General features: G+C 69.4%; 108 protein-coding genes and 1 tRNA gene (2 of these 109 running past the window's edge). 58 read left to right on the top strand and 51 right to left on the bottom strand.

All coding sequences use genetic code 11. The features are described 5' to 3' along the window. The 3 genes from ACYVJH_RS06790 to ACYVJH_RS06780 form a co-directional block, all read right to left on the bottom strand. Window positions 1-1,814: the 5' portion of a protein kinase domain-containing protein gene (locus tag ACYVJH_RS06790; protein ID WP_460453855.1), read on the bottom strand. It extends 1,435 nt beyond the left edge of the window; the window shows 1,814 of its 3,249 coding nt (coding positions 1-1,814); its start codon is at window positions 1,812-1,814; the stop codon falls past the left edge of the window. 7 nt (window positions 1,815-1,821) lie between these two features. Beyond that, window positions 1,822-2,652, bottom strand: a complete 831-nt coding sequence (locus ACYVJH_RS06785; protein WP_460453854.1) for a GAF domain-containing protein — start codon at window positions 2,650-2,652, stop codon at window positions 1,822-1,824. A gap of 111 nt (window positions 2,653-2,763) precedes the next feature. Next, complete coding sequence (locus ACYVJH_RS06780; RefSeq protein WP_460453853.1) at window positions 2,764-3,588, bottom strand: DUF6689 family protein; 825 nt, start codon at window positions 3,586-3,588, stop codon at window positions 2,764-2,766. Window positions 3,589-3,850: 262 nt separating this feature from the next. On the opposite strand from ACYVJH_RS06780, the gene ACYVJH_RS06775 reads away from it, so the two are divergent. Beyond that, a complete protein-coding gene (locus tag ACYVJH_RS06775; RefSeq protein WP_460453852.1) occupies window positions 3,851-6,352 on the top strand; it encodes a S8 family peptidase in 2,502 nt (833 codons plus the stop codon). 66 nt (window positions 6,353-6,418) lie between these two features. On the opposite strand, the gene ACYVJH_RS06770 is transcribed toward ACYVJH_RS06775, so the two are convergent. The 4 genes from ACYVJH_RS06770 to ACYVJH_RS06755 all read right to left on the bottom strand — a co-directional run bounded on the left by ACYVJH_RS06770 (window position 6,419) and on the right by ACYVJH_RS06755 (window position 8,193). Further along, a complete protein-coding gene (locus ACYVJH_RS06770; protein WP_460453851.1) occupies window positions 6,419-6,976 on the bottom strand; it encodes a lipocalin family protein in 558 nt (185 codons plus the stop codon). Between the two features lie 73 nt (window positions 6,977-7,049). Continuing rightward, window positions 7,050-7,406: a hypothetical protein gene (locus tag ACYVJH_RS06765; protein ID WP_460453850.1), complete on the bottom strand. Its 357-nt coding sequence runs from the start codon at window positions 7,404-7,406 to the stop codon at window positions 7,050-7,052. Window positions 7,407-7,420: 14 nt separating this feature from the next. Then, window positions 7,421-7,939 carry a DUF1993 domain-containing protein gene (locus tag ACYVJH_RS06760; RefSeq protein ID WP_460453849.1) on the bottom strand — a complete coding sequence of 173 codons (519 nt, stop codon included), beginning with the start codon at window positions 7,937-7,939 and terminating at the stop codon, window positions 7,421-7,423. A 178-nt stretch (window positions 7,940-8,117) separates the two neighbouring features. Beyond that, window positions 8,118-8,193: transfer RNA gene (locus ACYVJH_RS06755), tRNA-Phe, on the bottom strand. A gap of 201 nt (window positions 8,194-8,394) precedes the next feature. Here ACYVJH_RS06755 and ACYVJH_RS06750 point away from each other — a divergent pair. After that, entirely contained in the window at window positions 8,395-8,829 is a 435-nt protein-coding gene (locus ACYVJH_RS06750) for a DUF6491 family protein (protein ID WP_460453848.1), read from the top strand. Window positions 8,830-8,838: 9 nt separating this feature from the next. On the opposite strand, the gene ACYVJH_RS06745 is transcribed toward ACYVJH_RS06750, so the two are convergent. The 4 genes from ACYVJH_RS06745 to ftsY are packed head-to-tail and all read right to left on the bottom strand — an operon-like array spanning window position 8,839 to window position 12,376. Then, window positions 8,839-9,111: an oxidative damage protection protein gene (locus ACYVJH_RS06745; protein WP_460453847.1), complete on the bottom strand. Its 273-nt coding sequence runs from the start codon at window positions 9,109-9,111 to the stop codon at window positions 8,839-8,841. Further along, the gene (gene mutY, locus ACYVJH_RS06740) at window positions 9,108-10,148 is read right to left on the bottom strand and encodes an A/G-specific adenine glycosylase (protein ID WP_460453846.1); all 1,041 of its coding nucleotides are present in this window, start codon (window positions 10,146-10,148) and stop codon (window positions 9,108-9,110) included. Before mutY ends, ACYVJH_RS06745 begins: the two co-directional genes overlap by 4 nt. Continuing rightward, window positions 10,145-11,302: an AsmA family protein gene (locus ACYVJH_RS06735; protein ID WP_460453845.1), complete on the bottom strand. Its 1,158-nt coding sequence runs from the start codon at window positions 11,300-11,302 to the stop codon at window positions 10,145-10,147. The genes mutY and ACYVJH_RS06735 overlap by 4 nt, the downstream gene beginning before the upstream one ends. Further along, window positions 11,303-12,376, bottom strand: a complete 1,074-nt coding sequence (gene ftsY, locus ACYVJH_RS06730) for a signal recognition particle-docking protein FtsY (RefSeq protein WP_460453844.1) — start codon at window positions 12,374-12,376, stop codon at window positions 11,303-11,305. Window positions 12,377-12,433: 57 nt separating this feature from the next. Here ftsY and rsmD point away from each other — a divergent pair, with 57 nt between their 5' ends. The 9 genes from rsmD to ACYVJH_RS06685 all read left to right on the top strand — a co-directional run bounded on the left by rsmD (window position 12,434) and on the right by ACYVJH_RS06685 (window position 19,305). Beyond that, window positions 12,434-13,006, top strand: coding sequence for a 16S rRNA (guanine(966)-N(2))-methyltransferase RsmD (gene rsmD, locus ACYVJH_RS06725; RefSeq protein WP_460453843.1), 573 nt, complete (start codon window positions 12,434-12,436; stop codon window positions 13,004-13,006). 41 nt (window positions 13,007-13,047) lie between these two features. Then, window positions 13,048-13,548 carry a pantetheine-phosphate adenylyltransferase gene (coaD, locus tag ACYVJH_RS06720; protein ID WP_460453842.1) on the top strand — a complete coding sequence of 167 codons (501 nt, stop codon included), beginning with the start codon at window positions 13,048-13,050 and terminating at the stop codon, window positions 13,546-13,548. Between the two features lie 27 nt (window positions 13,549-13,575). Beyond that, entirely contained in the window at window positions 13,576-14,079 is a 504-nt protein-coding gene (locus ACYVJH_RS06715) for a hypothetical protein (RefSeq protein ID WP_460453841.1), read from the top strand. Window positions 14,080-14,146: 67 nt separating this feature from the next. Next, window positions 14,147-14,407, top strand: a complete 261-nt coding sequence (locus ACYVJH_RS06710; RefSeq protein ID WP_460453840.1) for a YfhL family 4Fe-4S dicluster ferredoxin — start codon at window positions 14,147-14,149, stop codon at window positions 14,405-14,407. Beyond that, window positions 14,404-16,104: a gamma-glutamyltransferase gene (gene ggt / locus ACYVJH_RS06705; RefSeq protein WP_460453839.1), complete on the top strand. Its 1,701-nt coding sequence runs from the start codon at window positions 14,404-14,406 to the stop codon at window positions 16,102-16,104. The genes ACYVJH_RS06710 and ggt overlap by 4 nt, the downstream gene beginning before the upstream one ends. 9 nt (window positions 16,105-16,113) lie before the next feature. After that, on the top strand, window positions 16,114-17,004 hold the full coding sequence (locus ACYVJH_RS06700; RefSeq protein ID WP_460453838.1) for an MBL fold metallo-hydrolase: 891 nt from the start codon (window positions 16,114-16,116) through the stop codon (window positions 17,002-17,004). Window positions 17,005-17,014: 10 nt separating this feature from the next. Then, on the top strand, window positions 17,015-17,431 hold the full coding sequence (locus ACYVJH_RS06695; RefSeq protein ID WP_460453837.1) for a DUF4920 domain-containing protein: 417 nt from the start codon (window positions 17,015-17,017) through the stop codon (window positions 17,429-17,431). 61 nt (window positions 17,432-17,492) lie between these two features. After that, on the top strand, window positions 17,493-18,899 hold the full coding sequence (locus ACYVJH_RS06690; protein ID WP_460453836.1) for an alkaline phosphatase PhoX: 1,407 nt from the start codon (window positions 17,493-17,495) through the stop codon (window positions 18,897-18,899). 10 nt (window positions 18,900-18,909) lie between these two features. Then, window positions 18,910-19,305: an MAPEG family protein gene (locus ACYVJH_RS06685; RefSeq protein ID WP_460453835.1), complete on the top strand. Its 396-nt coding sequence runs from the start codon at window positions 18,910-18,912 to the stop codon at window positions 19,303-19,305. Here ACYVJH_RS06685 and ACYVJH_RS06680 read toward each other — a convergent pair. From ACYVJH_RS06680 to ACYVJH_RS06665, 4 genes are read right to left on the bottom strand one after another with little or no spacing between them, the layout of a single operon-like run. Beyond that, window positions 19,302-19,622, bottom strand: coding sequence for an EF-hand domain-containing protein (locus ACYVJH_RS06680; protein ID WP_460453834.1), 321 nt, complete (start codon window positions 19,620-19,622; stop codon window positions 19,302-19,304). The two genes, ACYVJH_RS06685 and ACYVJH_RS06680, sit on opposite strands and share 4 nt — an antisense overlap. Further along, the gene (rlmM, locus tag ACYVJH_RS06675) at window positions 19,612-20,658 is read right to left on the bottom strand and encodes a 23S rRNA (cytidine(2498)-2'-O)-methyltransferase RlmM (RefSeq protein ID WP_460453833.1); all 1,047 of its coding nucleotides are present in this window, start codon (window positions 20,656-20,658) and stop codon (window positions 19,612-19,614) included. The genes ACYVJH_RS06680 and rlmM overlap by 11 nt, the downstream gene beginning before the upstream one ends. Beyond that, a complete protein-coding gene (locus ACYVJH_RS06670) occupies window positions 20,648-21,202 on the bottom strand; it encodes a nucleoside deaminase (protein WP_460453832.1) in 555 nt (184 codons plus the stop codon). The genes rlmM and ACYVJH_RS06670 overlap by 11 nt, the downstream gene beginning before the upstream one ends. A gap of 7 nt (window positions 21,203-21,209) precedes the next feature. Beyond that, a complete protein-coding gene (locus tag ACYVJH_RS06665) occupies window positions 21,210-22,952 on the bottom strand; it encodes a glutamine--tRNA ligase/YqeY domain fusion protein (RefSeq protein ID WP_460453831.1) in 1,743 nt (580 codons plus the stop codon). 156 nt (window positions 22,953-23,108) lie between these two features. Here ACYVJH_RS06665 and ACYVJH_RS06660 point away from each other — a divergent pair, with 156 nt between their 5' ends. Further along, window positions 23,109-25,277 carry a GGDEF domain-containing protein gene (locus tag ACYVJH_RS06660; protein WP_460453830.1) on the top strand — a complete coding sequence of 723 codons (2,169 nt, stop codon included), beginning with the start codon at window positions 23,109-23,111 and terminating at the stop codon, window positions 25,275-25,277. Window positions 25,278-25,283: 6 nt separating this feature from the next. Beyond that, window positions 25,284-25,931, top strand: a complete 648-nt coding sequence (locus ACYVJH_RS06655) for a glutathione S-transferase family protein (RefSeq protein ID WP_460453829.1) — start codon at window positions 25,284-25,286, stop codon at window positions 25,929-25,931. Between the two features lie 14 nt (window positions 25,932-25,945). On the opposite strand, the gene ACYVJH_RS06650 is transcribed toward ACYVJH_RS06655, so the two are convergent. The 3 genes from ACYVJH_RS06650 to ACYVJH_RS06640 all read right to left on the bottom strand — a co-directional run bounded on the left by ACYVJH_RS06650 (window position 25,946) and on the right by ACYVJH_RS06640 (window position 28,049). Beyond that, complete coding sequence (locus ACYVJH_RS06650; RefSeq protein ID WP_460453828.1) at window positions 25,946-26,578, bottom strand: hypothetical protein; 633 nt, start codon at window positions 26,576-26,578, stop codon at window positions 25,946-25,948. Window positions 26,579-26,599: 21 nt separating this feature from the next. Then, window positions 26,600-27,013, bottom strand: a complete 414-nt coding sequence (rnk, locus tag ACYVJH_RS06645; RefSeq protein WP_460453827.1) for a nucleoside diphosphate kinase regulator — start codon at window positions 27,011-27,013, stop codon at window positions 26,600-26,602. A 94-nt stretch (window positions 27,014-27,107) separates the two neighbouring features. Next, window positions 27,108-28,049, bottom strand: coding sequence for a LysR substrate-binding domain-containing protein (locus ACYVJH_RS06640; RefSeq protein WP_460453826.1), 942 nt, complete (start codon window positions 28,047-28,049; stop codon window positions 27,108-27,110). Between the two features lie 180 nt (window positions 28,050-28,229). On the opposite strand from ACYVJH_RS06640, the gene ahpC reads away from it, so the two are divergent. From ahpC to prmC, 4 genes are all read left to right on the top strand, one after another. Beyond that, complete coding sequence (gene ahpC, locus ACYVJH_RS06635) at window positions 28,230-28,793, top strand: alkyl hydroperoxide reductase subunit C (protein WP_460453825.1); 564 nt, start codon at window positions 28,230-28,232, stop codon at window positions 28,791-28,793. A 138-nt stretch (window positions 28,794-28,931) separates the two neighbouring features. Next, the gene (ahpF, locus tag ACYVJH_RS06630) at window positions 28,932-30,530 is read left to right on the top strand and encodes an alkyl hydroperoxide reductase subunit F (protein ID WP_460453824.1); all 1,599 of its coding nucleotides are present in this window, start codon (window positions 28,932-28,934) and stop codon (window positions 30,528-30,530) included. A 63-nt stretch (window positions 30,531-30,593) separates the two neighbouring features. Beyond that, window positions 30,594-31,160: a Pycsar system effector family protein gene (locus ACYVJH_RS06625; protein ID WP_460453823.1), complete on the top strand. Its 567-nt coding sequence runs from the start codon at window positions 30,594-30,596 to the stop codon at window positions 31,158-31,160. A gap of 1 nt (window position 31,161) precedes the next feature. Next, complete coding sequence (prmC, locus tag ACYVJH_RS06620) at window positions 31,162-31,995, top strand: peptide chain release factor N(5)-glutamine methyltransferase (protein WP_460453822.1); 834 nt, start codon at window positions 31,162-31,164, stop codon at window positions 31,993-31,995. Here the strand turns inward: prmC and ACYVJH_RS06615 are convergent, their stop codons facing one another. From ACYVJH_RS06615 to ACYVJH_RS06600, 4 genes are all read right to left on the bottom strand, one after another. Beyond that, entirely contained in the window at window positions 31,996-33,255 is a 1,260-nt protein-coding gene (locus ACYVJH_RS06615) for an OmpA family protein (protein ID WP_460453821.1), read from the bottom strand. A gap of 137 nt (window positions 33,256-33,392) precedes the next feature. Next, on the bottom strand, window positions 33,393-35,294 hold the full coding sequence (gene dxs, locus ACYVJH_RS06610; RefSeq protein ID WP_460453820.1) for a 1-deoxy-D-xylulose-5-phosphate synthase: 1,902 nt from the start codon (window positions 35,292-35,294) through the stop codon (window positions 33,393-33,395). A gap of 108 nt (window positions 35,295-35,402) precedes the next feature. After that, the gene (locus ACYVJH_RS06605; RefSeq protein ID WP_460453819.1) at window positions 35,403-36,395 is read right to left on the bottom strand and encodes a hypothetical protein; all 993 of its coding nucleotides are present in this window, start codon (window positions 36,393-36,395) and stop codon (window positions 35,403-35,405) included. Between the two features lie 86 nt (window positions 36,396-36,481). Continuing rightward, window positions 36,482-37,129 (bottom strand): HNH endonuclease, encoded by a 648-nt coding sequence (locus tag ACYVJH_RS06600; protein WP_188660781.1) that lies wholly within the window; start codon window positions 37,127-37,129, stop codon window positions 36,482-36,484. A 101-nt stretch (window positions 37,130-37,230) separates the two neighbouring features. Here ACYVJH_RS06600 and pip point away from each other — a divergent pair, with 101 nt between their 5' ends. Further along, window positions 37,231-38,172: a prolyl aminopeptidase gene (pip, locus tag ACYVJH_RS06595; protein ID WP_460453818.1), complete on the top strand. Its 942-nt coding sequence runs from the start codon at window positions 37,231-37,233 to the stop codon at window positions 38,170-38,172. A 10-nt stretch (window positions 38,173-38,182) separates the two neighbouring features. Here the strand turns inward: pip and ACYVJH_RS06590 are convergent, their stop codons facing one another. Genes ACYVJH_RS06590 through ACYVJH_RS06580 form a run of 3 tightly spaced genes read right to left on the bottom strand, consistent with a single transcriptional unit; the run spans window position 38,183 to window position 40,197 of the window. Further along, the gene (locus ACYVJH_RS06590; RefSeq protein ID WP_460453817.1) at window positions 38,183-38,719 is read right to left on the bottom strand and encodes an NUDIX hydrolase; all 537 of its coding nucleotides are present in this window, start codon (window positions 38,717-38,719) and stop codon (window positions 38,183-38,185) included. Window positions 38,720-38,752: 33 nt separating this feature from the next. After that, window positions 38,753-39,643, bottom strand: a complete 891-nt coding sequence (locus ACYVJH_RS06585; protein WP_460453816.1) for a 5'-3' exonuclease — start codon at window positions 39,641-39,643, stop codon at window positions 38,753-38,755. Continuing rightward, window positions 39,631-40,197: a nitroreductase family protein gene (locus tag ACYVJH_RS06580; protein ID WP_460453815.1), complete on the bottom strand. Its 567-nt coding sequence runs from the start codon at window positions 40,195-40,197 to the stop codon at window positions 39,631-39,633. The genes ACYVJH_RS06585 and ACYVJH_RS06580 overlap by 13 nt, the downstream gene beginning before the upstream one ends. 133 nt (window positions 40,198-40,330) lie before the next feature. On the opposite strand from ACYVJH_RS06580, the gene ACYVJH_RS06575 reads away from it, so the two are divergent. Together ACYVJH_RS06575 and ACYVJH_RS06570 are read left to right on the top strand one after the other, a co-directional pair. Beyond that, window positions 40,331-42,607, top strand: coding sequence for a DUF1631 family protein (locus tag ACYVJH_RS06575; protein WP_460453814.1), 2,277 nt, complete (start codon window positions 40,331-40,333; stop codon window positions 42,605-42,607). A gap of 64 nt (window positions 42,608-42,671) precedes the next feature. After that, window positions 42,672-43,772 carry an NAD(P) transhydrogenase subunit alpha gene (locus tag ACYVJH_RS06570; RefSeq protein WP_460453813.1) on the top strand — a complete coding sequence of 367 codons (1,101 nt, stop codon included), beginning with the start codon at window positions 42,672-42,674 and terminating at the stop codon, window positions 43,770-43,772. Here the strand turns inward: ACYVJH_RS06570 and ACYVJH_RS06565 are convergent, their stop codons facing one another. Genes ACYVJH_RS06565 through ACYVJH_RS06555 form a run of 3 tightly spaced genes read right to left on the bottom strand, consistent with a single transcriptional unit; the run spans window position 43,773 to window position 45,189 of the window. Further along, window positions 43,773-44,303 carry a DUF3106 domain-containing protein gene (locus tag ACYVJH_RS06565; RefSeq protein WP_460453812.1) on the bottom strand — a complete coding sequence of 177 codons (531 nt, stop codon included), beginning with the start codon at window positions 44,301-44,303 and terminating at the stop codon, window positions 43,773-43,775. Then, a complete protein-coding gene (locus tag ACYVJH_RS06560; RefSeq protein ID WP_460453811.1) occupies window positions 44,300-44,644 on the bottom strand; it encodes a hypothetical protein in 345 nt (114 codons plus the stop codon). The genes ACYVJH_RS06565 and ACYVJH_RS06560 overlap by 4 nt, the downstream gene beginning before the upstream one ends. Continuing rightward, window positions 44,641-45,189 carry an RNA polymerase sigma factor gene (locus ACYVJH_RS06555; protein WP_460453810.1) on the bottom strand — a complete coding sequence of 183 codons (549 nt, stop codon included), beginning with the start codon at window positions 45,187-45,189 and terminating at the stop codon, window positions 44,641-44,643. Before ACYVJH_RS06555 ends, ACYVJH_RS06560 begins: the two co-directional genes overlap by 4 nt. 140 nt (window positions 45,190-45,329) lie before the next feature. Here ACYVJH_RS06555 and ACYVJH_RS06550 point away from each other — a divergent pair, with 140 nt between their 5' ends. Both ACYVJH_RS06550 and ACYVJH_RS06545 read left to right on the top strand, forming a co-directional pair. Further along, window positions 45,330-45,623, top strand: a complete 294-nt coding sequence (locus ACYVJH_RS06550; protein WP_188660804.1) for an NAD(P) transhydrogenase subunit alpha part 2 — start codon at window positions 45,330-45,332, stop codon at window positions 45,621-45,623. After that, window positions 45,620-47,008: an NAD(P)(+) transhydrogenase (Re/Si-specific) subunit beta gene (locus ACYVJH_RS06545; protein WP_460453809.1), complete on the top strand. Its 1,389-nt coding sequence runs from the start codon at window positions 45,620-45,622 to the stop codon at window positions 47,006-47,008. The genes ACYVJH_RS06550 and ACYVJH_RS06545 overlap by 4 nt, the downstream gene beginning before the upstream one ends. 562 nt (window positions 47,009-47,570) lie before the next feature. Here the strand turns inward: ACYVJH_RS06545 and ACYVJH_RS06540 are convergent. Beyond that, window positions 47,571-48,377, bottom strand: coding sequence for an inositol monophosphatase family protein (locus tag ACYVJH_RS06540; protein WP_460453808.1), 807 nt, complete (start codon window positions 48,375-48,377; stop codon window positions 47,571-47,573). A 77-nt stretch (window positions 48,378-48,454) separates the two neighbouring features. Between ACYVJH_RS06540 and ACYVJH_RS06535 the strand changes: the two genes are divergently transcribed. Genes ACYVJH_RS06535 through ACYVJH_RS06525 form a run of 3 tightly spaced genes read left to right on the top strand, consistent with a single transcriptional unit; the run spans window position 48,455 to window position 52,341 of the window. After that, entirely contained in the window at window positions 48,455-49,219 is a 765-nt protein-coding gene (locus ACYVJH_RS06535; RefSeq protein ID WP_460453807.1) for an RNA methyltransferase, read from the top strand. Between the two features lie 60 nt (window positions 49,220-49,279). Then, entirely contained in the window at window positions 49,280-50,212 is a 933-nt protein-coding gene (locus tag ACYVJH_RS06530; protein ID WP_460453806.1) for a phosphate/phosphite/phosphonate ABC transporter substrate-binding protein, read from the top strand. After that, entirely contained in the window at window positions 50,209-52,341 is a 2,133-nt protein-coding gene (locus ACYVJH_RS06525) for a putative bifunctional diguanylate cyclase/phosphodiesterase (protein ID WP_460453805.1), read from the top strand. Before ACYVJH_RS06530 ends, ACYVJH_RS06525 begins: the two co-directional genes overlap by 4 nt. A gap of 3 nt (window positions 52,342-52,344) precedes the next feature. Here ACYVJH_RS06525 and ACYVJH_RS06520 read toward each other — a convergent pair whose 3' ends face one another. Next, window positions 52,345-52,953: an exopolysaccharide biosynthesis protein gene (locus ACYVJH_RS06520; RefSeq protein ID WP_460453804.1), complete on the bottom strand. Its 609-nt coding sequence runs from the start codon at window positions 52,951-52,953 to the stop codon at window positions 52,345-52,347. A 36-nt stretch (window positions 52,954-52,989) separates the two neighbouring features. Continuing rightward, window positions 52,990-54,306, bottom strand: coding sequence for a hemolysin family protein (locus ACYVJH_RS06515; protein WP_460453803.1), 1,317 nt, complete (start codon window positions 54,304-54,306; stop codon window positions 52,990-52,992). A gap of 178 nt (window positions 54,307-54,484) precedes the next feature. On the opposite strand from ACYVJH_RS06515, the gene ACYVJH_RS06510 reads away from it, so the two are divergent. Beyond that, window positions 54,485-55,114: a DUF47 domain-containing protein gene (locus ACYVJH_RS06510; protein WP_460453802.1), complete on the top strand. Its 630-nt coding sequence runs from the start codon at window positions 54,485-54,487 to the stop codon at window positions 55,112-55,114. 3 nt (window positions 55,115-55,117) lie between these two features. After that, the gene (locus tag ACYVJH_RS06505; protein WP_460453801.1) at window positions 55,118-56,245 is read left to right on the top strand and encodes an inorganic phosphate transporter; all 1,128 of its coding nucleotides are present in this window, start codon (window positions 55,118-55,120) and stop codon (window positions 56,243-56,245) included. A gap of 12 nt (window positions 56,246-56,257) precedes the next feature. On the opposite strand, the gene ACYVJH_RS06500 is transcribed toward ACYVJH_RS06505, so the two are convergent. Further along, window positions 56,258-56,665 carry a hypothetical protein gene (locus tag ACYVJH_RS06500; protein ID WP_188660834.1) on the bottom strand — a complete coding sequence of 136 codons (408 nt, stop codon included), beginning with the start codon at window positions 56,663-56,665 and terminating at the stop codon, window positions 56,258-56,260. Window positions 56,666-56,707: 42 nt separating this feature from the next. Between ACYVJH_RS06500 and ACYVJH_RS06495 the strand changes: the two genes are divergently transcribed. Genes ACYVJH_RS06495 through ACYVJH_RS06485 form a run of 3 tightly spaced genes read left to right on the top strand, consistent with a single transcriptional unit; the run spans window position 56,708 to window position 58,662 of the window. After that, the gene (locus ACYVJH_RS06495; RefSeq protein ID WP_460453800.1) at window positions 56,708-57,064 is read left to right on the top strand and encodes an MGMT family protein; all 357 of its coding nucleotides are present in this window, start codon (window positions 56,708-56,710) and stop codon (window positions 57,062-57,064) included. A gap of 60 nt (window positions 57,065-57,124) precedes the next feature. Further along, a complete protein-coding gene (locus ACYVJH_RS06490; protein WP_460453799.1) occupies window positions 57,125-57,784 on the top strand; it encodes a rhomboid family intramembrane serine protease in 660 nt (219 codons plus the stop codon). After that, on the top strand, window positions 57,781-58,662 hold the full coding sequence (locus ACYVJH_RS06485; protein ID WP_460453798.1) for a hypothetical protein: 882 nt from the start codon (window positions 57,781-57,783) through the stop codon (window positions 58,660-58,662). Before ACYVJH_RS06490 ends, ACYVJH_RS06485 begins: the two co-directional genes overlap by 4 nt. 13 nt (window positions 58,663-58,675) lie before the next feature. Here the strand turns inward: ACYVJH_RS06485 and rapA are convergent, their stop codons facing one another. The 3 genes from rapA to ACYVJH_RS06470 all read right to left on the bottom strand — a co-directional run bounded on the left by rapA (window position 58,676) and on the right by ACYVJH_RS06470 (window position 65,898). Further along, a complete protein-coding gene (gene rapA, locus ACYVJH_RS06480; protein WP_460453797.1) occupies window positions 58,676-61,519 on the bottom strand; it encodes an RNA polymerase-associated protein RapA in 2,844 nt (947 codons plus the stop codon). A 129-nt stretch (window positions 61,520-61,648) separates the two neighbouring features. After that, on the bottom strand, window positions 61,649-63,751 hold the full coding sequence (locus ACYVJH_RS06475; protein ID WP_460453796.1) for a M13 family metallopeptidase: 2,103 nt from the start codon (window positions 63,749-63,751) through the stop codon (window positions 61,649-61,651). Window positions 63,752-63,801: 50 nt separating this feature from the next. Beyond that, window positions 63,802-65,898 carry a M13 family metallopeptidase gene (locus ACYVJH_RS06470; protein WP_460454278.1) on the bottom strand — a complete coding sequence of 699 codons (2,097 nt, stop codon included), beginning with the start codon at window positions 65,896-65,898 and terminating at the stop codon, window positions 63,802-63,804. 300 nt (window positions 65,899-66,198) lie between these two features. Between ACYVJH_RS06470 and serA the strand changes: the two genes are divergently transcribed. The 8 genes from serA (at window position 66,199) to ACYVJH_RS06430 (ending at window position 74,281) form a co-directional block, all read left to right on the top strand. Further along, complete coding sequence (serA, locus tag ACYVJH_RS06465) at window positions 66,199-67,761, top strand: phosphoglycerate dehydrogenase (protein WP_460453795.1); 1,563 nt, start codon at window positions 66,199-66,201, stop codon at window positions 67,759-67,761. Then, on the top strand, window positions 67,761-68,408 hold the full coding sequence (locus ACYVJH_RS06460; RefSeq protein WP_460453794.1) for a histidine phosphatase family protein: 648 nt from the start codon (window positions 67,761-67,763) through the stop codon (window positions 68,406-68,408). The genes serA and ACYVJH_RS06460 overlap by 1 nt, the downstream gene beginning before the upstream one ends. A gap of 27 nt (window positions 68,409-68,435) precedes the next feature. Continuing rightward, entirely contained in the window at window positions 68,436-69,683 is a 1,248-nt protein-coding gene (gene folC / locus ACYVJH_RS06455; RefSeq protein ID WP_460453793.1) for a bifunctional tetrahydrofolate synthase/dihydrofolate synthase, read from the top strand. 62 nt (window positions 69,684-69,745) lie between these two features. Next, entirely contained in the window at window positions 69,746-70,726 is a 981-nt protein-coding gene (locus ACYVJH_RS06450; RefSeq protein WP_460453792.1) for an SPOR domain-containing protein, read from the top strand. Then, complete coding sequence (locus ACYVJH_RS06445) at window positions 70,726-71,298, top strand: CvpA family protein (RefSeq protein ID WP_460453791.1); 573 nt, start codon at window positions 70,726-70,728, stop codon at window positions 71,296-71,298. The genes ACYVJH_RS06450 and ACYVJH_RS06445 overlap by 1 nt, the downstream gene beginning before the upstream one ends. Before the next feature lie 3 nt (window positions 71,299-71,301). Then, on the top strand, window positions 71,302-72,771 hold the full coding sequence (purF, locus tag ACYVJH_RS06440) for an amidophosphoribosyltransferase (RefSeq protein ID WP_460453790.1): 1,470 nt from the start codon (window positions 71,302-71,304) through the stop codon (window positions 72,769-72,771). Next, on the top strand, window positions 72,764-73,564 hold the full coding sequence (locus tag ACYVJH_RS06435) for a ferritin-like domain-containing protein (protein ID WP_460453789.1): 801 nt from the start codon (window positions 72,764-72,766) through the stop codon (window positions 73,562-73,564). Before purF ends, ACYVJH_RS06435 begins: the two co-directional genes overlap by 8 nt. A gap of 3 nt (window positions 73,565-73,567) precedes the next feature. Continuing rightward, the gene (locus ACYVJH_RS06430) at window positions 73,568-74,281 is read left to right on the top strand and encodes a hypothetical protein (protein ID WP_460453788.1); all 714 of its coding nucleotides are present in this window, start codon (window positions 73,568-73,570) and stop codon (window positions 74,279-74,281) included. Window positions 74,282-74,290: 9 nt separating this feature from the next. On the opposite strand, the gene lpxH is transcribed toward ACYVJH_RS06430, so the two are convergent. Together lpxH and ACYVJH_RS06420 are read right to left on the bottom strand one after the other, a co-directional pair. Then, entirely contained in the window at window positions 74,291-75,019 is a 729-nt protein-coding gene (gene lpxH / locus ACYVJH_RS06425) for a UDP-2,3-diacylglucosamine diphosphatase (RefSeq protein ID WP_460453787.1), read from the bottom strand. Then, window positions 75,016-75,651: a peptidylprolyl isomerase gene (locus ACYVJH_RS06420; protein ID WP_460453786.1), complete on the bottom strand. Its 636-nt coding sequence runs from the start codon at window positions 75,649-75,651 to the stop codon at window positions 75,016-75,018. The genes lpxH and ACYVJH_RS06420 overlap by 4 nt, the downstream gene beginning before the upstream one ends. A gap of 104 nt (window positions 75,652-75,755) precedes the next feature. Here ACYVJH_RS06420 and gltX point away from each other — a divergent pair, with 104 nt between their 5' ends. From gltX to ACYVJH_RS06405, 3 genes are read left to right on the top strand one after another with little or no spacing between them, the layout of a single operon-like run. After that, window positions 75,756-77,156 (top strand): glutamate--tRNA ligase, encoded by a 1,401-nt coding sequence (gene gltX / locus ACYVJH_RS06415; protein ID WP_460453785.1) that lies wholly within the window; start codon window positions 75,756-75,758, stop codon window positions 77,154-77,156. Window positions 77,157-77,216: 60 nt separating this feature from the next. Then, on the top strand, window positions 77,217-77,711 hold the full coding sequence (locus ACYVJH_RS06410; RefSeq protein ID WP_460453784.1) for a transcriptional repressor: 495 nt from the start codon (window positions 77,217-77,219) through the stop codon (window positions 77,709-77,711). Beyond that, window positions 77,708-78,970, top strand: a complete 1,263-nt coding sequence (locus ACYVJH_RS06405; protein WP_460453783.1) for a succinylglutamate desuccinylase/aspartoacylase family protein — start codon at window positions 77,708-77,710, stop codon at window positions 78,968-78,970. Before ACYVJH_RS06410 ends, ACYVJH_RS06405 begins: the two co-directional genes overlap by 4 nt. Window positions 78,971-78,999: 29 nt before the next feature. Here the strand turns inward: ACYVJH_RS06405 and ACYVJH_RS06400 are convergent, their stop codons facing one another. Further along, the gene (locus ACYVJH_RS06400; RefSeq protein ID WP_460453782.1) at window positions 79,000-81,075 is read right to left on the bottom strand and encodes a TonB-dependent receptor; all 2,076 of its coding nucleotides are present in this window, start codon (window positions 81,073-81,075) and stop codon (window positions 79,000-79,002) included. 75 nt (window positions 81,076-81,150) lie between these two features. Between ACYVJH_RS06400 and ACYVJH_RS06395 the strand changes: the two genes are divergently transcribed. Beyond that, on the top strand, window positions 81,151-81,606 hold the full coding sequence (locus ACYVJH_RS06395) for a MerC domain-containing protein (protein WP_460453781.1): 456 nt from the start codon (window positions 81,151-81,153) through the stop codon (window positions 81,604-81,606). A gap of 81 nt (window positions 81,607-81,687) precedes the next feature. After that, window positions 81,688-81,861 carry a 30S ribosomal protein THX gene (locus ACYVJH_RS06390; protein ID WP_460453780.1) on the top strand — a complete coding sequence of 58 codons (174 nt, stop codon included), beginning with the start codon at window positions 81,688-81,690 and terminating at the stop codon, window positions 81,859-81,861. An 88-nt stretch (window positions 81,862-81,949) separates the two neighbouring features. On the opposite strand, the gene hutI is transcribed toward ACYVJH_RS06390, so the two are convergent. Further along, window positions 81,950-83,185: an imidazolonepropionase gene (gene hutI, locus ACYVJH_RS06385; RefSeq protein ID WP_460453779.1), complete on the bottom strand. Its 1,236-nt coding sequence runs from the start codon at window positions 83,183-83,185 to the stop codon at window positions 81,950-81,952. Continuing rightward, window positions 83,182-84,342, bottom strand: coding sequence for a CaiB/BaiF CoA transferase family protein (locus ACYVJH_RS06380; RefSeq protein WP_460453778.1), 1,161 nt, complete (start codon window positions 84,340-84,342; stop codon window positions 83,182-83,184). The genes hutI and ACYVJH_RS06380 overlap by 4 nt, the downstream gene beginning before the upstream one ends. Before the next feature lie 48 nt (window positions 84,343-84,390). On the opposite strand from ACYVJH_RS06380, the gene ACYVJH_RS06375 reads away from it, so the two are divergent. The 10 genes from ACYVJH_RS06375 to ACYVJH_RS06330 all read left to right on the top strand — a co-directional run bounded on the left by ACYVJH_RS06375 (window position 84,391) and on the right by ACYVJH_RS06330 (window position 95,236). Then, entirely contained in the window at window positions 84,391-85,659 is a 1,269-nt protein-coding gene (locus tag ACYVJH_RS06375; protein ID WP_460453777.1) for a formimidoylglutamate deiminase, read from the top strand. A 111-nt stretch (window positions 85,660-85,770) separates the two neighbouring features. Further along, entirely contained in the window at window positions 85,771-87,147 is a 1,377-nt protein-coding gene (locus tag ACYVJH_RS06370) for a serine hydrolase domain-containing protein (protein ID WP_460453776.1), read from the top strand. A 23-nt stretch (window positions 87,148-87,170) separates the two neighbouring features. Beyond that, the gene (locus ACYVJH_RS06365; protein WP_460453775.1) at window positions 87,171-88,427 is read left to right on the top strand and encodes a sensor histidine kinase; all 1,257 of its coding nucleotides are present in this window, start codon (window positions 87,171-87,173) and stop codon (window positions 88,425-88,427) included. After that, window positions 88,424-89,182: a LytR/AlgR family response regulator transcription factor gene (locus ACYVJH_RS06360; RefSeq protein ID WP_460453774.1), complete on the top strand. Its 759-nt coding sequence runs from the start codon at window positions 88,424-88,426 to the stop codon at window positions 89,180-89,182. Before ACYVJH_RS06365 ends, ACYVJH_RS06360 begins: the two co-directional genes overlap by 4 nt. Before the next feature lie 10 nt (window positions 89,183-89,192). Continuing rightward, window positions 89,193-89,954, top strand: coding sequence for a molybdate ABC transporter substrate-binding protein (modA, locus tag ACYVJH_RS06355; RefSeq protein WP_460453773.1), 762 nt, complete (start codon window positions 89,193-89,195; stop codon window positions 89,952-89,954). Then, window positions 89,954-90,643, top strand: a complete 690-nt coding sequence (gene modB, locus ACYVJH_RS06350; RefSeq protein WP_460453772.1) for a molybdate ABC transporter permease subunit — start codon at window positions 89,954-89,956, stop codon at window positions 90,641-90,643. Before modA ends, modB begins: the two co-directional genes overlap by 1 nt. 53 nt (window positions 90,644-90,696) lie before the next feature. After that, on the top strand, window positions 90,697-92,379 hold the full coding sequence (gene hutU / locus ACYVJH_RS06345; RefSeq protein WP_460453771.1) for a urocanate hydratase: 1,683 nt from the start codon (window positions 90,697-90,699) through the stop codon (window positions 92,377-92,379). 5 nt (window positions 92,380-92,384) lie between these two features. After that, window positions 92,385-93,149, top strand: a complete 765-nt coding sequence (locus tag ACYVJH_RS06340) for an energy transducer TonB (RefSeq protein ID WP_460453770.1) — start codon at window positions 92,385-92,387, stop codon at window positions 93,147-93,149. A gap of 25 nt (window positions 93,150-93,174) precedes the next feature. Next, window positions 93,175-93,546 (top strand): VOC family protein, encoded by a 372-nt coding sequence (locus ACYVJH_RS06335; RefSeq protein WP_460453769.1) that lies wholly within the window; start codon window positions 93,175-93,177, stop codon window positions 93,544-93,546. Window positions 93,547-93,553: 7 nt separating this feature from the next. Continuing rightward, window positions 93,554-95,236, top strand: coding sequence for an ABC1 kinase family protein (locus tag ACYVJH_RS06330; RefSeq protein ID WP_460453768.1), 1,683 nt, complete (start codon window positions 93,554-93,556; stop codon window positions 95,234-95,236). A 4-nt stretch (window positions 95,237-95,240) separates the two neighbouring features. Here the strand turns inward: ACYVJH_RS06330 and ACYVJH_RS06325 are convergent, their stop codons facing one another. The 3 genes from ACYVJH_RS06325 to ACYVJH_RS06315 are packed head-to-tail and all read right to left on the bottom strand — an operon-like array spanning window position 95,241 to window position 96,875. Further along, window positions 95,241-95,462 (bottom strand): RNA-binding S4 domain-containing protein, encoded by a 222-nt coding sequence (locus ACYVJH_RS06325; RefSeq protein WP_460453767.1) that lies wholly within the window; start codon window positions 95,460-95,462, stop codon window positions 95,241-95,243. After that, window positions 95,459-95,935: a YaiI/YqxD family protein gene (locus ACYVJH_RS06320; RefSeq protein WP_460453766.1), complete on the bottom strand. Its 477-nt coding sequence runs from the start codon at window positions 95,933-95,935 to the stop codon at window positions 95,459-95,461. Before ACYVJH_RS06320 ends, ACYVJH_RS06325 begins: the two co-directional genes overlap by 4 nt. Window positions 95,936-95,978: 43 nt before the next feature. Then, window positions 95,979-96,875, bottom strand: a complete 897-nt coding sequence (locus ACYVJH_RS06315) for a LysR substrate-binding domain-containing protein (protein WP_460453765.1) — start codon at window positions 96,873-96,875, stop codon at window positions 95,979-95,981. A gap of 101 nt (window positions 96,876-96,976) precedes the next feature. Here ACYVJH_RS06315 and ACYVJH_RS06310 point away from each other — a divergent pair, with 101 nt between their 5' ends. Beyond that, window positions 96,977-97,885, top strand: coding sequence for a DMT family transporter (locus ACYVJH_RS06310; RefSeq protein WP_460454277.1), 909 nt, complete (start codon window positions 96,977-96,979; stop codon window positions 97,883-97,885). A gap of 300 nt (window positions 97,886-98,185) precedes the next feature. On the opposite strand, the gene ACYVJH_RS06305 is transcribed toward ACYVJH_RS06310, so the two are convergent. The 3 genes from ACYVJH_RS06305 to ACYVJH_RS06295 all read right to left on the bottom strand — a co-directional run bounded on the left by ACYVJH_RS06305 (window position 98,186) and on the right by ACYVJH_RS06295 (window position 102,019). Beyond that, complete coding sequence (locus tag ACYVJH_RS06305) at window positions 98,186-99,499, bottom strand: NTP/NDP exchange transporter (RefSeq protein ID WP_460453764.1); 1,314 nt, start codon at window positions 99,497-99,499, stop codon at window positions 98,186-98,188. Window position 99,500: 1 nt separating this feature from the next. Beyond that, window positions 99,501-100,412 carry an aldo/keto reductase gene (locus tag ACYVJH_RS06300; protein ID WP_460453763.1) on the bottom strand — a complete coding sequence of 304 codons (912 nt, stop codon included), beginning with the start codon at window positions 100,410-100,412 and terminating at the stop codon, window positions 99,501-99,503. Window positions 100,413-100,504: 92 nt separating this feature from the next. After that, window positions 100,505-102,019: an esterase/lipase family protein gene (locus ACYVJH_RS06295; RefSeq protein WP_460453762.1), complete on the bottom strand. Its 1,515-nt coding sequence runs from the start codon at window positions 102,017-102,019 to the stop codon at window positions 100,505-100,507. A gap of 85 nt (window positions 102,020-102,104) precedes the next feature. Here ACYVJH_RS06295 and ACYVJH_RS06290 point away from each other — a divergent pair, with 85 nt between their 5' ends. Together ACYVJH_RS06290 and ACYVJH_RS06285 are read left to right on the top strand one after the other, a co-directional pair. Then, a complete protein-coding gene (locus ACYVJH_RS06290) occupies window positions 102,105-103,298 on the top strand; it encodes an HD-GYP domain-containing protein (RefSeq protein ID WP_460453761.1) in 1,194 nt (397 codons plus the stop codon). 16 nt (window positions 103,299-103,314) lie between these two features. Further along, window positions 103,315-104,565: a putative bifunctional diguanylate cyclase/phosphodiesterase gene (locus tag ACYVJH_RS06285; RefSeq protein ID WP_460453760.1), complete on the top strand. Its 1,251-nt coding sequence runs from the start codon at window positions 103,315-103,317 to the stop codon at window positions 104,563-104,565. Between the two features lie 6 nt (window positions 104,566-104,571). Here ACYVJH_RS06285 and ACYVJH_RS06280 read toward each other — a convergent pair whose 3' ends face one another. Continuing rightward, on the bottom strand, window positions 104,572-105,159 hold the full coding sequence (locus tag ACYVJH_RS06280) for a response regulator (protein ID WP_460453759.1): 588 nt from the start codon (window positions 105,157-105,159) through the stop codon (window positions 104,572-104,574). 129 nt (window positions 105,160-105,288) lie between these two features. Between ACYVJH_RS06280 and ACYVJH_RS06275 the strand changes: the two genes are divergently transcribed. After that, window positions 105,289-105,834 (top strand): YaeQ family protein, encoded by a 546-nt coding sequence (locus ACYVJH_RS06275; RefSeq protein WP_460453758.1) that lies wholly within the window; start codon window positions 105,289-105,291, stop codon window positions 105,832-105,834. Here ACYVJH_RS06275 and ACYVJH_RS06270 read toward each other — a convergent pair. Together ACYVJH_RS06270 and ACYVJH_RS06265 are read right to left on the bottom strand one after the other, a co-directional pair. Next, window positions 105,831-106,757, bottom strand: coding sequence for a DMT family transporter (locus tag ACYVJH_RS06270; RefSeq protein ID WP_460453757.1), 927 nt, complete (start codon window positions 106,755-106,757; stop codon window positions 105,831-105,833). The two genes, ACYVJH_RS06275 and ACYVJH_RS06270, sit on opposite strands and share 4 nt — an antisense overlap. Further along, entirely contained in the window at window positions 106,754-107,005 is a 252-nt protein-coding gene (locus tag ACYVJH_RS06265; RefSeq protein ID WP_460453756.1) for a GIY-YIG nuclease family protein, read from the bottom strand. The genes ACYVJH_RS06270 and ACYVJH_RS06265 overlap by 4 nt, the downstream gene beginning before the upstream one ends. Before the next feature lie 64 nt (window positions 107,006-107,069). Here ACYVJH_RS06265 and ACYVJH_RS06260 point away from each other — a divergent pair, with 64 nt between their 5' ends. Next, window positions 107,070-107,963 carry a DUF2785 domain-containing protein gene (locus tag ACYVJH_RS06260; RefSeq protein WP_460453755.1) on the top strand — a complete coding sequence of 298 codons (894 nt, stop codon included), beginning with the start codon at window positions 107,070-107,072 and terminating at the stop codon, window positions 107,961-107,963. A 6-nt stretch (window positions 107,964-107,969) separates the two neighbouring features. Here ACYVJH_RS06260 and ACYVJH_RS06255 read toward each other — a convergent pair whose 3' ends face one another. Further along, window positions 107,970-108,908 carry a peptidylprolyl isomerase gene (locus ACYVJH_RS06255; protein ID WP_460453754.1) on the bottom strand — a complete coding sequence of 313 codons (939 nt, stop codon included), beginning with the start codon at window positions 108,906-108,908 and terminating at the stop codon, window positions 107,970-107,972. Between the two features lie 46 nt (window positions 108,909-108,954). Next, on the bottom strand, window positions 108,955-109,774 hold the 3' portion of the coding sequence (locus tag ACYVJH_RS06250; protein ID WP_460453753.1) for a serine/threonine protein kinase. 161 nt of this gene lie beyond the right edge of the window; the window shows 820 of its 981 coding nt (coding positions 162-981); its start codon lies off the right edge, out of view; its stop codon occupies window positions 108,955-108,957.

The following is a 109,774-nucleotide window of genomic DNA, read 5'->3' as shown; positions in this document are numbered from 1 at the left end:
AGGAACCAGGCACGGGGGTCCTGCGGGTCGCGGGCCAGCAGCTCGCGCAGCACGGTGATGGCCACGTCGAAACTGCCGGCGTCTATTTCCAGTTCGGCCAGCTGCAGGCGGGCGTCGAGGTCATCGGGCCGGGCCGCCACCAGGGCGCGCTGCTTGCCCAGGACCTCGTCGAACCGGCCTTCGTAGAGATCGACGATGGCCTGCAGGCGTGCCTTCACCGGTGAGGCCAGTCCGGCGCCCCGGCGCGCCGCGTCTTCGGCCAGGGCGTGTTGCCCGGCGGCGCGCGCGGTTTCCGCCAGCCCCAGCCAAGCCGGCGCGAAATCGGGAGCCGCCTTGGCCAGGGACTCGAAAGCGGCCGCCGACGCTTCCCAGCGGCCGGCGTCGCGCAGGACCAGGGCTTCGCCATAGGCGCGCAGGTTTTCCGGCGCGTCCGGGAGCAGGCCGGGCGGCAGCGTGCCGAGGGCGAACTGACGGGCAAGGCCCGCGGCGGATTGTTCGAGCGGCTGGCCAGGGGCGGCCTGGAACGCGAGCGGCACGCCACCGTCCGTTTCCGAAAGCACGGCCTCCAGTCCCTGGCCGGCATCGAGGTCCAGGCGCAGCACCCGGGTGGCGGGGAGCACCGCCAGCAGGGACGTGTCGCTGGCGCGGCGTCCGCCGAGGCCGGCCTGTGCAAGCGCCAGCTGGCTGCGGTCGGCATCGACGAAGGGCGGATTCGGCGGCCCGGACAGGCCCTGGCGCAAGGCTTCGGCGACCGCGGCGAGCGCGGCGGGGTCGTCGGCGGAAGGTTCTGCAACGAGCACGATGCGGTCGGGCACCGGCTGGTCCACCGGCAGCAGTTCAGGCGGTGGCCGTGCCTGCCACCAGGCGAACAGCGCGATGGCGGCGATCAGGAGCAGGGTGGTCACGATGCCCTTGCGGCCGGGGCGCAGGTCGCGGGCGACATGGCGGGCTTCGATGGCGGCGACCACGGCGCCGGCATCCTGGAAACGACGGGCGGGATTGGGCTGCAGCAGCCGGTCGACCAGCCGCACCACCCAGGTCGGCAGGTCGTCGCGCAAGGTGTCCAGGCGTGGCGGTGCCTGCACCAGGCGCTGGGTCAGCGACTCGGCCGGCGTGCCGCCGGAAAATGGCGGCTGACCGGCCAGCATTTCGTAAAGGATGAGGCCCAGCGAGTATAGGTCGCTGCGTGCATCCACCGGCGCGGCGCGCGCCTGTTCCGGCGACAGGTAGTCGGGCGTGCCGATGATCGCGCCCGAATGCGTCAGGCCGCTGGTGCCGAGCGAGCGCGCCACGCCGAAGTCGCTGATCAGTGCATTGCCGGTGGCATCGACCAGCACGTTGGCCGGCTTGAGGTCGCGATGCACGATGCCGCTGGCGTGCGCGGCCGCCAGGCCCGATGCCAGCTGGCGGGCGATGGCCAGCGCCGGCTCCAGCGGCATCCTGCCTTCGCGGTCGAGGCGGCGGTCGAGCGACTCGCCGTCCACCAGGTCCATGCTGATGAACCAGCGGTCCTCGTGTCGGGAAATGTCGTGGATGCGCACCACGTGCGGGCTCGACACCTGGCGCGCCAGCAGCAGCTCCTGGCGGAAGCGTTCGAATGACTCGGGCCGCGAGGCCAGCTCCGGGCGCAGCAGTTTTATCGCCACGGGCACGCCCAGGTCGCGGTCGCGGGCCATGTAAACCACGCCCATGCCGCCGATGCCGAGCATGCGGACGATCTCGAATCGCCCGGCGAGCACCGTGCCGGGCGACAGCTCGGCGCCGGCGTGCTGGCCGGTCATGGTTTCGAGGTGGCGGCGGTCGTTGCCGGTCATGGTTGGCTCACGCCGCCGTGCCGGTGGCGCCGGGCCAGCGAACCTGGCGCGCGACCTCGGCCAGGGCCAGTTCGCTGCGGCGTGCGGCCAGCCATAGCGCGGCGCGCTCGGCGAAGGCCGCCAGCAGGTCCAGTTCCAGCGTGGTAATGGCGTGGCCGGGCGCGCGGCTGTCGGCATAAGCGAGGCCGAGGACCTGCTTGTCCGTGACCAGCGGCAGGCAGACCAGGCTGCGCAGCCCACCCGCCACCACGGACGCGCGGCCGGCGAAGGCCGCGTCCTGGCCGGCATCGTTGATGACCACCGGCCTGCGTTCGCGCAGCGCCCTGTCCACCGCGCCCCGGCTGCCGCTGAATGCCGGTGCCGACAATGCCCGGTCGTCCAGGCCCTGCCAGGCGCGCACGACCGGACCTTCGGGCTGGTTGATCAGCAGGAAGCCGCGCTCGCAGTCGGCCAGATCGACCACGGCGGCCAGCGTCGCCTGGAGCAGGTCGCTGGGTGCCTGCGATTGTTCGATGGCGCGCTGGTGCAGCACCGAGGCGGTTTGCCGCGCGGCGCGGCGCTGGCCGGCGCGTGCGAGCGCCTGGTCGTCCAGTTCCGCCAGTTCGCAGGTGATATCGCCGAAGCGCAGCCAGGCGTTTGCCGGCAGCAGGCCTCCATCGGCGGGCAGGCCATTGACGAAACTGCCGTTCTTGCTGCCCAGGTCAATCAGGCGCCAAGCCTCTCCCTCGGGTTCGAAGCAGGCGTGGCTGCGTGATACCGAGGGGTGGTCGATCAGCAGGTCGCTGGGCGGGGCCCGGCCCACCTGCAGGCCGCGGCCTGCCGTCAGGAGGGCTTCCACCGCGGCTCCTTCGGGCAGATAGGCTGTGAGGCGGGCAGGCATGGCCCATCTTGGCCCCAGCCACTGGGGCCTCGCAATGGCAGCGGCGACGGGCCGGGCCCGCGCCGGTGCTCAGGGACCGTAATCGCGCAGGTAGCCGATGCTGAAGGCCAGGGTGTCGAGCCCGGAGAGCAGCTCGCCGGCGATGTTCGCGACGTCGCGCGTCGCGCGCCAGTCGTCCGGGATGTGGGTTCCGGCACGCGCCGAAACCCGCGAACGCATGGCATCCACCAGGGCATTGGCAGCGGCGAAGTCCTGCACGGCCACGGCGTCTTCGATGCCGTCGATCATCGCCACCAGGGGGGCTTCTTCGCTGGCGGCCAGCAGGCCGGCCTGGTCGCGCAGGATCTGGATCTTCTGGGCGACCACCGCGTCGGTCGGGCGCAGGTCGAGCGCCACGATGAACTGCGAGAAGCCACCCGTGGTGCCGCGGGTGCGCACGCTGCCCGGTTCAACCGCATTGGTGATGTCGCGGAATGCCCCGCCCAGCGGCGCCTTGAACAGGCGCAGGCGCGAGCCGGCGGTGTAGGGCAGCGCATGGGTGTGCACCTCGACGTGCACCCGGCGCTCGAAGCTCAGGCCGCCCAGCGTGGGCGGTTCGACCGTGATCATCAGCGGCAGTTCGGTCGGCACCGACACCAGGCCGCTGGGCAGGCGCGCCAGCAGGGCCGGGGCGCTGACGGACACAAGCTGGGCATCCAGGCCCAGCGACGCGGCCGAGAGCCCGGTGGAGCCGTCGAAATCCAGCTGGAGGTCGGCCAGCGGCGAGAGTTCCGGCCCGATGCGGACGTCGGCGGTGTCGCCGGAGATGGAAACGTCCAGCGGCAGCACCTGGGCGTGGGCGGCAGGTGCCGCCAGCAGCAGGGCGAGGGCGAAATTCTGGATCAGCCTGGTCATGCGGATGTCCCCCTGTGGGAAGCGTTTCAATGTGGCGCATCCGATGCGCCGCATGCCGTCCTGGGTGGTCCGGTGGCAAGCGTGGCCCCGGCTCCATGAATCCTTGTGTAACCGAGCCTAAAACCAAAACACCCGCGTGTCTCTAGGTGATTTCCCCCAGGCCGGGTGGGGGGTCTCCCGGATTTCCGGTCGTCCAGGCGGGGTAGAGGCTGTGCCTACCTTGCCGCGTCCGGCTTGGACGCACCCTTCCCGGAGAACCGCCATGTCTTCACGCCCGTCCCGAAAGATCCGCGTATCCGCCCTCGCCATCGGCCTCCTGGCCAGTGGCGTGGCCCTGGCCGATGCCCATCTCGACCCCCAGCTGGTCCAGAAGCTGGCCGGCGCACTGCCCACCGACGAACTGCAGGTTGTGGTGACCTACGAACAGTCCGGCCCGGTGACCCCTGCCCAGGTCCAGGCCCTGAAGGCCATCGGCATCGAGAAAGGTGTGACGATGCACACACTTCCGATCGCCGGTGCCCTGGCCACCCCGGCCGAGATCGCCGCGCTGCGCCAGCGCGACGACGTGGTGTCGATCTACCACAACGCCCCGCTGCGCTTCTTCAACAAGGAGCAGCGCGAGATTTCCGGCGCCGCCCGCGTCGTGCAGAACCCGAATGATTTCGGCAAGGCCATTCCCTACAGCGGCCGCGGCGTCACCGTGATGGTGAACGACTCGGGCATCGACGCCACCCATGAAGACCACAAGCTGGGTGAAAACGTCGTCGAGAACGTGCTCGCGCCGCAGAACATCCTGGCCGAACTGGCCACCATCGCCGCGCCCGGCATCGTGCCGATGACCTACATCGAGGGCCAGCCCAACACCGACCTCGGTTCCGGCCACGGCACCCATGTCGCCGGCACCATCGGCGGCACCGGCGAACGCTCCAACGGTCTGTACCGCGGTGTTGCCCCGGGCGCCGACATGATCGGCTACGGCTCGGGCGGCGTGCTGCTGATCCTGGACGCCGTCGGCGGCCTCGATTACGCCGCGACCCACCAGTTCAGCTTCGACGCGCCGGTCCGCGTGACCAGCAACTCCTGGGGCACCTCGGGCAAGTTCGACCCGCTCAACCCGGTGAACATTTCCACCTACGAGCTCTACAAGCGCGGCATCATCAGCGTGTTCGCGGCCGGCAACGACGGCCCGGGCGAAGACACCCACAACCCCTACGCGCAGGCGCCGTGGGTGGTGTCGGTCGGCGCGGGCGAGAAGGACGCCGTGCTGACGTCCTTCTCCTCGCGCGGCAAGCGCGGCGAATCGGGCACCTTCACCATGCCCGACGGCAAGGAGTGGACCTACTTCAACGAGCCGACGATCGTCGCCACGGGCGTGGACATCATTTCCACCCGCGCCCTGACCGGCGCCCTGCCGCCGCTGGCGGCCGAGCAGGACTCGGCCAACCTGGCGCCCGAGCACCTGGCGTTCTACACCCACTCCAGCGGCACCTCGATGGCCACCCCGCACGTGTCGGGCGTGATCGCGCTGATGCTGGAAGCCAACCCGGACCTGACCCCGGCCCAGATCAAGGCGATCCTGGAGGAAACCGCGACCAACATGACCGGCCGCCTGCCCTGGGAAGCCGGTGCCGGCCACCTCAACGCCTATGCGGCGGTGGCCATGTCGCAGGGCCTTCGTGACGACTACGGCCGCACCGTGAACCTGCTGCGCGAGTTCAACGCCAACGCGCTGCTGGCCCCGGGCGGCGACCCGCTGCCGTTCGAGATCTTCTTCTCGCCGGTGGGCGAAGTCGAAAGCCAGTCCTTCGAAGTCGGTGCCGACGTCGCCTGGGTCGCGGCCCGCGCGCAGGTGGACGCCAACACCATCGCGGTGGTGCTGACCGACCCCGACGGCGTGCGCTACGGCTCCTCGATCACCCTGCCGGTGCTGGGCGACACCGCGTCGACCGGCGCGCCGGGCAAGGCGGGCACCTGGACGGTCACCGTTCGCGGCATCGGTTCGGTGTCGGGCGCGGCGCTTGATCCTGCCGGCGTCACCAACGGTTATGCCGCCCCGGGCACGATTGCCGGCGAGATCAGCTTCCTCAAGAGCGCCGGCTTCACCGGCATGGACGATGTCGGCGACCACCCGGCCCGTCAGGCGATCGAATTCGCCGTGGCCAACCGCCTGGTGGACGGCTACTCGGACCGCAAGTTCCGCCCCGACCAGGCGCTGCGTCGCAGCGAACTGGCGCAGTACCTGGGCATGGGTGCGAGCATCCGCCAGTCGCTGCCGCTCGACGGCGGCACCAGCTTCGGCGACCTGTCGGTGTCGTCGCCGGCCTACGCCTACGCCGAAGCCGCCATCGCCAAGGGTGCGCCGCTGCGTGACCTGGCCTGGAACCAGGATGGCGTGATGCGCCTGGTCAACGGCGACTTCAAGCCCAGCGGCACCGTCAACCGTGCCGACCTGGCCTATGCGCTGGTGCAGTCCCAGGGCCTGCAGGCCGACGCCCGCGCCTTCGACGGCGAGCTGACCGCCTTCTTCAACGGCCAGCGCGTGCCGGTGAGGGATGCCGGCCAGGTGCCCGCCGACCTGCGCGGTTACGTGCAGCTGGCACTCGATACCGGCGTGCTCAATGCCCGCTTCGGCATCGAGCAGGGGCCGTTCGATCTGCAGCCGACGGTGGTGGCCTACTTCGATCCGAAGCAGTCGGTCACCCGGGCGGCCTACGCGGTGGCGGCGGGTCGTTACCTGACGCAGTTCCAGACCGCCGAGGACTGATTCTCCCCCTGGGTCCATCGGCTTTCTGATTCGGGCGGCCCGGTTACCGGGCCGCCCGTTCTTTTTTCAGTCCCGGTCTGCGTTGACGGGTGGGTTCACGACCACCAGATCATCCAGCTCGTAGCCGAAACCGCGGGCGCGGGCCTTGAGGCCCTCGAAGGTCCTCTTGTCCAGCCGCGGCTCGCGCGACAGGATCCAGAAGTACTTTAGGTCGGGCTCGCCGACCAGGGCCCACTGGTAGTCTTCGTCCAGCGCGATCACCCAATAGTCGGCCCAGACGAAGGGCAGGAAGGACAGCCACTTCGGCGCGAAGCGCACTTCCAGCTGCGCGGGGCTGTCGCCGGCCTGGCGGGCTTCGCCGTCGGACGACATGATTTCACCGTCCTGCTTCCGGCAGGCATTGACGACACGGATGTTGCCGTCTTCACGCAGGCTGTAGGTGGCCGTTATGTCGCCCACGCAGTCGTCTTCGAACCGGTTTGGCAGGCGGGCGATTTCGTGCCAGACGCCGGCGTAGCGCTGCAGGTCGAGATCGCGCACTGGCTGCAGCTCACGGGCATTGGCGGCGCCGGACACAAGGCCGGCGGCGCAGGCGAGGGCAATGAACAGGGCGGTGCGGATCATGGCGTGCTCCTTGCGGGATGACGCCGACCAGTGGGCGCCTCCGCAGGTACACCCATCGTGAACCGCCCCGCGATCAGCCCTCTTGTGGTTCGGCCTTGTTCATTTGCGCGGCCAGGTGGTCCTGGAAGGCGTCGAAGTCCATGCCATTGTCGGCGGCTTCCTGGTGTGCGGCGGCGCGCAGCGTTGCCGAGAACACCAGCGATACGTCCCGGCCCTCGGCGCGGGCGATGGCCGCGGCGCGCTTGAGGATGGCCAGTACGTGGGCGGCACTGGCCGATTCACCGACCATGCGTCCGTCCAGGCCCAGCACCCACTGCCCGTCCTTGAGCACGACGCCGCCCAGCAGCTTGCCGGCGGCATCACGCAGCTGTGCGTGCGGCTCGCCGAGGCGGTCGGCGGGGATCGGGTTGTTGCTGGCATTGCGCGACATCGGGCATTCCTGCTTCAGTTGATCGGGCCCAGGTAATCGAGCTTGCCGACCGGCACGCCATTGTGCCGCAGGATTCCGTAGGCCGTTGTGGCATGGAAGTGCAGGTTGGGCAGCACGAAGTCCCGGGCGTAGCTGGTGCCAGTGAACGTGAGCGGATACGGGCCCGCCTGGAAGCTGATGACGCGCCCTTCGCACCCTTCCAGCTTCGCGAGGTCCACGGACGCAATGAACTCCCGCGTACGGCGGATCCGGTCCTGCAGCTGGGCAAAGTCCTGTTCGTCGTCGGCGAAAGACGGGGCGTCTATTCCCGCGAGCCGGGCCGCGGCGCCCTTGGCGGTATCGCTGGCGCGCTGGACCTGGCCGGCCAGGGTCATCATGTCGGGAGCGAGCCGCGCCTGGACCAGCTGCACCGGATCGATGCCCGTCTCCTTCGCGTATGCCTCGCCCTTGGCGAGCACGTGGGAAAGATTGGCCAGCACGCGGTCGATGGCCGGGATGAGGAACGTGGAGAGCGTCAGCGAGGGCTGGGACATGGATTGATTCCGGACAGGAAGGGGCAAGCGGAGCATCGCGCCGCAGGCAGCGCGATGCCAGTCCCTGTATCGGGAAAGTGTGGACCAAACAGCCTGGGCGGCATGCGGGCGCCAACGCGGGCGCCGGAAAAAGAAAAACCGCACGGGGTGCGGTTTGGCATGCGCGCTTGCTTGAAGATGGTGGCCGGGGAGGGAATCGAACCCCCGACACGGGGATTTTCAATCCCCTGCTCTACCAACTGAGCTACCCGGCCATCCGTCGCACCGGCGGGGCCGGGCGAGCGGGAGATTCTAGCCGAGCCCCGGTCAGCGAGGCAAGCTGAATTGGCCCCGGCCGGGGCAATGCGGCTGTAAATGGGGTCTGAACGCCGGTTCCGGGCTTACTGGGCGCTTCACGCGCCCGGGAGTAGGGTTCATGCATGGCCCAGCACGGCCTGTGCACAAGGAGAACCACCATGAAAGCGCGTGTTGCCCTGATTACCCTCACCACCGCCCTGGCATTCGGACTGGCGCTGCCGGCCGCGGCCAGCTCCGACAACCCCGCCAAGGACGCCAAGCGCCTGGAGCTTCTGCAGGCCAATGCCGGCGAATCCCGGGACACGGTGAAGTTCCTTCGCCCGATGCACGGCTACGAAGTGGTCGATGCCCAGCATGTGCTGGTGTGGGAGACCCCGCACAAGGCCTGGCTGCTCGACCTGCGCGAGAGTGCGGCCTGCAACGGCCTCAATCGCGAGATCACGGTCGGTATCGAAGCGCTTTACGACACCCTCAACACCAGCAATGGTTACGTGGTCGGGGACCATGGCCTGCGTTGCCGGATCGAAGTGATCCGCGAGGTTGATGTAAAGGCCTGGAAGCAGGCCGAGCGCAAGGCCGGCATCCGCAGCTGACCGCGTGCTTCAGTCCGCCGGCGGCACGTAGCCGGCGGGCTTCTCGGCGCCATCCCCGAACAGGAACTTTTCCATTTCCGCTTCCAGGAAGGCGCGGTGCTTCGGGTCCATGGGCGAGAGCCGGTTCTCGTTGATCAGCATGGTCTGGTGTGCCAGCCACTGCTGCCAGGCTTCGCGGCCGATGTTGTCGAACACGCGCTTGCCCAGCGGGCCGGGCCAGGGCACGAAACCCAGGCCTTCGGTTTCAGTGCGGGTCTTGTGGCAGAACACGGTGCGACTCATGGTGGATTTCCCAGCAGTTTCTTGACGGGAGCCGGCAGGCCCAGTTCGTGCAATTGCTGCCTGGGCTGCCAGCGCAGGTCGGCATTATCCCCTTTCAGCGCGCCTGCGTCGGCCACCTGCCAGCGGCGCGGCTCGATGTGCAGCCGGTAGTGGCTGAAAACGTGTTCGAACACGGGCAGGTTTTCGCCGGCGTCGTAGTCGGCGGCGACGTTCGCGGCCAGCCAGTCGCGCGCGCCGTCGTGGCCTTCGGTTTCGGGCAGCGACCACAGGCCGGCCCATACACCTTTTTCGGGGCGCCGGGTCAGCAGCACGCGGCCCATTGAGTCCTCGATCCACAGCATCAGGGTGCGGCGCTGGGGCAGGGGTTTTCCGGGTTTGGATTCCGGTAGCTGTTCGACGCGACCCTCGCGCCGCGCGACGCACGCGTCCTGCAGCGGGCACAGCACGCAGGCCGGATCGTGGCGGGTGCACAGGGTGGCGCCAAAATCCATGATCGCCTGGGTGTAGTCGGCCATGCGCGAAGGCGGCAGGTGCGATTCGGCGATCAGCCAGAGTTTCTTTTCCACCGGCGAACTGCCGGGCCAGCCTTCGACGCCGTGGTAACGCGCCAGCGTGCGCTTGACGTTGCCATCGAGGATGGCGATGCGTTGTCCGTGCGCCTGCGCCAGGATCGCGCCGGCCGTGCTCCGGCCAATGCCCGGCAGGGCGGACAGGGCATCAAAATCGGCGGGCAGTTCGCCGCCATGCTCCTGCACGCACACCTGCGCGGCACGGTGCAGGTTGCGGGCCCGTGCGTAATAGCCCAGGCCGGCCCACAGCGCCATCACCCGGTCGGTGTGCGCGGCGGCCAGGTCGGGCAGCGTGGGCAGGGCATCGAGGAAGCGCTGGAAGTAGGGGATGACCGTCTGCACCTGGGTCTGCTGCAGCATGATTTCCGACAGCCATACCCGATAGGGCGAGCGTGGGTGCTGCCAGGGCAGGTCGTGGCGGCCGTCGCGGTCGAACCAGGCCAGCAGCCGATGCGCGAACTCGCTCATTCTTCGCTGGCCGCGGCCGGCTCCACGAGGTCGGCCTGGACGTTCTCCAGGGTGAAACCTTCGATCTCGAGCGAGGGGGCGGTGAAACGGCCGAGCATGGGCGGCAGCGGCGTGCGCGCTTCGTTGGCCAGCCAGGCCTGCAGGTCGGCGATCACCAGTCTTGCGTCGAGGCGGGTTTCACCGCGGGTGACTTCCAGCGAAAGCGGGTCGGACAGGTCCGCAGGGCCGTCATAGGCCAGGCTGAATTCCAGCGGCAGCTCGGCGCTGGCTTCTGGTTCGGGCAGGACCGGCCAGTCCTTCGGCCACCTGGGCATGGTGCCCGTCAGTGCCAGCGTGGCGGGTTCGCCGAAGTTGGCGCTGCCGGTGGCATTGAAGCTTGGCAGGGGAGAGTCGCCATCGAAGGACAAGGCCGCGATTTCGAGCTGGCTGCGTCCAGGTTCCGCATCGTTGGCGAAGTCGAACTGGCCGTCGACCGCCAGCGACCACGGGGCATCGAGTTCATCCTGGCCCACGCGTCCCGTGGCCTGCAGCTCGAAGGGTGATGCCAGGCCTGCGCGCCGTATTGACGAGACGGCTTCGAACGCGACGGACAAGGTTCCGCGCTCGAAGCGCCCCTTCGCATCGACCCGGAAGGGCCGGTCGGGCCTGAGCTCCGCGAACTCCAGGTCCAGTGCATGCATGCGCCAGTCGCTGCCAACCACGCGGCCATTGGTGACCAACACGCCCTGCGTCAGTGTCGGCAGCTTGAACGGGGCCTCGGGCCGCGATTGGCGCCAGTCGGCCAGGGCCGCGAGATCCAGCGCCGGCTGGTCGAGCTCGAAGCGGGTCACCACCACCTCCTCGCCGCCGCCCCAGATCGTGTCCCAGGGCAGGGAAACTTCGAGGCGCCTGGCCGTGAGCAGCGGCGCCGCGGCGCCGGGCTGGCGCGCGGTGAAGTTCGGCAGCAGCAGCCGGGGTTCGGGGCGCAGGGCGTAGTCGGGCGGGCCGTCGAAACTCAGCGCCAAACCCTGCGATTCGCCCAGCGCGGCCAGCACGGTGAGTGCCAGGCGCTGGGGCTGCAGCTGGCGGTCCACCCACCAGGCGGCCAACGCCAGCAGGGCCAGGCCGATCACCAGGAACAACGGCCAGCGGCGCTTGCGCGGGGCGTCGGCCATTCAGGCGGCGGGCGGCGCCGGCAGCAGGGCGTCGACGAAACCTTCGGGGTCGAAGATGCGCAGGTCCTCGGGTTTCTCGCCCAGGCCGATGAAACGGATCGGCAGCCCGAATTCCCGGGCCAGTGCAAACACGACGCCGCCCTTGGCGGTGCCGTCGAGCTTGGTCACCACCAGGCCGGTCACCTTCACCGCGGCGTGGAACTGCCGCAGCTGGTTCAGGGCGTTCTGCCCGGTGGTGCCGTCAATGACCATCAGCACTTCGTGCGGGGCGCGCTCGTCGAGCTTGGCCAGCACGCGGCGGATCTTGCCCAGTTCGGCCATCAGGCCCTGCTGGGTGTGCAGGCGGCCGGCGGTGTCGGCGATCAGCACGTCGATGCCTCGCGACTTCGCCGCCTGCAGGCCGTCGAAAGCCACCGAGGCCGGGTCGGCGTCCTGGCCCTGGGCAACCACCGGCACGTCGTTGCGTTCGCCCCAGATCTTGAGCTGTTCGACCGCGGCGGCGCGGAAGGTGTCGCCGGCGGCAAGCATCAGAGAATGGCCGTCGAGCTGGAAGCGGCGCGCCAGCTTGCCGATGGTGGTGGTCTTGCCGACGCCGTTCACGCCCACGGTCAGGATGACGAAGGGTTTGGCGGCCGGGTCGATTTCCAGGGGCTTTGCCACCGGCCGCAACATCGCCAACAGGTCGTTGCGCAGGGCCCGGAACAGGGCCGGCACGTCGGCGAAATCGCGGTCCTTCATGCGCTTGCGCAGGCGGTTCACCACTTCGGTGGTGGCCGGCACGCCCATGTCGGCGGTGATGAGCGCGGTTTCGATTTCGTCCAGCAGGTCTTCGTCCAGCTGCGGATTGCGCTGGAACAGGCCGCCCAGGCTGCGTGCGAGCAGGCTGCCGCCGAGCACGCCCTTCATGGCCTCGCGGCCCTCGGCGCGCTCGGCCTCCAGGCGCGCGGCCTTCTCCTCCTGGTGCACGGTGAAGGCGCGGGCCAGGTCGTCGGGGCTGAATCCGCCGCGCGCGGGCGCAGCCGGTCTGGCCGGTTCGGGGGCTTTTTCGGGCTTCTTCTTCAGGAAATCGAACATCGTGCTGCTTTCGCGGACAATGGTCGGAATGTTACCACCCGGCCCCCTGCCTCCCCGATGAACCAGCGACCCAACAACGGCCCTCCGGGCAGCGTACGCATCATCGCCGGCCACCTGCGCGGCTCGAAGCTGCCGGTGCCCGACCGCCCCGGCCTTCGGCCGACCTCCGAGCGGGTGCGCGAGACCCTGTTCAACTGGCTTCAGCCCCACCTGCACGGTGCCCGCGTGCTGGACCTGTTCGCCGGCACCGGCGCGCTGGGATTCGAGGCGGCGTCCCGGGGGGCCGCCGAGGTGCTGATGATCGAGCGCGACCCCGACCTGGCCCGGTCGCTGCGCGAGCAGGCCGCGCGCCTGAAGGTCGAGTCGGTGCGGGTGCTGGCCGAGGACGCCCTGGCCTGGCTGGGCCGCAGCCCGGGGCAGGCCTTCGACCTGGTGTTCCTGGACCCGCCCTTCGCCGCCGCGGCGTGGGAGCCGGCGGCCGCGGCCCTGGCGCCCTGGCTGGCAAACGGGGCGCTCATCTACGTCGAATGCCCACGCAACGTGACGCCTTCGCTGCCGCGGGGCTGGACGCTGCACCGCGAGGGCCATACGAGGGACGTGCACTTCGCGCTCTATCGCGCCGGAGACTGATACACTTCAAGCGAATCCATCCCGCAGGGCGACTGATCGGCATGAGCCAGGCCCGAACCCGCGTCGCGGTTTACCCCGGCACGTTCGATCCCATCACCAACGGACACATCGACCTGGTCGCCCGCGCGGCGCCGCTGTTCGACAAGGTGGTGGTGGGCATCGCCGAAAGTCCCGGCAAGAGCCCTGCCTTGCCCCTGGCCCAGCGGGTCGAACTGGCCCGCATTGCCCTGGCCGGCAATGACAACGTCGAAGTCGTCGGTTTCCATTCCCTGCTGGCCCATTTCGTGCATGAGATCGGCGCCGGCGTGCTGCTGCGCGGCCTGCGCGCGGTGTCGGACTTCGAGTACGAATTCCAGATGGCCAGCATGAACCGGCACCTGATCCCGGACGTCGAAACCCTGTTCCTGACGCCGGCCGAACAACACAGCTTCATTTCTTCCAGCCTGGTGCGCGAGGTCGCGCGTCTCGGCGGCGATGTTTCCGGGTTCGTGCACCCGGCCGTCGCGACCGCCCTGGCCGCCCGGTGGAAGCAGCCGCAGTAGTACACATTCAACATAAGAGGTATCGCCATGACCCGTGCTCTGATCCCCGTCGCCATGCTGCTTTCCGCCCTGGTGCTCTCGGGCTGCAAGAAGGAACAGGAAGTCGACGCCGCGCCGGTTCAGCTCGTCGCGCCGACCACCACTGACGACGCCGAATGGAAGGCTTACCTGGGCCAGGTGATCGGTCGCAACCAGGAAGGCGTGACCGACCGGGTGTTCTCCTACTACCTGCCGGTGGGCAGCGACGTCCCGGCCGAAGGTGACCAGGACGGCAAGACCATGTTCGACCGCCAGCTCGAGAACGTCACCATGGTCGTGCAGCGCACCGTGCTGCCCGGCAACATGCTGGCCTTCGGCTCACCCGACAGCACCAAGATGGCCGACCTGGTGGTGATGTCCTTCACCGACGCCGACCCGAGCGCCCTGGCGGGTTCGCAGGTGCTGTTCATCGGCAAGCCCGGGGACAGCCAGCGCGTGCAGGAAGCCGTCGAGGCCGCCGGCGCCAAGTACGTGTTCGTCGAGGTCAAGTAAGCCTCGTCGTGCCCACGTGGGCCCGCCGTTCGCCGGCGGGCCCCGGGCCATTGACGGGACGACGCCCATGTCCCTGCTCATCAGCGATATCTGCATCAACTGCGACGTCTGTGCGCCGGCCTGCCCGAACACGGCGATCTCGCAGGGCGAGGTGATCTATGAGATCAACCCGGCCCTGTGCACCGAATGCGTGGGCCACTTCGACGAACCCCAGTGCGTGGTCGTCTGCCCGGTCGAGTGCATCGACCTCGACCCCGGGCATCCCGAGACCCGGGATCAATTGCTGGGCAAGTACGAGGCCCTGACCAAAGGAAAGTCCGCCGCATGATCCGTTTCCTGCTGCCTCTTCTGCTGGCGCTGTCGCCGCTGGCCCACGCCGACGCCGGCAAGCGCCCGGCCGTACCTGCCGAAGCCGGCATCGCCAGCGCCAATGCCTACGCCACCGATGCCGGCATGGAAGTGCTGGCCAAGGGTGGCAACGCCTTCGACGCCGCGATCGCGGTCAGCGCGACCCTGGGTTTGGTGGAGCCGGAGAGTTCGGGCCTGGGCGGCGGCGGGTTCATGCTGCTGCGGGTCGCCGGTGAGGATCGCGAGGTTTTCATCGACGCCCGCGAACGCGCACCGCTGGCCGCCAGCCGCGACATGTTCCTCGATGGTCAGGGCAACGCCAATCGCGACCTGTCGGTGAACGGCGCGCTGGCGGCGGGCATTCCCGGGCTGCCCGCGGGCCTGGACCACCTGGCGAAAAAATACGGCCGCCTGCCGCTTTCGCAGTCGCTGGCCCCCGCCATCCGCCTGGCCCGCGAAGGCTGGCGCTTCGGCCCGAAGAACGCCGCGTTCCTGGGCTATCGCCGCGATGTCCTGGCGCGCAGCCCGGCCGCCGCCAAACTTTTCCTGCGCGCGGGCAAGGTGCCGGAGGAAGGCACGCTGATGCGCAACGAAGACTACGCGCGCACGCTCGAACGCCTGGCCAGGCACGGTGCCGACGGTTTTTACCGCGGCGACTTCGGCCGCAAGCTGGTCCGCGGCGTGCGCGACGCCGGCGGTATCTGGACCGAACGCGACCTGGCCGAATACACCGTGGTCGAACGCGAACCGCTGCGCATCAGTCACCGCGGCTTTAACATCGTCACGGCGCCGCCGCCCTCGTCGGGCGGCGTGGCGCTGGCCACCATGCTCAAGGTGCTCGAAGGGTATGACTACCCGCGCCTGGGCAAGACCGAACGCAGCCATCTGTTCATCGAAGCCATGCGCCGCGCCTACCGCGACCGCGCGCTCTACCTGGGCGACCCCGACTTCGTGCAGGCGCCCGTGGACATGCTGGTTTCCGATGCCTACGCCGCCGGCCTGCGTGCCTCGATCCACCCGGCCAGGGCCACGCCCAGCGACCTGCTGCCGGGCATCGACGCGCCGCCGCCGCGCCCGGACACCAGCCACTTCTCGGTCATCGACACCGAAGGCAACCTGGTCGCCGTCACCCAGACGGTGAACCTGCCCTACGGCAACGCGCTGGTAGTGCCGGGCACCGGTTTCCTGCTCAACAACGAGATGGACGATTTTTCGGTCAAGCCGGGCGTGCCCAATGCCTTCGGCCTGGTCGGCGACGACGCCAATGCCATCGCGCCGGGCAAGCGCCCGCTGTCCTCGATGACGCCGACGTTCCTGGTCGGCCCCGAGCGCACCGCCGTGCTGGGTACGCCGGGCGGCAGCCGCATCATCACCATGGTGCTGCTGGGCCTGGTGGAGCTGATGCAGGGCGAGGGGGCGCAGGCCACCGCCTCGGCACCGCGTTTCCACCACCAGTACCTGCCCGACGTCGTGCAGGCGGAGGCTGCTGCCTTCACGCCGGCAGAGATCGCTGCGCTCGAGGCCATGGGCCACGACATCGAAGCCGGCGAGCGCACCTGGGGCAACATGCAGGTGGTTTTGTGGAACCATCAATCCGGCGACGTCGAGGCCGGCACCGACCCGCGCTGGAAGGGCGTCGGCAAGGGTTCGTCCGCCGAAGCGTCGGTATACCGCTAGGAGGCAGGCATGAAACTCTGGTCCATCCTTGGAAACTCGCAGCGCCTGGACGGCGGCGCCATGTTCGGCAACGCGCCGCGGGCAATGTGGCAGAAGTGGTCGCCGCCCGACGAACTCAACCGCATCGAACTGGCCTGCCGCGCGCTGCTGGCGACGCCGGTGAACGGCAAGACGGTGCTGTTCGAAGCCGGTATCGGTGCATTCTTCGAGCCGAAGCTGCGCGAGCGTTACGGCGTGGTCGAAGACCGGCACGTACTGCTCGATTCCCTCGCACAAGCCGGCTTTTCCCACGAGGACGTCGACGTCGTGGTGCTCAGCCATCTTCACTTCGACCACGCCGGCGGCCTGCTCGCGGCCTGGGAGGAGGGCAAGCCGGCGCGGCTGCTGTTCCCGAACGCCACCTTCGTGGTCGGCGGCGAACACTGGCGCCGCGCGAGCGAGCCGCACCCGCGCGACCGCGCCAGTTTCATCCCCGAACTCAGGGACCTGCTCGAGGCCAGCGGCCGGCTCGAGCTGGTCGAAGGCGAGCACTGCAAGATCTTGGGCGATGCCGTGCGGTTCCACTACAGCGAAGGCCACACGCCGGGCCTGATGCTGGCCGAACTGTGCGGACCGGCCGGCGACGACCGCCGCCCGCGCGGCGGCCTGGTGTTCTGCGCCGACCTGATCCCGGGCCGGCCCTGGGTGCACGTGCCCATCACGATGGGCTACGACCGGTTCCCGGAAAAGCTCATCGATGAAAAGCGCGCGTTCCTCGAAGACAAGCTCGAGCGCAACGTGCATCTTTATTTCACCCACGATCCCGGCTGCGCGCTGGCGCAGGTGACCCGGGACCCGAAGGGCAAGTTCGGCACCACCCACGAAGTGCCCGCCCTGCACGCCCGTCCACTCGCTGCCTGAGGACCTGCCAATGAACCGACTGCTGTTGCTGCCGCTGCTGAGCCTGGCTCCGCTTGCACTGGCTGCCGATTACGGCGCGCCCATGCCCGCGGGCGATTCGGTATCGATTGCCGAGGCGGCGGCCAAGCCGGAGGCCTACGAAGGCAAGCCGGGCAAGTTCAGCGGCCGCATTACCGAGGTCTGCCAGAAGAAGGGCTGCTGGGTCGTGCTGGAACAGGATGGCCACAGCGCCCGCGTGATGGCCAGGGACCACGGCTTCGAGGTGCCGAAGGATGCCAGCGGAACGGCCGTCGCCTACGGCGTGCTCGAAGTCGAGCCGATCAGCGCGGAACATGCCCGCCATCTGGTCGAGGACGACGGCGCCAGGGCCCCGGCAAAGCAGGAGCTGCGCATCGTCGCCACGACGATCAGCCTGCCGGACGCGTAGTTGTCACGCTGGGCCCGCAGCATGGAGGGTCCGGATCCGGGATCCACCCGCGGGAACTGAATTGAACAGCCAGGAAAAGACACCGCGTTTCTCGCGGCGACGCATGTTGCAGGGCGGCCTGGGCCTCGGCGTCGCAGCCCTGGGCCTGGGGCCGGTGGGCACGCTGCTGGCGAAGGCCGGTAGTGGCCTGGGCGTCTCGTCGGGATACGGCCCGCTGGCGCCGGTGCGCGACCGCAGCACCGGGCTGGCGTTGCTGCAGCTGCCGGCGGGTTTCGAATACACCAGCTTTGGCTGGGCCGGCGAGGAAATCTCGCCCGGCCAGGCCTGCCCCGGCAGACACGACGGTATGGGCGTGGTCGGGGCCGACGGCGACATCGTCACCCTGGTGCGCAACCACGAGCTGACGAAGGAGCCGGGCGGCAGCTTCGCGCCGGCCTCGGCCACCTACAACCCCGACGTCCGCGGTGGCACCGTCACCCTGCGCTTCGACACGGCGCGCGGCGAGTTCGTGGACGCGGTGCCCTCGCTGTCGGGCACGCTGGTGAACTGCGCGGGCGGCGTTACGCCCTGGGGCAGTTGGCTGTCCTGCGAGGAAATCGTGCTCGATGCCGGACAGAAGGTGCGCATCGGCAAGGACAGCGTGCATGAAATGAAGCGCAGCCACGGCTTCGTGTTCGAAGTGCCGGGCAAGGGCCTGTCGAACGCCGAGCCGCTGCTGGCCATGGGCCAGATGAATCACGAAGCCGCCGCGGTGGACCCGCGCGAGGGCGTCGTTTACCTGACCGAGGACCACGAGCCCTACGCCGGCTTCTATCGCTTCATTCCCCGCAGGCCCGGTGAACTGCATCGTGGTGGCCGCCTGCAGATGCTGCGCGCCGAAGGCGCCCCGGACCTGCGCACCGGCTGCCGCGTGGGCGACGTGATGAAGGCGCGCTGGGTCGACATCGACGAACCCACGCAGGGCACCGACAGCGACGGCGGCGCGGGCGGCCTGGTGCGCCAGGGTCTGGCAAATGGCGGTACGGCCTTCATCCGGCTCGAGGGCGTGATCGTCGAACAAGGCCGGGTCTTCTTCATCTCCACCAGCGGCGGCGACGCCGGCTGTGGCCAGATGTGGGCCTACCGTCCGGGCGAGGGCCTGCTGGAACTGGTGTTCGAATCGCCTTCGCGCGACGTGCTGGCCTACCCGGACAACATCGTCGCCAGCCCACGCGGTGGCCTGGTGATCTGCGAGGACTCCGGACAGCCGGTGCAGCGACTCTACGGGCTGGATCGCGCCAGCGGCCTGTTCGAATTCTGCCGCAACAACGTGGTGCTGGACGGCTACCGGGGCTTCAGCGGAGACTTCCGGGGAGAGGAGTGGGCGGGTGCCTGTTTTTCCCCGGACGGCCGCTGGCTGTTCGCCAACATCTACGAGCCTGGCTTCACGGTCGCCATCAGCGGCCCCTGGAAGCCCGGCCTGATCTGAGGAGCGAACCATGATCACCCTGCTTTACGCCGCACTTTGCACCCTGCTGGTCCTGGGCCTGGCCATCCGCGTGATGCTGGCTCGTGGCCGCCTGAAGGTGGGCCTGGGCGACGGCGGGCACGGTGAACTGAACCGGCGCGTGCGCGCCCACTCCAATGCGGTCGAATACGTGCCACTGGCGCTCATCCTGCTCGGCGGCATGGAATTGAACGGCTACCCGGACTGGCTCGTGCACGTGTTCGGCGCGACGCTGGTGGTTTCGCGCGTGCTGCACGCCTGGGGCCTGGCGGTCAGCGAAGGCCGCAGCACGGGCCGCTTCTGGGGCACGCTGCTTACGCTGCTGCTGATGGTCGCGATGTGCGTGATGGCGATCTTCGGCTTCGCCGCCGGCTTTTCGGCTTACTAACGCCGCGGCGGCGCCAGCAGCTCCTGGCGGCTGAGGTAGCCGTTGCCGTCGGCGTCCTGACGGCGGAACTGCGCGCCAAAGCGTGCTTCGTGCTGTTCGAGGGTGATGCGCGGGGCGTCGGGCACGTGCTGTTCGTGCGGCTCGAGCACGCCGTTTCCGTCCACGTCCATCTGCCGGAAGGCAAAACCCATGCGCTCGAGGAACTCGTCGAGCGAAACCCGGCCGTCACCGTCCAGGTCGACGCGGGTGAAATAGTCGTCGGCCTGCCCGAAGCAAGGCGCGGCCAGCAACAGCAGCGCCAGCAGGCTAGCCCGCATAGACCGTTATTTCCTCGCGGTCGTGGTAGAGCTGCTTGGCGCGGATGGTCAGCGGCCGGCCTGCCTTGTCGACGAAATGCTGAAGGCAGTCGCGGGTTTCATCCCAGCGTTTTTTCATTGGCAGCTTGAGGTTGAAGATCGAGCGCTTGCACCAGCCCTCGCGGAACCAGGTGCCCATGCGGTCGGCCACTTTCGCAGGCGACTCGACCATGTCGCAGACCATCCAGTCCAGGGGCTTGGGCGGCTGCCAGCGGAAGCCGTCGGCGCGGATGTGTTCGATGATGCCGGTGTCCATGGCGCTGTCGGCCATCGGGCCGTTGTCGATCGCGGCCACGCGGATGTGCCGGCGCGCCAGCACCCAGCTCCAGCCGCCGGGCGCGGCGCCCAGGTCGGCGGCGTTCATGCCCGGCTGCAGGAAGGCGTCGCGTTCCTTGTCGGTGAGCAGGCACATCAGCGCCTCCTCGAGCTTGAGCGAGGAACGGCTGGGCGCGTCGGCATGCGCGCGCAGGCGCGGCACGCCCAGCGGCCAGGGCGACGAGTCCTTCGGGTCGGCGCTGGCCAGCAGGGCATGGTTGCCGGCCAGCATCAGCACGTGCAGGCGCGGCATGCGCGGGTCTTCCTTCTCGGTGATCAGGCCGCGCTGGCGCAGCGCCGGCCGCAGTGCGTTGCCCAGGGCGCGGGCCAGACCGGATAGCTGGCGGCCTTCATCGGAGTCGGTGTGTTCGACCCAGACATCGCCGTGGCGGCCACGGCCGCCCAGGGCTTCCATGATCGGGCCGACGCGGTCCTTGGGGTCCAGGCCGGGCAGGTCGGCGAGCAGGCGCAGTTTCTGGCGCGCGAAGATCAGCGTCGACCAGGGCAGGGCCGAGGCCAGCGCGGCGCCGTCCTCGATGCCCAGGAACTGCACGAAGCCGGTGTTGCGTTCGGCCTTGGCATATCCGGGGAAGCCAGCGAGCGCCGAACGTTCGCTCAGTTCGGCCGCCAGTTCCGGTTCGAAACCGGGGCGGCAGTAGGCCAACAGGCCATCAGTAGACAAGTCCGGACTCCCCGTAGTCACGCAAGATGTCGCGGGCATGGTCGCGCAGCAGGTCGGTGCTGACGCGGATGCCGCGTTTTTCCAGTTCGCCGCGCCAATCGGCGGGCAGCGGACCTTCGTCGAAGCCGGCCAGGTCCTGCACGTCGTCGGCGCGCGCGCCTATGAGCAGCTCATCGATGCCAGCCCAGACCACGGCGCCGTAACACATCGAACAGGGCTGGGCGGAGCTGGCCAGGGTGATCGGGCCGCCGGACTGGTTGAGCCGGAAACTTTGCATACGTTGCTGGCTGGTCGCCAGCGCCATGATTTCGGCATGCGCCGCGGAACAGTTGTGCGGAACGACCCGGTTCACGCCGACGCCGACCAGGCGGTCGCCGTGGAACACCGCCGCCCCGAACGGACCGCCGCTGCGGTGGTCGACGTTGCGGCGAGAAAGCTGGATCGCCAGCGCCACCTTGTCCTGCGCCGACGGATAGGCGCGCTGGGCATCCACTTCTTCGTGGATCCAGGCCGGCAGGGTGAGGTGGAGCTGGGCGTAGATCATGCGTGGCTCACTTCTTCGCCCAGGTGTCGCGCAGGGTGACGGTGCGGTTGAACACCGGCCGGCCCGGCGCATGGTCGCGGCGGTCGGCGGTGAAAAAGCCCAGGCGCTCGAACTGCACACCGGCCTCGGCCGGCAGCTGCGCGGCCGACGGCTCGACGTAGGCCTGCACCACCCGCACCGACTCCGGATTCAGGTGGTCGCGGTAGGTCTTGCCATCCTCGTCGCGGTCCGGGTCGGGCACGTTGAACAGGCGGTCGTACAGGCGTACCTCGGCCGGCAGCGCGTGCGCGGCGCTGACCCAGTGGATGGTGCCCTTGACCTTGCGGTCGGCGCCTTCCATGCCGGTGCGCGTCAGCGGATCGAGCGTGCAGCGCAGTTCGGTGATGTCGTCGCCGGACTTGACCACGTCTTCGCAGCGCACGATGCCGACGCCGCGCAGGCGAACTTCGCCGCCGGGCACCAGGCGGTGGAAACCCTTGGGCGGGACTTCCATGAAGTCTTCGCGCTCGATCCACAGCTCGCGCGAGAACGGCACCTCGCGGTCGCCGAAGGACGCATCCTTGGGGTGGTTCGGGAAGCGCAGCGTCTCGGCGTGTCCTTCGGGCAGGTTGGTGAGCACCAGCTTCACCGGGTTGACCACGGCCAGGCGGCGCGGTGCGGCGGCGTCCATGACCTCGCGGATGCAGCCTTCAAGCACCGAGAAGTCGATCAGCGAGTTCTGCTTGCTGATGCCAACCCGATCCGAGAACAGGCGCAGCGCCGCCGCCGGCGTGCCGCGGCGGCGCAGGCCCTGCAGGGTCGGCATGCGTGGGTCGTCCCAGCCCGCCACCAGGCCTTCCTGCACCAGGGCGAGCAGCTTGCGCTTGCTCATCACGGTGAAATTGATGTTCAAGCGGGAGAATTCGATCTGGCGGGGCTTGGCGGCCGGCACGGCGAAGCCGGCATCCACCAGGGGCTGGTAAAGCGCGGGGTCGCCGGCCAGGTCCACCCTGTCCACGAACCAGTCGTAGAGCGGCCGGTGGTCCTCGAACTCCAGGGTGCACAGCGAATGGGTGATGCCCTCTAGCGCGTCGGACAGACAGTGCGCGTAGTCGTACATCGGGTAGATCGGCCAGGCGTCGCCGGTGTTCTGGTGGGCCACCTTCTTGATGCGGTAGATGGCCGGGTCGCGCAGGTTGATGTTGCCGCTGGCCATGTCGATCTTCGCGCGCAGGGTGCGGCTGCCATCGGCGAACTCGCCGGCGCGCATGCGTCGGAACAGGTCCAGGTTTTCTTCGATGCTGCGCTCGCGGAAGGGCGAATTGCGGCCCGGTTCGGTCAGGGTGCCGCGGTATTCGCGCACCTGCTCGGCGTTGAGGTCGCACACGTAGGCCAGGCCCTGCTCGACCAGCTTGACCGCACCGCGGTAGAAAACTTCGAAATAATCCGAGGCATGGCGCAGCTCTGCCCATTCGAAGCCAAGCCAGCGCACGTCTTCCTTGATCGCCTCGACGTATTCGGGGTCTTCCTTGGCCGGGTTGGTGTCGTCGAAGCGCAGGTTCACCAGGCCGCCGAACTCGCGGCCGATGCCGAAGTTCAGGCAGATCGACTTGGCGTGGCCGATGTGCAGGTAGCCGTTGGGCTCGGGCGGGAAGCGCGTGCGCACGGCGGCATGCTTGCCGCTGGCCAGGTCCTCGCGGACGATCTGGCGGATGAAATCGTTCTTTTCCGTCGCCGCGGCGGCGTCGGTGGGGGCGGGGGTCAGGGTCATGCGTCCGGAAACAGCGTGGAAAGGCCTCTAGTCTAACGGCTTGGCCGCATCCCGCGGCCTTTACTACGCACGGGGCCGGGCTCGGGCTAGAATCGCCGGGCAGGGGGCTGCTAACACATGTAGGGGAGACGGCGCTTGCGATACGCATGGGCCCTGATGAGCTTGACCGCAGCCGCCACGCTGGCCGCCGCGGCCCTGTTGATTCCCGGTGCGCGCGCCCAGGCGCCGCAGCCCAGCCTGGACCTGGCGGTCATGGAGACGCCGGCCGGCACCACCCTCAACGACATTCTCACCGGCCGGGCCCAGCCCGGCTTCACGCCCGTGCTGACCCCGGGCCTTGCCTTCACCGCCCGCGATGGGCGCGTGCTCTGGGTGCGCGTGCGCACCGACCTGCCGGCCGGCGACCATGACTGGCGGCTGGGCGTGGTCCGCGTGCCGCTGGAACACCTGCGCCTGCGCGTGCATCCCCCAGGCCGGGTGGTTGCCCGGGACAGTTTCTTTGATCGCGTTGACGACCAGCAGCCCTGGCCCAGCCATTTCGACCTGCCGCTGCCGGAGGGCATGTCCGGTCCGGCCGAGCTCTACCTTGAGCTTGAAGGCCGGGTGATGGGGGGGCTGCACGTCAGCCTGCGCGATGCCGCCACCGCCGCCGGCCAGGAAGAGCAGGCCAGGTTCTGGTTCCGCGTCGTCTACGCGATGCTGCTGCTGGTGGCGCTGCTGTCGCTGGTGCGCCATGCCGAGGATTCCCGTGCGGGCGCGCTGTCGGTGGGCGCCGCTGCCTTCTGTTCATGGCTGGCCTGCCTGGGCATCAATGGCCACCTGTACTCCCTGCCCGAAGTCGCGTTGCTTTCGGGGCTGGGCGCGGTGGTGCCCCAGGCCCTGTTCCTGCTGGGTGCCGGGCCGGTGGTGCTGGCCACGCGCCATTACAGCGGGCTGGACAAGTCCGCGCCGCAGATAGTGGGCTGGGTGCGTGCCCTGGGTTGGGTCCTGGTGGCCGGCGCCCTGTTCGCGCTGACCCTGCCGAACAATGCCAGCATCACCCTGCAATGGGTGGCCCTGGTCAGCTATCCGGTGGCGCTGCTGGCCTGCGTGATGATGCTGCTGCTCGATTCCCGCAGCTATCGCTGGGCACCGCTGCTGACCCTGGCGCTGATGGGTGGCGCGGTGGTGCTGCGGTTCCTGGCCGACCACCAGGTGGTCGAGGCCAACTGGTGGACGCTCTACGGCTGGCAGCTGCTGCTGGCGCTGGTCATGGTCCAGTATCTGGGCCTGCCCTGGGCGCGGGCGCGGATGCAGCGCTGGGCCATGCGCAAGCGGGCCGAGCCGCCGCCGCCCAGTGCCGAAGAGAAGATCGAGGCCGCGCGCGGCAAACTGATGGCCAGCCTGCAGCACGGCCTCAGCCACGCCGACGACGATGACGTGGCGTGGATCGCCTACCGGCGACTGCTCGATGGCCTCAAGTCGGTGCTGGACCAGAACAGCTCGGCCGTGGTCGGTGAACACGCCGACGGCGAAGAACTGCTGCAGGTCGAGCCCAAGTCGGCCGAATCACGCTACCGCAACCTGTTGCGCGAGCGCGCAACGCTCCTGCGCAACCTCAGCAAGCTCAAGGCGGCGCAGCAGGTCGGCTTCGACTTCGACGGGCCGGAGGGCCCGCTCGACAAGGTGCAGCTGGCGGTCATCCCGCTGCCCATTCCCAAGCCCGGCTGGGGTGCCCTGTTGGTCGAGCGCCCCGCCGGCGTGAGTTATTCCGATGCCGAACTCGCGCTGTGTGCCGAGTTCGCGGCCATGGCCGTGGTGGCCGGCGAAGAAGCGTCGGGCACGGTCAGCGCCCAGCGCCAGGCCGAAACCGATCCGGCCACCGGCGTCTTCCGAGAGGAGGCCATACGCGACCGCCTGCAGCAGATGATCGAGGCGGCCCGCCTGCGGCAAACGCCGTTCAGCCTGCTCTGGATCGAACTCGACCAGGTTGCCTCCCTGCGCGAGGCCGGAGGCGAAGTCGCCGTGGTTTCGGCCCTGCGGCCGGTGGCCGCCTTGCTGCGCGACGAGCTGAGCCACGGCGACCTGATTGGCCGCAGCGACAGCGGTGGTTTCCTGGTGCTGGCGCCAGGCAAGAAGCTGCTGCAGGCGCGTGAGTATGCCGAACGCCTGCGCGAGGCCGTGTCGCACATGGCGGTGGACCCGCGCATCGCGCCAACGCTCAGCATCAGCGTCGGCATTGCCCAGGCGGCGTCGGGTGAACGCAAGGCGGCTGACCTGGCCGAGCGGGCGGGCAACGCGGCCCGGGTGGCCAACCGCAACGGCGGCGACCAGATCTTCAGCTGACGGCCCATGTCCACGATCCTCGTCATCGGCAACAAGAACTACTCGTCCTGGTCGTTGCGGCCGTGGCTGCTGCTGCGAAACGCCGGCGTGGCCTTCGAGGAAGTCCGGCTGCCGCTGGACACCCCGGAGTTCCACGCCCGCGTCGGCGACTGGTCGCCAACCGGTCGGGTGCCGGTGCTTCACGACAACGGCCAGGTGGTCTGGGATTCCCTCGCCATCTGCGAGTACGCCAATGAGCGCTGGCTGCGGGGCAGCGGCTGGCCGGGTGATCCGGGCCGGCGCGCCCTGGCGCGTTCGGTGGCCTCGGAAATGCACTCGGGTTTCCCCGCCCTGCGCGCCCAGCTGCCGATGAACTGCCGGCGCGAGCCGCGCGAACGACACTGGGATGAAGCCGCGCAGCGCGACATCGATCGCGTGCTGTCGTTATGGAGCGAGCTGCGCGCGCAGGCCAGCGGCGGTGATTTCCTGTTCGGTGGTTTCGGTATCGCCGATGCGATGTTCGCCCCGGTCTGCGTGCGATTGCGCGGCTACGGCGTGCCGCTGTCCGGGCCGGCCGCCGCCTACACCGAAGCCATCTACGCGCTGCCGGCGATGTCCGAGTGGCTGATGGCCGGGCGGGCCGAAACCGAAACGGTGGCGCACGACGAGGCCTGAGCCGCGCCATGCGCTCAGAACGATTCGATCTCGCACACGTAGATCAGTTCGCAGGCACCATCGCCGCTGTCTTCGCGGGTGAGCGAACTGCGCCACAGCCAGCCGTCGTCGCTGCGGATCTCCACCAGCCAGCCCTGCAGGCGCACGGTCTGGTCCTCGCGCACGCGATTGATGGCGGCGGCGACGGTGTCATTGGCCGGTACCAGGTGCATGTTCGCGCTTGATCGCACGATTTCCTGTACCGGCAGGGGCGGGCCTTCGGCACCCCAGCGGTAGTGGTACCAGCGGCCGCGCTGGGAGATGTCCAGTTGCCTGTACACGGCCGGGTCGGCCATGCGTTGCCAGCCCAGGGCCAGGTCGGTGGGCGACAGGGCGGCGTTGCGATCGAAGCGGTAGTCCTCGCGGCCCAGCACCCGGGCCTCGAGGGCGAAAGCCGCGAGAGGGCGCAGGGTGTGTCCTTCGAGCCGGGCGGCAGGTGCGTCGGCAACCAGCACCTGCAGCGGTTCGGCCAGCCCGGCCGGGGATGCCATCTGCGGACAGGCCAGGGAAGCGCCGGCTCCCGTCGCCGGCACCGCGGGGTCGCGACCGGCGACCCAGAACAGGGCGGCGGCGGCGACGACCAGCGTGATCCAGAGCCAGCGAGGCATGGCGAGTGTCCGGTCCGTTCGTCAGCGCGGGAGGGCGCCCGACGCTTCGGGCTGGTAGGCGATGGACGTGACCCGCAGGCGCAGCGACCGCCCGCCGGGTCCGCTCCAGTCGATGCTCTGGCCCACCGACAAGCCCAGCAGGGCCGTGCCGACCGGTGCCAGCACCGAAACCCTGTGGCGGTCGACGTCGGCGTCGGGCGGGTAGACCAGGGTCAGGCGATGGCGTTCGCCACCGACTTCGTCCACGCAGGTGACCTCCGAATTCATGGTGACGACGTCGGCGGGCATGTCGGCCGGCGCGATGACGTTTGCCCGCTCGAGTTCGCGGCCCAGTGCGGCGGCGGCGGGCAGGGCGGCGACGGCGGGCGATTCAAGCAGCCGCTCGAGCTGGTCAAGGTCGCGGCTGGAAACGGTGATCGGCGGCGGGGTGGCCATGGCGGCTCCAAAAAGCAAAAGGGGCGTCGCGTTGCCGCGCCGCCCGGGGGTCATCAATCCTGTCAGGGCACGATAGCCCTTGGTCCTGCGTGCTTCAAGGCTTGGCCGGGCGCCGCGCCGGTAGGTCGTCGGCCGGCAGGTCCAGCAGGCCGGCGGGCAGGTCCCGCAACACCCGGGCCAGGTCGTGCAGGAACGCTCCCATCGCCGAACTGCGCCGCCAGACCAGGGCCAGGCGGCGGCTCGGCGGCGGGTCGCGGAAGGACAGCAGGCGGATGTCTTCCGATGCCGGCACCGGCGGCTTCACCGCCAGCACGGGCAACAGGGTGACGCCCACGCCGGCGGCGACCATCTGCCGCAGCGTCTCGAGGCTGGTGGCGCGGAAACCTTCCTTCTCCCCGGCGCCGGCCAGGCCGCAGACCTCCAGCGCGTGGTCGCGCAGGCAGTGGCCCTCCTCCAGCAGGAGCAGGTGCTGGTCGCCCAGCTCGCCCAGGCTCAGGTTGCGACGTCCCGCCAGCGGATGGCCGTCGGGCACCGCCAGCATGAAGGGCTCTTCGAACAGGAATTCGGATTCGGCCCACTCTTCGTTCAGTGGCATCGCCAGCACCGCGGCATCGAGCTTGCCTTCGCGCAACATGTGCAGCACGACTTCGGTCTTTTCCTCGACCAGCAGCAGTTCCAGGCGCGGGAAACGTTTGCGGATGCGTGGCACCACGTGGGGTAGCAGGTAGGGGCCGAGGGTGGGGAACAGGCCCAGGCGCACGCTTCCGGCCTCGGGGTCGGCCGTGCGACGGGCGGTTTCGCGCATCTGCTCGACCTCGGCCAGCACGCGGCGCGCGCGCATCGCGATGTCCTGCCCCGCGGCGGTCAACATCACGTGCCTGGGTGCGCGCTCGACCAGGGACACGCCCAGCTCTTCCTCGAGCTTCTTTACCTGGGTCGACAGCGTGGGCTGGCTGACATGGCACGACTCCGCGGCCCGGCCGAAATGGCGCAGGTCGGCCAGGGCAACGAGGTAACGCAGATCGCGGAGGTTCATGGCGATTGCTATAGCCTATGGAACCGCCGATGACAATCGTCAAGGCGTGAAGGCCCGGTATCCGAGGTATAGGTAAAACCTATCGTTGCGATAGGAACTATCACTTTCACATATCAATAGCTATTGCCTACCATGGCCGCAAGTTTCGATTCACCCTTCCTCAAACCCCCAGGAGCCAAGATGTCCCTGATCAACACCGAAATCCAGCCGTTCAAGGCCCAGGCCTTCCACAACGGCAAGTTCGTCGAAGTCACCCAGGAGTCCCTGAAGGGCAAGTGGTCGGTCATCGTCTTCATGCCGGCTGCCTTCACCTTCAACTGCCCGACCGAAGTCGAGGACGCGGCCGACAACTACGCCGAGTTCCAGAAGATGGGCGCCGAGGTCTACATCGTCACCACCGACACCCACTTCTCGCACAAGGTCTGGCACGAAACCTCGCCGGCCGTGGGCAAGGCCAAGTTCCCGCTGGTCGGTGACCCGACCCACCAGCTGACCCGCGCCTTCGGCGTGCACATCGACGAAGAAGGCCTGGCCCTGCGCGGCACCTTCATCATCAATCCCAAGGGCGTCATCAAGACCCTGGAGATCCATGACAACGCCATTGCGCGTGACATGAAGGAAACCGTGCGCAAGCTCAAGGCCGCCCAGTACGTCGCCGCCCACCCGGGCCAGGTGTGCCCGGCCAAGTGGAAGGAAGGCGAGAAGACGCTCGCCCCGTCGCTGGACCTGGTCGGCAAGATCTGAGTCCCGCTGCACGGAAGTCTTGCCCGGGCGGCCAGCCCGCCCGGGCGTTTCCCCTGCGCGCTTCGCGCCCACCCCGGAGGTTTACGCCTGCGGCCGCCAGCGGCCACAGGCGCAAACCCCTGCTCATGGAGTACGGACATGCTTGACGAAAACCTCAAGACCCAGCTCTCGGCCTACCTGCAGAAGCTGCGCATGCCGATCGAGCTGGTCGCGTCCCTGGACGATGGCGAAAAATCACGCGAACTCGAGGTCCTGCTGGGCGAAATCGCTTCGCTGTCTGACCTGGTCACGCTGCGCCTGGACGGCGACGATGACCGCGTGCCTTCGTTCGCCATCGTGCGCACGGGCAGCGACATCGCCGTGCGCTTCGCCGGCATCCCGCTGGGCCACGAATTCACTTCGCTGGTGTTGGCCCTGCTGCAGGTCGGCGGCCACCCGTCGAAGGAATCGCAGGAATTGCTCGAGCAGGTGGCGGCGCTGGACGGTGATTTCAGCTTCGAAAGCTATTATTCGCTGTCGTGCCAGAACTGCCCGGACGTGGTGCAGGCGCTGAACCTGATGGCGGTGCTGAACCCGCGCATCCGCCACGTGGCCATCGACGGCGCCTTGTTCCAGGACGAGGTCGAGCGTCGCGAAGTGATGGCGGTGCCCACCGTGTTCCTCAACGGCGAGGTGTTCGACCAGGGCCGCATGGACCTGGCGCAGATCGTCGCCAGGCTCGACAGCAATGCCGGCAGCCGCGATGCCGAGCGCATCCGGGCCAAGGCGCCCTACGACATGTTGGTGGTGGGCGGTGGCCCGGCCGGCGCGGCCGCCGCCATCTATGCGGCTCGCAAGGGCATCCGCACCGGCGTGGCGGCCGAACGGTTCGGGGGCCAGGTGCTCGACACCCTTGGCATCGAGAACCTGATCGCCGTCGACCACACCGAAGGCCCGCGCCTGGCCGCGGCGATGGAAGCCAACGTGCGTGCCAACGACGTGGACGTGATGAACCTGCAGCGCGCCACGCGCCTGGTGCCCGCGGACGAGGTCGGCGGCCTGGCCGAAGTGCAGCTGGCCAACGGCGCCAGCCTGTTCGCGCGCACCGTCATCCTCTCCACCGGCGCGCGCTGGCGGCAGATGGGTGTGCCCGGCGAGGAGCAGTACCGGAACAAGGGCGTGGCCTATTGCCCGCACTGCGATGGCCCGCTGTTCAAGGGCAAGCGCGTGGCGGTGATCGGCGGCGGCAATTCCGGCATCGAGGCGGCCATCGACCTGGCCGGCATCGTCGCCCACGTGACCGTGGTCGAGTTTGCCGACAAGCTGCGCGCCGACGAAGTGCTGCAGCGCAAGCTGCGGAGCCTGCCGAACGTGGACGTGGTGCTCAACGGCCAAAGCACCGAGGTGCTGGGCGACGGCCGCCGGGTGACCGGCCTGGCCTGGCGCGACCGCAACAGCGGCGAAGCCCGCCAGCTCGAGCTCGAGGGCATCTTCGTGCAGATCGGCCTGCTGCCCAACACCGAGTGGCTGGCCGATGCGGTTGAACTGAGCCCGCGCGGCGAGATCGTCGTCGATGCCCATGGCCGCACCTCGGCACACGGTGTGTTCGCCGCCGGCGACGCCACCACCGTGCCCTACAAGCAGATCGTGGTGTCCCTGGGTGCCGGCGCCACCGCCGGCCTGGCTGCCTTCGACCACCTGATCCGGAACCCGCTGCCGGTGGCCGCCGAGTCCGCCGCCGCTGCGGAAACCGCCTGAGGGCCTGGCCGCCGGCCCCCGGGCCGGCGCGTTATCATGGCGTCGCCCCCGGAGGAACGTGCCATGCCCCCTGTACAATCCGGTGCCGCCGGCGAGATCGATCGCCTCTACGCGGCCATCCCCGAACGCAACACCGGCGACTGCCTGTTGCGCACGATGCAGCAGCACCACGTGCAGCTCTCGACCATGGCCGACACCAAGGCCAACATCATCATCACGATGTCCTCGATCGTGCTGACCCTGGTGCTGGGCCGCCTGGGCGACCCGCTGCTGCGCAGTGCCTCGATCACCCTGGCGGCCTTCACCATGCTGGCGCTGCTGCTGGCGGTGCTGGCGGTGCTGCCCAAGTACCGGCCGCTGAAACTGCAGGGCGACACCATCCCGCCGCAGTTCAACCTGATGTTCTTCGGCCACTTCGCCGAATTGCCGCGCGAGCGTTTCCTGACGGAGATCGCCGGTGCGCTCAAGTCCGACGGGTCGGTATACGAAACCATGGCACGCGATACCTATGCCCTGGGTTATTACCTGGCGCACCACAAGTACCGGTACCTGCGGTTGTCCTACCTGTTCTTCCTGGGCGGATTCATCCTGGCGTGTCTGGTCCAGGGCTGGCAGCTGGTGGCCGCCTGAAGTGACGACGCTCGCCAACGCCATCCGCGAAGCCGCCTCACGCCTGCCCGGGGACGAGGCCCGTCTCGAGGCCGAGCTGCTGCTGGCCCACGCGCTCGAACGCCCGCGCAGCTGGTTCTACGCCCACTCGGGCGACGTGCTCGATGGCAGCCAGGCGCGCGCCTTCGACGCCCTGCTGCGAAGGCGCGAAGGCGGCGAACCGGTGGCGCAGATCACCGGCCACCGCGGCTTCTGGTCGCTGGAGCTGGCGGTCACCCCCGACACGCTGATCCCGCGGCCCGAAACCGAACTGCTGGTGGAGCTGGCGCTCGAGCGCCTGCCACCCGCGGAAATGGGGCAGGTGCTCGACCTGGGCACCGGCACCGGCGCGATCGCGCTGGCGATCGCCAGCGAACGACCGCTGGTCGACGTCAGCGCGGTGGACGTCAGCGAGGCGGCCCTGGGCGTGGCGCGCGCCAACGCCGTCGATGCCGGCTTGCCCTTGCGGCTGCTGCAGGGCGACTGGTTCGAGCCGGTGGCCGGCGACGTCTATCGCATGATCGTTTCCAACCCGCCCTACATCGCCGAAAACGACCCGCACCTGGGCCAGGGCGACCTGCGCTTCGAGCCACGCTCGGCGCTGGCCTCGGGTGCCGACGGCCTGGACGCGATCCGGCTGATCGTCTCCGGCGCGCCCACGCACCTGCTGCCGGGTGGCTGGCTGCTCGTCGAACACGGCCACGACCAGGGCGCCGCGGTGCGCTCGCTGTTCCAGTCGCAGGGCTTTGCCCAGGTCGCCACCGCCCGGGACCTCGAACGACGCGAGCGGGTGACGCACGGGCAGTGGCTGGGCTGATCAGTCCGCCAGCCGGACCTCGACCCGGCGGTTGAGCGCGCGTCCTGCCTCGGTGGCATTGTCGGCAACGGGCCGGGCTTCGCCATGGCCTTCCGCCGACAGTCGCGAGGCATCCACGCCCTGGCCGGCCAGCCAGCCGACCACGGCCCGGGCTCGTCGCTCCGACAGGCCCTGGTTGTAGGCGGGTTCGCCTTCGCCGTCGGTGTGGCCGGCGATCACCAGGCGCAGGCCGGCGTCGGCTTCCAGCACGCCGAGTACCTGGCGCAGCGTGGCCTCGGATTCCGGTCGCAGGTCTGCCTTGGCGGTGTCGAAGTAGATGCCGTAGAGGTCCACCTTGCGTTCCCGGCCCAGGCGTTCAGCCAGCGAACCACTGTCCTGGCGTATCGGCGCCAGCTCGAGCACCAGGTCCAGGCTGGCACCCGACTCCAGGTCGGCGACCTCACTGTCAGCGGTGAAACCAGCCTTGCTGCCGGTCGTCACCACCAGCCCGGCCGGTACCTGTTCGAGCACGAAGCGCCCCTGGGCATCGGTCAGCGCCTGCCGCACATTGGACGCCGAGACCAGCGCGTCGGCCAGCGGTTTGCCGTTGCTGCTGTCCACGGCCAGACCGCGAACGGTGCCCGAATGCCGGTAAGCCTTGGGATTGACCAGCAGCCGGGCAAAATCGAAGGTGAAGCCGTCGCCGGCGTTGTTGTCCGGATCGTCGATGCGTACTTCCAGGCGACCGTCGCGCACCAGATCCAGGAATTCGGGCAGCAGCTGCAGGGTCAGCAGTTTGCCGTTGGGTCCGGTCTGGTCGAGCGCGTTGATGGCCACGGCCAGGTCGCCGGCCTCCTCGCCGTCGAGCCAGGCACGATAGCGGCTCCCGAAACGCGAAGACTGGAAGTCGTCCACGAACAGCTGCAGTGCAACTGCCTTTACTTCGACATCGCCCAGATCGAACTCGAAGACCAGGGGCTGGGGCAGATTGTCCGGGCGTTGCGATTCGTAGACGTAGCCGTCGCCGCTGGCCCCGGTATTGCCGCTGACCACCATGATGCGGTCGGTTCCTGGCGGGTCGTCCGCTTCGGGCTGGAAAGGGAAGGGATGCACCGGCGTGTTCTGGCCGGTGAACGGGTCGAAGCCTGGCGGCCAGCCGAAGCCCAGGTTGTCGATGTCGCCGACGCGCACCAGCAGTTCGGCTTCGGGGCCGTTGGCCAGGACCTGGCCTGGCGCGTCATCGTCGCCGGTCGCCGGCCATGCCGGGGGCGTCAGGGTCATTCCCGTGAAAAGCAAAAACAGGGCGAATATCCCGCGCATGGACGTGTGCTCCAGGGGCCATGCCCGGAACAACGCAGGCCAGGGGACGCGCAGGACGCGGGTCCAGCCCCGTGGGGCGCGCAGGGCCCGCCAGGGCCTCAGCCGCCGACGGCGCTTCGGCGTGACTTGGCCAGGTCGGGCCAGCGGGCCAGCAGGGCGCGGCGGATGCCTTCCACGTCCAGGCCGGCATCGGCCAGCAGCTGTTCACGGCTGGCGTGTTCCTGCCAGTCGTCGGGCAGGCCAAGGTGCAGCAGGGGCAGGCTGATGCCTTCTGCGGCCAGCAGTTCGGCGACGCCGCTGCCGGCGCCACCGGCGACGACGTTGTCCTCGAGGGTGACGAAACCCTCGTGGCCGTCGGCCAGGTCCAGCAGCAGCGTGCGATCGAGCGGTTTGACGAAGCGCATGTTGACCACCGTCAGCCCGAACTCGGCGGCGACCGCCTCGGCCGCCGGTACCGTGGCGCCGAAGGCCAGCAGGGCCAGGCCGGCGCCGCGCTGGCGCAGCTCGGCCTTGCCTATCGGCAGCGTTGCCAGGTCCGGCTGCACGGCCACGCCCGGGCCGGTGCCGCGCGGGTAGCGCACGGCGGCAGGGCCCGCGTGGTGGAAGCCGGTGCTGAGCATCTGCCGGCATTCGTTTTCGTCGGCCGGTGCCATCACCACCATGTCGGGCACGCAGCGCAGGAAACTCAGGTCGAAGCTGCCGGCATGGGTGGCGCCGTCCGGACCGACCACGCCGCCGCGATCGATCGCGAACAGCACGTCGAGCTTTTGCAGCGCGACATCGTGGATCAGCTGGTCGTAACCACGCTGAAGGAAGGTCGAATAGATCGCCACCACCGGCTTCACGCCTTCGCAGGCCATGCCCGCGGCCAGCGTCACGGCATGCTGTTCGGCGATGGCGACGTCGAAATAGCGTTCCGGGTATTCCTTGCTGAAACGCACCAGCCCCGAGCCTTCGCGCATCGCCGGGGTAATGCCCATCAGCAGCGGATCGGCGGCGGCCATGTCGCACAGCCAGTCGGAAAAGACCTGCGTGTAGGTCGGCTTGGCCGGGCCGGGCTTCTTGACCACGCCCACGTCCGGGTTGAAGGGGCCGACGGCGTGGTATTCGATCTGGTCGCCTTCGGCGCGTTCGTAACCCTTGCCCTTGGTGGTGATCACGTGCAGCAACTGCGGTCCCTTCAGGCCGCGCAGCGTGCGCAGGGTGGCCACCAGGGCCGGCACGTCGTGGCCGTCGATGGGGCCGGTGTAGTGGAAACCCATTTCCTCGAACAGCGTGGACGGCACGAACATGCCCTTCCAGTGCTCTTCCCAGCGGCGCATGAAACGCGCGGCGGGCTTCTTCTTGTCGCCCAGCAGCTTCTTGCCACCCTCGCGCAGCGCATTGAGCGTGCGGCTGCCGGAGGCGCGGCCGAGCATCTTGGTCAGCCCGCCGACGTTTTCGGAAATCGACATCCGGTTGTCGTTGAGGATGACCAGCAGGTCGGGTTCGGGGTCCATGCCGCCGGCGTGGTTCAGGGCCTCGTAGGCCATGCCTGCCGTCATCGCGCCGTCGCCGATGACGGCCACGACCTTGCGGTCCTCGCCGCGCGCGCGCGCGGCCACGGCCATGCCCAGCGCCGCGGAAATGGACGTCGAGCTGTGGCCGACGCCGAAGGTGTCGTATTCACTTTCCTCGCGCTTGGGGAAGGGCGCGACGCCGTCCTTCTGCTTGACGGTGTGGATGCTGTCGCGCCGTCCGGTGAGGATCTTGTGCGGGTAACACTGGTGGCCGACGTCCCAGACCAGGCGGTCGGACGGGGTATCGAAAAGGAAATGCAGGGCCACCGTCAGCTCGATCACGCCCAGGCCGGCGCCGAAATGACCGCCCGACTGGCTGACCTGTTCGATCAGGTAGGCGCGCAGTTCATCGGCGATCGCCGGCAGTTCGGCTTCCGGGAACTGGCGCAGGTCGGCGGGAACGGCAATGCGCGAAAGGCGCGGGTAGCGCTGGGGATCCATCGGATATCTGGCGTGGGGACAGGGCTGAATTGTCCGGTACCCCGCCGATGGGGGCAAGGCGAATGCGGGCCGCGGTTCAGGCGGCCCGCAGGATCGGCGCTGGCTTGGTTAGCGGCGGAAGCGCCCCAGCAGGCCGCCACCCTTGGCCGGCTCGGGCTCGCTGGGCGCCATGATGTCGGGTTCGGCGACGCCAACGGCAAGGCTGGCGTTCACGTAATCGGTGACCTCGGCCAGGCTGGCACCACTGAGCTCGGCGATCTCGGTCAGCAGCGCCGGGCCCTTCATCATCACGGTGGCGATGCGGAAGTGGCGCGGGAACTCGCGTTCGGTCTGCGGCCACTTGAGCAGCTTGTAGCGATCGTTCGGGTTGTAACCCGGCGCCAGGCTCCCGCCATGGCCACCCAGGCCCAGGATCCAGGCCAGGCGACTGAAGGGATGGCTGCCACCGATCTCGGTGGCCAGTGCCGGCAACCGGGCCGGGTCCACGGGCTCGAAGTCGGACTCGCGCACGACGGCGGTGGCGTAGGGCAGCAGCGGCTTGAGCACGGCGCCTCCCAGGTAAACACCCTTGGCCGGGTCGAGCACGATGGCGGGTGCATCGGCCAGCTGCAGGCGCACCGGGCCCTTGAGCGCGCCCGGACGCAGGTAGTCGGCCAGGTGCGGGTCCGCCGGCGGGGCTGGTTCGGGCTCCGGTGCGGGTTCGGGTTCGGGGGCAGGCATCGGCGCGGGTTCGGGTTCCGGCGCGCTGGCGGCAGGTTCCGGCACCGGGGCCGGCGCCGGCGCTTCCGCGACCGGCGCGGGCTGCGATTCGAGCTCGGCCAGCAGGGTGGCGATGCCCTCGGCGGTGACCGGCCGGGACAGCTTGAAGTCGGTGTCCACGCGGCCGCCGGCGGTCAGGGCGACCACGACCTTGCCGCCGCTCATTGCCTTCATCAGGCTCATCTGGCCGTACATGGAATCCATGTCGACCACCACGGCCTCGGCCTCGTTTTCGTTGGCCAGTGTCCAGCGATGGGCGGCGTTGGCCTGCTTGAACGCGGCTTCCACGGATGTCTGTTCGTCGCGGGAAAGACCCGCGAAACAGATGCTTCGAGTCGTCATGTGCTGATGTTCCCCCTGGTCACGCCGGCAAGGAACGGCGCGAAGGCCGGAAGTGTCGGTGCTGGCGGGGACCGCGTCAAATCGGCTCAGGCCGGTCGGGCGGGCCGGCGCGGCAGATGGCTCTTCAGGAAGGCCATCTGGTCGGCAAGGATGTGGCGGTTCGAGAGGATCAGGTGCTCAACCCAACTGGGCCGGTAGGGCACCGCCAGCAGCGGCATGCCGGCCTGCTGCGGCGTGCGCCCGCCCTTGCGCGAATTGCAGTGGAAGCAGGCACAGACCACGTTCTCCCAGACGTCGCGGCCGCCGCGGGACACCGGCACGACGTGGTCGCGGGTCAGCGAATGGCGGCCGTATTCCTTGCCGCAGTACATGCACAGGTTGCGGTCGCGGGCGAACAGGGCGGTGTTGCTGAGCGAGGGCGAGGGGTCCAGGGCCTTGGCCTGGGCGTGGCTGCGGCCGGCCACGATCGGGTGCAGCTCGACGAAACTCTGCAGGCCGCTGGCCCGGTTGGTGCCGCCCCGCACGACCAGGCAGGGGTCGCCCAGGGTCCACGCAACGGCGCCGCGCACGTAAAGGCAGACAGCGTCCTGCCAATGCATCCAGTCGAGGATCCGGCCGTGTGCATCAAGGGAAAGCACGCGGGGCAGGGCGGTTTCGAGAAAAGACGGGGCCCCGGCCGGGTGGGGGCTGCTCCCGGAACCCACCAGACTCAAGCGGGTCGGCGGTATGCCCATCAGGACTTGAGCATACGCCCCTCGTGTTGCAGTTCAAGCGCTGGGGTGCCGCGACGGGCGCGGGCTAGAATCCCGGCTCCCCTCCCAGCGGCGAGAACGGCATGCGTGGCCTGTACCCCGACCTCGAACCCTACGACAGCGGCTTCCTGCAGGTGGACGGCCGTCACCGGCTCTTCTACGAGCAGTGCGGCAACCCCGACGGCAAGCCCGTGGTGCTGCTTCACGGCGGGCCGGGCGCGGGCTGCGGGGCCAAGATGCGCCGGTTCCACGACCCCGGGGCCTACCGGATCATCCTGTTCGACCAGCGTGGCGCGGGCCGCTCGACGCCGCACGCCGACCTGGTGGACAACACCACCTGGGACCTGGTGGCCGATATCGAGAAGCTGCGGCGGCACCTGGACGTGGAGCGCTGGCAGGTCTTCGGCGGCAGCTGGGGTTCGACCCTGGCGCTGGCTTACGCCCAGGCGCATCCGGGCCAGGTGAGCGAGCTGGTGCTGCGCGGCATCTTCATGCTGCGGCGCTGGGAGCTGGAATGGTTCTACCAGCAGGGCGCCTCGCGCCTGTTCCCGGAGGCCTGGCAGCGTTACCTGGCGTCGATCCCGGAGGTCGAACGCCACGACCTGATGAGCGCCTACCACCGCCGGCTGACCTCGGACGACGAGGCGACGCGGCTGGCGGCGGCGCGCAGCTGGTCGGTCTGGGAGGCGAGTACGAGTTTCCTGCAGGCGGACGAGGCCTTCGTGCACAGCCACGAGGACGCACACTTCGCCCTGAGCTTCGCGCGCATCGAGTGCCATTATTTCGTCAACGGCGGCTTCTTCGAGGTGGACGACCAGCTGCTTCGCGATGCCCACCGGCTGAAGGACATCCCGGGCGTGATCGCACACGGCCGCTACGACGTGGTCTGCCCCGTGCAGAACGCCTGGGACCTGAAGCAGGCCTGGCCAGGCGCCAAACTCGAAGTCGCCCCGACCTCGGGCCATTCGGCCTTCGAACCCGAACTGGTCGACATCCTGGTGCGCGCCACCGACGAATTCAGATGATGCCCGGCCGTCAGGCGGCCGAGCCGTCCGGCTCGTGGTCGAGCAGCCACAGGCCGGCCCAGAGCTTGGGATCCATGGAATAGCCGGCGGCCATCTTGCCGGCCAGCCAGCGCGGGGCTTCGTCGACCGGGACTTCGTGCACGGTGATGTCTTCGGTGGCGTCGCCGCCTCCGGCATTGACCCGGGTCAGGCCGCGGGCGCGGACGAAGGCGATCAGTTCGTTGCTCATGCCGGAACTGGTCGGGCCGACCATCAGCACCTTCACCTCGTCGGCGCGCCAGCCAGTTTCTTCCAGCAGCTCGCGTTTGGCGGCTTCTTCCATGGTGTCGGCTTCGTCCAGGTCGCCGACCAGGCCCGCGGGCATCTCGATCGTGGGCGCGCCAAGCGGGATGCGGAACTGTTCGACGAACAGCAGCTTCCGCTCCGGCGTCACCGCGATCACGATCACCGCGCTGCCTGCATTCGTGCGCTCGGCATATTCCCAGTGCCCGCTCTTCACCAGCCGCAGGTACTTCCCTTCGCACATCACCACCGGTTGTTCGCTCATGCCGCGGATCGTATCGCGGCGCGTCCGCCGGCGTCAGGTCGCCAGCAGCCGCCGGCGGGTGAGCGGGCCGAAACGCAGCTGCTCGCAGATCGCTTCCAATGCCGCCGCGTCCGGATCCCGGCGTTCGCACAGGCCCAGGTCGTCCGGCAGCGGCGCGTCGACGGCGATGGTTGCCAGGCGGCGTGAAAGCAGGGCGACCTCGCGGTGTTCGCGCAGGCGCACCGCATGCTGGGCGCTGCCGCGCATGCGCAGGAAGGGCACTTCGTCGATGCGTTCGTAGAGGGCGTCCAGGCTGCCGAAGTGCGCCAGCAGGATGGCGGCCGTCTTCGGGCCGATGCCCGGTACGCCCGGGATGTTGTCGATGGCATCCCCGGTGAGGCCAAGGTAGTCGGCCACCTGGTGGGCATGCACGCCGTAGCGTGCCTTCACGCCATCGGCGCCCCAGCGCTGGTCGCGGGCGAAGTCCCACTGCTGGTCGTCGCCGGCCAGCAGCTGGGACAGGTCCTTGTCCGCGGAGATGATCAGGCCGGCATGGCCGGCAGCGCGCACCCGCGCCAGGCTGGCGCCGATCAGGTCGTCCGCCTCGTAGCGACCGTCCGCCAGCACCGCCAGGCCAAGGGCCCGGCACAGCGCCTGGCAGTGGCCGAACTGTCGCTTGAGTTCTTCGGGCGCCGGATCGCGGTTGGCCTTGTAGGCCGGGTAGAGCGCATTGCGGAAGTTCGATTCCAGGGACTCGTCGAACGCCACGGCGATGCGTTCGGGCTTCTGCCGTTCCAGCAGGTCCAGCACGAACCGGGCGAAGCCCTGCACCGCGTTGACCGGCCAGCCCTCGGCGTCGTGGAACTCGTCGGGCATCGAATGCCAGGCCCTGAACACGTACAGGCTGGCGTCGACCAGGAAGACGGGCTGGCTCATGGCGCCCATTCGGACAGCAGGGCGTCGGGATCCGGGCGCTGGCGTTCGGGGGCCTTTTCGGCGGGGGTGCCGATGTGGACGAACCCCAATACCTGCTCGCCGTCGTCCAGGCCGAGCTGGCGCTGGATGGCCGGGTCGTAGGCGGCCCAGCCGGTCAGCCACTGGGCCCCGAAACCCAGGGCCTGGGCCGCCTGGAGCAGGGCGAAGCAGACCGCGCCGCCGGACAGCAGCTGCTCCTGCACCGGCACCTTGTGCCCGGGCGACGGGCAGGCGACCACCACCAGCACCAGCGGGGCGTGGGAGAAGCGCTTGCGGTCCTTGTCCACCGCGGCCGGCGAGGCCGCGGGATCCTTTTCCAGGGCCCGGGTGGCCAGGCGCTCGCCCAGGGCGTGGCGGGCGTCGCCGCGAATGGCCAGGAAGCGCCAGGGCGCCAGCTTTCCGTGGTCGGGCACGCGCACGGCCTCGGCCAGCATGGCCCGCAGCTGGGCCGGGTCTGGACCGGGCTCGCCGAGCAGGCGGGAGGGCACCGAACGGCGCTCGCGCAGGAATCTGAGATCGTTCATCCGGGCGAGATTACCATTCGTCTGCCGCCGCTCCCGGCAGCCGTTTTTGGGAAGGAGTTCACAGTTATCTGTGGCACGATTGACCAGACTTCCTCCACAGCGCGTAGTCTCCCCCCCCGGCGTGCAGAGGCCCATGAACGAATATCCCAATCCCGGCAACGTCCCGACCACCCCGCCTGCTTCCGCCCGGGACGTGGTAACGGCCATGCGTCGCCGCAGCACCGAGCACCTGCAGGCCGTGCTGGCCCGGGTGTTTGCCCGTGCCGACGATTGGCTGTTCGACCTGGCCAAGAAGGACGGGGTGCCCGACGGCTCGCCCTACCTGTACGCCATGCGCGCCCTGCGCGCGTCGCGCGCGCCGCTCGAGCGCGGGTTCCGCGACTACCTCGACAAGGGCTTCTCGAAGTTCGAGGTCCGTACCTCGCCGCGCCGTCCGGGCGAGGGCGAGTCCGATCTGCCGGAACTGAGCCTGCTGCCCGAGGCCGAACTCGAACAGCAGCTGGCCACCAACCTCACGGCCGAAGCCATCACCCGCATCCACGGCAACCAGCTCGACGAACTGTCCGGGCGGCTGGCGCGCATGGCCGGCGTCGCCAATCTCGAAGCCGACGGCAACCCGCTCAGCGCCTACGCGCTCGCCGGCGCCATCGGTGCCGCGCACGAGGGCATCGATCTGCCCGACGACGTGCGCATGGTGCTGTTCAAGTACTACGAGCGCGAGCTCATCCACGACCTGCGCGACCTGCTGACCGACATCAACGCACGCCTGGAAGCGGCCGGTTTCCGCTCCGACAAGGTCGCGCCCAAGCCGGCCCAGCGGCCCAAGCCCGCCGCTGACTTCGTGCCGCCGGCCACGGCCGACGGTTTTGCCCCGGCGGCATCGGACTACATGCCCTCCGGGGCTGCCGGTCCGGCCCAGGAAAGTGCCGGCGCCGAAGACCGCGCGGTTTTCGACGCGCTCCAGCAGCTGCTGCACGCCTGGCGTCCGGCGCATCAGGACGGCACCCAGCAGGGCGGCCGCCAGACTGGTGGCGGCGGCCAGCGCCCGCTGAAGGCCAACGAAATGATGTCGCTGCTCTCGCTCATGCAGGCGAGCGTGCCGCAGGCCGTGCACGATGCGCTCGACCGCCCCGAGGTCTCCCTTGCGGCCTTGCTCAAGAACGAAGTGCTGCGTGGCGCCAGCCGCATCGGCCTGCCGCCGGAAGACGTCAGCATCAGCCAGGCCGACGAGGACGCCGTCGACCTGGTCGGCATGCTGTTCGACGTGATGTTCGACGAGCGCGATTTCGAGCAGACCGCGCGCACCATGATTTCCCGCCTGGTCGTGCCCTTCGTGAAGGCTGCCGTCCTGGATCGTCGCCTGTTCCTCTACAAGACCCACCCGGCGCGTCGCCTGCTCAACTCCCTGGCCGAAGCCGTCGAAGGCAACCGGGGCGAAGGCCCGCAGGAGCGCGAGCTGCTGCAGAAGGCGGAAAACACCGTCGACCGGCTGATCGCCGAGTTCAACGAAGACCTGGCGATATTCGAAACCCTGGAGCAGGAGCTGCGCCAGTTCCTTGAACAGCATCGTCGCCGGGTCGAACTGGCCGAACGCCGCGCCGCCGAGGCCCAGCGTGGCCAGGAGCGCCTGGAGCAGGCCCGCGACCTGGCCAAGGTCGAGCTTGAGCACCGCACCCGTGGCCTTGAGCCGACGCCGGCGATGCGCGACTTCCTCGAGCGCAACTGGACCCACCACCTTTCCATGATCGCGCTGCGCGAGGGCCCCGACAGCGGGTCCTGGCAGACGGCGCTGACCGTGGCCGACCGGCTGCTGGCCCTGCTGCCCAAGCCGGGCGATCCGGCCGAGGCCATCGAGCCGGCCGTCCTGGCCATGCGTGAACCGATCGAAACCGTGCTCGCCAGCTCCGGCATCATTGGCGAGGCGGCCCAGGACGTGATGAACGGCCTGTGCGAAAGCCTCCAGCGCCGGGCCCGCGGCCAGGCCCCCGCCCAGGCCGAGGTCCTGGCCGAGGGGCATGCCGACGACAACGTGGTGCAGATGCCCGACCGCCGGTCGGCCGTGGTGGCCGCGCTTACCGACCTCAAGCCCAAGCTCGAGGTCGTGGGCGGCAAGGCGGACATCGAAGTCAGCGACAGCGATGTCGAGCAGATGCGCCAGATCAAGATCGGCACCTGGATCCACATCGCCGGCGACGACGGCAAGCACCATCCGGTCAAGCTGTCCTGGATCAGCCCGATCTCCTCGCGCCTGATGTTCGTCAACCGCCGCGGCGTGCGCGTGCTGGTCGCCTCTATCGAGGAACTGGCGGCGATGAAGCAGGCGGGCAACCTGCTGGTGCGCGAACAGGAACAGGTCTTCGACCAGGTCCTGCACCGCGTGATGGGCAAGCTGCGCGAAGACCTGGCCTGATCCCCGCCGCGCGCGCCGTGGTTTCCGGTAGCATCAGGGCCGGACAAACCGGGGAGTGGCGCGCATGGCGGCCTGTATCGTCTTCATCCGTGAAACCGCGCCGGGCGAACGGCGCGTCGCACTGACGCCGGAAACCACGCGCAAGCTCAGCGGCCTCGGTGTACGGGTGCTGATTGAACGCGGCGCCGGTGAACCGGCCTTTTTCCCCGATGCCGCCTATGCGGGCGCGGAATTTTCCGACGATGCCGACGCGGCCCTGGCCCAGGCCGACGTGCTGGTCTGCGTGCAGCCCCCGGCCAACCAGCGCCTGGCCCGGCTCAAGCCCGGCGCAGTGGTCATCGGCCTGCTGGCGCCGCATGCCGACCCGGCCCGGGTGCAGGCCTTCGTTGACGGCAGGCTGACGGCTTTCCCCCTGGAAAAACTGCCGCGCACCACCCGTGCCCAGGCCATGGACGTGCTGTCTTCGCAGGCCGGCATGGCCGGCTACAAGGCCGTGCTGCTGGCCGCGCAGCTGGCGCCGCGTTATTTCCCGATGCTCACCACCGCGGCCGGCACCATCCGGCCGTCGAAGGTGCTGGTGGTCGGCGCCGGCGTCGCCGGCCTGCAGGCCATCGCCACCGCCCGCCGACTGGGCGCGCAGGTGGAAGGTTTCGACGTGCGCCCGGAGACCCGCGAACAGATCGAATCGCTTGGCGGCAAGTTCCTGGACCTGGGCGTCAGCGCCGCAGGCGAGGGCGGCTACGCGCGCGAGCTCACCGCCGAGGAGCGTGCCGAACAGCAGCGACGCCTGGGCGAACACCTCAAGACCGTGGACGTGGTGGTGACCACCGCCGCGGTACCCGGCCGGCCGGCGCCGAAGATCATCAGCGCCGCCATGGTGGCGGGCATGAAACCCGGCAGCGTGGTCGTCGACCTGGCGGCCGAAACCGGCGGCAACTGTGAACTCACCCGTCCCGGCGAGACCTTCGAGCAGGGCGGCGTCACCTTCGCCGGCCCGCTCAACCTGGCCAGCCAGGGTGCGATGCACGCCAGCGAAATGTACGCGCGCAACGTCTACAACTTCCTGGCGCTGTCGCTCAAGGACGGTGCCCTCGTGATGGACTGGGACGACGAACTGTTGGCCAGGACCTGCCTGGCCCACGACGGCGCACGCCGCGACGGCTGATCAGTCGTCGTTGCTGCCCGGCGGCGGCGAGATGCCGGGGCCGCCAGTTTCCAGCCAGGCCCGGCGTTGTTCCGGATCCAGCGCGCGCCACTGCCTTGCCAGCGCGTCACGCTGCTCCGCCGGCAGGCTGCGCATCACCCGCATCGATTCGCGCATCTTTTCCCGCTGCTCCGGCGACATGTCCCGGTAATTGCGCATGCCCTTGCGGATGCGTTCACGCTGTTCGGGCGGCATGGCCTCCCAGCGGGCCCGCCGCTCCGCCCGCTCGAGCGCGTGCACCCGCCGCGAGGCGGGCAGGGTGTCCCAGTCGGCTTCGTGGCGCCCAAGGTACTTGCGCTGTTCCGGGCTCAGCTCCTCCCAGGTCGGAACCTTCACCCCGGCGGGCACGGCGACCGGCCAGTGGGTGCCGGGCTCATGCCCGTGGTGCCGGTCGCGGTCACCGCGCTCGTGGGCCAGGGCCGGCAGTGACAGTGCCAGCAACAAGGCACCCAGGATGAAAAGGCGGGGCAGCCGCTGGAAGCGGGATTTCATCGTGGTTCTCCCGGCGAGGCCACCGGCGCCTCGGCAAGCCAGGCATAAAGTTCGGCGTCCTCGGCCATCACGAGGGATTCGATTTCTTCGGAGGCCAGGGGCATCGTGCCGGGGGCGTCCGGGACGGTGCGCGACGGAATCCACCAGGCAAGGCCTACGGCCAGGATGCTGGCCGCAGCGGCGCCGGCGGGCCACAGCCGTCGGCCGCCCGCGGCGGGGGCCGGCCGGAGCGCGGCTTCGCGGGCCCGGCGCAGCCGAAAGGCCATGCCATGGTCCAGGCGGTCGCTGGCGCGGTCGAACAGGTCGCGGGCCCGCTCGTGGGTGGGATCGGGGCGGCTCATCGCCATTGCTCCAGGTGGATGCGCAGGGCGGACATCGCCCGCGACAGGTGGGTTTTCACCGAGCCTTCGGAACAGCCCATGGCCGCCGCGGTTTGTGCGACGTCCAGGCCCTGCAGCTCACGCAGCAAGTAGGCTTCGCGCTGGCGCCTCGGGAGTCGCCGCACGGCCTTTCCCAACGCGGCCCAGGCGGCGCCATCGGCGTGGCGCCGGGCCGGATCCTCGTTCGGGTCGGGCAGCATTTCCAGGGGGTCATCGCGACTTTCCCCGTCCTGGCCGAGCACGGCCATCACCCTGCGGCGCACGGTGTTGCGGCGGTGCCGGTCGGTGACCTGGCGGCGCAGGATCGCCCAGAACAGCGGCGTCCATTCGGCTGGCGGCCGGTCGCGATAGCCCACCAACCTGATCATGGCCTCCTGCACCGCGTCCAGGGCGTCTTCACGGTGGCCCAGCGCCAGCTCCGCCATGCGGAAGCCGCGGCGCTCGACCGACGCCAGGAAGGCCTCGAGGCTGGCGGGTTCGGCGGCGGGGGCGGCGTCGAAGGGCATCACGGGCGGGCGGTCTGGCCGGTCATGTGGCCTTATAACGCATCGCCGGCCGCCGGGTTGACCTCGCGGCGCCTGGCGCTGGCCCGCATTCAAGCAGCGGTTATGATGCCCGGGCGAGCGCCATCGCACGGGGAGGGGACATGGACGGTTTCGTTGCGCTGTACATCTTCATGCTGGCCGCCTTCACGGGCTACGAAATCATCGGCCGCGTGCCGGTGATCCTGCACACCCCGCTGATGTCGGGCTCGAACTTCGTGCACGGCATCGTGCTCGTGGGCGCGATGGTGGTGCTGGGCCACGCCGATACGACGGCCGAGAAGGTCATCGGCTTCCTGGCGGTGCTGATGGGCGCGGGCAACGCGGCCGGTGGCTACGTGGTGACCGAACGCATGCTGGAGATGTTCAAGTCCAGCAAGAAGGGAGGCGGCGCATGAGCTGGCTGCCGCTGCTGGTGAAGGCCAGCTATTTCGTCGCCGCGCTGCTTTTCATCCTGGGCATCAAGCGCATGGCTTCGCCGGTGACGGCACGCAGCGGCATCCGCTGGGCCGGCGCAGGCATGGTGCTGGCCACCGTGGCGACGTTCGCGACGCCCGGCATGCACAACATCCCGCTGATCCTGGCCGCGGTGGTGCTGGGTACCGTGGTGGCCTGGTGGTCGGGCAAGCGCGTGGCGATGACCGACATGCCGCAGATGGTGGCCCTGTACAACGGACTGGGCGGCGGCTCGGCAGCGGCGATCGGCGCGGTCGAACTGCTGCGTTATTCGGACCTGGGCGTGGCGCCCTCGCAGACGGTGCTGGTGCTGGCGGTGGTCGGTGCGCTCATCGGTTCGGTGTCGCTCACGGGCTCGGTGATCGCCTGGGCCAAGCTTGACGGCCGGCTGGACCGGCGTTTCACCTTCCCGGGCCAGCAGGTGTTCAACGCGCTGGTATTCCTGGTGGCGGTGGGGCTGGGCGTGTTCACGGTGCTTGGGCTGCAACAGCCGGTGATCATCGGCTTCTTCGTGGCGGCGCTGGCGGTGGGCATCCTGATGACGCTGCCGATCGGCGGCGCGGACATGCCGGTGGTCATATCGCTCTACAACGCGCTGACTGGCCTGGCGGTGGCATTCGAGGGCTACGTGCTGCAGAACGAGGCGCTGATCATCGCCGGCATGGTGGTGGGCGCCGCGGGCACGATGCTGACGCAGCTGATGGCCAAGGCAATGAACCGTTCTATCGCCAGCGTGCTGTTCGGCAGCTTCGGGGCGACGGGCGAGGCGAAGGAGATCGCGGGCGCGCAGAAGCCGATCGAGGCGGGCGACGTGGCGGCGATGATGGCCTACGCCGAGCGGGTGGTGATCGTGCCGGGTTACGGCATGGCGGTGGCGCAGGCGCAGCACAAGGTGTGGGAACTCACCCAGGCGCTGCTCAAGCGCGGGGTGAAGGTGAAGTTCGCGATCCATCCGGTGGCCGGGCGCATGCCGGGGCACATGAACGTACTGCTGGCCGAGGCGGGCGTGCCCTACGACCTGATCACGGACATGGACGACATCAACCCGGAGTTCCCGACGACGGACGTTTCCCTGGTGATCGGCGCGAACGACGTGGTGAACCCGGTGGCGAAGACGGACCCGGCGTCGCCGATCTACGGGATGCCGATCCTGGACGTGTCGCTGTCGAAGAACACGATCGTGATCAAGCGCGGCAAGGGCACGGGTTTCGCCGGCATCGAGAACGCACTCTTCTACGCCGACAACACCCGCATGCTCTACGGCGACGGCGCCGCCGCGGTGGCCGAGCTGATCGCCGAACTCAAGGCCGTCGACGGCGGCCACTAATCCCGGCGCCCCTGTAGGAGCGCCTTCAGGCGCGAATTTTTTGCCCTTGGCCTTTGGCCAAGCAACGCCCCGATGGTTTCGCGGGTGGAGGCAGCGTGCATTCGCCCCGGCCGACACGCCGTGAACCCATCCATGGGGGCTTCTCGTCGACATCCATGTCTCCGAGAGTCGGCCGGGGCGAACGCACGCTACCTCCTGGAATGAGCATCGGGGTCGCCAGAAGATCAAGAGCGCAACGCGCGCTCGCTTGTCTGCAACGAATGCGCTGACGCTTCGATTTGCCGAAAGACTGCTTTCCCATCGGCGACGAATAAGCTTCGAGGAGGTGTCGCGTCTTCGCTCCGGCCGACCATCGGAGACATGGATGTCGACGATGAGCCTACATGGACGTACTTGCGGCGTGTCGGTCGGGGCGAAGGCGCGGCGCGTCCACCCGCGAAAGGAGCGGGGGCGACGCTTTGCTTGGCCGGAGGCCAAGGCCACAAGTTCGGGACTGAAGTCCCTCCCACAATGGCAGGGCAGAAGACTCCTGCCTGAAGGCGCTCCTGCGGGAGCGCGGGGGTCAGACGGCGAAAGCGGCCGCGTAGTTGGTGGAGTAGACGGTCTTCTGCAGGACCTCGGAGATCTTGAGGTTGCCGGCGATGATCTGGCCCGAGTCGAGCAGGCGGTCGCCGCGGCCGTGGAAGTCGCAGACGCGGCCGCCGGCTTCGCGCACCAGCAGGATGCCGGCCGCGATGTCCCAGGGCTTCACGCCCGCCTCGAAGTAGGCATCGGCGCGGCCGCAGGCCACGTAGGCCAGGTCCAGCGCCGCCGAACCCGTGCGGCGGATGTCCTCGGCTTCCGAGAGCATCGTGCGGATCGAGTCCAGGTGCGGTGCCAGTCGCGCGCGCTCACGCGGCGGGAAGCCGGTGACCAGCATCGCGCCCTTGAGGTCCTTGCGTTCGGCCACGCGGATCTTCTTGTCGTTGAGCAGCGCACCGCCGCCCTTCGAGGCCGTGAAGAGCTCGTTGCGCATCGGGTCGAAGATCACGCCATGTATCGGCTCGCCGTTTTCCACCTGCGCGATCGACACGCAGAAATGCGGCCAGCCACGCAGGTAGTTCGAGGTACCGTCCAGCGGATCGATGACGAACGTCGAGCGGCCCTTGCCCATCGCGCCCGACTCCTCGCCCAGGATGGCGGTGTCGGGGAAGGCCCGGCGCAGCTCGCGTATGATCACCGCCTCGGCCTCGGAGTCGACCTCGCTGGCGTAGTCCTGCTTCGATTTCTCGAAGACATTGAGGGCGTCGAGCTTGCCCATGTGGCGCAAGATCAGGTTACCGGCCGATCGGGCGGCCTTGACCATGACGTTGACGACAGGTTTCTGCATATTCCCGTCCGAAGAACCGCTGGATTGTGTGAAGAACAAGGAGCCGGTCCATGCCGGCGCCGCGCAAGGATAACAGGTTGGCCAACGAAAATATCCGCATCGTGCTCGTCGGCACGCAGCATCCGGGCAACATCGGCTCCGCCGCCCGGGCCATCAAGACCATGGGCCTCTCGGCCCTGCACCTGGTCGCGCCCGAGCGTTTCCCCGACCCCGAAGCCAACATGCTGGCCGCCGGCGCCGACGACCTGCTGGCCACCGCCCCGGTCCACGACGACCTGGTCGAGGCCCTGGCCGGCTGCCGTTTCGTGGTCGGCACCAGCGCCCGCCGCCGCACCATCCCGCTGCCCGAGCTGAGCCCGCGCGAAGCGGCCCGGCAGTTGGTCCAGGCCGCCGCCGGGGGCCCCGTGGCCCTGCTGTTCGGCCGCGAGCGCACGGGCCTGGAGAACGAAGAGCTTCAGCGCTGCCACGCCTCGGTCTGCATCCCGACCGACCCGGACTTCGCCTCGCTGAACCTGGCCGCGGCCGTGCAGGTGCTGTCCTACGAGCTGCGCCTGGCGACCCTGGAGGCCGCCGGGGGCGGGCTGCCGGTGGGGCGGCCGATGCCGCCGCCCGACACCGAGCCCGTGGCCACGGCGGACGAGCTCGAGCGGCTGTTCGGCCACCTCGAGGAGGCCCTGGACGACATCGACTTCCACAAGGGCCGCCCGCCCGAAATGGTGATGGGCCGGCTCCGCCGCCTGTACCTGCGGGCCGGCCTGGACACCCGGGAGGTGAAGATCCTGCGCGGCATCCTGTCCGAAGCCCAGCGCATGGCCCGGCTGGCCCGGGGCAGGCAAGCCTAGCGTCGCCGGGGCCGGGCGAATACAGTAGCCGGGCCCGGATCAGAGTCTGAAGAGAACCCAGTGACGCCCCTTCCCAACAGTGCCGTTCCCGCTGGTGTGGTGCGCCTGGCCTTCCTGCTGTTGCTGGCCGTGTCCAGCCTGGCCACCGCCAATGACGGGGTGCTGGTGCTGGGCCGGATAAGCGACGACCCGCGCCGGCACTACGAGCAGCTCAAGCCGCTGATCGACTATGTCGTGCCGCGCATGAAGGACGTCGGCATCACCGAGGGCCGCGTGCTGATGGCGCGCGACCCCCAGCAGATGATGAGCTACCTGCGTCGTGGCAAGGTCGACTGGGTCACCGAAACCCCCGGAACCGGACTGCTGCTGGCCGACCGTGCCGGTGCCCGGCCGCTGCTGCTTACCGAGCGCAGTGGCTCGCGCGAATACCGCAGCGTCATCTTCACCCACCGCGACAGCGGCATCACCGACCTCTCGCAGCTGCGCGGCCACACCATCGCCTTCCAGTCGCCGTCGTCCACCAGTGCCTACCTCGTGCCCGCCATGGCCCTGCTCGACCAGGACCTGCCCATGGCCCTGATGGTCTCGCCGCTGGACCAGGGCGACGCCGATTCGGTCGGCTACGTGTTCGCCAATACCGACGCCAACCTTGGCGCCTGGGTGCACAAGCGCCTGGTCGATGCCGGGGGATTCAGCGACCAGGACTGGTCGTCGCTGCAGCGGGTGTCCGAAGCCTTTCGTCGTGACCTGGTCATCATCCACACCACCGGCCCCGTGCCGCGGGCGATGGAGCTGGTCAGCGAGGACATGGACCCCCGGGTCGCCGCGCGCCTGAAGGAAGTCCTGCTGGGCGCCAGCGAAGACCCGCAGGCGCGTGACGCCCTGCGCCAGTTCTTCCGCACCACCGGTTTCTACGAGGCCGATGCGGAAACGCGGCGGTCGCTCGACGAACTCCGGCGCGGTGCCCGCGCCGTGCGCGAGGCCCTGGAATGAGGCTGCCCTTCCGGCTTGGGCTTCGCGGTGAGCTGACCTGGCTGCTGGCAGCGGTGATGCTGGTGGTGGCCGGCCTGTTCGGCGCCCTGTGGCTGCAGACCCAGCGCAGCAATGACGACGCCCGCGCGCTCAGCGCCGGTGCCGTGCGCGAACTGGCCCGCGAGGGCCTGCTGATGCGCGGCCATACCCTGTCGAGCCAGCTGGCCGATGCTGCCACCAACCCGATGTATTACCTGGACCTGGCCAGGCTGGGCGAGCTGGCGCGCGCCACGCTGCGCCAGCCCGACGTGGTCTACGTGATCATCCACGACGCCGAAGGCCAGGTGTTGCACGACGGCTCCGGCGACATCCCCGCCTTCGGCCAGCCGATGTCCGACCCGATGGCCTTCGAGGCCCTGCAGGCCGAGGGCCCGCACGGCCAGTGGAACGACAAGCTGCTTGATGTCGCCAGTCCGATCCGCATCGGCGGCGAACGCATCGGCGGCGTGCGTGTCGGGCTTTCGCGCGACAACGCCCTTCGCCGCGAGGTCGAGGTGCTGGGTCCGCTGGAAAGGAGCCTGGAGCAGGCCAATCGGGAAAACCTGGCATGGATCCTGGCCCTGCTGGCCGCGCAGTTCGGCATCGCCCTGCTGGCGATGTGGCTGCTGCAGAGGCGCGTCGTGCAGCCGATCAGCCAGCTGGCCGACGCGGCCGGGCGCATGGAGAAGGGTCGCTACGGCGACATCGAGCTGCGCTCGGAGCGCCAGGACGAGCTGGGCGACCTCGTGCGCGGGTTCGCGCGCATGGCCGAAGCCGTGGCGAGGCACGACCGCGACATCCGCCGCATGGCCTATACCGACTCCCTGACCGGCCTTTCCAACCGGCTGGCCTTCCGTGAGGCCCTCGACGACCGACTGATGACCCTGCAGGCCAGCAGCGGCGAACTGGCCTTGCTGTTCGTCGATCTCGATGACTTCAAGCGTGTCAACGACACCCTGGGCCATGAAGCCGGCGACGAAGTGCTCGGCCAGCTGTCGGTGCGCATCCGCATGACGGTTGAGCGCCTGGGCGGGCAGGGCGCCGAGATCGCCCGTTTCGGCGGCGACGAATTCATCGTGCTGTTCCTGGCCGAGGACATCCGCGCCAGCTCCGGGCGCCTGGCCGAGGAACTCATCGAGGAAGTGCAGCGGCCGCTGGTGTTGCAGGGCCGCCAGGTTTTCCTGGGGGCATCGGTGGGCATCACCCTGTTCCCGTTCGATGCGTCCAGCGCCGTGCAGCTGCTCAAGAACGCCGACATCGCGATGTACCAGGCCAAGGTCGCCGGCAAGGGCTGTTACCGCTTCTATTCCAAGGCCATGGACCAGGCGGTGGAGCGCCGGGTGCAGTTGGAAGAGGAACTGCGCGGCGCCTGGGAGCGCGGCGAACTGAGCCTGCACTACCAGCCGATCTACCGCCTGGCCGATGGCCGCCCGATGGGTGCCGAAGCGCTGTGCCGCTGGGAACACCCGCGCCTGGGCGTGGTGCCGCCGTCGGTGTTCATCGAAGTGGCCGAGCAGAGCGGGCTCATCGAAGCCCTGGGGCGGCACGTCCTGGTGCAGGCCTGCAAGGACGCCGCCACCTGGCAGCAGGCCGGCATGGAAACGCCCTTCGTGTCGGTGAACATCTCGCCGCGGCAGCTGCGCACCGGCGACCTGCCGGACGTGGTGGCCAGCGCGCTGGAGTCCACCGGCGTGCTGCCGCAGCAGCTGCACCTGGAGCTGACCGAGACGGCCGTGCTCGGCGACGAGGCCCAGGCCAGCGCCCTGCTCTCGAGGCTGCGTGCCACCGGTGTCAAGGTCTGGCTGGATGACTTCGGCACCGGCTTCTCCGGGCTCAGCCACTTGCGACGGGTGCCCGTCGACGGGGTGAAGATCGACCGCAGCTTCGTCGCCGACGTGCTGCGCGACCCGGACGACCTGGCCCTGACCTCGGCCATCATCGCCATGGCCCACTCGCTGGGCATCACCGTGGTGGCCGAGGGCATCGAGTCCGAAGGCCAGTACGCGGTGCTGCGCGAACGCGGCTGCGACCAGGGCCAGGGTTTCTGGCTGGGCCGGCCGATGCCGGCCAACGAGATGCGCAGGACCTTCCGCGAAGCGTCTGGCGGGTAGGGCTCAGGCGAACAGGTCGGCCAGCCACTGGGCCATCTGGCTCGAGAACAGCGCCACCGTCACTATCTCGGCCACGCCCAGCACCCAGGCCACGACCAGCAGGCGGCCGTCGCGCTCGATCAGGGCGATGGCATAGGCCATCAGCAGCAGGCCGAAGGGGTAGTTGGTGAAGGGGATCGGCAGGGCCAGCAGGGCACCCAGCACCACCAGCAGCAGGCCCGTGAACAGCCGGGCCGCGGGATGGTCGATGGCCCATTCGCTTCGTGGACGGCTGACCTTCTCCAGGCGCCGGAGCATGCCGGAGCTGCGGTCGCGGAAACGCGCCAGCCGTTCGGGGGGCAGGGGGCGCCGGGACAGGAAACCCGGGACCCAGGGATGGGCCATCAGCGCCATCAGCTGCAGCCCGGCCAGGGAAACCAGCGGACCGCTCACGGCGCCGGCGCCGGCAGGCAGTGGGATGAAGGCGGGCAGGATGACGATCAGCAGGTAGATGCCGAAGGCGCGGGCCCGGAATTCGTCCAGCACCCCGCCCAGGGTCATGGGCGACGCCCCGCAGCGGCCTTCAGCGAGGGCATCGAGCAGCGCGCGGGTGCTTATTTCAGCGGGGGTCATGGCAGGGGAGTCTGGGCCGGCATGCCTTTATCCGTGCTAAATCCCGTCCTCGCGCTCGGGTTCGGGCAGGCGGGCGACCAGCAGCTTGTCGATGCGCGCACCGTCGAGGTCCACCACCTCGAAGCGCCAGCCGGCCCAGTCGAAGTGTTCGCCCGAGTGCGGGATGCGGCCGAAACTGGCGATGACCATGCCGGCCGCGGTGTGGTAGTCGCCGTCGTCTTCGTCCGGCAGGCGGCTCAGGGACAGCAGTTCGCGCAGCTCTTCGGTGGAAAGGCGCCCATCCACCAGGTAGGAGCCGTCGTCGCGGGTCACCACCAGGGCTTCCTCCGACGCCGATTCGGTGTCCTGCACGCGGCCCAGCACCGCCGCCAGCAGGTCGTTGGCCGAAACCATGCCCTGCACGTCGCCGTATTCGTCCACCACCAGGGCCAGGGTTTGCTGCTCCTCGCGGAAGATCTCCAGCAGCTTCATCGCCTGCGTGGATTCGGATACAAAAAGCGCCGGGCGCAGTTCGCGGAACAGTTCGGCATTGCTGCCGACGCGACCGATCATGGCGGTGAGGGACTTGGTTTCCAGGATGCCCAGCACCTCGGTGTCGCTGCCGCGGTAGACCGGGTAGCGCGCGAAGGGCGTCTCGCGCATCACTTCCAGGTTTTCCTCGAAGGTGGCGGACGCATCCAGCCAGACGATGCGCGTGCGCGGCGTCATCAGGCCGGCACTGCTGCGATCGCCCAGCCGCAGCACGCGGTTGATCATGTTGCGTTCGCCGACGTCGATGACGCCCTGTTCATGGCTCTCGGCGACCAGCATGCGGATCTCTTCTTCCGTCACCTGGTCGGCCTGGCCGCGGTCCAGGCGCAGCAGCTTCATCAGCAGGCGGGTGCTGTGCGAGAGCAGCCAGACGAAGGGCGTGGCGATCAGCGAAATCCACTTCATCGGCATCGCAACGACGCCCGCGATGCGTTCGGGCGCGAGCAGCGCGATGCGCTTGGGCACGAGTTCGCCGACGATGATGCTGAAGTAGGTGATCAGGACGACGGCGATGCCCTTGCCGATGTCGTCCGCCAGGTCGGGGTCGAGGCCCAGCGGGGCCAGGGCCTCGGCGATGCGGATGCCGATGCTGGCGCCGCCGAACATGCCGGTGAGGATGCCGATCGAGGTAATGCCCACCTGCACGGTGGACAGGAAACGTTCCGGGTGTTCGGCCAGTTCCAGGGCCGCCTTGGCGCGCAGGCTGCCTTCGGCCTGCTGCTTGAGGCGGGCCTTGCGCGAGGTGACCACCGACATCTCGGACAGGGCGAAGAAGCCGTTGCACAGGATAAGGAACAGGACGAGGGCGAGTGCGAAGGTCATGGGCTGCCGGACTGGGCCGGCGCGGGGCTCCTGCAGGGGGTTCTGGATGGATATGGCCGGCACTATGCCATAGGCGCCCCGCGGCATCCGGCCGCGCCGGGCTGGGGTCGCCTGTCACATGGCGGTAACATGCGCGCCACGCGAGGGCCGGGGCGGTCCCGGCCAGGCAAGGAACCCCATGTTTTCCCTACAGACCATCTTCGGCAAGGGCGACAAGTTCTACGGCCTGCTCGAGGCCAGCGCCGGCGCCGCCCGCGAGAGCGCCCGGGCCCTGGGTGAACTGCTCTCCACGCCCCCGGCGGAACGCTCGCTCGAGCGTTTCAAGGCGGCCAGGCAGCTGGAGAAGGACCTGCAGGCGGAAATCAGCCGGCAGCTGGTGAACACCTTCGTCACCGCGCTCGAGCGCGAGGACATCGAGGAGCTGTCCAGCGCCCTGTACAAGATCCCCAAGGTCGTCGAGAAGTTCGCCGAACGTTACGCGCTGGCTTCGGAGCGGGTCGGCGACGTCGACTTCATCCCGCGCGCGGCCATGCTCGAGCGCGCCTGCTCCGTGCTCGAGGAAATGGTCTGCATGTTGCGCAAGGGCATGGCGCTGGAAACTACCAAGGGCCTGAACGACAAGCTGCAGGCGATCGAGTCCGAGGCCGATCGGCTGATCCTGGAGATGTACCGGGACACCTACACCAACGAAACCGACCCGATGCGCTACCTCATCCTCAAGGACCTGTACGAGATCCTGGAGAAGGCCATCGACCGCTGTCGCGATGCCGGCAATGTCGTCTACCACATCGTGCTCAAGAACGCCTGATCCATGACCGCTGCCCTGGTCCTGGTGCTGGTCGTGGTGCTCGCCGCACTTGTGTTCGAGTACATCAACGGTTTCCACGACACCGCCAATTCCATCGCCACGGTGGTCGCCACCAAGGTGCTGACCCCTGTCCAGGCGGTCTCGCTGGCGGCGGTGATGAACCTGATCGGCGCGCTGATGGGCACGGCGGTGGCCAAGACCATTTCATCGGGCCTGATCGATACCGAGGTGGTGCTGGTCAGTTCGCAGCTGATCATCTGCGCGCTGTCGGGGGGCATCGTCTGGAACCTGATCACCTGGTGGTTCGGCCTGCCGTCTTCGTCCAGCCATGCCCTGATCGGCGGCCTGGCCGGTGCCGCGCTGGCGGCGGCCGGCAACAACCCAGACGTGCTGATCTGGGCGCGCGAGGCCGAACACTGGACCGGGAACGAAGGCATCTTCTGGAAGGTGATCGTGCCGATGGTCAGCTCACCCCTGGCCGGCTTCACGCTGGGCCTGCTGATGATGGGCGCGCTGATGGTCGTCATCAGCACCATGAACGGCGCCGGCGGCTGGCTGGCGCGCATCTCACGGCCGCGCTGGGTGAATGCGGTGTTCGGCAAGGCACAGGTGCTTTCCGCCGCCTACATGGGTTATGCCCACGGCACCAACGACGCGCAAAAGACCATGGGCATCATCGCGCTGGCGCTGTTCGGCGCCGAGGCCGCGGGCACGCTCGACGACCTGCCGCCGATGCTGGCCTTCCTGCATCCGGGTGGCGACGGTGGCGCGATCGACACCTGGATCATCGTCACCTGCGCGATCGTCATGGCCGCCGGCACCGCCGCGGGCGGCTGGCGCATCATCAAGACCCTGGGCCACAAGATGGTGAAGCTGCACCCGATCCACGGGTTCGCGGCGGAGACCAGCTCGGCCACGATCCTGTCGCTGGCGGCGCACTTCGGCATGCCGGTGTCGACCACGCACAGCATTTCCACCGCCATCATCGGCGTGGGCGTGGCCAAGAACCCGCGGGCCCTGAGGTGGACCGTGATCCAGAAGATCGTCTGGGCCTGGATACTCACCATCCCCGCGGCCGGGGGCCTGGCCTATGCGCTGTTCAAGGGCGCCGGGTGGGTTGGCTGGAACTGAGCCGGGAATCGGCTAGAGCAGGTCGCCGCCGGCCGAGAGCATGCGCTCCATCTGGTCGCCGAGGCCACCGATCTCCAGCACCAGGCGGTCGATTTCGGCGGCGGTGAGGGTGTCGTAGGGGCGGTTCTCGCACAGCTGCAGGTAGGGCATGCCGTCAAGCTCGCCGACGGCCAGGAAACCCACCGGGCTCTGCCAGTTGAAGGCCAGCATGCGCTTGGCGTCCACGCCGGTCATCGGCGCGATGACGGTGCTCACGCGCAGGTAGGGGCGCTCGGTCTCGTCCATCATTTCCGACAGGAAGATGCTCTGGTGGCGCTTGCCCTTGTCCAGCGACAGCTGTACGCAGGCCAGGTAGGGCTCGCTGGCGGTCAGCTTGTACTTGCCCTGGAGGTGGCCGCGGATCTGTTCGAAGTTCTGCATGGTTGCGTACTGCTGGCTTGGGGGAGGGCTATCCTAGCGCCCATGCCGCGAAAGCCCAAGGAAAGCCCCGCCCAGGAACTGCGCCGCAGGGTGCTCGAGGCCGTGCGCGCCGTGCCGCCGGGACAGGTCGCAGGTTATGGCGAAATCGCCAGGCGCGCCGGCTATCCCGGGCGCGCGCGGCTGGTCGCGTGCATCCTTTCCGCCGGCGACGAGCCCGGCCTGCCCTGGCACCGCGTGCTGCGATCGGACGGGCGCATTGCCTTCCCGCCGGGTTCGCCGGGCTTCGACGAGCAGGTCCAGCGGCTCCGGGCGGAGGGCGTGCGGGTGGAAGCGGGCCGGGTGCGCGGGCAGCGGGCCGCCCCCAGCCTCGATCAAATCCTGTGGTCGCCGCCGGACTGAACCCGGCTGGTTCACCGGGGCAACCGTTATGATGGCCGGGTCTTTCCCCGGGAACTCCGCATGTACCTGCCGCCGGTCACCAAGGCCCTGTTGATAGCGCTGGTCGTCGCCTACCTGGCGCAGATGCTGGCGCCGGACGCCGCAATCTTCTATTTCGCGCTGTGGCCGCTGGGTGAGCACGCCACGCAGTATTACGGCGTCGACGGATTGCCGATAACGGTGGGATTCCTGCCCTGGCAAATCCTCAGCTACGGCCTGCTGCACGGCAGCCTGGGGCACTTGTTCTTCAACGGGCTGGCGATCTACATGTTCGGCGGCTCGCTGGAACAGACCTGGGGTTCGCGCCGGTACCTGTCCTTCTTCGTGGTCTGCGTCGCCGGCGCCGGCCTGATCCAGCTGATCGTGGTCACCAGCGGCATCACCGGCCAGGGCGTGTACCCCACGGTGGGCGCCTCGGGCGGTATCTTCGGCCTGCTGCTGGCCTACGGCATGTTGTTCCCGAACCGCCAGATCATGCTGCTGATCCCGCCGATCCCGATGAAGGCGCGCACCTTCGTCATCGTGTTCGGCGCCATCGAACTGCTGATGGGCGTCTTCAACACCGCCTCGGGCGTGGCGCACTTCGCCCACCTGGGCGGCATGCTGTTCGGCTGGCTGATGATCCGCTACTGGCGCGGCCAGCCGCCGTTCCGGCCGCGTGGCCCGAGGGCGGTGCGATGAAGAACAGGCTATTCACTGGCGTCCTCCTGCTGTTGCTGGCGGCACCGGCCCCGGCCCTCGTGCCGGAGCCGGCGCAGGACAGCGTCTGCTGGGACCTGGCCCAGCTGCTCGACCCCGAGCAGCCCGCGGCGGTGGCGGCGCAGCAGCTGGCCATGCTCCGGCGCGCGGCACAGGGCGAGCAGGCCGATTATTCGGCCTACGTGCTGGGCACGCTTTATAGGCTCGGTCCGGCGCATCCGGCGGCGCGGCTCGAACGCGACCCGGACGCTGCGCGCCTGTGGCTGCGCAAGGCCGCGCTTGGCGGCAACCTGCTGGCGATGGCCGGCCTGGCTGAGAACGAGCTGGCGTCCGGCCGTCCGATGGAGGCCATGGTGCTGTCACAGGTCTTGATCCACTACGGTAGCAGGCGCCCCGAGGGTCATCCGAACCCCACCGCCAAGTACCGGACGGGCCTCGGATCCCGTGCCTACGAAGCCCTCGCGAGCACTCCGTCCGGCGCTGACCATGAGCGCATCCTGGCCGATTTCAAGGCGTTCATCGCCGAACATGGCAACGGCATCGAAGCCGGGCTGCGGCGCCCGCTGGCGACCACGGGCAAGCACTGCCCGAACAGCCACGACAACGAGCGATGGCCGCTGCAGTACCAGGGCCGAAGCCACGTCATGGGTTCGCGCAGCCTGGCCAAGCTGCCTTCACCCGGCTACGCGATTTTCCGTATCTCGGTCAACGCCAGGGGCCGGGTGGAGAAGGCCATCGTGATTGATTCGCTGCCCGGGCCCGAGGTCGCCGACGCCCTGCGCCCCTCGGTCAAAGACCTGCGCTACAACAAGCTGCGCGGCGCCCCGCCCCGTGCGGCCCTGGCGCCGGTTTCGGGCTGAGCCACGCACTGCCTCAACGGCGCAGCTGCAGGAAATCGGTGCTGGCGACCAGGCGCAGGCTGTCCAGGCGCGGGCGCGCGCCGGGCAACGCGAGCAGGACGGCGTCGCGTTCGGCCTCCAGCGCGGCGATCTCGGCGGGCCGCACGGCCGGGTTCACATGCGCCAGGGCGCGCAGGCGCTGGATTTCCGCGGACAGGGTTTCATCGGCGCGGGCCACGGCCGCGTCTATGCGCTCCTGTGCGGCCGCTTTCGCCGCGTCGCGGCAACGTTCGAGCATGGGCGGCACCAGCGCCGCAAGCACCTTGCGCTGCGGTCCCAGGTCGAACACACGGTCGCCGGCGCGATGGCGCGCGCGGTCGCCGGGGGCAAAGCCGGGGCGCGCCTGCAGGCGCGTATCAACGGCCACCGACAGCGGTACCGGCGGCAGCCAGCGTTCGATGTCCAGGCGTGGGTCGGCGACACACTCGATCACGTTCACCGCTTCAAGCACGACCGTGCGCGGCGGCAGCACGTCGTCGACCAGGAAAGCCGCGTTGCCGCTTTCGCCCGAGATCAGCAGGTCGGTGGCGGTGAGCATCAGGGGATGGTCGGGCCGCAGGTAAAGCAGGTCGTCGCGGGCCAGCGCTGTGGCGCGGTCGGTGGTGCAGGCGCGCATGCCCTGGCGCAGCTCCTCGAAGCCGTCAACGGTCAGGTGTTCGGGGTCGAGCAGCCAAGTGTTGGGGCCCAGCGCTTCGTTGTGCACGCCGAAACTTTCCAGCAGGCGCAGCGGGAAGTCGTCCAGCGCGGCGTGCTGGTCGTCGGCATGCAGCGCCTTGCGCAAGCTGTCGCGTTCGCCCAGGCCGCGGCTGCCCAGCTCCAGCAGGCGGTCGCGACCCTCGGAGATCAGGCGGGCGACTTCGGCGTGGCGTTCGCGGGTGCGTTCGAGCAGTTCACCGAAAGCCGGCTCGCGCGCATCGGCGTCCATGGCCGCCAGCTGCAGCAGTTCGGCCCCGAAGCCACGCAGCATCTCGCGGCCGTCTGCCAGCACCTGGCGGAAGGCGTCCAGGCCTTCGTGCAGCCAGCGCTGCAGTACTTCCTGGGCGCTGCCGGCAACCGCGGCGGCGTGCAGGTTGACGTCACCGGCCTGGCCGATGCGGTCGAGGCGGCCGATGCGCTGCTCGAGCATGTCCGGGTGCAGTGGCAGGTCCCAGAAGACCAGGTGCTGGGCAAACTGGAAGTTGCGGCCCTCGGCGCCGATTTCGCTCGAGACCAGCAGGCGTGCGCCTTCGGGATCGGCGAAGAACGCGGCATTGCGGTCGCGCTGCAGCAGGTTCATGTCCTCGTGGAAGCGCGCCACCTGCAGTCCACTGCGCAGGCGCAGGGCTTCTTCGATGGCCTGCACCTTGGCGCGCGAACGGCACAGCAGCAGCACCTTGGCCGGCGCCACGGCGTCCAGCGTTTCCAGCAGCCAGTCCATGCGCGGGTCGCGGGTGAAGTCGTGCGCGGGTTCGTCGTCGGTTTCGCCGACGTCGTGCGCGAATTCGGCGCGCAGCATGCCCAGCAGGGTCGGGTCCGAGGGCGCGGGCAGGGTGGCCAGGTGCGGGATGCGCACCGGGAACCCCCCGACGGCGGCGCGGCGGTTGCGCACCATCACCCGGCCCGTCCCGTGGCGGTCGACCAGGTCGGCCAGCAGGGTGTCGCGCGAAGCGGCGTCGCCGGCGGCGATGCGGCCCAGGCGCTGGGTCAGGTGGTCTTCGTCATCGGGGAAGAGGCCCGCCAGGGCTTCCATGTCCTCGGTGGTCAGGGCCTGGTCGTCAAGCAGGCGGCCGGCCAGGGCCGACAGGCCCCGGTAACCGCGGGTTTCGGCGCGGAAGGCGTCCAGGTCGGTGTAACGCGCCGGATCGAGCAGGCGCAGGCGGGCGAAGTGGCCGCCCAGGCCCAGCTGTTCCGGCGTGGCCGTGAGCAGCAGCAGGCCCGGCGTGCGGGCCGACAGCGATTCAACCAGGGCGTATCCCGGGCTGGTGAATTCGGGGGTCCAGACCAGGTGGTGGGCTTCGTCCACCAGCAGCAGGTCCCAGCCCGCGGCCAGGGCCTGGCGGGCGCGTTTGTCATGGCTGGCCAGCCAGTCCACCGAGGCAATGACGCACTGTTCGTCCTCGAAGGGATTGGCCTTGGGTTCGGTCATCTCCAGCGATTCGCAGCGCTCCTCGTCGTAGATCGCGAAGGGCAGGTTGAAGCGGCGCAGCAGCTCGACGAACCACTGGTTGACCAGGCTTTCGGGCACCAGCACCAGCACCCGGCGGGCGCGGCCCGAGGCCAGCATCTGCGCGGTCACCAGGCAGGCTTCGATGGTCTTGCCCAGGCCGACTTCGTCGGCCAGCAGCAGGCGCGGCGGCCGGCGCGCGGCGGCGGCCTCGGCCACCTGCAGCTGGTGCGGCACCAGGTCGATGCGCGCGCCCAGCACGCCCCAGCCCGGATGCGCGCGCGCTTCGGCGCGGCGGCGCAGGCATTCGACCCGGAATTCGAACTGGTCGTTGCGGTCGACGCGGCCCGAGAGCAGGCGCGAATCGGCCTGCGAAACCGGCTGTTCGGCATCGAGCGCACCTTCGGGGTGCCACTGGCCGTCGCACAGGTAGTGCACGTGTCCTTCGCGGTCCTCGACCTGTTCGACGGTCTTGTCGCTGCCCTCGACGCGCACGCGCTCGCCGGGACGGAACACGGCGCGCAGCAGCGGCGCCGAGCCCAGGGCGTACATGCGCACCACGCCGGTGCCGGTGAAGACGATCTGGACCTGGCGGCCTGCCAGGCGCAGCACCGTGCCCAGGCCCAGTTCGGGCTCGGCGCTGGAGAACCAGCGTTGGCCGGGGGAAAAAAGCATGTGCGGCTCCACTCGGGGGAGGGCGATTCTACAGCCCCGCGGCAGGCTGGCCCAATCTGATGTGCCCCTGCATGAACGCAAACGGCCCGGGCAAGCCCGGGCCGTCCTTGGAGCTCGGTGCCTGGCGGCTTACCAGATCGAGACCCGGTCGGCCTCCGGCCGCACCATGGCGTCGCCTTCCTGGCAGCTGAAGGCGGCCGCGAAGACCGGCAGGTTCGAAGGCGCACCGATGGCCCGGAATCCGGCCGGGGCGTGCGGATCGGTCTGCAGGCGCACGCGCAGTTCCTCGTCCTTGAAGTTGCGGCGCCAGACGGTGGCCCAGTTCATGAAGAAGCGCTGGTCCTGGGTGTAACCATCGATCTCCCCGACCTTCTTGTTCTCGAGGTCACGCTGCAGGGCATCGTAGGCCACCGCCAGGCCACCCAGGTCGGCGATGTTCTCGCCCAGGGTCAGGTTGCCGTTGACGTGCAGGCCGTCGATGGACTCGTAGGCATCGAACTGCGCCACCAGCTGGTCGGTGCGCGACTGGAAACCTTCCTTGTCCTTGTCGCTCCACCAATTCTCGAAGTTGCCCGAGGCACCGAAGCGGCTGCCCTGGTCGTCGTAGCCGTGGATCATTTCGTGGCCGATCACCGCGCCGATGCCGCCGTAGTTCAGGGCCGGGTCGGCGTCGATGTCGAAGAACGGCGGCTGCAGGATCGCGGCCGGGAACACGATCTCGTTGGCCAGCGGGTTGTAGTAGGCGTTGACCGTCTGCGGGCTCATGCCCCATTCGCTCTTGTCCACCGGCTTGCCGATCTTGGCCAGGTTGAAGCGGTAGTTGAAGGCGTTGGCGGCCATCAGGTTGGCCACGTAGGCCTCGCGGCCGGTGGCCAGGCCACTCCAGTCACGCCACTTGTCCGGGTAGCCGATCTTCGGGGTGAAGGCCGCCCACTTCTCGAGGGCCTTTTCCTTGGTTTCCGCGCCCATCCACTCCAGGCCCTCGATGCGGGTCTTGAGCGCATCGGACAGGTTGCCGACCAGGTCCTGCATGCGCTCCTTGGCTTCCGGCGGGAAGGCCACGGCCACGTATTCCTGGCCCAGGGCTTCGCCCATCTGGCCGTTGATGGTGTTCAGGACGCGCTTCCAGCGCGGCTGCATTTCCTGCTGGCCGCGCAGGGTCTTGCCGTAGAAATTGAAACTTTCCTCGGCGAAGGCGCTGGCCAGGAAAGGCGCGGCATTGTCGATGGCGTGGAAACGCAGGTAGGCCTGCCAGTCCGCGACCGGCACGTCGGCCAGCATCGTGCTGACTTCGGCGTGGAAGTCGGGCTGGGCCAGCGAGAACATCTCCGGCGCCGGCACGCCCTGGGAATCGAAGAAACGCGACCAGGCGAAGTTCGGGCTGACCGCGTCGGCCTGCTCGAGGTTGACCGGGTTGTAGTACTTGGACACGTCGCGGGAGAGTTCCTCGCTCGACAGCGACTTGCTGGCCAGGCGGGTCTCGAAGTCCATCACGGCGCGGGCCTGGGTGGCGGCGGCGTCGGCGTCGGCGCCGGCCAGCTCCAGCACCTTGGCGATGTGCGCGACGTAGGCTTCGCGGATGGCGGCGTGTTTTTCGTCGAAGTAATAACCCTTGTCCGGCAGGCCCAGGCCACCCTGGGTGGCGTAGGCGATGTTCATGGTCGAGTTCTTGAAGTCGGCCTCGGGGCCGAAACCGAACACGAAGGCCTGGCCCTTGGCGTAGCTGTCGCGCAGCCACTGGGCGACGGCATCGCCCGAGTCGAGCGCGGCGATGCCGTCGAGCGTCGGCTGCAGGGGCGACAGGCCGGCGGCCTCGATGCTGGCCTCGTCCATGCCGGTGGCCCAGATGTCACCGATCAGCTTGGCGGTGCCATCGGCGTCCGGGCGGGCGGCGAGGTTTTGAACCAGGGCGTGCTGGATTTCCAGCGAACGCTCGGCCAGGGCCTCGAAGCTGCCCCAGGTGGTGCGGTCGGCCGGCACCGGGTTGGCGGCCAGCCATTTGCCGTTGACGAACTGGTTCAGGTCGGTGCATGCGGGCACGTCGGCGTCGAGGTCGGCGGCCTGCAGGGCGATCATCGGCGTCTTGACGCCCGACATGTCGATCGCGGGCGCGTCGGTCTTGCCAGCGGTTTCCACCGTCGTCGACTCCGGGGCATCCGGGTTCTGGCAGGCGGCCAGGGCGACGGTGACGGCGAACGCCAGCGCCAGGGGTTTGATGGTTCGGGAATTCATGGGTGTCTCCGTGCCCCCTCGTCAGAGGGGGCGAAAAGTAGGTGGGGGGATTACCAGATGACGACGCGGTTTTCGCCGGAGCGAACCATCTTGTCGCCTTCCTTGCACGCGAAGGCATCGGCGAAGGCCGGCAGGTTGGACGGGGCGCCGATCGCGCGGAACATGCCCGGGCTGTGCGGCCCGACGGTGATCTGCTGCTTGAGCTGGGCTTCGGTGAAGGCGATGCGCCAGACCGTGGCCCAGTTCATGAAGAAGCGCTGGTCCTGGCTGTAGCCGTCGATCATCGGGTCGGTGAAACCTTCGCCCTGGGCGCGCTGGAGCGCATCGAAGGCAACGGTGACGCCGCCCAGGTCGGCGATGTTCTCGCCCAGGCCCAGCTTGCCGTTCACGAACAGGCCCGGCAGGGCCTCGTAGCCGCTGTACTGGTCGGCCAGCTTGGTGGTGGCGGCCTCGAACTTCTCGCGGTCCGTGTCCGTCCACCAGTTGGCCATGTTGCCCTGGGCGTCGAACTTGCTGCCCTGGTCATCGAAGCCATGCAGCATCTCGTGGCCGATCACCGCGCCGATGCCGCCGTAGTTGAGCGCGTCGTCGGCGTTCACGTCGAAGAACGGGGGCTGCAGGATGGCGGCCGGGAATACGATCTCGTTGGCGGTGGCGCGGTAGTAGGCGTTCACCGTCTGCGGGCTCATGCCCCATTCGCTGCGGTCGACCGGCTTGCCGATCTTGTCGAGCATGTAGCGGTAGTTGAAGGCCGAGGCGGCGAGCAGGTTGCCGGCGTAACTTTCTTCGCTGACGTCCAGGCCGCTCCAGTCGCGCCACTTGTCCGGGTAGCCGACCTTGGGCGTGAACGAGGACCACTTCTCGATGGCCTTGGCCTTGGTGTCCTCGCTCATCCACTCCAGGTTTTCCAGGCGGGTCTTGAGCGAGGCCATCAGGTTGCCGACCAGCTCTTCCATCTTGGCCTTGGATTCGGGCGGGAAGGCCTGTTCGACGTAAAGCTGGCCGAAGCCTTCGCCCATGGAGCCGTTGAGCGCGCCCAGGACGCGCTTCCAGCGTTCCTGCATCTCCTTCTGGCCGCGCAGGGTCTTGCCGTAGAACTCGAAGTTGCGCTCGGCGAAGGCGTTCGACAGGTAGGGCGAGGCATCGTCGATGGTGCGGAAGCGCAGCCAGGTCTTCCAGGTGTCCAGCGGCACGTCGGCCAGCATGGCGTCCACTTCCTTGAAGAAGGTCGGCATCGGCAGCGAGAAGGTCTGCGGCGCGTCGACGTCGAGCGCGGTGAAGAACTGCGTCCAGCTGAAGTTCGGCGTGCTGGCGTCGGCGTCGGCCAGCGTCACCGGGTTGTAGCGGTTGGCCGGGTCGCGCAGCTCCAGGCGGCCCAGCGAGGCCTGGGCCAGGCGGGTTTCAAAGGCCAGCACGTCCTGGGCCTGGGACTTGGCGGTTTCCTCGTCGGCGCCGGCCAGCTGCATCAGCGCGGCCACGTGTTCGACGAAAGCGGCGCGGGCGGCCTTGTAGTCCTCGCGGTCTTCCAGGTAGTAGGCGCGCTCGGGCAGCGACAGGCCACCCTGGCTGGCGTAGGCGATGTTGGTGGTGGAGTCGTTGTAGTCGGCCATCGCGTAGAAGCCGAACAGCATGCCCTGGCCACGCGCATAGGCATCGCCGATGTAGGCCGGGATGTCGGCGTTCGAGGTCAGCGCGTCGATGCGGTCGAGTTCCGGCTGCACCGGCGACAGGCCGGCGGACTCGATCTTGGCCTCGTCCATGCCGGCGGCGAAGAAGTCGCCGACCTTCTGTTCCATGCTGCCCTGCGGCCATTCACCGGCGGCGGCGGCCTTGGCGATTTCGTGCTGCACCTGCAGGGAGCGTTCGCCCAGGGCCGGGAAGGCACCCCAGGTGGTGCGGTCGCCCGGCACGGGATTGGCGGCGAGCCACTTGGCGTTCACGAAGCCGTTGAAGTCCTGGCAGGCCTGGATGCTGGTGTCCAGGTCATCGGCCTTGAGTGCGATGGGCTGCTGCTGCACCTGGCTCAGGTCGACCTGCAGCTTGGGCGCCTCGGGCGCGGCGGCGGGCTCTTCGGCTTTCTGGCAGGCGGCCAGGGCGAGGGAAACGCTGAGCGCCAGGGCGAGCGGCTTGAGGCGGGTCATGGGCAGAACCTTATGCATGGGACGAAGCTGCCGAGCGTAGGGCATGCGGCCGGCCGGCGGGTAGGCCAGAGGTCATGGGTCGGGACTGGCGGCAGGGCCCGCGGCTCTGCTACCGTCGAAGCGTTGGTCCTGGACTCCCATGCTCTTGAAGCCCCGTCTCCAGACCCGAAGTCACGCCGGTGGCCTTGTCACGCATCGGCTTTCTGATGGTCCTAGCGTCGTTCCCTTCACGTGCATGAATGCGCTCGCCCCGGCGATCGCCTGGCCGTCCCGGCCCCCCATGAACCGTGAACGAGGAGTGTGGCGATGCGCGTATTGGCCTGTGATGGCATCCATGAAGACGGCCTGGAACTGTTCCGAAAGGCTGGCTGGACCGTCGAAACCAGCGATCCGATAAAAGACCCCAAGGCCCTGGCGGAAAAGCTGGCCGGTTTTGACGCCGTGCTGGTGCGCTCGGCCACCCCGGTGCCGGGTGAAGCCCTGGCCAAGGCCGGGCAACTGAAGGTGATCGGCCGCGCCGGCGCCGGCGTCGACACCATCGACGTCGAAGCCGCCACCGCCCGCGGCATCGCCGTGATGAACGCGCCCGACGGCAATACGCTGGCCGCGGCCGAACACGCCATCTCGCTGCTGTTCGCGCTGGCGCGGCACGTGCCGCGCGCCGACGCCGGCATGAAGGCCGGCGAGTGGCCCAAGGCCGGACTGACCGGCTTCGAGCTCGAGGGCAAGAAGCTCGGCGTGATCGGCCTGGGCCGCATCGGCGCCACCGTCGCGCGCAAGGCCCTGGGCATCGGCATGGAAGTAGCCGCCTACGATCCCTTCCTGCCCGCCTCGGCCGCCGGCAAGGGCAGCGTGCCGCTGATGGCGCTCGACGACCTGCTGGCCTGGGCCGACGTGGTGACCCTGCACATCCCGCGCACCAAGGACACCACCAACCTGCTCGACGAAGCCCGCCTGCGCCTGCTCAAGCCCGGCGCCTTCGTGATCAACGCCGCGCGCGGTGGCCTGCTCGACGAACAGGCCTTGCTGAAGCTGCTCGAGGAGGGCCATCTCGCCGGCGCCGCGCTCGACACCTTCGCCACGGAGCCGCTGCCCAAGGATTCGGCCCTGCGCAACCACCCGCGCCTGGTGCTCACCCCGCACCTGGGCGCCAGCACCGGCGAAGCCCAGCAGGCGGTCAGCACGATCCTGGCGCGACAGATCATCGACTTTGTCGCCACGGGCGCGGTCGCCGGCTGCGTCAACCTGCCACCGCTGACGCCGGAAACCGCGCGCGAAGTCGGGCCGTGGATGCCGCTGATGACTGCGCTGGGCAAGCTGGCTGGCCGGCTGGTGCCGGCGCCGGTGAAACTGCAGGTCACCTATGCCGGCCGCACCGAGGGCCTGGACACCCGGCCGCTGACGCGCCTGCTGGTGGCCGCCCTGCTGGGGCCCGCCTCGGGCCGGGTGACGCCGGTCAACGCGCTGCACGAAGCGGCGGCGCGCGGCCTGGAAGTCTCCGAGACCCTGGGTGGCGATGGCGACGGTTTCGACCGCCTGCTGCGCATCCGCGTCGAGGGCGGCGGCCAGTCCCGCGAGATCGAGGCGACGCTGCACCGCGGCCCGCGCGTGGTGCGCCTGGATGGCGTCGAGCTGGACTTCGATCCGCTGGCGCACGTGCTGCTGATGCGCAACGAGGACAAGCCCGGCGTCATCGGCCTGGTCGGTTCGCACCTGGGCGCGGCCGGCGTCAACATCGTCAACTTCTCGCTCGGCGCCACCGGCGACGGTGGCGCGGTCGCCGCGATCACCGTCGACCGCGAGGTCGCCACGCCGCAGCTGCAGTCGCTGCGTGGCATCCCGGGCATCGTTTCGATGGAGCAGCTGTGATGCGCATCCTGCTTGCCCGCCACGGGGAAACGCCCTGGAACGCCGAAGGCCGCTACCAGGGCCAGCACGACATCGCGCTTTCCGAGACCGGCGAACGACAGGCCCGGCTTCTGGGCGACCGCCTGCGCGAGCTGCCGATCACGCGCGCGGTGGCCTCGCCGCTGTCGCGCGCGCGGCGCACGGCGGAGCTCGCCCTGGGCGAGGAACGCGCCGACCTGCTCAGGCTCGATCGCGACCTGCAGGAAATCGCCCACGGCGACTGGGAAGGCCTGCTGGCCAGCGAGATCCGCGCCCGCGACCCCAACCGCCTGCGCGCCTGGCGTGATTCCCCGGAAACCGTCCAGATGCCCGGCGGCGGCGAATCGATCGTGCAGGTCTTCGACCGTGCCTGGCCGGCCTTCGCCCGCGCTTGCGAAGGCCTGGGCGAGGGCGACACGCTGCTGGTGGTGGCGCATGACGCGGTCAACCGCGTGATCCTGTGCCGCGTGCTTGGCCTGCCGCTGTCGCGCCTGTGGTCCTTCCGGCAGGCGCCGACTACGCTCAACCTGCTCGAAGGCCCCAGTGCCGACGCCCTGGACGTGGTGCGCCTGAACGACTGCAACCACCACACGCCGCTGTTCGGCGAGGCGGTCCACCGGGCGCTCTAGGCCAGGCAAAAGCGCGATAATGCCGCCATGGCGCGCACCCTCGAGCAGTGGCTGGACTACCAGCAGCAGGTCCACCCCAAGTCCATCGACATGGGCCTTGAACGCGTCGGCGAAGTGGCGCGGCGCCTCGGCCTGGGCCGGCCCGCGCGCCGGGTCATCAGTGTCGGCGGGACCAACGGCAAGGGTTCGACGGTCGCCTTCCTCGAGGCGATGGCGAGGGCGGCGGGGCTGAAGGTTGGTGCCTACACCTCGCCGCACCTGCTGCGCTACAACGAACGCGTGCGCATCAATGGCGAGGAGGCGGCCGATCCCGCGCTGGTGGCCGCCTTCGAACGCATCGAAGCCGCGCGTGGCGACACGCCGCTCACCTATTTCGAGTTCGGCACCCTTGCCGCGCTGTTGTTGTTCGAGGCCGCGAAGCTCGACCTGGCCATCCTCGAGGTCGGCCTGGGCGGGCGCCTGGACGCCACCAACCTCGTCGATCCCGACTGTGCGGTCATCACCACCGTCGACCTGGACCACCAGGACTACCTGGGCGACGACCGCGAAAGCATCGGCTTCGAGAAGGCCGGCATCCTGCGCGCCGGCAAACCCTGCGTGCTGGCCGAAAAGGACCCGCCCTCGTCGGTGCTGCGCCACGCTTACGCCATCGGCGCTTTCGCCATCCGCGGTCATTCCGACTACCTGGTCGATCCGCTGGACGCGGGCTGGCGCTGGCGCGAGCCGGGTTATTCGATCGACCTGCCGGACCCGGTGATGCCGGCGCCGGCTCAGCGGAACAACGCCGCGGCCGCCATCGCCGCGCTGCGGGCGCTCGACCTGCCGGTTCCCGACCAGGCCCTGCGCGAGGGCGTGGCGAGGGCGCGCGCGCCGGGGCGCCTGCAGGTGCTGCCCGGTTCGCCCGAAATCGTGCTGGACGTCGCGCACAATCCGCAGGGCGCCCGCCAACTCGCCGATTGGCTGGCGGCAAACCCCCGACCCACCGTGGCGGTGTTCAGCGCCCTGGCCGACAAGGACCTGGCCGGCATCTGCCGGCCGCTCGCGCCCTGGCTGCAGGCCTGGCACCTGGGGCCCATAACCGACGCCGGCGCCCGCGGGCTGCCGGTGGACGAACTGGCGCGGCGCCTGGGCGAAGAACTGCCCGCCGACATCCTGTTCGCGCACCGCAGCCTGGCCGACGCCCGGCGTGCGGCGCGTGCGGCGGCGGGCGAGGACGGCCGCGTCCTGGTGTTCGGCTCTTTCCACACGGTGGCTGAAGCCCTGGCATCGGCCTGAACCGGTCGGGCGGGCATCCCGGCTATAATTCGCGCCACCCCTCCGGCCGGACCGAACTCGCGATGGATTCCGCCCTGAAACAGCGCCTGATCGGCGCCGCCGTGTTGGTGGCGCTGGCGATGATCTTCCTGCCCATGCTGCTGCAGGGCCCCGACGTCGGCGAGCCCGACGCCGCGCAGGTGCCGATGTCCATGCCGGCCGCGCCGGACGAGGAATTCGAGACCCGCGAACTGCCGCTGGCCGTTCCCCAGCCGGTTGGCGAAGGTTCGGTGCTGGGCGGACCTTCCGCGCCGGCGGGCAACGACCCCAATGCCGTGGCCACGGTGGATGTGGCGGGCGACGCCGCGCCGCGCGTGGATGCCCCTGTCGCCGACGACCCGGCCGACACCGCCGAACCGCTTCAGGCGGTGGACGCCGCAAGCGGCGAAGTCCTTGCTGCCGCCCCGACCGCGCAGCCGCAGCCGGAGCCGGAGCCGGAATCCAGTCCCGCCCCGCCTTCCGAGCCCTTGCCGGCCAGCAGCGCGGGTGGCCGCTACGCGGTGAACGTCGGCAGTTTCTCCAACCAGGCCAATGCCCGCGCCCTTGCCGACAAGCTGCGCGCCGCCGGGCTGCCGGTCACCAGTGAGTCGGTGCAGGTCAACGGCAAGCCGGCCCTGCGCGTGCGCGTGGGGCCCTATGCCGAACGCACCGTCGCCGAAGCCGCGCGCCTGCGCGCCGAGGGCGTGTCGGGCACGCGTACGGTGGTGGTCGCGCTCGACGCCGGCAGTTCCCCGGCGCCGGCGACCCGGCCGGCAGCCGCGGCCACCGTCGGGTTCGCCGTGCAGCTGGGTGCGTTCAGCACCGAAGCCGACGCCAATGCGCTGCGCGACCGCGCAAAGGCCGCGGGGTTCGTCGCGTTCCACCAACGTATTGCCACCGACAATGGCCTGGTCTGGCGCGTGCGCGTGGGACCGGAAGCCGACCGCGCCGCCGCCGAACGTCTGCGCGATGCGATCGCCGCCAAGCTGGGCATGCGCGAAACGATCATCGTGTCCCACCCCTGATGCCGATGCTTAACTGGGCCGACTATGCCTTGCTGCTGGTGCTGGCGGTCTCGATGGCCATCGGGCTGTGGCGGGGCTTCGTGGTCGAGGTGTTGTCGCTGACGGTCTGGGTCGCCGCGTTCTGGCTGGCGATCGCTTTTGGTGCCCAGGTCTCTGGCCTGTTCACCGGCGTCGGCGCGGCGTCGGCCCAGTTGTTCCTGGGCTATGCCAGCGTATTCCTCGGCGTGTTGCTGCTCGGCGGCCTGGTGACCTGGGCGATCGGCAAGCTGATCGCAAATACCGGACTTTCGGCCACCGACCGCGTGCTTGGCCTGGGCTTTGGCCTGGCGCGCGGCGTGGTGCTGGCCTGCGTGGCGGTGATGCTGCTGGGTTTCACCCCGGTGCCCCGCGACGACTGGTGGACCCAGTCGCGCTTCATGCCCTCGGTGCAGCTGGGTGCGGAATGGATGGCCGGCTTCCTGCCGCCCGTTGCCGCGCAGGAGCTGTTTTTCCCGGTGCCCGGCATGACCCTGCCCGAACCTTCCAATGGCCTGCCGCCTGATGCGGACGGCCAGACTTTCCCGGAGACCTGAACCATGTGCGGCATCATCGGAATCGCCGGCGCGAGTGACGTCGCGGCGGCCCTGTACGACGGCCTGACGGTGCTGCAGCACCGCGGCCAGGACGCCGCCGGCATCGCCACGATGGAGGGCCACCGCCTTCGCGTGCACAAGGGCAATGGCCTGGTGAAGGAAGTCTTCGACGAACGCGCGATGGCGCTGCTGACCGGGACGGTCGGCATCGGCCATTGCCGCTATCCGACGGCCGGCTCCGAAGGCAGCGACGAAGCGCAGCCCTTCTACGTCAACTCGCCCTACGGCATCGCGCTGGCGCACAACGGCAACCTGACCAATACCGATGCCCTGCGCCAGATGGTGTTCGAGCAGGACAAGCGCAACATCAACACCGAGTCCGACTCCGAGGTGCTGCTCAACGTGTTTGCGCACGAGCTGCAGGTGCTGGGCCGGCTCGACGCCAAGGCCGCGGCGTCGGCCGTGGCCAGCGTGCACCGGCGCTGCAAGGGTGGTTACGCCGCGGTGGCGATGGTGATGGGCCTTGGCCTGGTGGCCTTCCGCGACCCGCACGGCATCCGGCCGCTGGTGCTGGGCAAGCGGGAGGTCAACGGCAGCGCCGAATACGCGGTGGCCTCCGAGTCCGTGGCCCTGGACATCCTGGGCTTCCGCCGCGAGCGCGACCTGCTGCCGGGCGAGGTGGTGGTGATCACGGCCGATGGCCAGCTCTATTCCGAAGCGGCCGTGCAGGAACAGCCGCATGCACCCTGCATCTTCGAGTACGTGTACTTCGCGCGCCCGGACTCGATGATCGAGAACATCTCGGTGCACAAGGCGCGCATGCGCATGGGCGTGACCCTGGGCCAGAAGATCCTGCGCCTGCGCCCCGACCACGACATCGACACCGTCATTCCCATCCCCGACACCTCGCGCGACGCCGCGCTCGAGCTCGCCAACGTGCTGGGCGTGAAGTACCGCGAGGGCTTCATCAAGAACCGCTACGTCGGCCGCACCTTCATCATGCCGGGGCAGGGCGAGCGCAAGAAATCGGTGCGTCGCAAGCTCAACCCGATCCCGCTGGAATTCAAGGATCGCGTCGTGCTGCTGGTGGATGATTCGATCGTGCGCGGCACGACCAGCCAGCAGATCGTGCAGATGGCGCGCGACGCCGGCGCGCGCAAGGTCTACCTGGCCTCGGCGGCGCCGCCGGTGCGGCATCCGAACATCTACGGCATCGACATGCCGTCGGTGGACGAGCTCGTGGCGCATGGCCGCAGCGAGCAGGACATCGAGAAGCTGCTCGGCTGCGACTGGCTGATCTACCAGGACCTGGCCGACCTGGAGGCCGCGGTCGCCGGTCCGAAGTTCCCGGGCCGGCGCTTCGACAGTTCCTGCTTCAGTGGCGAATACGTCACCGGCGTCGAGTCCGGTTATTTCGAACGCCTCCAGCAACTTCGCTCCGACGACGCCAAGCGGAAACGCCGGGGTGCCTGACCTCTTCCAGGCCGCGGCGTCGTGCATTGGCGCGTCAGACCCGGCGGAGAAGCTTCGGCTGACCCAGGCAACGGCGGCGGCGTTCAGGGCGGGTGAGTTGGCGATTCCCGAAGACGCGCCGGAACCCGAGGCGATCGGCGCGCCCGGGCGGCCCGCGCGGCCGCGGCTGGTCCTGCCGCGCGAGGTGCCGCAGCGTGGCCTGGGCAGCGTCGAGGGCCGGGCGGCCTTCCTGCATGCGATCGCCCACATCGAGTTCAACGCCATCAATCTCGCCTGGGATGCGGTCTACCGTTTCCGCGGCATGCCACCGGCTTACTACCAGGACTGGGTTGGCGTGGCCGACGACGAGGCCAGGCACTTCGCCCTGTTGACGGCGCGGCTGGGCGAACAGGGGTTTGCCTATGGCGACTTCGACGCCCACAACGGCCTGTGGGAAATGGCCGAGAAAACCGCCGGAAGCGGCCTCAGGCGCATGGCCCTGGTGCCGCGCGTGCTCGAGGCCCGCGGCCTGGACGTGACGCCGGGCATGATCGCGCGCCTGCGCTCGAACGGTGATCCGGCATCGGCCGCCATCCTGGAAGTGATCCTGGCCGAGGAAGTCGCGCACGTCGCCGCGGGTACCCGCTGGTACCACTGGCACTGCGAACGCGCGGGACTCTCGCCCGGTCGCGAGTTCATCCGGCTGGTGCGCGAGACGGTGCGCGGCAGCATGCGCGGGCCGTTCAACCGGCCGGCGCGCCTGGCCGCCGGTTTCGAAGAAGACGAGATCCGCGGCCTCGAAACCATGGAGTAGACGATGAAACCTTCGCCGATGCGACTGATGCCCCTGTTGCTGGTCCTGCTGCTGGCGGCCTGCCAGCCGGAACCGGTGGATCCGGCCACCGACGAGGAGGCCGGCGCGAAGCTGCTGGCACTTTACGAGGCCGCGCGGGCCGACGGCGACCATGAAATCGCCGAGATGCACGGCAACCAGCTGGACCAGGCGCATCGAAAGACCCAGGCTGCGGCGACCATGCGCGAAACCTTCGACGAGGTCGTGCAACAGGCCGACGCCATGCGTGAACGTCGCCGGCTGCTCGGGCTGTGGGATTACCAGTCGGTGGCCGTGGATGGCGGCACCCAGCATTCGGCGGCCATCTACAGCAAGGTGCCCCGGCACGCGATGGAAGAGGGTGGCTCCGCGCCGCGTCCCGAAGCCCGGCTGGTGCTGCGCCGGCATCCGGAGTGGGGCGAAAGCGCCTACCTGGTGCTGCAGATGTCCACGCTGCGCTGCGGTCCGCCCTGCCGGCTCGAGATCCGGTTCGACGACGCCCCGGCGCGTGTGTTCGCCGGCGAACCCGCCGATACCGGCACCGGCCCGGCGCTTTTCATCAAGGATGAGCCGGGATTCCTGAAGGCGATGACGGAGGCCGAACGCGTTCGCATCGAGTTGCCGCGCAACGGCGTGCTGGTGCCCAAGTTCGAGTTCGAGGTCGGTGGTTACCGGCCGGAACTTTACCGCGGGGGCTGAGGCCGGGTTTCAGCCGGCGACGGGCAGGGTTTCCAGGCGCAGGCCGTCGGGCCCGAGCCACAGCATCGAGCCCTGGTCGTACCAGTCGCCGAGCACTACCCGCAGGGCGGGGCGTTCGTCCACCAGCAGCGAGTGCATCGCCGGCCGGTGGGTGTGGCCGTGGATCAGGCGACTGACGCCGAAACGGGACATGGTTTCCGTCACCGCCGCGGGCGTGACGTCCATGATCGATTCCGCCGCGCCCTGCTGGTGTTCGCGGCTGGCGGCGCGCGCCTGCGCGGCGAAGGCCTGGCGTGCGGCCAGGGGCCGGGCCAGGAAGTCCTGCTGCCACGCCGGGTCGCGCACCTGCAGGCGAAAGGCCTGGTAGGCGGCGTCGTCGGTGCAAAGCAGGTCGCCGTGCATCAGCAGGGTGGGCACGCCATGCAGGGACACCACGCAGGGATCGGGCAGGAGCGTCGCGCCGCAGCGTTCGGCCATGCGCTGGCCGTACAGGAAATCGCGGTTGCCGCGCATCAGGAAAACCGGCACGCCGTCGGCGGCCAGCGCCTTGAGCGCCGCGCACACGCTGGCGCCGGGCTCGCCGGGATCGTCGTCGCCGACCCAGGCCTCGAACAGGTCGCCAAGGATGTACAGGGCCTCGGCCCGGCGGGCCCTGCCTTGCAGCAGGTCCAGGAACGCCCGGGTCGTAGCCGGGCGCGCGGCGTCCAGGTGCAGGTCGGAAACAAGCAGCAGGCTCACGGCGTGGACGGTTCCAGCAGCTGCACGCGTTCGATCAGCACCGGCGTGGTCGGCACCCAGCCATTGAACGGGCCCTGCGATCCGGTCGGCACGGCCGCGATGCGATCGACCACATCCAATCCCTGCACCACGCGGCCGAACACCGCGTAACCGGAGGTGTAGGGCCCAGTTTCATCCTTGCGGTCGAAGGCCGGGTTGTCGGCAAGATTGATGAAGAATTGCATGGTGGCCGAATCGGAAACGCCGCGGTCGCGTGCGGCGGCAATCGTGCCGCGCAGGTTGGACAGGCCGTTGCCGGCCTCGTTGGGCACGGGCGCGCGCGTGGGCTTGGCCTGCAGGTCGGGCGTGAAGCCGCCGGCCTGCACCAGCAGCCCCGGCACGACCCGGTGGAAGATGGTGCCGTTGTAGTGGCCGTCGCGCGCGTAGGCGAGGAAGTTTTCGACCGTGCGCGGCGCGGCGGCGGCGTCCAGCTCCAGGGTGATTTCGCCCAGGGTGGTCACCAGCAGCACGCGCGGGGCCGGCGGCGGCGCCGTTTCCCCGGCCGGTTCCGGCATGGCCGGCGGCACGGGAGAGGGCGAAGCCAGGGCGGCCAGCGGCAACAGCAGGCAGAGCAGGGTCAGGCGCAGGGACATCGGGCCAAATCGCGGGGGAACGGCGCCATGGTAGCGCAGCCGGCCGGCCCGGCCGGGCTTTTGCCGTAAAATGCGCGGCCCACCGTCCCGACCCGGCCCCCACGATGACCTGCCGCACCCGTTTCGCCCCCAGTCCGACCGGTTTCCTGCATATCGGCGGCGCCCGCACGGCGCTGTACTGCTACCTGGAGGCGCGTCGCCGGGGCGGCCAGTTCATCCTGCGCGTGGAAGACACCGACCGCGAGCGCAGCACCCAGGCCGCCATCGACGCCATCCTGGAAGCCATGGACTGGCTGGGCCTGGACTACGACGAGGGCCCGATCTTCCAGACCGAGCGCCTTGACCGCTACCGCGAGGTCGCGGAAAAGATGGTCGCCGACGGCACCGCCTATTACGCCTACGAAACCAAGGAAGAGCTCGAGGCGATGCGCGAGGCGGCGATGGCCGCCAACCTCAAGCCGCGCTACAACGGCTACTACCGCGACCGCAACGAACCCAGGCGCGACGACCCGAACCGCGTCATCCGCTTCAAGAACCCGATCGGCGGCAGCGTGGTGTTCGAGGACAAGATCAAGGGCCGCATCGAGTGGAGCAACGACGAACTCGACGACCTGGTGATCTTCCGCTCCGATGGTTACGCCACCTACAACTTCGCGGTGGTGGTGGATGACCTGGACATGGGCATCACCGACGTCATCCGCGGCGACGACCACGTCAACAACACGCCGCGCCAGGTGAACATCTACAAGGCCCTGGGCGCGACCGTGCCCCACTTCGCGCACATGCCGATGATCCTCGACCCGGAGGGCGCCAAGCTGTCCAAGCGTTCGGGCGCCGCCAACGTGATGTCGTACAGGGACGAGGGCTACCTGCCGCACGCGCTGGTGAACTACCTGGCGCGGCTGGGCTGGTCGCACGGCGACCAGGAGATCTTCAGTCGCGACGAACTCAAGGCCCTGTTCGCCATCGAGGACGTCAACCAGAAGGCCTCGCGCCTGGACCCGGCCAAGCTGGGCTGGCTGAACCAGCATTACCTCAAGACCGACGATCCGGCCGACGTGGCCAAACACTTCGAACCGCAGCTGGTGGCGCACGGCTACGACGTGTCGAAGGGCCCGAAGCCCGCCGACGTCGTGGTGGCGCTGCGCGACCGCGTGCAGACCCTGAAGGAAATGGCCGAGCGCGCCCACGTCTGGTACTGCCCGCTCAAGGCCTACGACGAAGCGGCGGTGGCGAAACACTTCACGGCGGCCGCGCGTGCGCCGCTGTCGGAGGTGCGCACGCGGCTTGCGGCGGTGCAGGACTGGCGACCGGCCGGCGTTGATGAGGCCCTGCGCGCCACGGCCGAAGCCCTGGGCGTGGGCCTGGGCAAGATCGCCCAGCCGCTGCGCGTGGCCATCACCGGCACCCAGGTCAGCCCATCGATCGACCACACGGTGTTCCTGGCCGGCCATGCCGAGGCGCTTGCGCGCATCGACGCCGCATTGGCAATGCTGCCTGACTGAAAGCCTGCCTGCAGGCCGCCGGGCGTTGATTTCGCGCCTTGCAGGCCCCAACCTAAGCCCATGGCAAGCAAAGGCAGGCACGCCGTCCACGATTGCACCGACCCGGACCACCACGTCCACGATGCCGGTGCCTACGTGCGTGCCGTCGAGGCCGCCTGCGTTGATCGTGGCCTGCGCCTGACGCCGCTGCGCGCCCAGGTGCTGGGACTGATCGCCGATGCAGGCAAGCCCGTGAAGGCCTACGACCTGCTTGACGCCATGAAGGAAGAAAACGGCTCCAGCGCACCGCCCACGGTCTACCGGGCGCTCGACTTCCTGCTCGAGCAGGGGTTCATCCACCGCCTGGCCTCGGTCAACGCCTTCATCAGCTGCCACCACCCGAACCTGCGCCACTCGGTGCCCTTCCTCATCTGCGACAACTGCCAGTCGGCGATCGAGCTCGAGGACGAACGCATCTGCGGCATGCTCGACGAGCAGGCCCGCGCGCTGGGCTTCGCCCCGCGTGCGCAGACCCTGGAAGTGCACGGCCTGTGCGCCCGATGCGCCGCGGCGTGAGGCGCGCCAGCGCCGGGCTGGCCCTGATGCTGGCCTGCGGGGTGTCCTGGGGGCAGGATTTCCCGGTTGAACCACCGGGTGGCGACGACAGCCCGGCACCGCCGATAGGCCTGGCCCTGCCCGAGGATTTCCTGGCGCCGCCGTCCGACCTTGTGACGCCGCTGGCCATCCTCGACCGCCTGGTCGTGCCGGGCACGCGCATGCAACTGGAATGGCGGCCGGGCGGCGGCATCAGCGCTGCGGAGATCCCCAGTCCGGTGGTGGTGGCGCGCGGCGCCCTGTCGGGGCCGGTGCTTTGCCTGGTGGCCGGCGTGCACGGCGACGAGATCAACGGCGTCGAGATCGTGCGCCGGCTGTCCCACGGCATCGACCCGACCCGGCTGTCGGGCACGGTGATCGGCGTACCCATCGTCAACGTGCACGGTTATTCGCGCGGCACCCGCTACCTGCCGGACCGGCGCGACCTGAACCGCTATTTCCCGGGCTCGCGCAGCGGCTCGATCGCCTCGCGCATCGCCAACGCCTTCTTCCAGGACATCATCAGCCACTGCGACATGCTGGTGGACTTCCACACCGGTTCCTTCGAACGCAGCAACCTGCCGCAGGTCCGCGCCGACCTGACCCGGCCGGAGGTGCTGGAATTCAGCCGCCACTTCGGCAATACGGTCGTGCTGCACAGCCCCGGCAACAAGGGCATGCTGCGCGTCGCCGCGACGGCGGTGGGCGTGCCGGCGGTGACCTTCGAAGCCGGCGCGCCGGCCCGGCTCGAGCCCGAGGAAATCGCCCAGGCCGTCGCCGCGATCGAACGGCTCATGGTGCAGACCGGCATGCGCGAGGACCCGGCCGCGGCCGAAGGTGCCGGCATGCCGCTCGATCCCGAAATCATCGCAAGACGTCCCGACCCGGCGCCGATCTTCCTGGACTCGCGCTGGGTGCGCGCCAACTCCGGCGGCCTGCTGATCAGCGAGGTCACGCTGGGCCAGCGCGTGCAGTCCGGCCAGCGCCTCGGCCGGGTGATCGACCCGGTGGCCAATGTCGAGCGCTACATCCTGGCGCCGGTCCCTGGACGCGTCATCGGCATGGCGCTCAACCAGGCCGTGCTGCCGGGTTACGCGGCCTTCCACCTGGGCACCGAGACGAGCGAGCAGGCGGCCGTGGAAGAAGCCGCCGATCCCGACCAGCCCGTTGGGGAGGACGACCCCGATCCGGAAGAGCGGCCTGAAGCCCCGGACCCGACGGCCGGCGAAGACTACGAATAATCGGTCCGGCCGGCGCGCTCGGCCTTGGATCAGAAGTTCACGCGCAGGCCGGCCATCACGTTGCGGCCGGGCAGCGGCGCGAAGTCCTTCAGGTAGGAGGTGTGGGCCCGGGCGTCCTTGTCGCCGAGGTTGCGGCCTTCGATGAAGGCTTCCCAGCCGGCCAGGGCCGTGTCCCAGTGATAGGCAAGGCCGGCATCCACCAGCGTGTAGCCGTCGGTGGCCGTTTCGAATTGCGCGACTTCGTCCTGGCGCTGCACGCGCACGGCGCCCAGGCGCGCCCGCCAGCTGCCGTGGCTCCACGCCAGGTCGGCGCCGACGCGGCCCGGGGCGATGCGCGGCAGGCGGCTGCCGCCGTCGAGCTTGGCGTCGACGGCATCGGCGAACAGGCGAAGCTGCCAAACGCCGCTGGCGTTGTCGGCCAGTTCGACGTCCAGTTCCGCTTCCCAGCCGGTGAAGGTGGCGTCGGCCTGGGTCCAGGCGCGCAGCGGCAGCCCGTCCTGCTCCAGGCCGGTGTCGGCGAGGTAGATGAAATCGTCGAAGGCGGTGCGGTAGACCGCCAGCTTCCCGTCGAAGCGGCCGTGGTGGAGGTGCAGGCCCAGTTCGGCGCCGAGGGCCACTTCCGTGTCCAGCGAGGCGTCACCCAGTTCGTAGGACTGCGTCGCGACGTGGGCGCCGTCGGAGAACAGCTCCTCGGCCGAAGGCGCGCGCCCGGCACGATTGAGGTTCAGGCTCAGGTGGGCCGCCTCGCTAAAGCGCCACAGGCCGCCGACGGCCAGGCTGGTCGCGTCGCGGTCGGCATCCGTGCCCGAACGCGGCGAGACGCTCACGCGTTCGTGGCGTGCGCCCAGCTCCAGCTTGAACTGGCCAAAGTCCTTTTCCTGCAGTGCGAACACGCCCAGGTCACGGGTGATCGACGGCGGCACGAAGGCTTCTTCGCCGATGGCCTCGAAATCGCGGTGGCTGAACTGCAGGCCGAAGGCGCCGCGCCAGCCGTTGATCTCGCGCTGCACCGCCTCGAAGCGTGCTTCGGTGCCGGTGTTGTTGAATACCGTGCCGACCTCGTCGCCCTCGAGTTCGGTGTGTTCGTAGAGGCTGCGCTGCACCCGCCAGTTCAGCTCGGCAAAGGCGCCGACGCCGCGGATGCCGCCGCGGGCCTCGAAGCGGTCCTGGCGCAGGTCCAGGCGCACGATTTCCTCTTCTTCTTCCTCCGGCTCGCCGTCGAGCCCTTCCTCTTCATGGGCGTGTGCGCCCGGGGGAATGCCGTATTCGCTGCGGTAGGTGCTGGCGGCCATGCCGAACCAGGCGCGTTCACCGAACCAGCTGCCGCCCAGGGCGCCGCCTTCGGTGCTCAGCGCGCTGTTGGGCAGGCGTCCGCGGGCGAAGTGGTCCGGGTCTTCGCCCTCTTCGATTTCCTCGGCGATCAGCGCCGGTGAGAACGCATAGCCGGGAATTCGGACGTCGCCGCTGTCGCGCCGGAAGAGGTCGGCGTGCAGGGTCAGCGCGCCGGCGTCGGCGTCCACGCGGGCCATGCCCACGGTGCCATCGTCCACGCTGCTGTGGCGCAGTTCGGCGCGACCGGCGACGGCCCGGCCGACCTGGACGGTGGGGATGCGGCCATCCACCACGTTCACCGCGCCACCGATGGCGCCGCTGCCGTAGAGCAGGCTGGCCGGGCCCTTGAGCACTTCGATCTGGTCGGCCAGGAAGGGTTCGATGCCGATGGCGTGGTCGGCGCTGACCGTTGATACGTCCAGGGCACTGCCGCCGTTGGCCAGCACCTGCACGCGCGCACCTTCCAGGCCGCGGATCACCGGGCGGCCGACGCCGGCGCCGAAGCTGGCCGACTGCACGCCGGCCTGCCGCTCGAGGGTTTCGCCCAGGGTGCCGGACTTGCGGGCGTCGAGTTCTTCGCCGGCAAGCACGTCAACCGGGCGGGCCAGGTCCTCGATGCCCTGGCGTAGCGGCGACGCCGTGACTTCGACAACGTCCAGGGTCCGGGCAACGTCGTGGGCGTGCTCCGGCTCGGTCGTCGATTGCTGGGCCTGGGCGGGCAGGGCGGCGACGAGCGCCAGGGCAAGCGGCGCGAAGCGGGGCAGTCGGGACATGGGCGGATCGGGCTCCGGAGTGGCGAGTCAGGGAATGTTATACTGTTCCAACTGGAAATGTTATACCATCCGCCCATGCCTGCAACGCCCCCCACTGCCACGCCCGACACCCTGGTCGCCCCGGCGGCTCCGGTAACGCGCCGCCGCCTGCATCTGCCCGCCTGGGCCGATCGCCTGGGCGCCTTCGGCGCATTCATCTGCGCCCTGCATTGCCTGCTGGTCCCGGTTGCGCTGGCCTTGCTGCCGGCACTTGGCCTGGGCCTGGTGGCCTGGCACGGCGTCGAATGGGCGTTCACCAGCCTGGCCACGGTGCTGGCGGTGGTCAGCCTTTACCTGGGCTACCGCGGCCACCGCGCCTACCATGCCTGGCTGTTGGTGGCGCCGGGCCTGGTCCTGGTCTGGCTGGCCCTGCTGTACCCGCCGCTGCACGATTCGATACTGCCGCACGCGGCCGCGATGGCGACCGGCGGCATGCTCATCGCCATCGCCCACCTGGTCAACCTGCGCCTTTCCTACGGCCACAGCCACTGATCCCCGCCGCGCGCCTTGGTGCCCGCGCCGCGCGGTGTTAGGCTACGCGCCCCACGAACACACACTTTCTAAGGAAACACCATGGGTAGGGGCGACAAGAAAACCGCCAAGGGCAAGCGTTTCGCCGGTAGCCACGGCAATGCCCGCGCGCAGACCGTCAGCAAGCCGACCGCCGGAAAGGCCGCCGCTACGGTGAAGGCCCCGGCCAAGGCGCCGGCCAAGAAGGCCGCTGCCAAGAAGGCTGCTGCCAAGTAAGCAGGTACGACGTGGGGCTTCGGCCCCATCGCTGAAAACCCCGCCCCGGCGGGGTTTTTTCGTGCCTGCGTATCGGGTCGGAGAGGGATCAGTCCAGCCGGCGGCCGGCGACGTGGACCGAATGCACCAGGTCGCCGCCCAGCCAGTAGGCAAGTTCGGCCGGGTGGCCGATGCGCCACTGCACGAAGTCGGCGCGCTGGCCGGGCGCGAGCCGGCCGCGGTCGTGCAGGCCGAGCGCGCGGGCCGCATGCACGGTGGCGCCGCGCAGGCTTTCTTCCGGGGTCAGGCGGAAATGCGTGCAGGCCAGGCTCATCGCCAGGCGCAGCGACTGCAGCGGGGCCGTGCCGGGATTGAGGTCGGTGGCCACGGCCATGGGCACCGCATGCGCGCGCAGGGAATCGAGCGGCGGCAGCCTGGTCTCCCGCAGCACGTGGAAAGCGCCGGGCAAGAGCACGGCGACCGTGCCCGCGGCCGCCATCGCGCGCACGGCTTCCTCGTTGGTCCATTCAATGTGGTCCGCCGACAGGCCGCCGAATTCGGCCGTCAGCGCCGCACCGCCGAGGTCGCTGAGCTGGTCGGCATGCAGTTTGACCGGCAGGCCGAGCGCGCGTGCCGCCTCGAACACCCGGCGGGTCTGCGCAGGACTGAAGCCGATGCCTTCGCAGAAGGCATCGACGGCGTCGACCAGGCCCTCTTCGTGCAGGCGCGGCAGCCACCCGACGACCTCCGCGATGTAGTCGTCGGCGCGGCCCGCGAACTCCGCGGGCAGCGCATGGGCCGCCAGGTAGCTGGTGCGCACGGTGATGCCGAGCTCTTCGCCGATGCGGCGCGCGACCCGAAGCATCTTGCGCTCGTTGGCGAAGTCCAGGCCATAACCTGACTTGATTTCGACCGTGGTCACGCCGTCGCTGCGCAGCGAGCGTGCCCGCGGCAGCGACGCGGCCAGCAGCGCGTCCTCGCTGGTGGCGCGGGTGGCGCGCACGCTGGAAAGGATGCCGCCGCCTTCGCGGGCGATCTGCTCGTAGCTGGCCCCCTGCAGCCGGCGTTCGAACTCCTGGGCGCGGTCGCCGGCGAACACCAGGTGGGTATGGCAGTCGACCAGCCCCGGGGTGATCCAGCGGCCTTCGGCCGACTCGACGCGCGCGGCCAGTGCGGCGGCTTCGCCGGGCAGTTCACTGGCCGGGCCGGCGAAGGCGACCAGGCCGTCCTTCCAGGCAAGGGCCGCCGACTCGATGACGCCGTAGGCGCCGAGGTCGTCGCGCAGCGTCGCCAGGCGCGCATCCAGCAGCAGGCGATCCCAGGGCGGGGCGAGGCGGCCGATCATCGGATTGCCCCGGCGGCGCGCAGGTCGTCAGGCTGGAGGCCGGCTGCGCGCGCGATGGCGTCGCTGTGCTCGCCCAGGCGCGGCGGCGGCAACTCGCGTCGCGCCGGCGAGCCGGACAGGCGGATCGGGCTGCCCACCATCGGGATGCCGCCCAATTCGTAGCGCATGCCGCGGGCGTGGGCCACCGGGTGGTCCAGCGCCCGGCAGACGCTGTTGATCGGCGCCGCGGGAATGCCGGCGCGGTCGAACAGGGCCAGCCAGTGCGCGGCCGGTTCGGCCTTGAACAGGTCGGCCAGTGCCTGGCGGATGGACTCGCGGTTGCGCACGCGCGCGGCGTTGTTGTGCCAGCGCTCGTCCTGCACCCAGCCCGGCTGACCCAGGGCATGGCACAGCTGCGTCCACAGCTTCTCGCTGGCCACCGCCAGCACGAACGACTGGTCGCTGGCGGCGAAGGCCTGGTAGGGAACGATGCTGGGATGGGCATTGCCGTACCGGGGCGCGTCCACGCCGGTGAACAAGGCGTTGCCGGCGACGTTGGCCAGCAGCGAAAGCTGGGTGTCGAACAGCGACACGTCGATGCGCTGGCCGCGGCCGTCGCGCTGGCGCTGCAGCAGGGCCGCCAGGATGGCGGTGGCGGCGTTCTGGCCCGTGGCCAGGTCGGCCACGGCCACGCCGACCTTGCTGGCTTCGCCCTCGGCCGGGCCGGTGATCGACATCAGGCCTGCCTCGGCCTGCACCACGTAGTCGTAGCCGGGTCGCATGGCGCCCGGTCCGTCGCGGCCGTAGCCGGAGATCGAGCAATAGACCAGGCGCGGGTTGATCGCGGCCATGGCTTCGTAGCCCACGCCCAGGGATTCGGCGCCGCCGGTGCGATAGTTTTCGACAATGACGTCGGCATCGCGGACCAGGGCTTCGAGCAGGGGCCGCGCCGCCGGAGAGCGCAGGTCAATGGCCAGCGAACGCTTGTTGCGGTTGCAGCAGGCGAAATAGGCCGACATGCCGTCGAGGAAGGGTGGGCCCAGGCCACGGGTATCGTCGCCGTCGAAGGATTCGAGCTTGATGACGTCGGCGCCCAGGTCGGCCAGCGTCATGCCGCACCAGGGGCCGGCGAGCACGCGGGAGAGTTCAAGCACGGTGATGCCGGAGAGGGCGCCCATGGCGAGGCATTGTATGCGCCCGCGCCGGCCGCATGCGAAACTTTGGCCATGACCACGCCCGTCGATGCCACCGCTGTCGTTCCCGTCGCGAATCCGGAGGGGCACTGGCGGATTCCCGGCCTGCCCAACCTGCATTCGCACGCCTTCCAGCGCGCGATGGCCGGGCTGGCCGAACGCCAGAGTCGCCCCGAGGACAGCTTCTGGACCTGGCGCGAGCTCATGTATCACTTCGCCGCGCGGCTGGATCCGGACAGCCAGTACGCCGTGGCCTGCCAGCTCTACGCGGAAATGCTGGAGGCGGGGTTCACCACCGTCTGCGAATTCCACTACCTGCACCACCAGCCCGATGGCCGCCCCTACGACGACCCGGCGGCGATGTCGAAATCGCTGATCGCCGCCGCGCGCGATACCGGCATCCGCCTGACGATGTTGCCGGTGCTGTACATGAGCGGCGGCTTCGATGGTCGCGCGCTGGGCGAGCGCCAGCGGCGCTTCGGCCATACGCTCGACGCCTACCTGGCGCTGCTGCAGTCGCTACGGGCGCAACGTGATCCCACCGTCGAAGTCGGCGTCGCCCTGCACAGCCTGCGGGCCGTCCCGGCCGATGCGATGACGGCGCTGCTGGCCGCGATCAAGGGCCAGTCGCTGCCGGTGCATATCCACATCGCCGAACAAATCGGCGAGGTCCAGGAATGTGAATCGCTGCGCGGCGCGCGTCCCGTGCAATGGCTGCTCGACAACGCGCCGGTCGGCCCGGACTGGACCCTGGTGCATGCCACCCACCTGGTGCCCGCGGAGGTGCAGGGCATCGTCGCCAGCGAAGCCACCGTGGCGATCTGCCCGACCACCGAAGCCAACCTGGGCGACGGTTTGTTCCCGCTGCGTGAGTTCCTCGCGGCGCGCGGCCACTGGGGCGTGGGCTCGGATTCGCATGTCTCGGTGTCGCCGGTCGAAGAACTGCGCTGGCTCGAATATGGCCAGCGCCTGTCCACGCGCCGTCGCAACGTCGCCGTGTCGGCCGGCCAGCCCAGCACCGGAACGCTGCTTTACACCCAGGCCCTGGCGGGCGGGCTTCGCGCCTGCGGGCAGGGCGGGGCGGCGGCGGCCGACTACGTGCTGCTCGACGGCGGCCTTCCGGTCTTCGCGGGTGCGCGGGCGCAGGACGTGCTCGACCGCTACGTCTTCGCGGGCAATCGGCCGCTGGTGCGGGAAACCCACGTCGCCGGACAATGTGTCGTCGCCGGGGGCAGGCACCGGGACCGGGACGCCATTGCTGCCCGCTACCGGAGCACGCTCGGGAAACTCCTGGCTGACTGATTCCCGCCGGGGCGGACTTCGTCGGCGGCAGGACGCGCTTCGTCGCAAACCACCGAAGTGGCGCGCAGGACTGGGCAAGGTGGCAGCGTCCCCAAATCAAGGTGCCCTGCCATGCGTCCCCAGACCCTGCTTGTTTCCCTGATGGCCATTGGCCTGTCCGGTCCGGCGTTCGCCCTGGATGACGCCGGCGTCGCCGCGGCGCTGAAGCAGCGCCTGGACGGCGACCGCACCGGCGCTTGCCTGGCCGTCGCCGTCATCGAGGCAGGCCGAGTTTCGCGTGCATTCGGCTGTGCCGACGGCAAGGGCGAGCCCCGCATCGGTTCCGGCACGGCGTTCGAAATCGGCTCGGTCAGCAAGACCATGGTTGCCGCCATGCTGGCGCAGGAAATCCTGGCCGGCGGTGCCTCGCTCGATGACCCGCTGGCCGCCTGGCTGCCCGAAGGCACCAAGCTGCCCGACTTCGAGGGGCAGCCGATCCTGCTTCGCCACGTCGTCACCCACACCAGCGGCCTGCCGGCGCTGCCGCCGGGCGTGGCGATCACCGACCCGAGCAATCCCTATGCCGGCATGAATCCGAAGTTGCTGCACGCGGCGCTGGGCCGGGTGCAGTTGGCGCGGGCGCCGGGCACCGCTTTCGAATATTCCAACTTCGCGCTGATGCTGCTTTCCGACGCGCTGGCGCGTCGTACCGGCAAGGACTTCGAGGCCCTGCTCGACGAGCGCCTGTTCACGCCGCTGGGCATGGACGGCGCCTACATTGACCAGCGTCCCGAGGGCATCACCGCTGCGCGCGGCCATGCGCCCAACACCCAGCCGGTGCCGGCCTGGACCTTCAAGCCCGGCCTGGCCGGCGTCGGCGGCGTACGCGCGACGCTCGACGACATGGTGGCCTACCTCAAGGGCCAGCTGGGCGCTGCGCCCGGAACACTGGAGCCGGCGCTGGTGCTTTCGCAGCAGCCGGTGTGGACCGATGGGCAGCCAAACATGGCGATGAACTGGATGATCGCGCCGCTCAACGGCCGCCCGGTGCACGCGCACGAGGGCGGCACGGGAGGTTTTTCGTCGCTGGTGGCCTTCGATCGCGAGGCCGGCCGCGGCGTGGTGGTGCTGTCCGACACGGCCCTGCATTCCCTCGGTGGCCTGGGCAGCATTGGCCTGCACCTGCTCGACCCGGCGGTGCCGCTCGGCCAGCCGCGCAAGGCCACGCCGGCGCCTGGCGCGCTGGTGGAGGCGCTGGTCGGCGACTATCAGCTGCAGGGCGGCATGACCCTGACGCTGCGGCGCAAGGGCGACGCGCTGGAGGTCCAGGCCCAGGGCCAGCCAGCCTTTGAGCTGGGCCACGACAGCGCCGGCGATTTCTACCCGCTTGCCTTCGACGCATTGCTCAAGCCCGTGAAGCAGCCCGACGGCAGTCAGTCCTTCGTCTGGATCCAGGGCGGTGGCGCGATGCCGGCACAGCGCCTCGGCGCGCGTGGCGAAACCCCCTGAGCGGCCGATATGCTGGGCCAGCCATGAACGATCTTTCAGAAACCTACAGCCTGTCCCGGCCACTGCCCGCCGAAGTCCTGGTGGGCGGCAATACGGTCTGGAGCCGCTACCACCGCTACCCGGTATTCAGCGGACCCTGGCTGCGCGGTCGCAGCCTGCTGTTCGGGATCATCATCGCGGCCTTTTCGCTGGTGGTTTGTTTCGGCACGGCGGTCACCGTGCGCGACTGGGGCATCGGCGCGCTGGCGGGCATGCACATGTTCGTGGCGTTTTTCCTGATGGCCACCACCGGGCCGGCCCTGGCGACGTTCACCCGGCACCGTGGCTGGCCGCTGCGGCGCGAACGCGTGTTCGTCGTGCTGGCGGTGCTGGCGGGCATGGTGGCGAGTTATTTCGCAGACCAGTGGGCATCGGGCTACGTCGAGGGTGAAGTCCGGCAGGCCATGGTCGAAGCCGGCGCCGCCACGCTCAAGGACCCCGAGATCGACCCGGGGTTCAAGACGATCGCGCTGGTGGTCAATGTCCTGGTGCTTGCGGTGATCTACGGATTGTTCGGCGGCGGCCTGGCGCTACGCGCCTACTTCAGCGAACGCCGGCGCTGGGCGACCGACCGGCGCAGCCGCCAACTGGTAGCCCTGCGTGCGCAGAAGCAGCAGGCCGACCTGCGCCTGGGCCTGCTGCAGGCCCAGGTGGAGCCACATTTCCTGTTCAACACCCTGGCGTCGGTGCGCGCCCTGGTGCGCCAGGACCCCGCCCAGGCCGAGGCCACGCTCGATGCGCTGGTCGCGCACCTGCGCGCCACGATTCCCAAGCTGCGTGACGGCGAAAGCCTGCTGCATTCCACGCTCGGGCAGCAGCTCGATATCTGCGCGAGCTACCTAGAGCTGATGCGACTGCGCATGGGTGGCCGCCTGGCGTATGCGGTCGAGGCCGAGCCGGCGCTGCGATTGCGGCCGTTTCCGCCGCTGCTGCTGATCACGCTGGTCGAAAACGCCATCAAACACGGCATCGAACCCCAGCCCGGTCCGGGCCGGGTGGAGGTGCGCGCCAGCCTGCGCGGCGAGCGCCTGGTGCTGAGCGTGGTTGACGACGGCGCCGGCCTGAAGCCGGGGCTGGGCAGCGGCGTCGGTCTTTCCAACGTGCGCGAACAGCTGGCCACCCGGTTCGGCGGGGACGCGACCTTCAGCTTGCGCGGCCTGGCCGGCGGCCGCGGCGCCGTCGCCGAGATCACCCTGCCGCTGGCGGACGCCGCCGCAACGAAGGAAGGAACCAGCGCATGAGCCGCGTCACCGCCATCGTGGCCGAGGACGAAGCACCACAGCGCGCCGCCCTGCTGGAGATGCTGGAGGACGCCTGGCCGGAGCTCGAGGTGCTGGCGGTCTGCGAGGACGGCCTGGCCGCGCTCGATGCGGTGGCCGAACATCGCCCGCAGGTCGCCTTCCTCGACATCCGCATGCCAGGCGTCAGCGGACTGGACGTGGCCCGGGCGGCGGTGTCCGCCGGCGCGCGCGTGGTGTTCACCACCGCCTACGACGACTACGCCCTGCGCGCCTTCGAGGCCGGGGCGGTGGACTACCTGCTCAAGCCGGTGGCGCCGGCGCGGCTGGCCAGGGCCATCGAGCGGCTGAAGGAACAACTGGCCAGGGGCGACGACGACCTGCAGGCGCGGATCGAGGAGCTCGAATCCCGGCTGCGTCCGCGCGGCGAACGCCAGTTCCGCTGGATCAGCGCCAGCGTAGGCGACAACGTGCGCATGATCGGCATCGACGAAGTGCTGTTTTTCCAGGCCCAGGACAAGTACGTGCGGGTGGTGACCGCCGACGACGAGGCGGTCATCCGCACGCCGCTCAAGGAGCTCCTGGCCGGCCTGGATCCGGACGAGTTCTGGCAGGTGCATCGCGGCGTGGTGGTGCGCGTGGCCGCCATCGACCGCCTGCGCAAGGACGAACTGGGCAAGGCCCGCATCAGCCTGCGTGGCCGGGCCGAGACCCTGCCGGTCAGCGCCGCCTTCCTGCATCGCTTCCGCGGCATGTAGGCTGCGGGGCATGAAACCCTGGTGGCTGCTGATTCTCCTGGCGCTGCCGGCCCCGGGCCTGGCGTCCGACCGGGCCGGCGACGAGCTGCTTGTTTTCGCCGCGGCCAGCCTGCAGGAAGCCATGGATGAGGCCGGCGCGAGCTGGCAAGCCCGCAGCGGGCAGCGGGTGCGCGTGTCCTACGCCGGCAGCGCGGCGCTGGCGAGGCAGGTCGAACGTGGCGCGCCGGTGGATGTGTTCGTCTCGGCCGATGCGGTTTGGATGAATTACCTGCAGGCGCGCGGCCTGGTGGATCCGGGCAGCCGCTTCGACCTGGCCGGCAATTCCCTGGTGCTGGTGGCACCGCAAGACCGGTCCCTGGCGCTTGCCCTGGAACCGGCCGCGCTGGCGGCTGCACTGGGTGCGCGCGGCCGGCTGGTGGTGGCCGATACCGGCAGCGTGCCCGCCGGGCGCTATGCCCGCCAGTCGCTGCGCACGCTGGGGCTGTGGGAAGGCCTGCAGGGACGCCTGGCGGAAACCGACAGCGTGCGCGCCGCGCTGGCGTTCGTCGCCCGCGGCGAAGCCCCGCTGGGCATCGTCTACGCCACCGATGCACGGGTTGAACCGCGGGTGGTGGTGGTGGCGCGACTGCCGGCCGGCTCGCACGACACCGTGCGTTATCCGGCGGCTCGCGCGAGCGCGGCGCCGTCGTCGCGCAGCGCTGGATTCCTGGCCTTCCTGCGCGGCGACGAAATGCGCGACGCCCTGCGTGCGCGCGGATTCCTCGTCCCGTGATGCTCCAGCCCGCCGAAATCGAGGTCGTGTTGCTCAGCCTGCGGGTGGCGCTGCTGGCCGTGCTGGGCTCGCTGGTGCCGGCGGTGGCGGCGGCCTGGGTGCTGGCGCGTTTCCGGTTTCCCGGCAAGTCGCTGTTCGATGCCCTGGTGCATCTGCCGTTGCTGCTGCCGCCGGTGTTGACCGGCTACCTGTTGCTGGTGGCGTTCGGACGGCAGGGCGCAATCGGACAGTGGCTGGGCGACGTCCTGGGCGTCGAGCTGGCCTTCCGCTGGACCGGCGCCGTGCTGGCGGCCGCGGTGATGGCCTTCCCGCTGTTCGTGCGCGCGATCCGGCTGTCGTTCGAGGCGATTCCGCGCGAATACGAAGAAATGGCGGCCAGCCTCGGCGCGCGCCGCTGGGCCACGTTTGCGCAGGTGGACCTGCCGCTGGCGCTGCCCGGGCTTGCCGCCGGCGCGGCGCTCGCCTTCGCCAAGGCCTTGGGCGAGTTCGGCGCCACCATCACCTTCGTTTCCAGCATCCCCGGGGAAACGCGCACGCTGTCGCTGGCCATGCACCAGCTCATGCAGCAGCCCGGGGGCGAAGCCGGCATCACCCGGCTGGCCGTCGTGTCGCTGGCGCTGGCCCTGGGCGCGCTGCTGGCCTCGGAGTGGCTGGCGCGGCGCTCGCGCGTGCGCCGCGCCAGCGAGTAGGCGGCCCACCGGCCCGGGCGCCTATAATCGAGGCCTTGTCCTGGGAGCCGACGATGCCTGCCGCCAACCGCAAAGACCCCTCGCGAAAGATCGCCGCGCCGCGCGGCAGCCAGCTCAGCTGCAAATCCTGGCTGACCGAAGCCGCCTACCGGATGATCCAGAACAACCTCGATCCCGAGGTGGCGGAAAACCCCGCCGAACTGGTGGTCTACGGCGGCATCGGCCGCGCCGCCCGCGACTGGTCCAGCTACGACGCCATCCTCGAAAGCCTGCGCAATCTCGGGGACGACCAGACCCTGCTGGTGCAGTCGGGCAAGCCGGTGGGCGTGTTCCCCAGCCACGCCGACGCACCGCGCGTGCTGATCGCCAACTCCAACCTGGTGCCGCACTGGGCGACCTGGGAGCACTTCAACGAGCTCGATGCCAAGGGCCTGATGATGTACGGCCAGATGACGGCCGGCAGCTGGATCTACATCGGCTCGCAGGGCATCGTGCAGGGCACCTACGAAACCTTCGTCGAGATGGGCCGCCAGCACTACAACGGCGACCTGGCCGGGCGCTGGATCCTCACCGCCGGCCTGGGTGGCATGGGCGGCGCGCAGCCGCTGGCGGCCTCGCTGGCGGGCGCCTGTTCGCTGAACATCGAATGCCAGCAGTCGCGCATCGACATGCGCCTGCGCACGAAGTACGTGGACGAACAGGCCACCGACCTCGACGACGCCCTGGCCCGCATCGAGCGCTACACCAGCGGCGGCCAGGCCAAGTCGATCGCGCTGCTCGGCAATGCCGCCGAGATCCTGCCCGAACTGGTGCGCCGCGGCGTGCGTCCCGATGCCGTCACCGACCAGACCTCCGCGCACGATCCGCTGCACGGCTACCTGCCGGCCGGCTGGACGCTGGAAGAGTGGTTCAGCGAGCAGAAGAACAATCCGCAGAAGGTCATCGACGCCGCCAAACATTCCATGCGCACCCACGTCGAGGCGATGCTGAACTTCGAGGACATGGGCGTGCCCACCTTCGACTACGGCAACAACATCCGGCAGATGGCCTTCGACGTCGGCTGCAAGGACGCCTTCGACTTCCCGGGCTTCGTGCCTGCTTACGTGCGGCCGCTGTTCTGCCGCGGCATCGGTCCCTTCCGCTGGGTCGCGCTCAGCGGCGACCCGGAGGACATCTACAAGACCGACGCCAAGGTCAAGGAGCTGATCCCGGACAACCCGCACCTGCACCGCTGGCTGGACATGGCGCGCGAGCGCATCAGCTTCCAGGGCCTGCCGGCGCGCATCTGCTGGGTCGGCCTGGGCGACCGCCACCGCCTGGCGCTGGCCTTCAACGAAATGGTGCGCAAGGGCGAACTGAGCGCGCCGGTCGTGATCGGCCGCGACCATCTCGACAGCGGCAGCGTCGCATCGCCCAACCGCGAAACCGAAGCCATGATGGACGGCAGCGACGCCGTGTCCGACTGGCCGCTGCTCAACGCCATGCTCAACGTCGCCGGTGGCGCCACCTGGGTGTCGCTGCACCACGGCGGCGGCGTTGGCATGGGCTACAGCCAGCACAGCGGCGTGGTGATCGTCGCCGACGGCAGCGAGGCCGCGGACGCGCGCCTGGCCCGGGTGCTGTGGAACGATCCCGGCACCGGCGTCATGCGCCACGCCGACGCCGGCTACGAGATCGCCAAGGCCTGCGCGCGCGAGCAGGGCCTGAACATGCCGATGCTGGAGGCAGGCAAGTGATCGACTTGCTGCTGGCGCTGGCGCTGGCACTGGCCGTGCCGGCGGCGCCGGTCCAGGCTGTTGCCGAAGAATGCCCGGCGCCGAAAGTCGTGCACCCGCGCTACCCACTTGACTTGGCCAGGGCCAACAAGACCGGCCTCGTGCTGGTCGGCGCCCGTTTCGACGACTGCGGCCGCATCCTTGAAACCCGCGTTGACAAGAGTTCCGGACGCAAGTTGTTCGACCAGTCGGCGCTCGAGTCGGTGGCGAAGTACGTCCTGTCCGCCGAACAGCGTGGCAAGGGCGCGGACGGCTGGGTGCAGGTGCCGGTCAAGTTCGGCGGTTTCAGGAACGTCGAGGCGCGCAAGATCCCCTGGCCCCGCTCCCATCGCAAGCCGGTCTACCTGCCCGACGAGCAGGCAATCCCCTTCGACAGCATCGCTGGCTTCCAGGATGCGAAGGTCACCAACGACGATGACGTCCTGCAGAATCCCTATGGCATGTCGCGTGATGCGGCCGGGCAGATCATGCGGACCGGGATGTACCTCGATCGCAAGGACCCCGACGTGTTCTGGCTGACGTACATCATTCAACCGCCGTTTCCCGCGTCGCCCACCGAGCCGATGGGCGCGAGCGTCACCGCCGCCGTTGCCCGCTACCGCCTGGTCGAAGAAGCCGGCGTGCCCGTGGTTCGCCTTGGCCTGCTGTGTGAACGCCCGGCGGATGAATGCGAACGCCTGCGCGAGTTCCTGTTCGATGGTCTGCCGTTCGCGAAGGCGCGGCGCGGCTGAAATCCTACCCAACGGAGTGCACCCGATGATCGGCTACGTCACCCTCGGCACCAACGACATGGCGCGGGCCTGTGCCTACTACGACGCGCTGCTGGCCGAACTCGGCGCCAAGCGCATCATGGAAGGCGAACGTTTCGTCGCCTGGGGCACCGACATGACGGCGCCCAGCCTGGGCGTGATCACACCCTACGATGGCCAGGCCGCCACCCGCGGCAACGGCACCATGGTCGCACTGATGGTCCGTGACCCCGCGCAGGTGGACGCCCTGCACGCCAAGGCACTTGCGCTCGGCGGCACCGACGAAGGCGGGCCGGGCGAACGTTTCAAGGGTTTCTACGCCGCCTATTTCCGCGACCTCGACGGCAACAAGCTCAATTTTTTCTGCATGGGCGGCTGACCGACACATGCTTTGGGAAACCATCAGCGCCGCGCGCGATCTGGGCCGCCTCAACGAGGTGGCCGCGGTGGCTGTGCGCTACGGTTTCGGCGACCTGGTGCGACGCATCGGCCTGGCCGGGGTGCTCGAGCGCGCCGGGCACCTGCTGCATTCGGAGACCACCGCCGAACTGGCCACGCTGTCGCCGCCCGAGCGCGTGCGCCGCGCCTTCGAGGAAATGGGCCCGAGTTTCGTCAAGCTGGGCCAGCTGCTGGCCACGCGCGTGGACCTGTTCGGGCCCGAATGGATCACCGAGTTCGAAAAGCTGCAGAACCAGGTCCCGGCGGCTGACTTCGAGACCGTGCGCGAACAGATCGAACAGGACCTGGGCGGCCCTGTCGCGTCGGTCTTCCCGGGCTTCGACGAGGTGCCGATCGCGGCCGCCTCGATCGCCCAGGTCTACCGGGCGCGGCTTGGCGACGGCAGCGAGGTCGCGGTGAAGGTGCGGCGCCCCGGCATCCGCCCGCAGGTCGAGGCCGACATGCGCCTGCTGCAGCGCCTGGCCCGCATCCTTGAATCGGAGTCGCCCGACCTGCGCCGCTACCAGCCGCAGGCGCTGGTGCGCCAGCTGCAGGCCTCGCTGGCGCGAGAACTCGACCTGGCGGCCGAGTGCCGCCACGCCGAACGCATCGCCGCCAGCCTCGCCGACGAGCCGGGGTTGGTGGTGCCGCGGGTCTATTGGGACCACACCTGCGAGCGCATGAACGTGCAGCAGTTCATCGACGGCATCCCGCTCGGCGATACCGATGCCCTGCTTGCCGCCGGGGCCGACCTGCCGGAGCTGGCCCGCATCGGCGCCCGTGCCGGCATGCGGATGATGTTCGAGGACGGTTTTTTCCACGCCGATCCGCATCCGGGCAACGTGATCCGGCTTTCCGACGACAGGCTGGCATTGCTCGATTTCGGCATGGTCGGCCGCCTTTCCGAATCGCGCCGCTACCAGGTGCTCGACCTGTTCGACGGCCTGGTGCGCCGCGACGCCGGCCAGGTGGCCGAAGTGCTGCTCGAATGGGCGGCCGACGACCAGATGGACGAAGCCGCGCTGCTACAGGAGGTGGACGCCTTCATCGACCATTACCACGGCGTGCCGCTCGGCGAACTGCGCCTGGGCACCATGCTCAGCGAAATCGTCGCGCTGCTGCGCGAGCACGCGGTGGTGCTGCCGGCCGACCTGGCGATGATGGTGAAGGTGCTGGTCACGCTCGAGGGCGTGGGTCGCCGGCTTGATCCCGATTTCGACATGGCCGGCGAGGCCGAACCCTACCTGCGCCGGGCCATGCGCGCGCGCTATTCCCCGAAGGCGATCGCCAGGCGCGGTCGCCGCGCGGCCGGCGACACCATGAGCCTGCTCTCGTCCCTGCCGGGCCAGCTGCGCCACGCACTGCGCGCGCTTCGCCAGGGTCGTTTCAACCTCAACCTGGACGTGGAACGGCTCAAGGCCTTCGGCGACCAGGTGGCGCATTCGGCCAACCGGCTGACCGTGGGCATCGTGGTGGCGGCGCTGATCATCGGCTCGTCGATCGTGATGACCGTCGAAGGCGGGCCGACGCTGCTGGGCCTGCCGCTGTTCGGCCTGCTCGGCTTCCTGGGCGCGGCCGTCGGCGGCGTCTGGCTGGTGTGGACGATCTGGCGCAGCGGCGGCGGCCGCTGAGGCGTCAGCCGGCGGCGCGTACGTGGATTTCGGCGTCGCCCCATCGCACCACCTGGCCGGCGCGGATCTTGGCGGTCTTGCGCAGCTCAACCGCACCGTCCACGACGACCTCGCCGCTGGCGACGATGGCCTTGCCCATGCCGCCGCTGCCGCAAAGCCCGGCCAGGCGAAGCAGGTCGTTGAGCGCGACGAATTCGCGGTCGAGATCGAAATGAATGATGGTCATGCCGTGTCCCCGGCGGGTGAGGGTGGCCGTGGCTGGCTGGCCAGCCAGCGGTCGAGGGCGTTGCCGAAGGCCTGGCGGTCGCGGGCATGGAAGCCGGCCGGTCCGCCGGTATCAACGCCCGACCCACGCAGTTCGTCCATGAAGTTTCGCATCGTCAGCCGCTGGGCGATGGTGTCGGCGGTGTAGAGCTCGCCGCGCGGGTTCAGGGCCAGCGCGCCTTTTCCCAGCACCAATGCCGCCAGCGGAATGTCCGCGGTCACCACCAGGTCGCCCGGGGCGCAGCGTTCGACGATTTCACTGTCGGCCACGTCGAAGCCGCCGGAAACCTGCATCGATTTGATGTAACGCGAGGGCGGCGTGCGGATCCAGCTGTTGGCCACCAGCGTCAGCGGTATCCGGGTGCGCTCGGCGGCACGGAACAGGATGTCCTTGATGACGTTGGGGCAGGCGTCGGCGTCAACCCAGATGTGCATGCAATCGCGGTCCGCAGCAAACACACAGGATACGCCGGCGGCGTCAGGGGCCAAAATCCGCCACGTCCGCCAGCAGCCAGTCCATGAAACCCTGCGCGGCGGGGCTGGGCGGGCGATGCGCCGGCACCACCACGAAGTAACTCCAGCGCGCCGGCACTCCCGGCAGGTCGAGCAGCCGCAGGCGGCCGTCGGCAAGGAAGGGCGCCAGGATCCGTTCGCGGGCCAGGGCAACGCCCAGGCCGAGGGCGGCGGCGAGCATCGCGTCGGTGGAGTCGCTGAACTGGTAGCGCTCGCGCGGCGTCGCCCCATGCACGCCGGCGGCCCGGAACCAGTCGTGCCAGCCCTGGCGGGCCTTGTCGGCGATCAGGGGCAGCGTGGCAAGGTCGGCGGGCGAGCGCACGTTCGCCAGCCCCGGCATGCGTGGTGACGCCACGGGCCGCAGGGTGTCGTCCATCAGCGCCGTGGCCACGAGGCCCGGCCACTGGCCGGGGCCGTGGCGGATGCCCAGGTCGTGGCCGCCGTCTTCGAAACGGCTCAACGTCGCTTCGGTGTCGAACACCAGCTCGATGTCCGGATGCTGTTCCACGAACCGCCCCAGGCGCGGCAGCAGCCAGGTATGCACGACCGAGTGCAGGGTGGTTATGCGGACCTTGGCGGCCTGCAGCCGTCGCGGGCGAAGGCTGTTGAACACGCTCTCCATGTCGGCGAGCGCGTTGCCGGCGGCATCGGCCAGTTGCCGGCCCTCCTGGGTGAGGGTGACGCCCCGGGCGTGGCGCTGGAACAGTGCGACGCCCAGGCGGCCTTCGAGCTTGCGGACGTGGTGGCTGACCGCGCTGGCGGTCAGGTGCAGTTCTTCCGCGGCATGGGTGAAATTCTGGTGGCGCGCCGCCGATTCGAAGGCGGCGAGCGCGGGCAGCAGGTCGGACCGGACGCGTGTCATGAGCTTCAAGCCAGGTTTGTGGCACTGCCGGAAAGTATGCGCTTGTGGGGTTTTCGGGGCTATCGATAATGGCCGCAGCCAACAACCGGTTTGCCTTCGCCATGAAGAACCCGCCGCCCCTGCTGTCCCCCGGATTGCCCCTCGAGACCCGGGCCTGGCTGACGCCGCTGGAATTGCTGCTGCTGTCGTCCGTCTGGGGTGCTTCCTTCCTGTTCCAGCGGGTGGCGGCGCCGGAGTTCGGCGCGGCGCCACTGGTGGAGTTGCGCCTGGCCTTCGGCGCCCTGGTCCTGTTTCCCTTCCTGTGGCTGGCGCGGGCGCAGCTGCCCGGCCGGCTCTGGCCGCGCCTGGCGCTGGTCGCCGCGATCAACTCCGCCATTCCTTTCACCCTGTTCGCCTGGGCCGCGCAGCAGGCGCCGGCCGGCGTGGGCGCGATCACGAACGCCATGGCCGTGCTGTTCACTGCCCTGGTGGCCTTCCTGTTCTTCAGGGAGCGAATCGCGCCGCGCAAGTGGTTCGCCCTGGTCCTGGGCTTCATAGGCGTGGTGGTGCTGGCGAGCGACAAGACCGGGGGCGGCAATATCGGCCCGGCCGCGGCGGCCGGCGCACTGGCGGCCTTCCTCTATGGCGTGGGCGCCAACCTGGTGCCGCGCTGGTTCGCCGGCCTGCCGCCGGTGGCGGTGGCCGCGGCCACCCTGCTTTGTGGAGCGCTGCTGGCGCTTCCGTTCGCCGTGGCCCATTGGCCCGTCGCACCGGTATCCGGCGCGGCCTGGGGCTCGGCCATCGCGGTCGGCGTGCTCAGCACGGGCTGGGCTTACGCGATGTATTACCGGCTCATCCAGCGCGTGGGTGCCGCGCGGGCGGTCACGGTGACCTACCTGGTGCCCCTGATGGCGGTGGCCTGGGCCTGGAGCCTCCTGGGCGAAGCCCTGACCTGGCCGATGGCCGTGGCCTGCGCCCTCATCCTGGGCAGTGTGGCGGTCAGCCAGCGGGGTCCCCTGGCCAAAGCCTGATCGCAGGCAAAAAGAAGGCAGGGCCAGCTGTCCCGAAAACAGCTGATTGCCCTGCCAAAGGGTGTCAACGCCAGGGGGCGGTTGACTGAAACTGGAATCCGGGTGGTCCGACGAGGAGAAAAAACCGCCCGGGCGAGGTCAATGGACCATTCCGGCGTCGGGGGCGCAAGACGGGCAGGGTGGTAGTCGGAGCGGGCAACGCTAAGCAGCACTAACAGGCGTCAGGCAGGCCTTTGAAGCGACTGGGGTCGCTGACCGGGAATGAGCAAATGCGGACAAGGTGGAGGAAGTAACCCTTACCTAGTTAGCAATACTATCGCGCGGCGTCGAACCAGCCTCCCGACGGCCCTGCGCCCTGGCCAGGCCCGCGCCCGTGAACGCCCAGGCCAGGGCCACGCCGGCCCCGGCCACCGCGACCACGGCGGGGTTGGCGGCGAAGGCGTCGATGCCGGCCTTCACCCAGCCGCTGATCGCATCGGCACCGCGATAGACCGCGGTATCGATGACGTTCTTGGCCTTGTACTTGGCAGAGGGCGCCACGACGGTGAACAACATCTCCCGGCCGGGTCGGGCCAGGGCGTACTCGCCGGCGCGCCGGGTCACCATGACGATCGCCAGCACCGCGAAAGTGGGCGCCATCGCCAGCCACAGGAAGCCGCCCACCATCACCACCGGCACCGCGGTCAGCAGCACCACCAGGCCCAGGCGACGCACGATGCGGCCGGTCAGGAAAAGCTGGGTCAGGATCGCGATCGTCTGCACCACGGTGTCGAGCAGGCTGAAGACCCGGGTCTGGTCGGTCGGGTCGGGGAAGTGCAGCTCGACCAGGCGCGCCTGTTCGAAGTAGAGGAAGGTCGTCACCGTGGCCAGCAGCACCACGAACGTGGCGATGCCCAGCAGGTAGGGCGAGGCGAGCACGGTGCCGATGCCCTGGAAAGGATTGCCGCCCAGCGGCGCGCGGCGCGCAAGGACTTCGGCCTGGTCGAGCGGATGGCGGTCACGCCAGCCCTGCAGCCACAGCGCCGCGCCCGCCGAGCCCAGGAGGAATGCGGTGGCCAGGGCCATCAGGCCGCCGTGGCCCAGGGTTTCGACCAGCAGCAGGCCCAGCAGCGGACCCAGCAGGCCACCGGCGCTGGCGCCCGCCGCCATCAGCGCGAATACGCGCTTGGCCTGGTCGGCCGGGAACAGGTCGGCAAGCACGCTCCAGGCCACCGAAATCGCCAGCAGGTTGAACACCGACAGCCAGATGTAGAACGCGCGTGCCAGCCAGGGGTTTTCCGGGGCGGCATGGATCGCGGCCGCGAAGCCCAGCAGGTTCAGCGCGAAGAAGCCGTAGGTCCAGGGCAGGATGCGTCGCCGGCGCACCGTGCTGGCGACCAGGCCGAACAGCGGTATCGCCACCAGCGTGGCGATGAAGGTACCGGTGAACAGCCACTGCAGGTTGCGCACGCCGCCGGCGATGCCCATGGTCTCGCGCACGGGCCGCAGCATGAAATAACCGGCGAACAGCAACAGAAACATCGCCATGCCGGCGACCACCGCCGGCACCTCCCCGGCTTCGATGCCGAAGAGCCGGGCGACCAGGTGCCTGATTCCGCCCGGCGACGTGGCCATGTCAGGCGAACATCGCGATCAGCTGGGCGCGCTGCGCCGCGTCCAGGGACGCGCCGCTGCCGGCGCGCAGGTTGTCGGACTGCCGGTCTGGCTTGCCGGTGGCCGGGATCACCACCGTCACCGCCGGATGGCTGAGCGCGAACTTCAGGAACATCTGCGCCCAGGAACTGACCCCGACCTCGGCCGCCCAGCCCGGCAGTGGTTTGCCGGCCACGCGCGAGAACAGCCTGCCGTCGTCGAAGGCGCGGTTGACCATCACCGCCACGCCGCCGTCGGCGGCGGCCGGCAGCACCCGCTTCTCCGCGTTCGGCGCGCCGACGGCGTAGTTGATCTGGACGAAGTCGGGTTTTTCGGCGGCGACGATGTCGGCCAGGGTGTCGTGGGCCTCGTCGCGGAAATGGGTAAGCCCGACATACTTCACCTTGCCCTGGGCCTTGAGCTCGCGCGCAAGCGCCAGCTGGGTCTTCCAGTCGCGCAGGTTGTGCACGGCCAGCAGTTCCACCTTGTCGGTGCGCAGCCGGCGCAGCGAGTCGGCGAACTGTGCTTCGCCGGCGGCGCGGCTGTCGGCCGCGAGCTTGGTGGCCAGGAAGATGCTGTCGCGCAAGCCCAGTTCGGCCATCAGGTCGCCAAGTACGTCCTCGGCATTGCTGTAGTTGGGCGAGGTGTCGATGACGCTGGCGCCGCCGGCGACAAAACGCCGCAGCACTTCCTTCAGCGGTTCGCGGCCAGCCGCGTCCACCTCGAAGCTGCCGGAGGTGCCCATGCCGATCACGGGGATCATTTCGCCCGTGGAGGGGATCGCACGCATCCCCATGCCCGCCGGCAGCGCCGGCGACAGCGCGAAGGCAGGGCGCAGGGCAACGGCGCCCGCGGCGGCGACGGCGGCGGACAGGAATTCGCGACGGCTGGCCATGGCTCGGACCTCGGCTGGACTGGGCGTGACGGCGATGGTGTCGCAGCCTACGTGAACTTTCCGTTCACCGTCCCCTGCCGCTGGTCAGGCCCTCAGATCGCACCGCCCGGCGGATCGTCCCGGAAGTCCCGGGCTGCCAGGCTGCGACCGAGCCGGAATACGCCCTCGCGAACGACCCGCCGCATCACGATGTCGATGATCGTCGTCTGGTTGGGTTCGATCACGTCCAGCAGGCCACCCAGGTCGGCGCCCAGTTCCGCCGCCCAGTGTTCGACCAGTTTCTCGCCGCCGCGCGGCTGCAGCTTCAGCCCATAGGGCGGGCGCGGCAGGCGTTCGGGCAGCACGATCCGGCCGTCCGGGCCGGGGATGGGCGGCGAACCGGCCAGCGCCGCGTGGTTGAGGAAAAACGCCAGGTGGCCGGGCGCACGCCGGTTGCCCTGGCGATCGGTCAGGAAGCCTTCGGGAAGCTGGTTGGGGTCGGCACCGGGGCCGGCGGTAAGCAGCAGGTCCAGGTCGCCCAGGCGGACGCCGGTGTCGTCCATCACGCGGAAGATGACCATCGCGTGCGGGTCGTGCACGTAGCGGCGGTCGGGCAGGACCGGGATCTTCTCGACCTCGACCCGGCGCCCGGGCTGCTGGTGCACCTTGTTTTCGTCGGCAAACGCCTTGCCCAGTGCGAGATACGCCGGCTCGTCGGCCACCGCCAGGCAGCGCAGCACCGCGTCCACGGTCGGGTGCGGGCGGTCGTCGTCGGGCACGCTGGCCATGATCCCCATTTCGGTGCCGCTGTGCGAAAGCCCGGGCAGGATGCGGAAGGGCGTGGGCGCCGAGCGGGTATTGCCGGCCAGGGACAGTTGGCGCAGGCGCTTGCGGGCGCTGGGCAGGGCCTCCCCCGGCTCCGGCGCGGCCTGTTCGAGCACCACGTGGCGGGCATTGAGGTTGGCCGCCGCCAGGCGCACGACGCCGTCGCCGCCGGTTTCACCGGTGTAGGCGTTGACGTGGTCGTAGAGCTTGCGATCGATGGCATCGCCGCTGAGCACGAAGGGAAAAACCGGCCGGGGCCCACGCGGCAGGTGCAGCTTCGGGTAGTCGTGGATCCAGCGCAGGTTGAGCGCCATCGATTCCGGGCTGGCCAGCTCCAGCCAGTCCAGCACCCCCTGGCCGGGCTCGACGCCGTTGAACCAGGCGCGGATGCCGGCCAGCCGACCCTTGCCAAGCTGGGCCAGCGCCGACCCGAAGTTCGCCGGCGCCAGCATCACCAGGTGCGAGAGCGGGCAGTCGGCCAGGCGCCCCGTGCGCACATAGAACTGGTCCAGCCACTCGCGCAGAACCGGGCCGCCGGTGCTGTGGGTGATGCAGGCGAATCGCCGGTCGCGGCCGGCACCGGCCAGCACCCCCCGGATGGCGTGCTCGAAGGCCCGGGCGATGTCGCCCACCCGCACCTCGTCCCGGAAGCTGACGTACTGGCCCAGGTAAACATGGGCCACATCCAGGCCTGGACCGCCTCGGCGCGCGGCCTCGCGCCGGAGCCTGTCCGGCAGTTCGCCGTAGGTGGCCGTGCTGGTCACCGACCAGCCGTGCACGAATACCAGCAGGGGTTTGGCCATGGGAGGGGCCTGGCAGGGGGGGAACCCATGCTAACTTAGCCCCCGGAAACGAGGGGGGCCACCGATGGTTCTGGAAGAACGGCAGATGCTTGTCGGTCTGCTCGAGAAGGGCATGTACATCAGTCGCCTGGACCGCGACTGGGTGGGTACGCCGTTTCCCTTCCAGGGCTTCGAGATCAAGTCGGACGAGGACATCGAGTTGCTGTCCGCGTATTGCACCAGCGTGTTCATCGACGTCCAGAAGAGCCTCATCAACTCCCGGCCCTCGCTGCGGGTCGACTCGTCGTCGCGCAACGTCTTCCCGCCGCGTGGCCCCGAATACCAGAACACCGTCGACATCAAGGAAGAGATCCCGCGGGCCCGCGAGGTCCACGCCAACCTGCGCGCCCTGGCCGAACGGATCGCCGATGACGTGCGCAACGGCCGCCGGCTCGAGCCGGGCGTGGTCAAGGAGGCGATCGAACCGATGGTCGAGAGCCTGCTGCGCAATTCCGACGCACTTTTCTGGCTGATGGCGCTGATGAAGCGCGATGACTACATGTACAGCCATGCCGTGAACTGCAGCGCCCTTGCCGCCGCATTCGGCCGGCACCTCGCGCTGCCGCGCGAAGTGCTGGTGGAGCTGGCGACCGGCGGCTTCCTGCTCGATGCCGGCATGGCCACCCTGCCCAACGACGTGGTCCACCACGACGGCAAGCTCGACACCGGGGCGATGATGCAGATGCGCGGCCACGTGCAGAGAAGCATGGACGTGCTCGACCAGGCCGGTGTCACCGGCAAGTGGGCCCGCGAGCTTGTATCAGGGCACCACGAACGCCACGACGGCTCCGGCTATCCCGAAGGACTCTCCGGTGACCGCGTGCCGCTGGCCGGGCGCATGGGCGGCATCGTCGACACCTACGACGCCTTGCGCAGCGATCGCCCGCACCGCAACGGCGAATCGCGCCATGGCGCGCTGCAGGCCCTGTACCGGGCCCGGGACCGCATGTTCCAGGGCGAGGTGGTCGAACAGTTCCTGCAGTGCCTGGGCGTTTATCCGACCGGTTCGCTGGTTGAGCTCAATACCGGCGAAGTCGGTGTGGTGATGGCCCAGAACCAGGTGCGCAGGCTCCGGCCCCGGCTGATGCTGCTGCTCGACAGCGAGAAGAAACCCTACGAGCCGTTTCGCGACGTTGACCTGATGCAATACGGCTTCGACCTCGCCGACGGCGGGGTCAAGATCGCCCAGGCCCTCGAGCCGGGCGCCTATGGGCTGCGGCCCGAGGACCTGTTCCTTTGAAGCCGGGGGCCCGGCCATGATCACCCGCAACAGCGCCATGGTGGAGCTGGTTACGCCCAAGGTCGCCGCGGCGCTGGCCGAGGGCCAGTCGCTGGGCATCCTTTGCATCGGCATGCAGGGGCTGCGCCGGCTGCGCATCCACGCCGGCTTCCGCGCCGTGGACGAGCTGCTGCGCCAGGCCGCCGAACGCCTGCGCGCGATCCTTCGCCCCGGCGACGAGATGATCGAGCTCGGCTCGGGCGACTACGGCCTGCTGCTGGCGGGGCTCAAGGACAGCCAGCATGCCCTGCTGGCCGCGGCGCGCGTGCAGCGGCAGTTCGAGCAGCCCTTCGAAGCCGCCGGCCAGCCGGTGCTTGCCATGGTGTCGGTGGGCGTCGTCATGTGCCCCGAACACGGCGACGAAGCCGAATTGCTTTGCCGCCAGGCCGAGCAGGCGATGCTGCAGGCGCGCTACGAACCCGATCGCATGCTGGTCTGCAAGACGCGCATCACGCCGATGGGCGTGGACCCGGCCGACGTGATGACTGCGATCAGCGAAGGCCAGCTGTCGATGTGGCTGCAGCCCATCCTTGATGTCCGCCGACGAAACATCGTCGGCGCCGAGGCGCTGGCGCGCTGGGAGCACCCGAGCAAGGGTTTCATCAGCCCCGGCGTGTTCATCCCGGTGGCGGAAGGCTCGGGCATGATTTCGCACTTCACCCGTTGGTCGATCAATGCCTGCCTGCAGCAGGTGTCCGAGGCGCGCAAGCTGGGCCTGGACTTCCCGATCGCGCTCAACCTGTCCGCCACGGCCTTCGCCGAGCGTGGCCTGGTGGAACAGTTGCTGGGCGGCCTGAAGCTCTGGGACGTGGCGCCGCGGGACCTGGTCCTGGAAGTCACCGAGACGGCGATCGTCGCCGACGTGCGGCGTGGCGCGAACCAGCTGCGCCAGCTCAACGCGGCGGGCGTGCGGGTGTCCATCGACGACTTCGGCGTCGGCAATGCCTCCGTGTCCTACCTCAAGGAATTCCCGGCAACCGAGATGAAGATCGACCAGTCCTTCGTCACCGGCATGCTGGGTGACCTGCGGTCGCTGCAGATCGTCAAGGCGATGATCGTCTTCGCCCACCAGATGGGCATGCGCGTTGTCGCCGAAGGTGTCGAGGACGAGGCCACCCTTGAAGCGTTGGGCGACCTCAACTGCAACCTCGCGCAGGGCTGGGCGATCGGCAAGCCCAAACCCGCGGCGGAATTCCTGGCTGACCTCGAGGCCCCCGAGGCGCACTGACCCCGCTCAGGCGGTTTCCGCGTCGTCCCCGGCGCCCGCGTCGGTGCGGGCTACCTGCGGCAGGCGCTTGGGCACCCGGTTGGCGTCGAGCAGGCGCTCGATGCGCGCGAACACCTCGGCGCGCGAGAAGGGCTTCTTCATGAAGTCGTCGGCGCCGATCCGGTGTACGTAGAACTGTTCGGTGGCCTGTTCGTTGCCACTGATCATGATGATCGGGATGTCGCGCGTGTAGGGATCGCGGCGAAGCTGGCGCAGCGCCGCGAATCCGTCCATGCCCGGCAGCACGATGTCCAGGAAGATCAGCTCCGGGCTTTCGGTGCGGGCGATTTCGAGGCCCTGTTCGGCGTCGCCGGCTTCGAGTACGTGGTAGTCGTTCTGGCGCAGCATGCGCGCAAGCAGGGCAACGATGGTCGCCGAGTCATCGATAACCAGCATGCGCGTGCCGGGGCGGGCATTGGTGCGGGGTTTCCCGCGACGCTCCGGGCCGGGGCCGGCGGACTTGTCGCCCGGCGGGTTGGTGGCCTCGGCGCGGGCCGCCGAAGCCGCCGGTTTGCCCCAGCCGAATAGCCGCTTGATCCTTTCGTAGACGTCCACGTCGTGCTCCCCTGACCATTCCCCGGGGCACAGTGTCCATGCAGCGCGCCCGGCTGGCAATGCAGGCCGACTGGACAGCCCGGCCGGCATGGCCCAGGCTGCCGGGCCCAGACCACCCCGGATCCCGCGATGGCGCCCAAGTCCACCGTGCACAAGGCCAGGCTGCAGATCAGCGACATGGACCGGCACTATTACGCCAGCCACGACCTGGTGCTGGCCCAGCACCCTTCCGAAACCGACGATCGGCTGATGCTGCGCCTGCTGGCCTTCGCCCTGTTCGCCGATGAGCGCCTGGAGTTCGGCCGAGGTCTGAGCACCCACGACGAGCCCGACCTGTGGCGCAAGGACCTCACCGGCGTCATCGAGCAGTGGATCGACCTGGGCCAGCCCGACGAATCGCGCGTGCGCAAGGCCTGCGGCCGCGCGGGCGAAGCGGTGGTGCTGACCTACGGCGGCCGCGGCGCCGACCTGTGGTGGGAAAAGCACGAAGCCGCGCTGGCGCGTTTTGGCAACCTGGTGGTGGTGGATGTCGCCCCCGACGAGGCCAAGGCCCTGGGCCAGCGCCTGGTGCGCGGCATGGACGTGCAGGTGGTGGTGCAGGACGGCGTGCTGCAGTGGATCGACGAGGCCGGCACGCTGGAGCTGACGCCGCGCATGCGGCGTGGCCGGACCTAGTCGAGCACCTTGTTCTCGGCGGTGCCCAGGTTGGCCGGTTCGGGCTTGTGCATCGGCTGGCGCGACAGCAGCGGGTGCACGAACACGCCGGCCAGGATGACCACCACGCCGGCGTAGAACATGCCGCCCAGTTCGTGCTGTTCGCCCAGCAGGATGATCGCCAGCACGATGGCGTAAATGGGCTCCAGGTTCACCGCCAGCTGCGCCGAAAACGCGCTCAGGTGCCGCAGTGCCACCAGTGACAGCGCGAACGGCAGCAGGGTGCAGGCCAGGGCCAGCACCAGCAGCCAGACCATGTCCATGGCGCCGGGAATCACCAGCGGCGAACCGAACCAGGGCAGCATCGGCGTCAGCAGGGCCAGCACCAGCCCGCCGGCGCCGAGTTCGAGGCCGGTGACCGTCAGCGGATCGGCGCGTTCGACGAAACGTTTGTTGAGCGAACCGAACAGCGCCACCAGGATCGCCGAGATCGTGCCGACCACGATGCCCAGGCGCATGCCGTCGGGCACGCCGCCCACCACGAGGGCGACGCCCGGCACGACCGCCACGCCCAGCAGCAGTTCGCGCGGCTCGAACTTCCGCCCGGTGATCCAGGGCTCGACCATGGGCACGAATACCGTCGCCAGCGCGATGCAGGTGACCGCCACCGACGCATTGGCCAGCTTGATGGCGCCATAAAACGTCAGCCAGTGCAGCGCGACCAGGGTGCCGATGCCGGAATAGATCAGCCACAGCCGCGGCGGCAAGGCGCGCAGTCCGCGCCAGACCCGGGGCACCAGCAGAAGGGCCAGCGCGACGATTGCCATGCGCCAGACCACCAGGGCCATGGCCGGCAGCGTGATCACCTTGCCCAGGATCGCGGTGAAGCCCCAGAGCAGCACGCAAAAGTGCATCTGCCAGTAGGCCTTGGTGGTCGGGGTCATTGCTTCGTGCCTGCGGCGAGTTCGCGTTTCTGGTGGGCGGAGAGTTGTTTGATGGCGTGTTCGGCCTTGAGCGCGCTGGAGCGGTCCGGGTGTTCGAACCGGGCCAGCAGCCGCCGCGGCGGATGCGACTTCGTGTAACGCGCGCCCTTGCCGGCCGCGTGTTGCGCGTACCGGCGATCGACGTCCACGGCCACGCCGGTGTAGACGCTGCCGTCCAGGCATTCGATCAGGTAGACGAACCAGGGCATGGGCGGCATTCTCCCATGCAGCTGGCACCAATCGCGCGACCTGGCGCAAGGAAGGAGGGGGACGATGCGTTGTTTCTTCGCGGCTGTCTTGTTCGCGCTGCCCTTGCCGGCCCTGGCGACGTCCCCGGCTCCCATGTGCCCCGGCACGCCAGGGTTCGGCCAGGCGGTTCAAGCCGCCAGCCAGGCCACCGCGAGCCGGGACGACCGAGACAATCTATTGCCCAAGCTGGCGGCCTGCCTGGCACACCCGGATCCGCAGGTTCGCGACGCCCTTGCCTATACGACCCTGGCCACCTGGCTCCGGGCGGACGCCGTGTCGCCGGCGGCCCGCGCCAGCCTGATGAAGACGCTGCTCCACGCCCTGGCGCCGCCTCATCCGGAGCCGTCCGGATTCGAGGCGCCGTTTGCCGCCCTGGTGCTGGCCGAAGTCGCGCGCACCGACCGGGTAGCCGCCTGGCTTTCCGCCGACGAGCGCGACGCGCTGGTGACGGCCGCGGTGTCCTACCTGTCCGGCGTACGCGACTACCGCGGTTTCATAGACGGCCAGGGCTGGCGCCACGGCGTGGCACACGGCGCCGACTTCGTGATGCAGCTGGTGCTTAACCCGGCGCTGGATGCCGCCGCGCGCCGGCGCCTGCTTGATGCCGTCGCCGCCCAGGTCGCCCCGGTCGGCGCGCCGCCCTACGTGCACACCGAATCCGAACGCCTGGCGCGCCCCGTGTTGCTGGCGCTGGGCCTGGACACGTTCGACCAGGACGGCTGGAAGGCCTGGCTGGGCGGCGTGGCCTCGCCCGCGCCGATGGCGGCCTGGGGCGAGGCCTGGCAAGACGAGGCCGGCTTGGCGCGCCGGCACAACCTGCGCGCCTTCCTGATGGCGCTACACGCCGGCATCAGCGGCCAGGAAACACTGGCCGCCTACCTGCCCGCCGTCGAGGACGCGCTGCGCGCGAGCCAGTAGCCGGCGTCAGCCGGCAGCGGCCGGTTTCGGGATGGGCCGCACCGGCACCGACAGGTTGCACACGTCGATGTGGCCGGCCGGATGCAGGTACCACTCGTCGCGGCGGTTGCGGCGCGACTCGACGTAGGCGTCCCAGGTCGGTGTATCGGTGCGCATCACCTCGATCTGCGCGCGCTGGTCCTGCGGCATTTCCGAGGCCAGGCGCACGGCCAGAATGGGTGTCCGCTGCGAAGCCTCGGTGTAGAAGCCCAGCGGGCCCGTGCCGCGCGGCATCACGCTCAGCCTTTCCATGCCCACCACGACGCGGCCGACGGTGGTGATGTTGAGGTCGAGCTGGCGCGGCGACTGGCCGGTGACGACATAGAGTTCGCTGCCGTTGCTGGAGTCCGGCGCCATGGCGCGGCCGGCGCCGACCGTGCCGTAACAGTGCGCCAGCCAGGCCTTGCCGGCCTTCGGGTCGCGTGCGGCGGCGAAGCCCTGCACGAAGCCCACCTCGGGCGCCCAGCCGTCGGGGTCGGGCAGGGCGTGGAAATCCAGGCCCCCGGCGGCGCGGCTGAACTCGGCCGGCAGGGACGCCCTGGCCTCGCCCAACGGTCGGCGCAGGGGCAGTTCGTCGCCGGCCGGGTCGCCCCACTGGACCACGAAGTTGTCCTGGGAGCGATTGATGGACAGACCGTCGAAATAGCGGCCACCCACCAGCGCCCGGATGTTGGCGGCGTGCTCGGGTGCGAAGGCCGGCGCCAGCTCGATCACCACCATGCCCGACGGCAGCTGCATGTAGATCGTGTTGTCGGGGTCGAGCGGACGCCAGTCCGCGGGCGTGGACGCGTCGATCACTTCCTGCGTGGTCGGTGCTTTCGCGGCCGGGGCAGTCGCCGGTGCCGGCGCATGCGCACAGGCCGCCAGGGACAGGGCGAGCAGGGAGGCGGGCAGGGTCGGGCGCATGCGGTGTCCTCGGTCTTCGATGCCCGGAAGCCTAACGCAAGCCGGCTCAGTCGGGGTCGGGCGGTGGTTCCTGCAGGGCCGCCAGCTGCTCCTGCATCTGGGTGATCACCGACTCCCAGTGCCGCGGCGCCTCGAACCAGGGGAAGGCGACCGGAAAGGCCGGGTCGTGCCAGCGGCGGGCGATCCAGGCGTTGTGGTGCAGCAGGCGCAACGTGCGCAGGGATTCGACCAGGTGCAGTTCGCGGCGGTCGAAGGCGCGGAAGGTTTCGTAGCCCTCCAACAGCCAGCGCCAGGGATCGCGGCTGTCCTCGCGGCGGCCGGCCAGCATCCACAGGTCCTGCACGGCCGGCCCCGAAAGGCAGTCGTCGAGATCGACGAAATGCGCCTGCTCGTCCCGCCACAGGATGTTGCCCGGGTGGCAGTCGCCGTGCAGGCGCAGCGTGGTGGTGTCGCCGGCGCGCTCGTAGCAGGCGTCCATGGCATCGAACAGGGCTTCGGCAAGCCGCTCGAAGTTGCCCTCGAGGTCAGGTGGCAGCCAGCGGTTCTCCAGCAGGTAATGCACCGGGTCTTCGCCGTGGCTTTCGATGCCGATCACGCCGCGGTGCGCGAAACGTCCCGAGGCGCCGACTGCATGCAGGCGGCCCAGCACGCGGCCCAGGTGGGTGAGCACGTCGCGGTCGCCGGGTTCGGGCGCGTGGCCGCCGCGCAGCTCGAAGAGCGCGAAGCGGTGGCCCTGGAAGTGGTGCAGGGTGCGGCCCCGGATGTCCAGGGGCGCGACCACGGAAAGATCGGCGGCGCTCAGCTCGGCGGAGAAGGCGTGTTCTTCGGCGATGGCTTCGTCGGTCCAGCGACCGGGCCGGTAGAAC

Source organism: Arenimonas aestuarii (assembly GCF_054781715.1).
The sequence above is the reverse complement of the archived record's forward strand: the minus strand, read 5'-3'. Positions and strand labels throughout refer to the sequence as shown.

Coding starts and splice junctions, on each gene's coding strand:
- ACYVJH_RS06780 (WP_460453853.1), bottom strand. CDS start 3,588: ATGACCAGGCTGATCCAGAATTTCGCCCTCGCCCTGCTGCTGGCGGCA.
- ACYVJH_RS06775 (WP_460453852.1), top strand. CDS start 3,851: ATGTCTTCACGCCCGTCCCGAAAGATCCGCGTATCCGCCCTCGCCATC.
- ACYVJH_RS06770 (WP_460453851.1), bottom strand. CDS start 6,976: ATGATCCGCACCGCCCTGTTCATTGCCCTCGCCTGCGCCGCCGGCCTT.
- ACYVJH_RS06765 (WP_460453850.1), bottom strand. CDS start 7,406: ATGTCGCGCAATGCCAGCAACAACCCGATCCCCGCCGACCGCCTCGGC.
- ACYVJH_RS06760 (WP_460453849.1), bottom strand. CDS start 7,939: ATGTCCCAGCCCTCGCTGACGCTCTCCACGTTCCTCATCCCGGCCATC.
- ACYVJH_RS06750 (WP_460453848.1), top strand. CDS start 8,395: ATGAAAGCGCGTGTTGCCCTGATTACCCTCACCACCGCCCTGGCATTC.
- ACYVJH_RS06745 (WP_460453847.1), bottom strand. CDS start 9,111: ATGAGTCGCACCGTGTTCTGCCACAAGACCCGCACTGAAACCGAAGGC.
- mutY (WP_460453846.1), bottom strand. CDS start 10,148: ATGAGCGAGTTCGCGCATCGGCTGCTGGCCTGGTTCGACCGCGACGGC.
- ACYVJH_RS06735 (WP_460453845.1), bottom strand. CDS start 11,302: ATGGCCGACGCCCCGCGCAAGCGCCGCTGGCCGTTGTTCCTGGTGATC.
- ftsY (WP_460453844.1), bottom strand. CDS start 12,376: ATGTTCGATTTCCTGAAGAAGAAGCCCGAAAAAGCCCCCGAACCGGCC.
- rsmD (WP_460453843.1), top strand. CDS start 12,434: ATGAACCAGCGACCCAACAACGGCCCTCCGGGCAGCGTACGCATCATC.
- coaD (WP_460453842.1), top strand. CDS start 13,048: ATGAGCCAGGCCCGAACCCGCGTCGCGGTTTACCCCGGCACGTTCGAT.
- ACYVJH_RS06715 (WP_460453841.1), top strand. CDS start 13,576: ATGACCCGTGCTCTGATCCCCGTCGCCATGCTGCTTTCCGCCCTGGTG.
- ACYVJH_RS06710 (WP_460453840.1), top strand. CDS start 14,147: ATGTCCCTGCTCATCAGCGATATCTGCATCAACTGCGACGTCTGTGCG.
- ggt (WP_460453839.1), top strand. CDS start 14,404: ATGATCCGTTTCCTGCTGCCTCTTCTGCTGGCGCTGTCGCCGCTGGCC.
- ACYVJH_RS06700 (WP_460453838.1), top strand. CDS start 16,114: ATGAAACTCTGGTCCATCCTTGGAAACTCGCAGCGCCTGGACGGCGGC.
- ACYVJH_RS06695 (WP_460453837.1), top strand. CDS start 17,015: ATGAACCGACTGCTGTTGCTGCCGCTGCTGAGCCTGGCTCCGCTTGCA.
- ACYVJH_RS06685 (WP_460453835.1), top strand. CDS start 18,910: ATGATCACCCTGCTTTACGCCGCACTTTGCACCCTGCTGGTCCTGGGC.
- ACYVJH_RS06680 (WP_460453834.1), bottom strand. CDS start 19,622: ATGCGGGCTAGCCTGCTGGCGCTGCTGTTGCTGGCCGCGCCTTGCTTC.
- ACYVJH_RS06670 (WP_460453832.1), bottom strand. CDS start 21,202: ATGATCTACGCCCAGCTCCACCTCACCCTGCCGGCCTGGATCCACGAA.
- ACYVJH_RS06665 (WP_460453831.1), bottom strand. CDS start 22,952: ATGACCCTGACCCCCGCCCCCACCGACGCCGCCGCGGCGACGGAAAAG.
- ACYVJH_RS06660 (WP_460453830.1), top strand. CDS start 23,109: ATGAGCTTGACCGCAGCCGCCACGCTGGCCGCCGCGGCCCTGTTGATT.
- ACYVJH_RS06655 (WP_460453829.1), top strand. CDS start 25,284: ATGTCCACGATCCTCGTCATCGGCAACAAGAACTACTCGTCCTGGTCG.
- ACYVJH_RS06650 (WP_460453828.1), bottom strand. CDS start 26,578: ATGCCTCGCTGGCTCTGGATCACGCTGGTCGTCGCCGCCGCCGCCCTG.
- rnk (WP_460453827.1), bottom strand. CDS start 27,013: ATGGCCACCCCGCCGCCGATCACCGTTTCCAGCCGCGACCTTGACCAG.
- ACYVJH_RS06640 (WP_460453826.1), bottom strand. CDS start 28,049: ATGAACCTCCGCGATCTGCGTTACCTCGTTGCCCTGGCCGACCTGCGC.
- ahpC (WP_460453825.1), top strand. CDS start 28,230: ATGTCCCTGATCAACACCGAAATCCAGCCGTTCAAGGCCCAGGCCTTC.
- ahpF (WP_460453824.1), top strand. CDS start 28,932: ATGCTTGACGAAAACCTCAAGACCCAGCTCTCGGCCTACCTGCAGAAG.
- ACYVJH_RS06625 (WP_460453823.1), top strand. CDS start 30,594: ATGCCCCCTGTACAATCCGGTGCCGCCGGCGAGATCGATCGCCTCTAC.
- ACYVJH_RS06615 (WP_460453821.1), bottom strand. CDS start 33,255: ATGACCCTGACGCCCCCGGCATGGCCGGCGACCGGCGACGATGACGCG.
- dxs (WP_460453820.1), bottom strand. CDS start 35,294: ATGGATCCCCAGCGCTACCCGCGCCTTTCGCGCATTGCCGTTCCCGCC.
- ACYVJH_RS06605 (WP_460453819.1), bottom strand. CDS start 36,395: ATGACGACTCGAAGCATCTGTTTCGCGGGTCTTTCCCGCGACGAACAG.
- ACYVJH_RS06600 (WP_188660781.1), bottom strand. CDS start 37,129: ATGGGCATACCGCCGACCCGCTTGAGTCTGGTGGGTTCCGGGAGCAGC.
- pip (WP_460453818.1), top strand. CDS start 37,231: ATGCGTGGCCTGTACCCCGACCTCGAACCCTACGACAGCGGCTTCCTG.
- ACYVJH_RS06590 (WP_460453817.1), bottom strand. CDS start 38,719: ATGAGCGAACAACCGGTGGTGATGTGCGAAGGGAAGTACCTGCGGCTG.
- ACYVJH_RS06585 (WP_460453816.1), bottom strand. CDS start 39,643: ATGGGCGCCATGAGCCAGCCCGTCTTCCTGGTCGACGCCAGCCTGTAC.
- ACYVJH_RS06580 (WP_460453815.1), bottom strand. CDS start 40,197: ATGAACGATCTCAGATTCCTGCGCGAGCGCCGTTCGGTGCCCTCCCGC.
- ACYVJH_RS06575 (WP_460453814.1), top strand. CDS start 40,331: ATGAACGAATATCCCAATCCCGGCAACGTCCCGACCACCCCGCCTGCT.
- ACYVJH_RS06570 (WP_460453813.1), top strand. CDS start 42,672: ATGGCGGCCTGTATCGTCTTCATCCGTGAAACCGCGCCGGGCGAACGG.
- ACYVJH_RS06565 (WP_460453812.1), bottom strand. CDS start 44,303: ATGAAATCCCGCTTCCAGCGGCTGCCCCGCCTTTTCATCCTGGGTGCC.
- ACYVJH_RS06560 (WP_460453811.1), bottom strand. CDS start 44,644: ATGAGCCGCCCCGATCCCACCCACGAGCGGGCCCGCGACCTGTTCGAC.
- ACYVJH_RS06555 (WP_460453810.1), bottom strand. CDS start 45,189: ATGCCCTTCGACGCCGCCCCCGCCGCCGAACCCGCCAGCCTCGAGGCC.
- ACYVJH_RS06550 (WP_188660804.1), top strand. CDS start 45,330: ATGGACGGTTTCGTTGCGCTGTACATCTTCATGCTGGCCGCCTTCACG.
- ACYVJH_RS06545 (WP_460453809.1), top strand. CDS start 45,620: ATGAGCTGGCTGCCGCTGCTGGTGAAGGCCAGCTATTTCGTCGCCGCG.
- ACYVJH_RS06540 (WP_460453808.1), bottom strand. CDS start 48,377: ATGCAGAAACCTGTCGTCAACGTCATGGTCAAGGCCGCCCGATCGGCC.
- ACYVJH_RS06525 (WP_460453805.1), top strand. CDS start 50,209: ATGAGGCTGCCCTTCCGGCTTGGGCTTCGCGGTGAGCTGACCTGGCTG.
- ACYVJH_RS06520 (WP_460453804.1), bottom strand. CDS start 52,953: ATGACCCCCGCTGAAATAAGCACCCGCGCGCTGCTCGATGCCCTCGCT.
- ACYVJH_RS06515 (WP_460453803.1), bottom strand. CDS start 54,306: ATGACCTTCGCACTCGCCCTCGTCCTGTTCCTTATCCTGTGCAACGGC.
- ACYVJH_RS06510 (WP_460453802.1), top strand. CDS start 54,485: ATGTTTTCCCTACAGACCATCTTCGGCAAGGGCGACAAGTTCTACGGC.
- ACYVJH_RS06505 (WP_460453801.1), top strand. CDS start 55,118: ATGACCGCTGCCCTGGTCCTGGTGCTGGTCGTGGTGCTCGCCGCACTT.
- ACYVJH_RS06500 (WP_188660834.1), bottom strand. CDS start 56,665: ATGCAGAACTTCGAACAGATCCGCGGCCACCTCCAGGGCAAGTACAAG.
- ACYVJH_RS06495 (WP_460453800.1), top strand. CDS start 56,708: ATGCCGCGAAAGCCCAAGGAAAGCCCCGCCCAGGAACTGCGCCGCAGG.
- ACYVJH_RS06490 (WP_460453799.1), top strand. CDS start 57,125: ATGTACCTGCCGCCGGTCACCAAGGCCCTGTTGATAGCGCTGGTCGTC.
- ACYVJH_RS06485 (WP_460453798.1), top strand. CDS start 57,781: ATGAAGAACAGGCTATTCACTGGCGTCCTCCTGCTGTTGCTGGCGGCA.
- rapA (WP_460453797.1), bottom strand. CDS start 61,519: ATGCTTTTTTCCCCCGGCCAACGCTGGTTCTCCAGCGCCGAGCCCGAA.
- ACYVJH_RS06475 (WP_460453796.1), bottom strand. CDS start 63,751: ATGAATTCCCGAACCATCAAACCCCTGGCGCTGGCGTTCGCCGTCACC.
- serA (WP_460453795.1), top strand. CDS start 66,199: ATGCGCGTATTGGCCTGTGATGGCATCCATGAAGACGGCCTGGAACTG.
- ACYVJH_RS06460 (WP_460453794.1), top strand. CDS start 67,761: ATGCGCATCCTGCTTGCCCGCCACGGGGAAACGCCCTGGAACGCCGAA.
- folC (WP_460453793.1), top strand. CDS start 68,436: ATGGCGCGCACCCTCGAGCAGTGGCTGGACTACCAGCAGCAGGTCCAC.
- ACYVJH_RS06450 (WP_460453792.1), top strand. CDS start 69,746: ATGGATTCCGCCCTGAAACAGCGCCTGATCGGCGCCGCCGTGTTGGTG.
- ACYVJH_RS06445 (WP_460453791.1), top strand. CDS start 70,726: ATGCCGATGCTTAACTGGGCCGACTATGCCTTGCTGCTGGTGCTGGCG.
- purF (WP_460453790.1), top strand. CDS start 71,302: ATGTGCGGCATCATCGGAATCGCCGGCGCGAGTGACGTCGCGGCGGCC.
- ACYVJH_RS06430 (WP_460453788.1), top strand. CDS start 73,568: ATGAAACCTTCGCCGATGCGACTGATGCCCCTGTTGCTGGTCCTGCTG.
- ACYVJH_RS06420 (WP_460453786.1), bottom strand. CDS start 75,651: ATGTCCCTGCGCCTGACCCTGCTCTGCCTGCTGTTGCCGCTGGCCGCC.
- gltX (WP_460453785.1), top strand. CDS start 75,756: ATGACCTGCCGCACCCGTTTCGCCCCCAGTCCGACCGGTTTCCTGCAT.
- ACYVJH_RS06410 (WP_460453784.1), top strand. CDS start 77,217: ATGGCAAGCAAAGGCAGGCACGCCGTCCACGATTGCACCGACCCGGAC.
- ACYVJH_RS06400 (WP_460453782.1), bottom strand. CDS start 81,075: ATGTCCCGACTGCCCCGCTTCGCGCCGCTTGCCCTGGCGCTCGTCGCC.
- ACYVJH_RS06395 (WP_460453781.1), top strand. CDS start 81,151: ATGCCTGCAACGCCCCCCACTGCCACGCCCGACACCCTGGTCGCCCCG.
- ACYVJH_RS06390 (WP_460453780.1), top strand. CDS start 81,688: ATGGGTAGGGGCGACAAGAAAACCGCCAAGGGCAAGCGTTTCGCCGGT.
- hutI (WP_460453779.1), bottom strand. CDS start 83,185: ATGATCGGCCGCCTCGCCCCGCCCTGGGATCGCCTGCTGCTGGATGCG.
- ACYVJH_RS06380 (WP_460453778.1), bottom strand. CDS start 84,342: ATGGGCGCCCTCTCCGGCATCACCGTGCTTGAACTCTCCCGCGTGCTC.
- ACYVJH_RS06375 (WP_460453777.1), top strand. CDS start 84,391: ATGACCACGCCCGTCGATGCCACCGCTGTCGTTCCCGTCGCGAATCCG.
- ACYVJH_RS06370 (WP_460453776.1), top strand. CDS start 85,771: ATGCGTCCCCAGACCCTGCTTGTTTCCCTGATGGCCATTGGCCTGTCC.
- ACYVJH_RS06365 (WP_460453775.1), top strand. CDS start 87,171: ATGAACGATCTTTCAGAAACCTACAGCCTGTCCCGGCCACTGCCCGCC.
- ACYVJH_RS06360 (WP_460453774.1), top strand. CDS start 88,424: ATGAGCCGCGTCACCGCCATCGTGGCCGAGGACGAAGCACCACAGCGC.
- modA (WP_460453773.1), top strand. CDS start 89,193: ATGAAACCCTGGTGGCTGCTGATTCTCCTGGCGCTGCCGGCCCCGGGC.
- modB (WP_460453772.1), top strand. CDS start 89,954: ATGCTCCAGCCCGCCGAAATCGAGGTCGTGTTGCTCAGCCTGCGGGTG.
- hutU (WP_460453771.1), top strand. CDS start 90,697: ATGCCTGCCGCCAACCGCAAAGACCCCTCGCGAAAGATCGCCGCGCCG.
- ACYVJH_RS06335 (WP_460453769.1), top strand. CDS start 93,175: ATGATCGGCTACGTCACCCTCGGCACCAACGACATGGCGCGGGCCTGT.
- ACYVJH_RS06330 (WP_460453768.1), top strand. CDS start 93,554: ATGCTTTGGGAAACCATCAGCGCCGCGCGCGATCTGGGCCGCCTCAAC.
- ACYVJH_RS06325 (WP_460453767.1), bottom strand. CDS start 95,462: ATGACCATCATTCATTTCGATCTCGACCGCGAATTCGTCGCGCTCAAC.
- ACYVJH_RS06320 (WP_460453766.1), bottom strand. CDS start 95,935: ATGCACATCTGGGTTGACGCCGACGCCTGCCCCAACGTCATCAAGGAC.
- ACYVJH_RS06315 (WP_460453765.1), bottom strand. CDS start 96,875: ATGACACGCGTCCGGTCCGACCTGCTGCCCGCGCTCGCCGCCTTCGAA.
- ACYVJH_RS06310 (WP_460454277.1), top strand. CDS start 96,977: ATGAAGAACCCGCCGCCCCTGCTGTCCCCCGGATTGCCCCTCGAGACC.
- ACYVJH_RS06305 (WP_460453764.1), bottom strand. CDS start 99,499: ATGGCCACGTCGCCGGGCGGAATCAGGCACCTGGTCGCCCGGCTCTTC.
- ACYVJH_RS06300 (WP_460453763.1), bottom strand. CDS start 100,412: ATGGCCAGCCGTCGCGAATTCCTGTCCGCCGCCGTCGCCGCCGCGGGC.
- ACYVJH_RS06295 (WP_460453762.1), bottom strand. CDS start 102,019: ATGGCCAAACCCCTGCTGGTATTCGTGCACGGCTGGTCGGTGACCAGC.
- ACYVJH_RS06290 (WP_460453761.1), top strand. CDS start 102,105: ATGCTTGTCGGTCTGCTCGAGAAGGGCATGTACATCAGTCGCCTGGAC.
- ACYVJH_RS06285 (WP_460453760.1), top strand. CDS start 103,315: ATGATCACCCGCAACAGCGCCATGGTGGAGCTGGTTACGCCCAAGGTC.
- ACYVJH_RS06275 (WP_460453758.1), top strand. CDS start 105,289: ATGGCGCCCAAGTCCACCGTGCACAAGGCCAGGCTGCAGATCAGCGAC.
- ACYVJH_RS06270 (WP_460453757.1), bottom strand. CDS start 106,757: ATGACCCCGACCACCAAGGCCTACTGGCAGATGCACTTTTGCGTGCTG.
- ACYVJH_RS06265 (WP_460453756.1), bottom strand. CDS start 107,005: ATGCCCTGGTTCGTCTACCTGATCGAATGCCTGGACGGCAGCGTCTAC.
- ACYVJH_RS06260 (WP_460453755.1), top strand. CDS start 107,070: ATGCGTTGTTTCTTCGCGGCTGTCTTGTTCGCGCTGCCCTTGCCGGCC.
- ACYVJH_RS06255 (WP_460453754.1), bottom strand. CDS start 108,908: ATGCGCCCGACCCTGCCCGCCTCCCTGCTCGCCCTGTCCCTGGCGGCC.